99 protein-coding genes, 1 pseudogene and 3 riboswitches (1 of these 103 only partly in view) are annotated in these 115,343 nt (G+C 46.2%); of the genes and pseudogenes, 39 read left to right on the top strand and 61 right to left on the bottom strand.

Annotated features, from left to right (window positions below):
• Positions 1-220: 220 nt before the first annotated feature.
• From ACFQNF_RS08890 to ACFQNF_RS08880, 3 genes are all read right to left on the bottom strand, one after another.
• Entirely contained in the window at positions 221-1,396 is a 1,176-nt protein-coding gene (locus ACFQNF_RS08890; RefSeq protein WP_380187641.1) for an outer membrane protein assembly factor BamD, read from the bottom strand.
• A 141-nt stretch (positions 1,397-1,537) separates the two neighbouring features.
• Positions 1,538-3,316: a CHASE2 domain-containing protein gene (locus tag ACFQNF_RS08885; protein ID WP_380187640.1), complete on the bottom strand. Its 1,779-nt coding sequence runs from the start codon at positions 3,314-3,316 to the stop codon at positions 1,538-1,540.
• Between the two features lie 465 nt (positions 3,317-3,781).
• Positions 3,782-5,248, bottom strand: a complete 1,467-nt coding sequence (locus ACFQNF_RS08880) for a FecR family protein (RefSeq protein ID WP_380187639.1) — start codon at positions 5,246-5,248, stop codon at positions 3,782-3,784.
• 40 nt (positions 5,249-5,288) lie between these two features.
• On the opposite strand from ACFQNF_RS08880, the gene ACFQNF_RS08875 reads away from it, so the two are divergent.
• The 9 genes from ACFQNF_RS08875 to ACFQNF_RS08835 all read left to right on the top strand — a co-directional run bounded on the left by ACFQNF_RS08875 (position 5,289) and on the right by ACFQNF_RS08835 (position 16,155).
• A complete protein-coding gene (locus ACFQNF_RS08875; RefSeq protein WP_046350444.1) occupies positions 5,289-5,972 on the top strand; it encodes a Crp/Fnr family transcriptional regulator in 684 nt (227 codons plus the stop codon).
• Between the two features lie 357 nt (positions 5,973-6,329).
• Entirely contained in the window at positions 6,330-7,550 is a 1,221-nt protein-coding gene (locus ACFQNF_RS08870; protein ID WP_380187638.1) for a glycosyltransferase, read from the top strand.
• A 95-nt stretch (positions 7,551-7,645) separates the two neighbouring features.
• Positions 7,646-8,779 (top strand): glycosyltransferase family 4 protein, encoded by a 1,134-nt coding sequence (locus ACFQNF_RS08865; protein ID WP_380187637.1) that lies wholly within the window; start codon positions 7,646-7,648, stop codon positions 8,777-8,779.
• The gene (locus ACFQNF_RS08860; RefSeq protein ID WP_380187636.1) at positions 8,761-9,093 is read left to right on the top strand and encodes a hypothetical protein; all 333 of its coding nucleotides are present in this window, start codon (positions 8,761-8,763) and stop codon (positions 9,091-9,093) included. The genes ACFQNF_RS08865 and ACFQNF_RS08860 overlap by 19 nt, the downstream gene beginning before the upstream one ends.
• Positions 9,080-9,868 (top strand): ABC transporter permease, encoded by a 789-nt coding sequence (locus ACFQNF_RS08855; protein WP_380187635.1) that lies wholly within the window; start codon positions 9,080-9,082, stop codon positions 9,866-9,868. Before ACFQNF_RS08860 ends, ACFQNF_RS08855 begins: the two co-directional genes overlap by 14 nt.
• Before the next feature lie 2 nt (positions 9,869-9,870).
• Positions 9,871-11,064, top strand: a complete 1,194-nt coding sequence (locus ACFQNF_RS08850) for an ABC transporter ATP-binding protein (RefSeq protein ID WP_380187634.1) — start codon at positions 9,871-9,873, stop codon at positions 11,062-11,064.
• Positions 11,061-12,650, top strand: a complete 1,590-nt coding sequence (locus tag ACFQNF_RS08845) for a methyltransferase domain-containing protein (RefSeq protein ID WP_380187633.1) — start codon at positions 11,061-11,063, stop codon at positions 12,648-12,650. Before ACFQNF_RS08850 ends, ACFQNF_RS08845 begins: the two co-directional genes overlap by 4 nt.
• A 55-nt stretch (positions 12,651-12,705) precedes the next feature.
• On the top strand, positions 12,706-13,728 hold the full coding sequence (locus tag ACFQNF_RS08840; RefSeq protein ID WP_380187632.1) for a glycosyltransferase family 4 protein: 1,023 nt from the start codon (positions 12,706-12,708) through the stop codon (positions 13,726-13,728).
• The gene (locus ACFQNF_RS08835; RefSeq protein ID WP_380187631.1) at positions 13,729-16,155 is read left to right on the top strand and encodes a glycosyltransferase; all 2,427 of its coding nucleotides are present in this window, start codon (positions 13,729-13,731) and stop codon (positions 16,153-16,155) included.
• On the opposite strand, the gene ACFQNF_RS08830 is transcribed toward ACFQNF_RS08835, so the two are convergent.
• From ACFQNF_RS08830 to ACFQNF_RS08705, 26 genes are all read right to left on the bottom strand, one after another.
• Positions 16,152-17,249 carry an MraY family glycosyltransferase gene (locus tag ACFQNF_RS08830; RefSeq protein ID WP_380187630.1) on the bottom strand — a complete coding sequence of 366 codons (1,098 nt, stop codon included), beginning with the start codon at positions 17,247-17,249 and terminating at the stop codon, positions 16,152-16,154. The genes ACFQNF_RS08835 and ACFQNF_RS08830 overlap by 4 nt on opposite strands.
• A gap of 33 nt (positions 17,250-17,282) precedes the next feature.
• Complete coding sequence (locus ACFQNF_RS08825; protein ID WP_380187629.1) at positions 17,283-18,395, bottom strand: glycosyltransferase; 1,113 nt, start codon at positions 18,393-18,395, stop codon at positions 17,283-17,285.
• Entirely contained in the window at positions 18,392-19,477 is a 1,086-nt protein-coding gene (locus tag ACFQNF_RS08820) for a glycosyltransferase family 4 protein (protein WP_380187628.1), read from the bottom strand. The genes ACFQNF_RS08825 and ACFQNF_RS08820 overlap by 4 nt, the downstream gene beginning before the upstream one ends.
• A 14-nt stretch (positions 19,478-19,491) precedes the next feature.
• Positions 19,492-20,886 carry an O-antigen polymerase gene (locus ACFQNF_RS08815; RefSeq protein WP_380187627.1) on the bottom strand — a complete coding sequence of 465 codons (1,395 nt, stop codon included), beginning with the start codon at positions 20,884-20,886 and terminating at the stop codon, positions 19,492-19,494.
• Positions 20,886-21,809: a glycosyltransferase gene (locus ACFQNF_RS08810; protein WP_380187626.1), complete on the bottom strand. Its 924-nt coding sequence runs from the start codon at positions 21,807-21,809 to the stop codon at positions 20,886-20,888. Before ACFQNF_RS08810 ends, ACFQNF_RS08815 begins: the two co-directional genes overlap by 1 nt.
• 56 nt (positions 21,810-21,865) lie before the next feature.
• Positions 21,866-22,903: a glycosyltransferase family protein gene (locus tag ACFQNF_RS08805; RefSeq protein ID WP_380187625.1), complete on the bottom strand. Its 1,038-nt coding sequence runs from the start codon at positions 22,901-22,903 to the stop codon at positions 21,866-21,868.
• A gap of 2 nt (positions 22,904-22,905) precedes the next feature.
• Positions 22,906-24,036, bottom strand: a complete 1,131-nt coding sequence (gene wecB, locus ACFQNF_RS08800) for a non-hydrolyzing UDP-N-acetylglucosamine 2-epimerase (protein WP_380187624.1) — start codon at positions 24,034-24,036, stop codon at positions 22,906-22,908.
• Complete coding sequence (locus tag ACFQNF_RS08795; RefSeq protein WP_380187623.1) at positions 24,036-25,019, bottom strand: glycosyltransferase family 2 protein; 984 nt, start codon at positions 25,017-25,019, stop codon at positions 24,036-24,038. Before ACFQNF_RS08795 ends, wecB begins: the two co-directional genes overlap by 1 nt.
• A complete protein-coding gene (locus tag ACFQNF_RS08790; protein ID WP_380187622.1) occupies positions 25,016-26,380 on the bottom strand; it encodes a hypothetical protein in 1,365 nt (454 codons plus the stop codon). Before ACFQNF_RS08790 ends, ACFQNF_RS08795 begins: the two co-directional genes overlap by 4 nt.
• A 46-nt stretch (positions 26,381-26,426) precedes the next feature.
• Positions 26,427-27,473 (bottom strand): NAD-dependent epimerase/dehydratase family protein, encoded by a 1,047-nt coding sequence (locus tag ACFQNF_RS08785; RefSeq protein ID WP_380187838.1) that lies wholly within the window; start codon positions 27,471-27,473, stop codon positions 26,427-26,429.
• 37 nt (positions 27,474-27,510) lie between these two features.
• A complete protein-coding gene (locus ACFQNF_RS08780; protein ID WP_380187621.1) occupies positions 27,511-28,308 on the bottom strand; it encodes an HAD-IIA family hydrolase in 798 nt (265 codons plus the stop codon).
• A gap of 10 nt (positions 28,309-28,318) precedes the next feature.
• Positions 28,319-30,103 (bottom strand): thiamine pyrophosphate-binding protein, encoded by a 1,785-nt coding sequence (locus ACFQNF_RS08775; RefSeq protein WP_380187620.1) that lies wholly within the window; start codon positions 30,101-30,103, stop codon positions 28,319-28,321.
• Positions 30,104-30,190: 87 nt separating this feature from the next.
• Positions 30,191-31,507, bottom strand: a complete 1,317-nt coding sequence (gene rfbH / locus ACFQNF_RS08770; protein WP_380187619.1) for a lipopolysaccharide biosynthesis protein RfbH — start codon at positions 31,505-31,507, stop codon at positions 30,191-30,193.
• A gap of 35 nt (positions 31,508-31,542) precedes the next feature.
• The gene (gene rfbG, locus ACFQNF_RS08765) at positions 31,543-32,613 is read right to left on the bottom strand and encodes a CDP-glucose 4,6-dehydratase (RefSeq protein WP_380187618.1); all 1,071 of its coding nucleotides are present in this window, start codon (positions 32,611-32,613) and stop codon (positions 31,543-31,545) included.
• Positions 32,614-32,623: 10 nt separating this feature from the next.
• On the bottom strand, positions 32,624-33,394 hold the full coding sequence (gene rfbF, locus ACFQNF_RS08760; protein WP_380187617.1) for a glucose-1-phosphate cytidylyltransferase: 771 nt from the start codon (positions 33,392-33,394) through the stop codon (positions 32,624-32,626).
• Positions 33,391-33,960, bottom strand: a complete 570-nt coding sequence (gene rfbC / locus ACFQNF_RS08755; RefSeq protein WP_380187616.1) for a dTDP-4-dehydrorhamnose 3,5-epimerase — start codon at positions 33,958-33,960, stop codon at positions 33,391-33,393. Before rfbC ends, rfbF begins: the two co-directional genes overlap by 4 nt.
• A 128-nt stretch (positions 33,961-34,088) precedes the next feature.
• Positions 34,089-34,994 carry a glucose-1-phosphate thymidylyltransferase RfbA gene (rfbA, locus tag ACFQNF_RS08750; RefSeq protein ID WP_380187615.1) on the bottom strand — a complete coding sequence of 302 codons (906 nt, stop codon included), beginning with the start codon at positions 34,992-34,994 and terminating at the stop codon, positions 34,089-34,091.
• Between the two features lie 40 nt (positions 34,995-35,034).
• The gene (hepT, locus tag ACFQNF_RS08745; protein WP_380187614.1) at positions 35,035-35,454 is read right to left on the bottom strand and encodes a type VII toxin-antitoxin system HepT family RNase toxin; all 420 of its coding nucleotides are present in this window, start codon (positions 35,452-35,454) and stop codon (positions 35,035-35,037) included.
• An 85-nt stretch (positions 35,455-35,539) separates the two neighbouring features.
• A complete protein-coding gene (locus tag ACFQNF_RS08740; protein WP_380187613.1) occupies positions 35,540-35,824 on the bottom strand; it encodes a nucleotidyltransferase domain-containing protein in 285 nt (94 codons plus the stop codon).
• Positions 35,824-36,738 carry a dTDP-4-dehydrorhamnose reductase gene (gene rfbD / locus ACFQNF_RS08735; protein ID WP_380187612.1) on the bottom strand — a complete coding sequence of 305 codons (915 nt, stop codon included), beginning with the start codon at positions 36,736-36,738 and terminating at the stop codon, positions 35,824-35,826. Before rfbD ends, ACFQNF_RS08740 begins: the two co-directional genes overlap by 1 nt.
• Positions 36,739-36,761: 23 nt before the next feature.
• A complete protein-coding gene (locus ACFQNF_RS08730) occupies positions 36,762-37,487 on the bottom strand; it encodes an HI0074 family nucleotidyltransferase substrate-binding subunit (RefSeq protein ID WP_380187611.1) in 726 nt (241 codons plus the stop codon).
• A gap of 3 nt (positions 37,488-37,490) precedes the next feature.
• Positions 37,491-38,549, bottom strand: a complete 1,059-nt coding sequence (gene rfbB / locus ACFQNF_RS08725; protein WP_380187610.1) for a dTDP-glucose 4,6-dehydratase — start codon at positions 38,547-38,549, stop codon at positions 37,491-37,493.
• A complete protein-coding gene (locus ACFQNF_RS08720; RefSeq protein ID WP_380187609.1) occupies positions 38,546-39,745 on the bottom strand; it encodes a GumC family protein in 1,200 nt (399 codons plus the stop codon). Before ACFQNF_RS08720 ends, rfbB begins: the two co-directional genes overlap by 4 nt.
• A gap of 80 nt (positions 39,746-39,825) precedes the next feature.
• A complete protein-coding gene (locus ACFQNF_RS08715) occupies positions 39,826-42,255 on the bottom strand; it encodes a polysaccharide biosynthesis/export family protein (protein WP_380187608.1) in 2,430 nt (809 codons plus the stop codon).
• A gap of 168 nt (positions 42,256-42,423) precedes the next feature.
• The gene (locus ACFQNF_RS08710; RefSeq protein WP_380187607.1) at positions 42,424-42,747 is read right to left on the bottom strand and encodes a rhodanese-like domain-containing protein; all 324 of its coding nucleotides are present in this window, start codon (positions 42,745-42,747) and stop codon (positions 42,424-42,426) included.
• Between the two features lie 133 nt (positions 42,748-42,880).
• Positions 42,881-43,534, bottom strand: coding sequence for a protein-L-isoaspartate O-methyltransferase family protein (locus ACFQNF_RS08705; RefSeq protein WP_380187606.1), 654 nt, complete (start codon positions 43,532-43,534; stop codon positions 42,881-42,883).
• Positions 43,535-43,945: 411 nt separating this feature from the next.
• Positions 43,946-44,047, top strand: a riboswitch (TPP riboswitch).
• A 33-nt stretch (positions 44,048-44,080) separates the two neighbouring features.
• Between ACFQNF_RS08705 and thiC the strand changes: the two genes are divergently transcribed.
• The 3 genes from thiC to ACFQNF_RS08690 all read left to right on the top strand — a co-directional run bounded on the left by thiC (position 44,081) and on the right by ACFQNF_RS08690 (position 47,234).
• Positions 44,081-46,006 carry a phosphomethylpyrimidine synthase ThiC gene (gene thiC, locus ACFQNF_RS08700; protein WP_380187605.1) on the top strand — a complete coding sequence of 642 codons (1,926 nt, stop codon included), beginning with the start codon at positions 44,081-44,083 and terminating at the stop codon, positions 46,004-46,006.
• A gap of 294 nt (positions 46,007-46,300) precedes the next feature.
• Positions 46,301-46,765, top strand: a complete 465-nt coding sequence (locus ACFQNF_RS08695; RefSeq protein ID WP_380187604.1) for a DMT family transporter — start codon at positions 46,301-46,303, stop codon at positions 46,763-46,765.
• A 109-nt stretch (positions 46,766-46,874) separates the two neighbouring features.
• Positions 46,875-47,234, top strand: a complete 360-nt coding sequence (locus ACFQNF_RS08690) for a DUF4870 domain-containing protein (protein WP_380187603.1) — start codon at positions 46,875-46,877, stop codon at positions 47,232-47,234.
• 137 nt (positions 47,235-47,371) lie between these two features.
• Here the strand turns inward: ACFQNF_RS08690 and dnaJ are convergent, their stop codons facing one another.
• The gene (gene dnaJ / locus ACFQNF_RS08685; RefSeq protein ID WP_380187602.1) at positions 47,372-48,499 is read right to left on the bottom strand and encodes a molecular chaperone DnaJ; all 1,128 of its coding nucleotides are present in this window, start codon (positions 48,497-48,499) and stop codon (positions 47,372-47,374) included.
• 371 nt (positions 48,500-48,870) lie between these two features.
• Here dnaJ and ACFQNF_RS08680 point away from each other — a divergent pair, with 371 nt between their 5' ends.
• Positions 48,871-50,502, top strand: a complete 1,632-nt coding sequence (locus ACFQNF_RS08680) for a methyl-accepting chemotaxis protein (protein ID WP_380187601.1) — start codon at positions 48,871-48,873, stop codon at positions 50,500-50,502.
• A gap of 226 nt (positions 50,503-50,728) precedes the next feature.
• Here ACFQNF_RS08680 and dnaK read toward each other — a convergent pair whose 3' ends face one another.
• Together dnaK and grpE are read right to left on the bottom strand one after the other, a co-directional pair.
• On the bottom strand, positions 50,729-52,666 hold the full coding sequence (dnaK, locus tag ACFQNF_RS08675; RefSeq protein WP_380187600.1) for a molecular chaperone DnaK: 1,938 nt from the start codon (positions 52,664-52,666) through the stop codon (positions 50,729-50,731).
• Between the two features lie 131 nt (positions 52,667-52,797).
• A complete protein-coding gene (grpE, locus tag ACFQNF_RS08670) occupies positions 52,798-53,325 on the bottom strand; it encodes a nucleotide exchange factor GrpE (protein WP_380187599.1) in 528 nt (175 codons plus the stop codon).
• A gap of 553 nt (positions 53,326-53,878) precedes the next feature.
• On the opposite strand from grpE, the gene aceA reads away from it, so the two are divergent.
• The 3 genes from aceA to ACFQNF_RS08655 all read left to right on the top strand — a co-directional run bounded on the left by aceA (position 53,879) and on the right by ACFQNF_RS08655 (position 58,851).
• Positions 53,879-55,159 carry an isocitrate lyase gene (gene aceA, locus ACFQNF_RS08665; RefSeq protein ID WP_380187598.1) on the top strand — a complete coding sequence of 427 codons (1,281 nt, stop codon included), beginning with the start codon at positions 53,879-53,881 and terminating at the stop codon, positions 55,157-55,159.
• A 168-nt stretch (positions 55,160-55,327) separates the two neighbouring features.
• Positions 55,328-56,914 (top strand): malate synthase A, encoded by a 1,587-nt coding sequence (gene aceB / locus ACFQNF_RS08660; protein ID WP_380187597.1) that lies wholly within the window; start codon positions 55,328-55,330, stop codon positions 56,912-56,914.
• A gap of 476 nt (positions 56,915-57,390) precedes the next feature.
• A complete protein-coding gene (locus tag ACFQNF_RS08655; protein WP_380187596.1) occupies positions 57,391-58,851 on the top strand; it encodes a hypothetical protein in 1,461 nt (486 codons plus the stop codon).
• Between the two features lie 221 nt (positions 58,852-59,072).
• Here ACFQNF_RS08655 and ACFQNF_RS08650 read toward each other — a convergent pair whose 3' ends face one another.
• Together ACFQNF_RS08650 and ribB are read right to left on the bottom strand one after the other, a co-directional pair.
• Positions 59,073-60,419, bottom strand: a complete 1,347-nt coding sequence (locus ACFQNF_RS08650; protein WP_380187595.1) for a YdgA family protein — start codon at positions 60,417-60,419, stop codon at positions 59,073-59,075.
• A gap of 316 nt (positions 60,420-60,735) precedes the next feature.
• Positions 60,736-61,383: a 3,4-dihydroxy-2-butanone-4-phosphate synthase gene (gene ribB, locus ACFQNF_RS08645; RefSeq protein ID WP_380187594.1), complete on the bottom strand. Its 648-nt coding sequence runs from the start codon at positions 61,381-61,383 to the stop codon at positions 60,736-60,738.
• A gap of 99 nt (positions 61,384-61,482) precedes the next feature.
• Positions 61,483-61,652: riboswitch (FMN riboswitch) on the bottom strand.
• Between the two features lie 304 nt (positions 61,653-61,956).
• Between ribB and paeA the strand changes: the two genes are divergently transcribed.
• Positions 61,957-63,270 carry a polyamine export protein PaeA gene (gene paeA / locus ACFQNF_RS08640; protein ID WP_380187593.1) on the top strand — a complete coding sequence of 438 codons (1,314 nt, stop codon included), beginning with the start codon at positions 61,957-61,959 and terminating at the stop codon, positions 63,268-63,270.
• Between the two features lie 553 nt (positions 63,271-63,823).
• Here paeA and lpoB read toward each other — a convergent pair.
• From lpoB to ACFQNF_RS08625, 3 genes are read right to left on the bottom strand one after another with little or no spacing between them, the layout of a single operon-like run.
• A complete protein-coding gene (gene lpoB, locus ACFQNF_RS08635) occupies positions 63,824-64,420 on the bottom strand; it encodes a penicillin-binding protein activator LpoB (protein ID WP_380187592.1) in 597 nt (198 codons plus the stop codon).
• 19 nt (positions 64,421-64,439) lie between these two features.
• Positions 64,440-64,841: a YcfL family putative periplasmic lipoprotein gene (locus ACFQNF_RS08630; RefSeq protein ID WP_046350485.1), complete on the bottom strand. Its 402-nt coding sequence runs from the start codon at positions 64,839-64,841 to the stop codon at positions 64,440-64,442.
• 36 nt (positions 64,842-64,877) lie between these two features.
• The gene (locus ACFQNF_RS08625; RefSeq protein WP_380187591.1) at positions 64,878-66,293 is read right to left on the bottom strand and encodes a COG3014 family protein; all 1,416 of its coding nucleotides are present in this window, start codon (positions 66,291-66,293) and stop codon (positions 64,878-64,880) included.
• A 209-nt stretch (positions 66,294-66,502) separates the two neighbouring features.
• Positions 66,503-66,590, top strand: a riboswitch (S-adenosyl-L-homocysteine riboswitch).
• 65 nt (positions 66,591-66,655) lie between these two features.
• Here ACFQNF_RS08625 and ahcY point away from each other — a divergent pair.
• Positions 66,656-68,053, top strand: a complete 1,398-nt coding sequence (ahcY, locus tag ACFQNF_RS08620; protein WP_465262209.1) for an adenosylhomocysteinase — start codon at positions 66,656-66,658, stop codon at positions 68,051-68,053.
• Positions 68,054-68,474: 421 nt separating this feature from the next.
• On the opposite strand, the gene ACFQNF_RS08615 is transcribed toward ahcY, so the two are convergent.
• Together ACFQNF_RS08615 and ACFQNF_RS08610 are read right to left on the bottom strand one after the other, a co-directional pair.
• On the bottom strand, positions 68,475-69,023 hold the full coding sequence (locus ACFQNF_RS08615) for a substrate-binding periplasmic protein (RefSeq protein WP_380187590.1): 549 nt from the start codon (positions 69,021-69,023) through the stop codon (positions 68,475-68,477).
• A gap of 386 nt (positions 69,024-69,409) precedes the next feature.
• Complete coding sequence (locus tag ACFQNF_RS08610) at positions 69,410-70,306, bottom strand: HTH-type transcriptional regulator ArgP (protein ID WP_380187589.1); 897 nt, start codon at positions 70,304-70,306, stop codon at positions 69,410-69,412.
• A 161-nt stretch (positions 70,307-70,467) separates the two neighbouring features.
• On the opposite strand from ACFQNF_RS08610, the gene ACFQNF_RS08605 reads away from it, so the two are divergent.
• Positions 70,468-71,091 carry a trimeric intracellular cation channel family protein gene (locus ACFQNF_RS08605; RefSeq protein WP_380187588.1) on the top strand — a complete coding sequence of 208 codons (624 nt, stop codon included), beginning with the start codon at positions 70,468-70,470 and terminating at the stop codon, positions 71,089-71,091.
• Between the two features lie 82 nt (positions 71,092-71,173).
• Positions 71,174-71,872: a substrate-binding periplasmic protein gene (locus ACFQNF_RS08600; RefSeq protein WP_380187587.1), complete on the top strand. Its 699-nt coding sequence runs from the start codon at positions 71,174-71,176 to the stop codon at positions 71,870-71,872.
• A 92-nt stretch (positions 71,873-71,964) separates the two neighbouring features.
• Here ACFQNF_RS08600 and ACFQNF_RS08595 read toward each other — a convergent pair whose 3' ends face one another.
• Positions 71,965-72,192: an alpha/beta hydrolase family protein gene (locus tag ACFQNF_RS08595; RefSeq protein ID WP_465262208.1), complete on the bottom strand. Its 228-nt coding sequence runs from the start codon at positions 72,190-72,192 to the stop codon at positions 71,965-71,967.
• A 201-nt stretch (positions 72,193-72,393) separates the two neighbouring features.
• Between ACFQNF_RS08595 and ACFQNF_RS08590 the strand changes: the two genes are divergently transcribed.
• Both ACFQNF_RS08590 and ACFQNF_RS08585 read left to right on the top strand, forming a co-directional pair.
• Positions 72,394-73,785 (top strand): aminopeptidase P family protein, encoded by a 1,392-nt coding sequence (locus ACFQNF_RS08590; RefSeq protein ID WP_380187586.1) that lies wholly within the window; start codon positions 72,394-72,396, stop codon positions 73,783-73,785.
• 238 nt (positions 73,786-74,023) lie between these two features.
• Entirely contained in the window at positions 74,024-74,635 is a 612-nt protein-coding gene (locus ACFQNF_RS08585) for a glutathione S-transferase (RefSeq protein WP_380187585.1), read from the top strand.
• A gap of 187 nt (positions 74,636-74,822) precedes the next feature.
• Here ACFQNF_RS08585 and grxD read toward each other — a convergent pair whose 3' ends face one another.
• The 5 genes from grxD to mgtE form a co-directional block, all read right to left on the bottom strand.
• Positions 74,823-75,140: a Grx4 family monothiol glutaredoxin gene (gene grxD, locus ACFQNF_RS08580; RefSeq protein ID WP_046350492.1), complete on the bottom strand. Its 318-nt coding sequence runs from the start codon at positions 75,138-75,140 to the stop codon at positions 74,823-74,825.
• A 182-nt stretch (positions 75,141-75,322) separates the two neighbouring features.
• Positions 75,323-76,132, bottom strand: a complete 810-nt coding sequence (gene prmC / locus ACFQNF_RS08575) for a peptide chain release factor N(5)-glutamine methyltransferase (RefSeq protein WP_380187584.1) — start codon at positions 76,130-76,132, stop codon at positions 75,323-75,325.
• 65 nt (positions 76,133-76,197) lie between these two features.
• Entirely contained in the window at positions 76,198-76,260 is a 63-nt protein-coding gene (locus ACFQNF_RS08570; protein ID WP_380187835.1) for a hypothetical protein, read from the bottom strand.
• A 1-nt stretch (position 76,261) separates the two neighbouring features.
• Positions 76,262-77,545 carry a voltage-gated chloride channel family protein gene (locus tag ACFQNF_RS08565; RefSeq protein ID WP_380187583.1) on the bottom strand — a complete coding sequence of 428 codons (1,284 nt, stop codon included), beginning with the start codon at positions 77,543-77,545 and terminating at the stop codon, positions 76,262-76,264.
• A 239-nt stretch (positions 77,546-77,784) separates the two neighbouring features.
• Positions 77,785-79,221, bottom strand: coding sequence for a magnesium transporter (gene mgtE / locus ACFQNF_RS08560; protein WP_380187582.1), 1,437 nt, complete (start codon positions 79,219-79,221; stop codon positions 77,785-77,787).
• A 486-nt stretch (positions 79,222-79,707) separates the two neighbouring features.
• Here mgtE and ACFQNF_RS08555 point away from each other — a divergent pair, with 486 nt between their 5' ends.
• Positions 79,708-82,473, top strand: coding sequence for a bifunctional diguanylate cyclase/phosphodiesterase (locus ACFQNF_RS08555; RefSeq protein WP_380187581.1), 2,766 nt, complete (start codon positions 79,708-79,710; stop codon positions 82,471-82,473).
• 89 nt (positions 82,474-82,562) lie between these two features.
• On the opposite strand, the gene ACFQNF_RS08550 is transcribed toward ACFQNF_RS08555, so the two are convergent.
• The 11 genes from ACFQNF_RS08550 to ACFQNF_RS08500 form a co-directional block, all read right to left on the bottom strand.
• Positions 82,563-83,312 (bottom strand): hypothetical protein, encoded by a 750-nt coding sequence (locus tag ACFQNF_RS08550; protein ID WP_380187580.1) that lies wholly within the window; start codon positions 83,310-83,312, stop codon positions 82,563-82,565.
• Positions 83,313-83,447: 135 nt separating this feature from the next.
• Entirely contained in the window at positions 83,448-84,218 is a 771-nt protein-coding gene (locus ACFQNF_RS08545) for a DUF2491 family protein (protein WP_380187579.1), read from the bottom strand.
• A 1-nt stretch (position 84,219) separates the two neighbouring features.
• Positions 84,220-84,879: a hypothetical protein gene (locus ACFQNF_RS08540; RefSeq protein WP_380187578.1), complete on the bottom strand. Its 660-nt coding sequence runs from the start codon at positions 84,877-84,879 to the stop codon at positions 84,220-84,222.
• A 442-nt stretch (positions 84,880-85,321) separates the two neighbouring features.
• The gene (locus ACFQNF_RS08535) at positions 85,322-85,744 is read right to left on the bottom strand and encodes a nuclear transport factor 2 family protein (RefSeq protein WP_380187577.1); all 423 of its coding nucleotides are present in this window, start codon (positions 85,742-85,744) and stop codon (positions 85,322-85,324) included.
• A 37-nt stretch (positions 85,745-85,781) separates the two neighbouring features.
• Positions 85,782-86,555, bottom strand: coding sequence for an SDR family NAD(P)-dependent oxidoreductase (locus ACFQNF_RS08530; protein ID WP_380187576.1), 774 nt, complete (start codon positions 86,553-86,555; stop codon positions 85,782-85,784).
• Positions 86,556-86,557: 2 nt separating this feature from the next.
• A complete protein-coding gene (locus tag ACFQNF_RS08525; protein ID WP_380187575.1) occupies positions 86,558-87,079 on the bottom strand; it encodes a DUF3833 domain-containing protein in 522 nt (173 codons plus the stop codon).
• A 372-nt stretch (positions 87,080-87,451) separates the two neighbouring features.
• Positions 87,452-88,675, bottom strand: a complete 1,224-nt coding sequence (locus tag ACFQNF_RS08520) for an MFS transporter (RefSeq protein WP_380187574.1) — start codon at positions 88,673-88,675, stop codon at positions 87,452-87,454.
• Positions 88,672-89,205: a chalcone isomerase family protein gene (locus ACFQNF_RS08515; protein WP_380187573.1), complete on the bottom strand. Its 534-nt coding sequence runs from the start codon at positions 89,203-89,205 to the stop codon at positions 88,672-88,674. Before ACFQNF_RS08515 ends, ACFQNF_RS08520 begins: the two co-directional genes overlap by 4 nt.
• Positions 89,171-90,373, bottom strand: a complete 1,203-nt coding sequence (locus ACFQNF_RS08510; RefSeq protein ID WP_380187572.1) for a class I SAM-dependent methyltransferase — start codon at positions 90,371-90,373, stop codon at positions 89,171-89,173. The genes ACFQNF_RS08515 and ACFQNF_RS08510 overlap by 35 nt, the downstream gene beginning before the upstream one ends.
• Positions 90,370-91,164: a DUF1365 domain-containing protein gene (locus ACFQNF_RS08505; RefSeq protein WP_380187571.1), complete on the bottom strand. Its 795-nt coding sequence runs from the start codon at positions 91,162-91,164 to the stop codon at positions 90,370-90,372. The genes ACFQNF_RS08510 and ACFQNF_RS08505 overlap by 4 nt, the downstream gene beginning before the upstream one ends.
• A complete protein-coding gene (locus ACFQNF_RS08500; protein WP_380187570.1) occupies positions 91,164-92,450 on the bottom strand; it encodes an NAD(P)/FAD-dependent oxidoreductase in 1,287 nt (428 codons plus the stop codon). Before ACFQNF_RS08500 ends, ACFQNF_RS08505 begins: the two co-directional genes overlap by 1 nt.
• 123 nt (positions 92,451-92,573) lie before the next feature.
• On the opposite strand from ACFQNF_RS08500, the gene ACFQNF_RS08495 reads away from it, so the two are divergent.
• The 7 genes and pseudogenes from ACFQNF_RS08495 to ptsP all read left to right on the top strand — a co-directional run bounded on the left by ACFQNF_RS08495 (position 92,574) and on the right by ptsP (position 99,473).
• Positions 92,574-93,188: a TetR/AcrR family transcriptional regulator gene (locus tag ACFQNF_RS08495; RefSeq protein ID WP_380187569.1), complete on the top strand. Its 615-nt coding sequence runs from the start codon at positions 92,574-92,576 to the stop codon at positions 93,186-93,188.
• Positions 93,189-93,282: 94 nt separating this feature from the next.
• Entirely contained in the window at positions 93,283-94,545 is a 1,263-nt protein-coding gene (gshA, locus tag ACFQNF_RS08490; protein WP_380187568.1) for a glutamate--cysteine ligase, read from the top strand.
• A gap of 237 nt (positions 94,546-94,782) precedes the next feature.
• Complete coding sequence (gshB, locus tag ACFQNF_RS08485) at positions 94,783-95,733, top strand: glutathione synthase (RefSeq protein ID WP_380187567.1); 951 nt, start codon at positions 94,783-94,785, stop codon at positions 95,731-95,733.
• Entirely contained in the window at positions 95,730-96,758 is a 1,029-nt protein-coding gene (locus tag ACFQNF_RS08480; RefSeq protein ID WP_380187566.1) for an FAD:protein FMN transferase, read from the top strand. The genes gshB and ACFQNF_RS08480 overlap by 4 nt, the downstream gene beginning before the upstream one ends.
• 83 nt (positions 96,759-96,841) lie before the next feature.
• Positions 96,842-97,243, top strand: a complete 402-nt coding sequence (locus ACFQNF_RS08475; protein WP_380187565.1) for a PTS sugar transporter subunit IIA — start codon at positions 96,842-96,844, stop codon at positions 97,241-97,243.
• Between the two features lie 5 nt (positions 97,244-97,248).
• On the top strand, positions 97,249-97,521 hold the full coding sequence (locus tag ACFQNF_RS08470) for an HPr family phosphocarrier protein (protein ID WP_046350509.1): 273 nt from the start codon (positions 97,249-97,251) through the stop codon (positions 97,519-97,521).
• A gap of 221 nt (positions 97,522-97,742) precedes the next feature.
• Positions 97,743-99,473: pseudogene (gene ptsP, locus ACFQNF_RS08465) on the top strand (phosphoenolpyruvate--protein phosphotransferase).
• A 484-nt stretch (positions 99,474-99,957) separates the two neighbouring features.
• Here ptsP and ACFQNF_RS08460 read toward each other — a convergent pair.
• Complete coding sequence (locus ACFQNF_RS08460; protein ID WP_380187564.1) at positions 99,958-100,821, bottom strand: lysophospholipid acyltransferase family protein; 864 nt, start codon at positions 100,819-100,821, stop codon at positions 99,958-99,960.
• Positions 100,822-101,093: 272 nt separating this feature from the next.
• Complete coding sequence (locus tag ACFQNF_RS08455; RefSeq protein ID WP_380187563.1) at positions 101,094-101,981, bottom strand: lysophospholipid acyltransferase family protein; 888 nt, start codon at positions 101,979-101,981, stop codon at positions 101,094-101,096.
• 68 nt (positions 101,982-102,049) lie between these two features.
• Between ACFQNF_RS08455 and metK the strand changes: the two genes are divergently transcribed.
• The gene (gene metK, locus ACFQNF_RS08450; protein ID WP_380187562.1) at positions 102,050-103,216 is read left to right on the top strand and encodes a methionine adenosyltransferase; all 1,167 of its coding nucleotides are present in this window, start codon (positions 102,050-102,052) and stop codon (positions 103,214-103,216) included.
• A gap of 370 nt (positions 103,217-103,586) precedes the next feature.
• Here the strand turns inward: metK and ACFQNF_RS08445 are convergent, their stop codons facing one another.
• Both ACFQNF_RS08445 and ACFQNF_RS08440 read right to left on the bottom strand, forming a co-directional pair.
• On the bottom strand, positions 103,587-104,561 hold the full coding sequence (locus tag ACFQNF_RS08445) for a choice-of-anchor A family protein (RefSeq protein WP_380187561.1): 975 nt from the start codon (positions 104,559-104,561) through the stop codon (positions 103,587-103,589).
• A gap of 290 nt (positions 104,562-104,851) precedes the next feature.
• Complete coding sequence (locus ACFQNF_RS08440) at positions 104,852-105,727, bottom strand: DMT family transporter (protein WP_380187560.1); 876 nt, start codon at positions 105,725-105,727, stop codon at positions 104,852-104,854.
• A 117-nt stretch (positions 105,728-105,844) separates the two neighbouring features.
• On the opposite strand from ACFQNF_RS08440, the gene ACFQNF_RS08435 reads away from it, so the two are divergent.
• The 5 genes from ACFQNF_RS08435 to ACFQNF_RS08415 all read left to right on the top strand — a co-directional run bounded on the left by ACFQNF_RS08435 (position 105,845) and on the right by ACFQNF_RS08415 (position 112,331).
• The gene (locus ACFQNF_RS08435; RefSeq protein ID WP_380187559.1) at positions 105,845-106,642 is read left to right on the top strand and encodes an AraC family transcriptional regulator; all 798 of its coding nucleotides are present in this window, start codon (positions 105,845-105,847) and stop codon (positions 106,640-106,642) included.
• 210 nt (positions 106,643-106,852) lie between these two features.
• A complete protein-coding gene (locus ACFQNF_RS08430; protein WP_380187558.1) occupies positions 106,853-108,871 on the top strand; it encodes a DUF2298 domain-containing protein in 2,019 nt (672 codons plus the stop codon).
• A gap of 45 nt (positions 108,872-108,916) precedes the next feature.
• The gene (locus tag ACFQNF_RS08425) at positions 108,917-109,888 is read left to right on the top strand and encodes a glycosyltransferase family 2 protein (protein ID WP_380187557.1); all 972 of its coding nucleotides are present in this window, start codon (positions 108,917-108,919) and stop codon (positions 109,886-109,888) included.
• A gap of 60 nt (positions 109,889-109,948) precedes the next feature.
• Positions 109,949-110,908 (top strand): lysylphosphatidylglycerol synthase transmembrane domain-containing protein, encoded by a 960-nt coding sequence (locus tag ACFQNF_RS08420; RefSeq protein ID WP_380187556.1) that lies wholly within the window; start codon positions 109,949-109,951, stop codon positions 110,906-110,908.
• Between the two features lie 97 nt (positions 110,909-111,005).
• Positions 111,006-112,331: an NAD(P)/FAD-dependent oxidoreductase gene (locus ACFQNF_RS08415; RefSeq protein ID WP_380187555.1), complete on the top strand. Its 1,326-nt coding sequence runs from the start codon at positions 111,006-111,008 to the stop codon at positions 112,329-112,331.
• 176 nt (positions 112,332-112,507) lie between these two features.
• Here ACFQNF_RS08415 and ACFQNF_RS08410 read toward each other — a convergent pair whose 3' ends face one another.
• A complete protein-coding gene (locus tag ACFQNF_RS08410; RefSeq protein WP_380187554.1) occupies positions 112,508-112,906 on the bottom strand; it encodes a YidB family protein in 399 nt (132 codons plus the stop codon).
• A 289-nt stretch (positions 112,907-113,195) separates the two neighbouring features.
• Here ACFQNF_RS08410 and ACFQNF_RS08405 point away from each other — a divergent pair, with 289 nt between their 5' ends.
• From ACFQNF_RS08405 to ACFQNF_RS08395, 3 genes are all read left to right on the top strand, one after another.
• Complete coding sequence (locus ACFQNF_RS08405) at positions 113,196-113,441, top strand: YfhL family 4Fe-4S dicluster ferredoxin (protein WP_046350522.1); 246 nt, start codon at positions 113,196-113,198, stop codon at positions 113,439-113,441.
• A gap of 157 nt (positions 113,442-113,598) precedes the next feature.
• Positions 113,599-114,324: a two-component system response regulator RstA gene (gene rstA / locus ACFQNF_RS08400; protein ID WP_046350523.1), complete on the top strand. Its 726-nt coding sequence runs from the start codon at positions 113,599-113,601 to the stop codon at positions 114,322-114,324.
• Positions 114,325-114,389: 65 nt separating this feature from the next.
• Positions 114,390-115,343, top strand: the 5' portion of a protein-coding gene (locus ACFQNF_RS08395; protein ID WP_380187553.1) for an ATP-binding protein. Its footprint extends 357 nt past the window's final position; 954 of the gene's 1,311 nt are visible here — the first part of the coding sequence; it begins with the start codon at positions 114,390-114,392; its stop codon lies off the right edge, out of view.

Here is a 115,343-nt window from a genome sequence, read left to right as displayed (position 1 = left end):
CAAGAAAGGAAGGTCCCGCGGGACGCCCGCACCAAAATCGACGTGCCGAAGGCACTAAAAAGGTCTTTTTGACTTTGCTTAGCGCACATGGGTGCAACCCGCGTACTTTTTCAGTATAGCTCGCGGGTTTCACCCGCCCTACAAATGATGTGCTGCTTGCAAATAACACGGCAAATACCTGCTCGATGCGCAAAGGGATGAGGCGCAAGCTCCACATCCCTTAAAAATCTTGCTTATAAGACAAAGAAATCATTTTCTTTTGCCATGAAAACAACGGCAATCTGTCGTTTTGTTCCTGATATTGATATTCCAATCGCCATTTACCCAACCACAGGCTCTGCCACTGATAGGCAAAAGAAGCTTGGCTTTGCACGCTTTGCCGCGCTTGGTTGTACTCCAGCAGCGGGCTATAGCCCTCCTGATCTTGGGCTATTCTGGCGCGCAGCTGCAGCTCTAAACTATGCGGCCCTAAAGGATAAATCAGCCGGCTACTCAACTCGCCACTATATTGATTGCCACCGGGGCGCAGGGGAGAAAACTCAAAGCCGAGCAAGGCGCGATTATCCAGCCATAGCCCCTGCCACTGGCTAATGTACTGGCCCCGCCATTCGCTATGCAGGCTTTGATAGCGTGGGGCGATATCTACAAATTGCGCACGTAAACGCAGCAAAGACTCAAGCCGGCCCAGCGATGGCAGGCCACGGTATTCCAGCAAAATACTGCTCTGATAAGGCTCGCTCTGTAGCCAGAATTGCTGCACACCCACACCCCAGTCGCTGTGCACCCGTGGCTGCCAAAAACCTCCAAACCAACGCATGCTCTGGCTACTTTTCGGCCAGCTTTGCACCGCCCCCGCATGAATCGCCCATTGCTGCCCTCCGGGTGGGGTCGCCATGCCTTGTACTTCTAGCCCTGCCAGCCAACCAGATCGTGGCAAGCTGCTTTGATCGACTTCCAGATTAAAAAGCCCATCAGGCAACGTGACTTCTAGCCAGCGCTTGGAGCTGCCCTGATCCAGATTACTATCGCTCGCCACCCAACTTTGCAGTTGAGCCTGCCACTGCGTTTTTTCGCGACAGCCCTGATCGGTTTGTTGCCGAATCAGATCACTAATGGCTTGTGGCAAAACAGGCAAGGCGCGCAATTGCTGCTGCAAAATCGCTGCCCTTGTGAAGTCTTCTAACTGGCAATAGGCCAGCATTAAATCAACTTTAGCGCCCTGATGATTGGGGTTGAGCTGCAGCACTTCTTCTAATAGCCAACTGGCCTCTTGCCACTGCTGTTGCGCAATATCGTCGATAGCCTGCTGGTACAACTCATCCCCAATCTGGGCATAGGCCACAGGCTGGTTAGCCACTTGCAAAAGCACAATAAAAACGAAGGGGAAGAGTCGCATTTATTGATTGTATATGCTCAGGATCACAAATCTAGGAATTTACTTGCTTGATTTAACTTGTAACAACAGGGTTAATGTAAGAAATTAACAGAAATAACATTAAGTACATATAGCAAGCTGTATGCTGCTAAAAAGAAACAGCTAAGGTAAGCGATAAACTTGCTCAACCCCTCTGCGCCCTTTCAGTGATACCGTGCCATAGAGCTGTAGCGGCGAGTAGGCCAATTGGCGCTCTGTGCTTTCCCCCACCAGAATCTTTTCATTATGCAAACTGGCTAAGTTTTGCAAGCGGGCACTGACATTCACCGCATCACCAATGGCGGTATAAGTGCTGCGAAACGGCGTGCCCATATCACCGACCACCACCAAGCCCGTTTGAATGCCAATATGCACTTTAATCTGCTTATCTAAGGCGGCAACCTGATTATGCTTATCCACTGCCTGCTGCATGGCAATCGCCGCATTGAGTGCCCGATTGGCATGATCGCTTTGCGCAACAGGCGCACCCCAGAATGCAAATAAGGCATCCCCCATATATTTATCCAAAGTGCCTTGCTGATCTAATACCGCCTGAGTCAGTAGCATCAAAGCATGGCGGGTGTAATGCGCCAGCTCTTCAGGCGGTAGCCTTTCTGCAATACCGGTGTAGCCTTGTAAATCGGCAAACAGACAAGTGATTTCTGCACGGTGAGGCAACATAATGGCCTGGCTATTATTGCCGATCAGCTGATCAATAATCGCAGGGGGCACATAATGATGAAACGCCAGATAAAGCTGCCGCCGCCCCAGCTGGGCATACCACCACTCTAGGCCGCCTTCTAAAATTAATAACACCACTCCGCCCAGCAGAGGAGCCAGTGCATTAGCCCCCACCTCCTGAGGCGTATAGCTTAGCCATAGCAGCCAAGCCATCAGCAGCAAAAACCCCCAAGCCAGACGCAAAGTATTACTGCGCCTATGCAGTAAAAGCACCCCCAGCAATAAAGCCGCCCAAACAGCCATCATGCTGGAAAAACCAATCGCCACCACCGGCTTATTTTGCTCTAACTGATCCAGCGCTTGAGATAACCACTGTGCATGCAGCAACATGCCAGGCGTGCGTCCGCCCAAAATGGTAGCTACATAATCCCCCAACCCCAAGGCGCTCGAACCTACAATCACCAGCCGGTTATGCAGCAGCGAGAGCGGCGCTTTGCCAGATAAAATATCGCTGGCAGGTATCGCAATATAGGCTTCGGTTTTACGCAAAAAAGGAATCGCCGCCATCCCCTGCTGATCGACCATTTGCTGCCCTGATAAGCCTTGCAGCCATTCAACCTTGCCATTACTCGCTTGAAGCGGCAACTGCTGCCCCAGCCAGCAGCGCAATAAAACCGGGGCAAATGCCGGGTAAAGCTGGCCCTGATAGCGCACCAGCATGCTCTGATGCCGCACCACACCATCAGGATCAGCCGTGATCGCAATATGCCCAACACAAGGCGCTGCTGAGGCCAGCATCTTATGATTGGCCAAGAAACCATAAGCAGGTGTCGAAGGTGTAGCCACTAAAGGCATGGCTGCGCTGAGCTGACCAACACGCATACTTTGGCTGCGATCAAAGCCAAAGGTCTGGGCCAAAGTCAGCTGCTTTAATGCAGCCAATTGCGCAATCTGCTGATCACCTAATAAATCACCACTTTCAGGGAAAATGATATCCAGGCCAATATGCGCCACTTGGTAATGCTGATTTAATTGCTGGAGCAATTGGGCTATTTGCTGCCTGGACCAAGGCCAGCGCCCATATTGAGCGAGCGATACCTCATCAATATCTACCAGCACAATTCTCTGCTCTGGCTGGACCGTTAATCTTTGCTTCATTAATTGGTCGTGCAGGCGATCTAAAAGATCGAGGGGAAAGGGGTAGGCATGGCCACGTGGCATAGCGACCCAAATAACAAGCAAGGTACTGAGCAAAAAAAATAAAATTCGCCCTAACCAAATTAAATGAAGTTTTTGCCAAATCGATTTGAAATTTATCATGTCATTGGAAATGAAGCTTCATCAAGGAGAAAATTCTAAGGGGGAGGCAACAATCCTATCAACTTAAGCTCTTGTCTTAGGATAAATCTACATTTCGTAGGGTGTACAACGACGTAGTCGTTGCGCACCGCTCTCGGTGCGCAAGAAAAACGACTTGCACACCCTACATAAAACCAAGCATTGCCTTGTTTTTGACCTTAAGTTGATAGGATTGGGTTGCATCCACCCTAGGAAAAACATTTCGCTGAAATTGATAAGATGGGGAATTTAGGGTATTCAGTCTTATTACTTCAATCCAGCCGGAATACCGTATTTTCATTGAATTCCCAACAAAAATAGCCAGAGATAGCGGTTTAATCAAATATTTTAGCGTTGCCTCAGCCAATACGTGCCACCGCTCATGATTTCATTGCTAGCGGGTGATAAATAATAGGTATAGCCTGCTTCAGCAGCGTCTTTGCCAGAAACCACACCACGCAATTGGGTTTCGCTTACTGCTCCATTCATAAAAAAACCATTCGACTCGATAGTGCCTTTTACATTAATAGGAATATCCCTACCTGCGGCATTTAATAGTAGATGGGTATTAAAACTTTGCGCTGCAAAATTGATTTGTAAAGAGGATTCCTTAGCAATCGTTGCTGTTACCGCATTACTCAGCGTATTCACTAAAATGCCATCGTGTTTAACCATCTGAAAATTAACCGCGCCTAATTCCGGCCCATAGCGAGCATTACTATTATCCCGCGACATCACATAATAAATCCCCGCATTCACGGCTTCCTGCCCATCCTTATAGATATCAGTAAACTTTGCTGTTGCAGGTAAATTAGCCAGCTCCTGCCAGCGCCCCCAATGAATAGAAGGGGTAAGTACAACCACAGGCTTAGGCGGCTCAATCACAACAGGCGGTGGCGGTGGGCTAACAGGTGGCAAAAGCACCACAGGCACTGAAGGTGGCACAGGTACGGGTACAGGGCTGGTTTCCACCGGCTTGATCACCGGCTTAGCCGCCAAAGAGCCATCAATCACACTATTGCTATTAGCAACCACACGGGCATTGCTCAAATCACTGGTGTTAATCTGCGTTTGTTCTGATCCCAATGCGGCGGTCTTAGGCTCGTCTTTTAACGGCTCTTTGCTTTTATCTTTAGCAATATCTTTGGGCACTTCTTTTTGCAATTCTTTCTGCAAAACCGGCGACGATTCTTTTTTGACCGGCACCGCCTGCCCGCGGATCACCTCAAGCATATGCGCTGCAGAAGCAAATAACTCTCTGGAATTAATTCCCTGGCACGGCCCGCCCAGCTCCACACTGCACGCTTTAGAAAACGGCTCGATAACCACCCCGCCTTTTTGCACGGCGACTTGTGTTGCATGATCATCGGTAAACACTACAAAATCAGTGCCGCGTAAGCCAATGGCAGCCACGGGTGTATTCAAACGATATTTATCTTTTTCTTTTTGCACATCCTGCCCGGTTACAGAGCGCATCAACCCGGATTTAAGCTGCAATTTAAACTGGCTAGCCGAGCCCTGCTTGCCTACCCGATACCTTTCAATCAGCAAAACACTATTGGGGCGCACCGCAATAAAGCCCTGATCAAACGTGCGCAAATACACACTCGTTTGCCCTGACGTATGCAACTCATCCCCTTCGCGCAATACATCACCTTTGACTAATGGCTGCTGCCGGCCATCCCGTAAAAGAGTCGGCTGTCCGATTATTGCAATAACTGTCCCGATATTTGCGAAATCTTGTGCTAAAACACTAGACGATGCTGACAAAAGAACAGCAAACATAAAAAGATATTGATCGACTCGCTTCAGCATTTTCTTCCCTCCTTGGCCCAATTATGATCGGGAAATGCTTATGACACGCCACCCTATCTACTCTTTAGAATTTTTTTCTGGTATTCCAGAAACCATCCTCAAATCGATTGCGCGCGACTCTCACCTTAGGACAGCAGTGCGCAACCAGCAAGTGATTACCAAAGGCTCTTTAGGCGATGAGCTATTCTTCTTGATTAAAGGTCGTCTGCAAGTGATTGATGTGACAGAAGATGGCCGAGAGCTTTGCATTTATATTATTAATGAAGGGGAATACTTTGGTGAGCTGGCCGTGATTGACGGTGGCTCCCGCTCTACCAGCGTGGTTTCGATTGGCGATGCCGAGCTGATGGTCATGAGCCGCCACACCGCGCTACAGCTTATCTACTCTCATCCCGTACTGGCAGAGCGGGTCATGAAAAAACTCGCGTATTTAGTCCGCCTGTCTTCGCAAAACCGCGCCATGCTCAGCATTCAGAACCCTTACCAACGTATTTGCACCGTACTGACAACGCTGATACGTACCCTTCCCGGCAATTTAAAAATTATTGAGCTTCCCCCACAGCAATCGCTGGCAGGCATGACCAATTGCAGCCGCGAAACCGTCTCCAGAGCAATCGGCCAGCTACTCAATACAGGCATAGCAGAAAAAGACCGAAAAACGCTCATCGTGCGCGAGCCAGAGCGCCTGCAGCATATTGTGCAAGGCAAAATAACCATCGAATAATCCGGCAATGCCACCACTGCCAATACATAGCAAACAAGCAAATACCGCCATCACCCTGCTACAGAACCCTTGCAAAAAAGTAAAGAGTCAGAAAAGAAACTTCAAGCACAAATACACATACCTAGAAAATAAACAGCAAGCAAAAGCACGTATAAAGAAATTTTCTTGTAATTATTAAATTCAATTACTAGTATAGAAAACAGCCGAAGCATATCGGCCATCAAAAAAGCAAGGGGCAAGACCTTCAAACCATCGACTCAGCTTAGTTACAAAGCCCCCTCAATGCTTTTTGTTGCTGCACGATCGATCATTAAAAATAGCAAACTTAATAAAATATCACTCATAAGAGCTATATTTATGAAAATAATACATCTTGGAAAATTCTACCCACCTGAATATGGTGGAATAGAAACAGTCACTTTCGACTTGGTTGAAGGCCTGAATAATCAAGGTGTAAATGCAGATGTACTCTGTAGTAACAAGGGCAAAGAGACAAAAATTGATTTAGTCAACTCCAGCTACCAAGTAATCAGGGCGGGCACCTTAGCCGTTATCAACTCAACATCGATTTCACTTAAGCTCATCAAAGAGCTGAACAATTGCATCCATCAATACGATGCAATTCATATTCACCTACCCAATCCCATGGCTAATTTAGCAATTTGGCTGATTCAACCAAAATGTAAAGTTTACCTGCACTGGCATAGTGATATCGTAAAACAAAAACATATGCTCAAGTTCTATGCACCATGGTTAAAATGGCTGATCAACCGTGCAGATGGCATTATCGCCACATCGCAGCGCTATGCTGAATCATCCAAATGGCTAGCTCCCAATATGAATAAAGTATCCATTATCCCAATTGGGGTGGCAGACAAAAGCAAACAAGTTTCTGCGGAGCTGGTTAGCAAAATAAGATCAGAATACAAAGATAAAAAAATAGTTTTATCAATAGGCAGATCTGCAGCCTATAAAGGAGTTAGATATTTAATCGAAGCCTGCAAATATACAAACGATGATATTGTAATTTTTATTGGAGGGCCAGGGATAGAAAGCTTCCAGCCGCTGATTAAAAAGCTGGGCTTAGAATATAAAATAAAACTTATTGGAACCATTGCGGATCAACAATTAGCATCTTATTACGCCGCTTGCGATATATTTTGCCTGCCATCTATTTATCGATCAGAAGCATATGGCATTGTGCAAGTAGAAGCCATGAGCTTTTCTAAACCCATTATTTCTTGTGATATTGCTGGATCCGGCGTTTCCTGGGTTAATGAGCATAATAAATCCGGGCTGCTTGTTCCGCCGTCCAATCCTAATGCCTTAGCAGATGCTATCAATATACTGAGCCAGGATGATGCACTTAGAAACAAAATGGCGCTCTATGCCAGAGCCCGGTTTGAACAAGAGCTGACCGCAGATCAAATGGTCAACAAAACCATCCAGATGTATAAGGCAAGCATGCCAGCTATGTCAAAATTCAGTAAATTTGAGACGCATAAAATTAAAGTGGCACTCAATAACGAAGCAGTACTGATCAGTAAAAAGAGTAAGCAAACAAGTAAAGCCTCATAATAATAAAATCTGCCATCTATCATTTATTACTGCAATCTGATTAATCAATATTTTTAAACTTTAAAAACCACAGATTAATATAAATAAAGATAAAAATGGACAAGATGAATATCTTATTTTCTGCGCAAGGCATGATTCCCCCGCTCACTGGGATAGGGCGTTATGCCACTAGCTTATCCAGAGCCATGCAAGAGCGTGGCTCTGATCTTGATCTCGATTACTATCAATTTGGCCGCGTCAGCAAAAAAACAAATAATGAATTTTTACTTTCTAAAATAAGGAATATGGTTAACCGCTTTCCTGCGCTAAAATCTTATCTTAGAAAAAAATACCATACGAACCGTGGTGTACATACCATCAAAGAAAAAAAATATATTTACCACGAGCCAAACTACATTCCAACCGTATTGCAATATCCATATTTAGTAACAGTACATGATCTTTCACATATTATTAATCCGGAATGGCACCCTATTGAAAGAGTGCGTTTCTTAAATGAGCACTTGCCACTAACTTTAGAAAAAGCAGATGCTATTTTTGTGGTTTCTAAATCAGTAAAAAAAGAATTAATTAGCTGGATGCCAGAAGTAAGCAATAAACTACATATCACTTACAACGGAGTAGACCATACAAAATTTTCACCCGAATCATACAATAGCCGCATTTTAGAAAAATACAATTTGCCAAGTAAAGAATATTTTCTGTTCTTAGGCACTATTGAGCCAAGAAAAAAAATAGAAGATTTACTGACTGCCTATCAAATGCTGGTGCAAAATAAAAAAACCACTTTGCCACTCATTATCATTGGTGGCGTGGGTTGGAAATGCGAAGATATTTTAGAAAGAATCAAACACAGCAAAAATGTGCGCTGGCTGCAATACGTTACAGAAAAAGACTTACCTGCTCTATTAGCCGGTGCACGTTGCATGGTTTATCCCTCCGCTTATGAAGGATTCGGCTTACCCGTATTAGAAGCAATGACCGTCGGCACACCTGTCATTACCACCTCAGGAGGTGCAATTCAGGAAATAGGCGGCGCAGCACCTTTTTATTTTAATCGAGGTGATATCGAAGGCTTGGCAGAACATATGACCAATTTAGCCTTATCACCTGAATGTGCTTGTGATCATATTACGGAAGGATTAATTCGATCGCACTATTTCACATGGGATCGCTGCGCGTCTAAAACACTAGATACATATAGGGATGTATGGACGAATCACTATTAAATAGCACATTAATTATCATTACCATTCTGTTAATCATTGCAGGCTCATTTTTTAATTTACAGAAATACTCTCCAATTCAAAATGATAAAATTCTTCATTTTCTATCCTATTTTTTACTTAGCCTATTACTTGCTCCCTATCTTAGTTATTCAAAATTATTTCTTGTTCTTTTTTTAATGGGTGGCAGCATAGAAATGATTCAACCGTTAGCAGGCAGAAAATGCTGCATTTATGATCAGCTAGCTAATACCTCCGGAATTATCTCTTCGATTGTAGCCATTCATTTATGGGGAGTTTTTTTTGGAACTCATTAAAAGAATTTTTGCCGGACGCTGGTTGTTACATGCCATGGTTAGCAGAGAAATAAAATCCAGATATAGTGGCTCTATACTCGGTATATTCTGGCTGTTTTTTGCCCCAGTACTGATGATACTAACCTATAGCCTAGTATTTGCAGATTTAATGAAATCCCGTTTACCGGGGGTAAATAGCCACTATGCTTATACCATTTATCTAACCAGTGGCATGCTGGTATGGCAATATTTCTCTGAAGTCATTAGCAGGGGAAAGCTTTTTTTAGTAGAAAATGCAGGGCTGCTCAGAAAAAATAATATTTCAAAGATCATCCCCTTGTTATCAGTGGTTGTTATTGCCCTTGTAAACAGCCTTGTTTTAGCGGGGTTTTATTTTATATTTCTTATTATTTTAAATTTATTCACCATTGAAATACTTGCTATATACGTTTTACAAATTTTAGTAATCACTCTATTTTCATTCAGCATTGCCGGCTTACTCGCACTCGCCCACGCTTATGTAAGAGACGTGGGCCAGTTTGTAGATGCCTTTATGCAGCTTTTGTTCTGGGCAACCCCAATTGTTTATGCCCCGCAAATTCTACCTAAATGGGCGGCTGATTATATCTATTTAAACCCGGTGTACTGGGTATCGCAGCTAGGGCAGCAAGTTGTATTAGATTGGCCAATTGCCTGGAATTGGTTATTTAACTCCATACTACTTTCTATTATTTCTTTTTTTATATTCTATTTTTTTTACTCCAGAAATATTCAAAAAATTATGGACGATCTATAATCGTGGACCTGATCACCGTAGATAATCTATCAAAATGCTTTCGGATTTATCCATCACGCCGCCATAAGCTAGCATCACTATTTGGCATGGAAAGCAGCAAGCATTGCATTCATAAATGGGCGCTAAAGCAAATTAGTTTTTCCATAGCAGCTGGGGAATCAGTTGCAATTGTAGGCCGGAACGGATCAGGAAAAAGCACCTTGCTTAAGCTGATTTGCCAAACGCTGCGCCCCACAGAGGGCCAGATTACTGTTAATGGCAGAATTGGTGCGCTATTAGAGCTAGGAATTGGCTTTCATGAAGAATTAAGCGGCAGAGAAAATGTATATATTTCTGGCCAGCTATTGGGCATGTCCAAACAAGAAATTGATCAGCATATTGAAAACATTATTAATTTTTCTGAGTTAAGAGAATACATCGATGTACAGTTAAAAAAATACTCTAGCGGCATGCAAATGCGTTTAGCTTTTAGTGTGGCAACCGCATTAAGGCCAGAAATTTTAATCGTGGATGAAGCACTTTCAGTAGGTGATGCCTATTTTCAGCATAAATGCTTTGACCGGATTAAAGAATTTCAAGCATTAGGTACATCATTATTATTTGTTTCGCATGATCCACTGGCAGTCAAAACCCTATGCGATCGAGCCATCCTCATCGATAAAGGAATAATGCTGGCAGATGATAACCCTGCTGCCGTTCTTGATTACTATAATGCGCTGATTGCCAATGCAGAGAATAATAAAATAAGCATTGATGAAGGCGTGCGATCCGGCAGCGGAGAAGCCAAATTAACTGCTGTAGATATTTTTAATGAAAATGAACCGGCCCAGGTGGTTCTCTCAGGCAGTAAAATTAAATTACGTGTTAGTTATCAGATTATGGAAAAAATTCCGGATCTAACCATAGGCTTTTTAATTAAAGACCGTGTAGGTAATGAAGTGTTTGGATCCAACACTTATTTATTACAAAAAACACCCCCATTTGTACAAGGTGGGCAATATCAGGTAGTCTTTGAATTACCCGATTTCAGGCTTGCTGCGGGCAGCTACAATATTAGTGTTGCACTGCACTCATCCTACCACCATCTATCAAACAACTATGATTGGTGGGATCATGCCGCCACAATTACTGTTATTTCTGAACAGGTATTTGCTGGTGTTGTTCGACTTGATACTCAATATTGCGAGTTAATATGAAAACATTAGATGAAATTATTCATTGTGTTCAAGCTTATGCGCTTACCCAAGATGCCCCTTCTGCCGTATATAAAATAGAAGCTGAAATTGCAGAATACAATTTGCTATGGCTGCCGCATTCATTCAGAGAACTCGTTTCTATCCATAATCCCTATTTATTTATATTTTTTTCATACCAAGCTATTTTAGGCCGAGCCCCGGATCATGAAGGTGCTCGCCACTACCATGATTTACTGGCATCAGGCAAAATCAGTCTGCGTAAATTTGCTTTACAAATGCTATCAAGCACAGAATCGGCACATGCCAGCCACCATATAAAAATAAATAAAATAGACAGATATCTAATTGCACTAGAAAACAAAATACTTTCGGTATGGAGTGGCAGGCGTGGGGCTGGGCTGATTGGCCGCATGCATGATGGGCTGATTAAATTAAGTACACTTAATTCAAGACACACCCAGTATAATGCAATTCTTTCTAAACAAAGCTACGATTTAGAGTTTAAGCAAGAAAAAATATTATTTTCAATTAATGCACAACAAAACAAGCTTAGCGAACAAATCGCCATCACAAGTAATGATATAAGATCTCATATCACACAAGAAATCGGCCAACAAAACAATAAATTAAACATACAACAAGCCACATTAAATGATGCAATCGCCAGCAATGCAGAATCAGTGCATGATCAGCTAGAAAAAAACACTGAGTTACTCAATACAACATTGGATAAAAATAGCAGCTTGATTCAAAGCCTGCTGTGTAAAAATGAAGAAAAAATAGCCTTTATGGCCAATACTAATAGCCTAAATGGCCAAGCCACACTTTACCTCAACGAACGTGTCCTTAAACATCTAGAGCAATCCAGCAATACTAATCACCCAGCCGTACAAGCAAATCACGCTAATCCTCCATTACAAATAAATTCTGCAGTTGATGCTTATTATTTGGCTTTTGAAGAAAAGTTTCGCGGGCCAGAGCATGAAATCAAAGCCAAGCTAGAAAAATATACACCCTATGTAGAATCATTTTTAAAATCTAGCCAAGCTCCTTTACTTGATATTGGCATGGGCAGAGGTGAATGGTTAAAACTTATCGCCGAAAAAGGTTTAAAAGCTCTGGGTGTAGATCAAAGCGAAGAAATGATACGCCATTGCCGAGCAATGGGCCTCAGTGTTATACATGCTGATGCTTTAGATTATTTAAACGAATTACCCGATCAATCATTAGCTGCAATCAGCTCATTTCACGTAGTTGAGCATCTTCCATTTAATATTTTATATAATTTACTAAAACAAGCGCATAGAGCCTTATTACCAGGAGGCGTCTTAATACTAGAAACACCTAATCCTGAAAATATACTCGTTGGCAGCCATACTTTTTATCATGATTTCAGCCATAAAAACCCTGTTACCCCTACTAGCCTGCAGTTCTTAGCTGAATATCATGGCTTTAAAGATTGCGAAATACTCAGATTGAATCCTTATCCCGAATCTGCAAAAGTTCCGGGTAATGATTTATTAACCGAACGCGTCAATGGCCACCTTTGCGGGCCACAAGATTATGCGCTGATCGCAAAGCGATAAACTATTTTTTAGCGCCGATACACCTCGCCAAATTGGCATACTTTCGGAGCATTGAATGCGCATTATGCTAGCTGCCAATATCACCCCATTTCTGCACGGAGGGGCTGATTACCATATACAGGGCACAGCCGATGCATTAACCGCTGCAGGCTGCCAGGTAGAAATCCTGCGCCTGCCCTTTACATTTTCACCAGAACAATCCATTTTAGATTTAATGCAATGGTGCAAAACGCTGGATTTAAATCAGCCTAATGGCTATCGAATAGACCGGCTAATCAGCCTGCAATTTCCCTGCTATGGTATCAATCACAATAAGCACACCGCATGGATTATGCACCAGCATAGAGCCGTCTATGAGCTATATGATCAAAACCAGCCCGCAATGCCAGAACTAAAAAATGCAATTGAGCAATTTGATCAACAATCATTAAACCAATGCCATCAACGCTTTGCAAATTCGAAACGCGTGGCAGAGCGCCTTTATCAATTTAATAATTTAAAAGCCACTGCCCTATATCACCCGCCACCGGCTTATCAGGCATTTCATGCGGCAGAAAACTTAGGCTATATTTTTTGCCCCAGCCGGATTGAAACACTAAAAAGACAAGATTTATTAATTAAAGCACTTGCATTAGCCCCCAATGCCTTGCCTATTGTTATCGCTGGCACAGGAGGGCAATCTGAGCAGCTTATGCAATTAATTAATCAGCTAGGCTTAAATAGCAGAGTAAGAATGCTAGGTGCAATTAACGAAGCACAAAAAATCGCTTATTATGCCCATGCCAGCGCTGTTTTCTTTGCCCCATATGATGAAGACTATGGCTATATCACCCATGAAGCCATGCTTTCCGGCAAAGCAGTGATTAGCTGCACTGATTCTGGTGGCCCTCTGGAGTTTATTGAGCACGGCAATACCGGCTGGATTATCCCGCCAAACCCTCAGGCCATAGCAGAAGTATTAAATTGGATTGCCCAACACCCAAATCAGACCGCAGAAATGGGAAAAGCGGCAAAAGCAGCATGGCCTGAATTTGGCATTAGCTGGAATAAGGTCGTTAGCCAATTATTGGAGACTTAATTGAAAGTTGCTATTGTCGCGCCAAGTGGGGTGCCCTTTGTATGGGGCGGAGCCGAAAATATCTGGAAAGGTCTATGGCTCGCTTTAAATCAGCAAAATGAAGTGACTGCAGAGCTCATTAAACTGCCTAGCCCGGAGCATGATTTCTGGGGCATTATTCAAAGCTATCAGAGATTTGCTGAGCTTGATTTAAATCATTTTGATTTGATTATCAGCACAAAATATCCAGCGTGGATGATATCCCATCCACGGCATATTCTATTTATGCAGCATACCCTGCGTGGCTTGTATGATACTTATCCAAGCCATTTATCCAAAAGCATAGCCCATTTAGCGCAAAAAACGCCTGAGCTATATCGTCTATTAAACATTAAAAACCCCAATAGAATCCAGCTTGCTGAATGCTTTGGTGAATTAAATAAAATTAAAGCCGCACAAGGCCTTAGCCCCCAAGATACCGCTCTACCTGGCCCATTATTACGCGCCATTATTCATTTCTTTGACTCTATCGCCTTAGCTCCCGGGCAAATCATGCGCTATACCGCGATTGCCCATGAAGTAGCAAACCGCCAGGAATATTTCCCTGAAAATATTAAGCCCGAAGTGCTTTACCACCCTAGCTCGCTGCCTCAGGCAGGCGTTATTGCAGGCACACAGATAAACCCTGCGATCTTTACCGCCAGCAGGCTTGATGCACCAAAACGAATTGATTTGCTTATCAAAGCCTATTGCAAATCAGGCGTAAAAACGCCTTTAAGGATTGCAGGCACTGGCCCACAAAGCACTAAGTTACAAGAGCTGATTAGCAATCATCCAACCATTAGCCTACTTGGGCATATATCCGAACAGCAATTAGCCCATGAATACGCCAATGCCCTATTTGTGCCCTTTATCCCCGAACATGAAGACTTTGGCCTGATCACTTATGAAGCAATGATCGCAGGCAAAGCCGTATTAAGCTGCTCCGATAGTGGCGGCGTAACTGAATTAGTGAAAGATATGGAAAATGGTCTATTAGTAAAACCAGAATGCGATGATATTGCCAAAGCCATTAAAAAACTCTGCTCAGACCCAACGCTTTGCTATCAACTTGGGCAACAAGCCTATAACAGCGTTAAAGAAATCACTTGGCCCGCATTAGCTAAAGAATTATTAAATATGCACAAGCAATACCAGCCAAAAATAATAGTGCTCAATACCTTCCCCATCTACCCCGTCGTGAGTGGAGGGCAAGCACGGCTTTATCATCTCTATTCCGAACTATCCATGCTGGGTTATTCAATAGAGATCCTAAATTTGGACTTTAATACCCGCACTGTACAAAGCAGGCACTTAAATGAAAACTTTATTGAAGTACTCATTCCTATTGGGGAAGAATTTAGAAAAAAACTAAATACTGAAGAAAAACGATTAAATATATCCTGTGTAGATTGGCTAGCCGCCCAGCATCCAGAACTATTACCTGAATGGCAAACAGAGATTAAACGCCGCGCCCCATGGGCCAGCTTAATCATTTGCAGCCACCCCTATGCTTATCCAGCAATGATGCAAGCTGGCGTCAAAGAATGGCTATATGAAGCACACAATGTAGAGGCAGACCTTAAAGCACAAATTTATCAACAACACCCAATAGAAGCACTGCAAATTAAAGAATTAGAACTTCAATGCGCCCAAGGTGCCCAGCATATTATTTGCTGCAGCTTTGAAGACAGCCAACGCATGCAAAACCTCTATAAACTTCCCAATCATAAATTCAGCATCATTGCCAATGGTGCAGATACCCAGAATATTAAATACCTAGACCAAGCAGGCCGCAAAGCGATACGTGTGCAAATGGGATTAGAGCCAACAAATAAAATATCGCTCTTTATGGGCAGCAATCACGGCCCCAATATAGAGGCTACAGAGCAAATCCTAATCACTGCAGAACATGATGAATCATTGCAGTATATTATTTTAGGCAGCGTTGCCGATGCGTTTAAGCAAAAAAACATTCCAAACAACGTGCGATTTTTAGGTGTAGTTAGCCTACAGGAAAAACAACTCTGGCTACAAATTGCATCTATTGCACTCAACCCTATGCTTAGCGGATCAGGGTCTAATTTAAAGCTAATCGAATATGCAGCAGCAGGATTGCCGATTATTAGCACTGAGTTTGGAGTGAGGGGGACGAGATTTGAGGCGGGGGTGCATTATATAAATACAAAAGCACTCCTTCCTACAATAAAAAATGCGCTAAAAAAACCAGACGACCAATTAGACAAAATGATTCATAAAACAATGGAATATATAAATAATGAGCTTTCTTGGAAAGGCCTAGCAGAGAAATACAAGCAAGAAATTAAAGGCGCTTTATTTATAGAAAAAAGCAAAGGGGAAAGCATCTCGCCTCCCCCGTTTTTACAAACTTCAAATATACTCAGCTAGCTATCTTTATTAATCACCATCCACTGAGGGATTTTAAAATTTACAATCATTTTGTAAAGCAAAATATAGCTCGCAATAAATAAAAATACAAAACCCAATAGGATATATGGCTTATCCCAAAAGATAACCGCCGGAATCGCAGCAAAAGAAGATAGAGCCCACAAATAAGGTGCAGTAAGCGCATTACGCTGCACTTTATAACGCGCAACGTCTTCGCCTAATTGCAAACGCACCACCCGTTTATAGATAAGCGTATGCAAATGAATACCATCAGGCAAACCTGGAGAAACACCTTTCACAAATTTACGGCGATAGATTGTGAATAGGGTTTCAAATACGGGATAAATACAGAGTAAAAATGGAAACCAAATAGAAACGCTAGGATGTCTTGCCATCAATAATACAGATAACTCCGCCACCATAAAGCCAACAAAATACGCCCCACCATCACCTAAGAATATTAAACCTCGAGGGTAATTCCAAAGCAAAAACCCCATACAGGCGCCAATCATGCCCATATTAGCAATAACCAAAAACCAATCACCTAAAGCAAAAGAAACATAAGCCAAACCAGCAAAAATCATCATTGCCACAACAGCAGATAAACCATTAAAACCATCAATAATATTAAATGCGTTAGCCACACCCGCCACTGCAAACATAGTAAAAAACAATGAAACAACCGTAAATTGCATTAACAAATCAATATATGGTACATCTAAACGAACAATCCCTGCACCTAATAAAAAGTATCCTAATAAAGCCGCCAGCATGGTTAAACCGAGGCGCATTAACACCCCTACTTTTTTAGTTAAATCCTCAATCAATCCCCCTAAAAAAGCAGGCAAACTAGCCACAATCAGCAAGGCAAACTGTATAAACCAATGCGTCTCTTTAACCGCCCCTGCCAATAAAACCGCAAGCATCCCCATCATGATAGAAAGCCCACCAATCCGCGGCACAGAATGCGCATGAAACTTCTGCACCCCACCCAAATCGTGGTCACCAGAGATGTGGCTGTGCAAGTGATCAAAACGAATCACAAGCATGGTGACTATGACGGAGGTAAGAAATGCGAGTACGAGATAAAGCATGGATGTGCCTATAAATTAGCTTCGATAAATAAATTAAACAATTTTATTGTAAAGTTCTATTGTTAAATCAACCATTTTTCCAGATGTAAAATTATCTAAATAGCGGTTTCGAGCATTAAGTGATAAATCCTTTATCAATAACTTATCACTTACTATTTTAATAATAGCATCAGCTAATGCTTCAGGATTCATAATGGCTACATTAAACCCAGTCTCACCATCAACATTCACCCATGGAGCACCGGAACCTTCGATATTTGTGGCAATACAAGGAAGTGAAAATGCCATAGCTTCAAGTAATACAACACCAAAAGATTCTGCCTTAGTTATCGAGCTTAAACAAAAAACATCTGCTATTTGAAAAAAGAAACTTAAATCAGGGCTAAAATGAGGGATTTCACCCAGCAATATAACTTTTTCAGTCAATTTATTATCAAGAATGATCTTGCTTAACTCAGCATACATTGGCCCTGTTCCACCAATTAAAATAACATAATCATCCGGCAGAAATTTAGCTGATTCAACAAGATATTTAAATCCCTTCTGAAATGTTAATCGCCCTAATCCAAAAACTATTTTTTTCCCTTCGTATGGGTTCAATTTAACAATAGGATTACCAGGTAAAGGATCGGCTATGCCAATAGGAATAACATGAGTTTTAACTTTATATGGAGCAAGCCACACTGATGAATTCATATACACTGGTGACGTTGCAATAATCGCATCAGCTCGGCTCAATAGCCAATTTTGTAATGGGGAATACAATTTCAGCAGGTGCTTTTGTTTAACAATATCATTGTGCCAGTGAATAACAATTTTGCACTTTGGGCGAACTAACCAAATTGCTAAACTAGCCATAGGATCAGGCAAGTGGACGTGTAATATGTCATACTGAGAAATAGACTTTGCCAACATTGAAATCATAGAAGGTGATATGGATGTTGAAAATAACTTTCCCCAAGAGCTAGATCTCGACACCTGATAACCAAGAGCTGCAGTAAGAGAGGTTGACTCTCTGATGGTATTAGAGCATAAGACATCTGTTTTAATACCGTTAATATTCAAACCTTCAGTAACATTAAACATAACTGATTCGATACCTCCAACAACTGGAGGGTAAAATTTTCCGAATTGTAAAACTTTCACCTTATGCTTTCCTTAAATAAATCACATTGTCGTAGCTGGGAAAATAATGAAATAGCTGTATTTTCCCATTGAAACATATTAATACGTGCACTGCCATTGGCTACAAGTCTATCTCTTAATTCAGCATTTTTCATTACCTTGTGAATAGCAGCTTCCATATCACCAACATCTAATGGATTAAAATAATATGCGGCATCACCACAAACCTCAGGAATCGAAGCCGCATTCGATGCAACAACTGGACAGCCACAAGTCATTGCCTCCAATGGTGGAATACCAAACCCCTCATATATAGATGGAAATATAAAAATTATTGCATTTTCATATAATGATTTTAATTTCTCATCCGTAATATATCCAGCATATTTAACATTGGTTTTACATCTTTCTTCGTTATCGATAGAAAAAACACCTGCATTGCTACCACCAACAATGACTAAATCCACTTCGATTTTTTCAATTGCATTCAATAATCTAGAAATATTTTTAGTCGGATTTAAGCTTCCTACAGCCAACACAAACGTGTTTTTTTCAATATTTAATTCACTTAAAATACTATTATCTGCAATTAAACTATCCATATGACCACAAGCATTATATAAAACACCAACTCTTTCTTTACATATATTAAAAATACGAAGAAGTCTTTCTTTAGAAAATTGTGAGACAGTAAAAATTTTTCTTGAAGTTTTACTCAACACACCAAATAAAAATTTATACCAATTCCTGAATACAAATGTGTAGGCAGAAGGATAATCATATAAGACGGTATCATGAATAGTGACGAACTGTTTAACCTTCAGTAGCGGCGCTCCACCCGAAAAATTTAGTAAATAACTAAAACGAGAAGCAAAAGGTAATACCAACTGTTCCCACAAATGACCTTTAATACCAAAACCAACAAATCTAATAGTAATATTGAGTAATAAAGGAGGACTCACTCCCAGAGGGCATAGTAAAATAAATTTTTCACTGATATTTTTTCTTGTCAATAGCAAGTCGAGAGCCATTAATAGCTGTAAAGAAAAGCGCTGAACCCCTGTTGATCTCTGGGAAAGAAAACGTCCATTAATGTAAATCACAAAATATCCTTAAATTATACTTTTATTATTTTAATGGCATTAACCTTTTTAGCACCAATAAAAAACAAGTACATAATAAATGAAAGGTAGATCATATTAGCAAAATAATTACTATGTAATCCTTCATTAACAAGTCCCATTGGAAATGTAAAAAAGAACATACACCACACAACATAGAGAACATTACCAGAGTTAAAAAAATCATCAAACTTCTTACAAAAGAAACCAACAATCAAGCCAACAATTCCAACACCTATCCAAATAAAATTTATGAATGCCTCTAGAATTATTGATGGGTAAATATTAACTCCATCTGCAAAAAGTTCGGGTCTAACAATCGATGTTACATATGCTGCAGTCAGGGGTGGTTTATCTAACCACAAACCTCTTGGGATAAAATGCATAAATGAGTATATATATGACCCCCCCCATAAAGTATGAATATCTCCTTTCGCATACAATTTCATAGCATCCGCTACTAAAGGTAATACATCCATTCGAGCCATGAATAAAACAAAAACAATATCAATATCATCGCTCATCATTTTGAATGCATCCCAATATACACTCAAATTACCAATTCCAATATCTCGGACATATCCAAAAAAAGAAACTACAAATACTAAAATAGGGAATAAACAAAATAAAAGTCCTATCGGGACGGGTTTGATATATTTATGTCTAAAGTACAAATGAACGAAAAACAAAAGAATAATACCTGATCGACTTGCATTTAATACAAGATCAACAAACATACACAGTGTAAGAATTAAGACTGTGCGCTTAAATTCTCCACTAGAATAATAACGAAATAATAAAATATAAAATGCAACATTACTAACCATGAAAATTCTAAACAAGTAAGCCATTCCCATATTCTGGGTCTCGGCAATAACTTCAAGCGCTGTCTCTGCCCCTGAAGACAGTAGTGCAAAAGCTAAGAACGATGCACCTTTTAACACAAAAAATGAAATCAAACAGTACAAATACATTTTACTCCAGTTTATTTTCACATTTATATTTTTATTTAACCTCATCCCTGGGGTAATAAAATATCCTATCGTATAGAAAAAAACAAAAACTATCACCGCGAATAGAGGCATCAATAGATCATCACGGCCTTGAAAATTAACTTGCTCTATAGATTTTAAAACAAAATAAAATAAAATTGTTACTGCCATCCAAAAAGAGGATGACATAAAAAACATTGAAAATGAACTATAAAGCATAGTCCAAACCACAAAAATCAATAGTATAAATAAATTAAGTGAATATACTTGCCAAGTTTTATCCTCATTAGCAAACCCAATAAATAAGGAGTACGTCATAAGAATGCACAATAAAAACATGCCAATCAATGGGATTATTTTATAATTATTTTTAGCATGAGCATTTTTACTCAATCGCATTAGAGACGTCCCATTACTACTTTAAATGCACGTAATGCAGCATCGAAATCGCACTTTATCATTCGAGACATTGAAGACAGTAGAATAAAAAATTTTACAAAAAAAACTCTATTTTTGTAAAATTTATTCGAAAAAGCGATTCTATTTCTTAATGCATATGTATCAGAAAACGATTGGCGCTTACCATTTCTTTTGGAACCAGAGCCAATACTTGCACCTTCTTTATGAAGTACAATACTTTTTGCGGCATAACCAAGTTTAAAAACTGGATCAAAACGTTTTGCCCTTGTTGCCCAATCAAGCTCTTCAAAGTAAATAAAATAACTTTCATCCATCAATCCAATTTTCTCAATAAACTCTTTAGAAACAAGCATTGCTGCACCTACAATATAATCCATATCATTAACATCAATAGACAGACATAATTTTTCAGAATATTGTCTATGACCAAGGATGTGCTTTATTGTCCCTAAATACGAATTATATTTACCACCAACAGCCTGAATTACATTTGGTTGATCATGATATAAAAGTGTAGATCCACAAATACCGATACGGCAATCACTCTTAGCATGCTTAATTAAAGCTGAAAGTGCATTCTTATCAACTTCCGTATCATTATTTAATATCCAAACGTATTCCATGCGTGGATCTTCGAGCGCCACACGAATCCCCACATTCATCCCACCTGCAAACCCAAGGTTTTTACCGGTCTGCAATAAAAACAAGTCATTAGATTCAATACAATAGCTTTCATTATTCAATACATTGATACACTTTAAATCCATTGCGTTCAAATATGAATTTTTTTCCTTTTCGCTTAAAATCCAATTTTTTATTTCATAATAAGAATTATTATCTGAGTTATTATCGCATATAACAATCCTATATTCACAATCAACTAATTTAAATAGACTACTCAAGCAAGAGATTGTGTCCTCCCACCCATTCCAATTTAAAATAACAATATAAACCATAGTTAAGCTATCGACCTTAAAGAGGTTAAACCGGCTTCCATTTCCTTTTTCATCGAACTAATTACATCATAATTTTTCTTTTTCATTTTATCCAATTCTAATAAAGAAGGAAGCTCGTCCAATATAAAATCCTCATATGTAACAAACTGATACCCATGCCTAAAAAAATCACCAACATCCTTACTTAGCACTATTGGCACCACTCCATTTGCTAAATATTCAATTCCTTTAGTAGGGCATGCTACCTTATTAAGTAATATATCATCCCTTAATAAAAAACCATAATCAGATTCTAAATAATGCTCTTCAACTAATGATGGGACAACACTTTTAACCTCTAAATTCAAAATGCCATAGTTATGTGCTAATTCCAGCATTTCAGCAGGTTTCCCAGTTAGAAATCTATACCTAACACTAGAATTACGCTTTACTGCTTCAAGCATTTTTGGAACATTTTGCCATTTCTGCAATCCACCAGCATAAATAACCAGAGGTGCCATGAACATTCTTGTTTTACTTAATCTCAGGGAACTCACTTTATGTGTAATTATTGGGATAATAAGATCAAAGGAACAATCTCTATCGTACTTATTCTTAAAATGCTCCGCCATCATCTTAGTGACAGAAATAATACTATAGCTTTTTTTAACCGTTATTTTCTCAGTCCAATTATAAATAAATGCAGACATTTTATTTCCCTCAAATAGCATTTCCTCAGGTACAACACCATGCATATCCGTAATTATCTTTTTAAAATAAAAAAAAGGTAATATTTTTAACGCGTTGTACACCGAATGTACATATAGTGTTTTTGCTCTTGCAATAACACATAAAATAGTAATAAATGAAAAGAATAAATTCAACTTATATATTGTTAAATTGTTTTTTATAATTATATTTTTTTTAAAGAAACGCCTAAATGATATATCAAGATACACTCTCGCTCTTGATTCAAAATTACTATCAATAGATGCAATACGTTGAATCATCCCATCTTGCTCATTATTACAATCTGGATATGGCGCAATAAAAACAAGCATAGTTATTTCTCAGTGAATATCTTGCTTAATGAATCTACAATAGTAGAGCATGCATTTCCAGTACCGTATGGATTATGCGCACCAGTCATCCGCTGATACTCTACTTCATCGTTTAATAAAATCTCTACAGCCTCAACAATACGCTGAGTATTTGTTCCAGTTAGCATAACCGTGCCAGCCAATACTGCCTCAGGACGTTCTGTTGTATCTCGCATCACCAATACAGGCTTACCCAATGATGGTGCTTCTTCTTGAATGCCACCACTATCAGTTAGTATTAGATAACTTTTTTTCATTAAATATACAAATGGCAAATAATCTTGTGGGTCAATTAAATAAATATTTTTATTATTGCTTAAATATCTATTTACTGGCTCCTGAACATTGGGGTTTAAATGCACTGGATAAATAACTTGGACATCTTCTCTACTTGCCAAAACATTCAAACCTGCACAAATATTTTCAAAACCTTGCCCAAAGTTTTCTCTGCGATGCCCAGTTACCAAAATTAGCTTTTTGCTTTTATCAATAAAAGAAAACTTCTCAGATAATTCTGCAGATAATATTGAATCTAAATCGATTTGTTTACTTGTCGCCAACAAGGCATCAATCACCGTATTGCCCGTAACACAAATGCTAGTCTCAGCAATGCCTTCTTTTAATAGATTATTTTTTGCCATTTCAGTAGGAGCAAAATGCATCCAAGCCATTAAGCTAGTGATCTTACGATTTAACTCTTCTGGCCAAGGTGAATATATATCACCGGTGCGTAATCCAGCTTCAATATGGCCGACAGGAATACGATGATAGAACGCGGACAAGCTGCATGCCATTGAAGTAGTTGTATCACCGTGTACTAGTACTAAGTCCGGTTTGAAATCTTCAAAGACAGGTTTTAATGCCAATAATATTCTTGAAGTAATATCAGATAAATCTTGCCCCGGCTGCATCAAATTCAAATCATACTCAGGAACTATATTAAATAGCTCAAGCACCTGATCCAACATTTGACGATGCTGTGCAGTTACACATACACGCGTTTCAAACTCACTATGTTGACTAAGTCCTTTAACCAATGGAGCCATTTTAATAGCTTCTGGTCTTGTGCCAAATACGACAAGAATTTTTTTCATTATTCTTTCACTCTTAATTTTGCTCTACATTCAATCATTTTTCTTAACACCATTTTAATTTTCAGTAACTTCAAAAGTTTGAATAAAAATATATAATTACCATATCCAAAATAACTAAGTTCTTTTTGCCTACTAATTATTCTTTCATCACCACCATAACAAAACGTATGTAGCAATACTTTTCCAGTATAAGACTTTTTAAAAACAAAAGAAAAAGACTTATGCACCTTTATATTGCTATTATATACATCCATCACTATATTTTTAAATGTAATCAAATCAAGACTTAGAATTTTTCCAGGCTGATCTGTCGCATCATTAATATTCCCCCCCCTAGCAGCAACAAAAGCTTGATCACTCGTTTTTATTATGCATCCTTGATTTATTATTGAATGCATACAAAACAAATGAACATATTGAGAACCAAGCCATTTTTGATACTGATTAGCGCTCGGCCAATGCGATCGTAAAAAAATAAAACTAGAAATAAATGCAAAAGCTAAGCTTAAATTTGGAACTGTTTTAATATAATCAGCAACATCGTCTAAATTTTCGATTTTAGCAATGCGATCAGATAAAGCCACATTCGAACTTAATATTTTCATGCTTAAATCATATTGATGATAACCAAAATGAAGAACATCTGGCTTACAGCTAGCTAGGATACTTTTTATATTAACAATTGAGTTCTGTAATAAACAATCATCACTGCCCAGTATCATACAATATTGCCCAGTGGCCATGCTAACCACTTTAGTGCAGTTAATATCAAACCCTTGATTAGACTCAAAACGCTGATATTTAATACTTAACTCTTTTGAATACTCTAAAACCAACTCCTCAGTATTATCAGTTGAGGCATTATCACTGATGACAATCTCTACGTCCTTATTATCCTGAATAATAATACTATCCAAACACTCTTTTAAATATTTATATCGATTATATGTGGGTATACATATGGATAACAATGGGCCACTCATGTAGTCATATCCTTTAAAGCTTTTAAACTACGTTTCGATTTAAAATTTAAGTATATATAATTAGAATACCCTACGCCAACAAAAATACAAACACATGAATAAGCCAGCAACAAATTATAGACACTAGAATATCGGCCAGATAAATAGCATGAAACACCAATAAAAATAGCCAGCACAATTGCATGCTGCAAATATGGTTCGCACTTATGAGCTCTAACATACGTTGCTTGCGCAAAAACAATGTGATTAGCTAATATGGCAAATAAAATCAGAGAAAATTCCTGAGGTTTTAATAATCGACCTGCAAAAGGGATGTTTAAATAATTAATAAGTAACAATACAGAAATAAATGTAACAATCAATATAAACAAAACTCCCCATGATTGCCAAAATATTTTTTTAAATAATAGATCCAGCTGATCAAATTTTCCGCTAGCAATTAGTTGACCAAACAATGGTGTTTTGGTGGTAATCCATGCCATAGCCAATGAACTAAGCACATTAGCAATTGTAAAGCTCATACCAACCTGCCCTGCCGCTTCTGGACTATGGTATTTAAATACTAAAGGTGTAAAAAGTTGAAATATAAAAAAACCACTTAACCAGCTGATAGCAATGCGCCATTGCATAGGAAGAATTTCTTCCCTCCAATTAATAGCTACTTCACTTTTCTTTCCAGTAAAAATACTATATAAAAATTTTCTTTTATTTAAAATAAGCCAAGCAGAGTTACTACTTAAAGTAGCCAGAGCAATAATAGCGGCTGCAAATAATCCCCATCCCATATAGAGGGCTAACCATGCGGCAAGGCTGGAAATTACTGACTGATAAAGCCGCATTTTCGCAATTTCAGCAACTAAGCCAGTCCCTTCAAGTAGAGCAATAATAGGACTAATAAATAAATTACCGCTCGTACAAAGTACTAAAATGATCCATGGCGAAGACCAGCTTACTGTTGAATCTGGGTAAGAAGAATTAAAAAACCAATAGCCAGCAGGGGCAATGATAGCTATCATTAAAATAGCAATTACGCCGTACCACTTTACCGCTAAAGTAAAGAGCGAAAACAAACGAGATTTAGCCTGTTCATCACCACTAATTAAACCTTCTTTCCAAACTAGCTTTGACATTTCATGGCTTGCAAATTGGGAAATTACACTACAAAAGCCTAACTCAAAGAATACTTGCATGGCTAAAACACTTGCAAATGTATAATAAAAACCTTGTTCTACCTGACTCAAATGATGAGATATAAAATACAGAGTAATTAAGCCTGCAAAAACCCCCCATCCACGAGTCAAAATCACATAAGCGATAGCTTGATCAATACCGATAGATTTTAATATCTTTTTTACTACCATTATTTTTTGCCTGACTAAATTTAATTACACTTAAAAAATGTACTATTTATTTACTACGTTGTAGGAAATAACTTTTATTCCAATCGGCCGTTCGTTGAATACTTTCATCCAAATTAGTCCAAACGTCTAAATTATGTGACCTAGCTTTATTTATAGAAGGAATATATCTTGACCTACTCCCCCCCCCTTCATTAGAAAGGAAAATAACTTCTTTCTCTGGAGCTAATATATTTTTAACGCACTCAGCTAAATCGGATATGAGAATAGCTTGATCTGATCCTACATTATACGCCTCCTGATTTTTCCCCTTGAGCAAAAGAGTTAACAACCAAATAGCTAAATCAGCGCCGTACAAATAGCTTCGATAAATTTCACCTTTCGATTTCACAACAATATTTTGTGAAAATAAAGCATCTCTAACAAAGTTACCTATTGCAAAATGAGTATCAATAGCTAACCCTGGGCCAGAAAAAGCAAAACAACGCGCAAAAATAACATCAAATGAATGCTTGGATGCATATAATGCAGCCATTGTTTCTATTGAACGCTTTGCCTCTCCATATGCACTGAGTGGGCTGTTTGACAAGCATGCCGATGTACTATCCTCCAAGAAAAGTGGCTGCTCTTCTGGTTGAGCCCCATACTGAGCACCAGATCCAATCATTAGCACTTTTTTTGCACCAGACTTAACTGCAATATCTAGGATATTCCGGCCACCATTAATCATACTATTAAATAACGATAAACCATCGGCTTGTACAGCTAATGACGTATCTGTAGCAGCATGAATAATACAATCATATTTGCGACTTACCTCAAAACACTGAGCATCAGATTCAATAAAATCAAGCCAGCGAACATCACGGTAACTTGGCTCGCTAATTAAAAATTTCTCAGGAGACCTAGAAACAACAGTGACTGAAATATTAAAACCATTAAGATTTAAATAATGAAGCAGGGCCAATAACCATCGCCCAAAAAAACCAGTTCCCCCTGTCAGTAATATTTTTTTATTTTTTATTTCATCTAAGGATAAAAAAAATGGTGATAACCGTTCAAAATCTTCTTTAATTAATGGTGAATTAAGCGACACAGTCAATTTTAATTATCCTAGAATCATTTTGTTAAATTTAAATACCCATGCTATTTACAGCAGCGATCAAGCTTTTTGATGAAAAAGACCTCACAATATCTGAATCATGATGCCATTGATCATTGTCGATATAGATACTTTCTGCATTGGCATTATTTGCCATTAGAATGTCAGACTCTAAAGTATCACCAATCACAACGCACTCATTTAACACCCCACCAATCCTCTCTAATGCAACTTGAAGCATCAATTTATTTGGCTTACCAAATAAATAATTACAACGGATCCCAGCGGCCCCCTCAATTGCCCCAAGCATTGCACCACATCCAGGTAATAATGCCCCTTTATCACTAGGATAATTTGCATCACTATTGCAAGCTATTAACAATGCACCATTAGTAATAGCTTGCAATGCATTACTAATGGTCTCATAACTTAATTCTAAATCTAAGCCAACTAAAACGGCTCCGCACTGATCATGCGTCGCCAGTTTAAGCCCATGATTTACGACTAAATCTCTTAAACCGCTGCTCCCAACTACATAGACGCCTTTTTGACCATCTAAAGAATCTTTTTTAACCGCTTGGCACGCAACTTCGGCGGAGGTTAATAGCTCATTTTCAGCACATGCAATTCCCATTCCCTCTAGCTTATTTCTAATGCTTAAAGGAGATCTTGCGGAGTTATTTGTTAGGTAAATTATTTTTTTACCTGCCTCTCGCAACCTTTGTATAGCTTCAATAGCTCCATCAACTGGCTTGCTACCCTTATACACAACACCATCAAGGTCAATTAGAAAAACGTTCTTCTTTGCTAGCGCGATCCAATTACTCATAGAGTAGATCCTAATTTTTTGTTAAGTATTGAGTAACCTTTTGATATATCGTATCAGGTAACTCTGGGGTCATTTTATGGAGAGGGTTTGACGCCATACTTCCATTTTCTAATACACGACTTGTAATTTTTGGAAAATATGTTTGTTCAGGATTGATGGTTACAAGAAACGCGTATAAATCCGAACCATTAAATGCAGCTAAAAATTCTGGGTCATTTTCAAACCCCGGATAAATACGCAAGACGGGGATATCGTAGACACTGAACAATTTATCAAAATTAGGTAGGCCAACTCCAGTTTTAATATCGCATCCAACATATCGGCCAGCAAAATAGCTACGCTGAGTCATACGAATAGAGGCATACCCTTGATCATCAAATATAAATATTTTCAGATTTAACTGATTAATTTTTGCAGTACCTAACTCTTGTAGATTTTGTGAAAAGCCACCATCCCCCTCAAACAACACAGTTCTTTTCTGCGGATTCGCCAATGCAGCACCAATTGCTCCGCCTAGGCCATACCCCATGGAAGCTAATGACTTATTTGTAACTAAGTACTGACCGAATTTTTGCTGAAATATTTGTAATGATGCCGTGAATGCACTGCCACTACTACACGGAATAACAACGTCATTATTAGTGCAAAGCCGGGACATCTGATCTAAAAAGGTATATGGCGACAGATAACCATCAAAAACTTCATTACAGTTTTCAACAATTGGTAATTCTCTTTTCACCATATTGCAGTATGTTAGCCACTCAGGAATATCCGCTTTAAACTGCTTAGATAAATTCAGTAAAATTTGATTTGCATCATCACAGATACCTAGATAAATATTAGGGTGCCCTTTATCCAACTCTGCTTGATCACAATCGACCTGAATAACTTTCCCATTTACAGCAAACTCTTGCCAATTAAACCCTGTCTGCTGCAAACCAAGACGAGTTCCTAATGCAATAATCAAATCTGCTTGCTGTATCAAAATATTACTATACCTTTGTCCCCAAGTATTTGGGCGGCCAAAGTAGTATGGATGCTCAGAGCCAATACGATCAGCACCATTCCAAGTTGTCATCACAGGAAGTGCTAGACCTACAAACCCAGCATGCCCAATCTGTTGAGATATTGCCCTATCAACTCCACCACCAAGCAAAACAATTGGGCGTTTAGCATCTTTAAGCAGTGAAATAATTTTTCCACATGCAGTATCTATGTTATTTTTTGTTTCACTTATGTTTTCGTTGTCATCTAAAACATTTAGCTCATCCGCATTTACAATTGCACCCTGAACATCAAGTGGAATTTCAATAAAAACAGGGCCCTTTCTTGGTGTCCAACCTGTTTTTACAATATTAAAAAATTCATTTTTAGTAACTGGTTTAAGTAAGCGGATGCTTTTTTTAGTTATTGATTCAACTAAACGTACACCGTCAATTTCTTGAATCCCACGCTGACGTAATAAACCATTACTCAAATCAGCAGTTTTAACTTGCCCACCAATTACAAGCAGCTCTCTGCTCTCCTGATATGCCCCAGCAATTGCAGTAATGATATTAGTCAGCCCAGGCCCCGCAGTCACTAATGCAAAAGCTTTTTTACCTGCTCCAGTTTCCGTGTAATACTCTGTCGCAATACCTGCAGCAACCTCATTAACAACAGGAATTAATTTTATCTTTTGGCTTACACTTTCAGCCAAATGCATAATATTTCCACCACCAAGAGAAAAGCAACTTTCATAACCTAATTCAACTAACCACTGTGAAATTAGATCACTATATTTTATAGCAGCCATTTACAATTCTACCTACGAATTAAACAAGAAATGAATTGCCCTAATAAAATATACTAAGGCAATATTTTCACAGTGATCGAATGAATATTAGAAATTCACACCTACAAATGTCTCGATCTTTTCAATTACAAAATCAAGCATTTCTGTCGTTAGTCCTGGGTAAACGCCAATCCAGAAAGTATTGTGCATGACACGATCAGTATTGGTTAATTCACCGCTAATGCGGAAATTACGCCCGATCATGTATGGCTGGCGGGTTAAGTTACCGGCAAATAATAGACGTGTGCCAATTTTGTTTTGGTCTAAATAATTCAACAGATCCACACGACTAATACCGGCATCTTCGCGAATAGTAATCGGGAAACCAAACCATGATGGCGAGCTATTTTCTGTGGCTTCTGGCAAGATAAGAAATTCTGAGCAAGACTCTAGCTTCTCTTTCAGGTATTCAAAATTAGCTTGGCGTGCAGCAATAAAGCCTTCTAATTTATCCATTTGTGCTAGTGCACAAGCAGCCTGCATATCGCTGATTTTTAGGTTGTAACCAAGGTGGGAATAGGTGTATTTATGGTCGTAACCTTCTGGTAAATTACCCAATTTCCAGCAAAAGCGTTTATTACAGGTATTGTCTTGGCCTGGCCCGCAATAGCAATCACGGCCCCAATCGCGGAATGATTCAATAATTTGTTTTAATTCATAATTATTGGTAAACACCGCGCCGCCTTCACCCATGGTGATATGGTGTGCAGGGTAAAAACTTAATGTGCTGATATCACCAAAAGTACCTACCAATTGACCATTGTAGGTAGAGCCGAGTGCATCACAACAATCTTCAATTAACCACAATTTATGGCGGGTACAAATCTCACGAATCACTTCAAGATTATATGGATTACCCAAGGTATGGGCCAACATGATGGCTTTTGTTTTTGGGCTAATTGCGGCTTCAATTTTAGCGGGGTCGATATTGTAAGTTGGGATATCCACATCTACAAACACGGGTACAGCGCCAAATTGCAAGATTGGGTTCACTGTTGTTGGGAAACCCGCGGCGACGCCAATAACTTCATCACCTGGCTGAATAGCACGCGCGCCTAATTTATGCGAAGTCAGTGCAGAAAATGCCAGTAAATTTGCAGAGGAACCAGAGTTGGTAGTTAATACATATTTAACGCCCAGATATTCGCTGAGGCGCTTTTCAAAAGCATCATTAAAACGGCCGGTAGTAAGCCAACCATCTAAGGACGCTTCAACCATATTTTTAAGCTCAGCCGCATCCAATACTTTGCCCGATGGTGGAACAACCGAAGTACCTGCGGTAAATTCACGCGGGGCTAATGTAATAGCAGCAAATTCTTCAACTAGCTTAGAAATTTGCAAACGAATTTCTTGAGATTTTTCCACGATTTATTCCTAATACTTAATTGTGTTAGTTTTTATTAAATAGAAAATGAGCTATTTTCATATTCTTTAATTTGTTGCAAGGTCATCTGATGCATATCGCCCCCTTGCAATTGCGCCTTGTGCCATTCACATATTTTTAGCAATGCGTGGCTTAAAGACCATCTAGGCTGCCAATTTAACTGCATATGCGCCTTGGAGCAATCCAGTTTTAAATAATGTGCTTCGTGCAAGGTTGCTGCAGAGGTATCAATACGATAAGCCGCACCGTCGCCCCAGATGCCAGTTAGCTGCTCGATAATCCAGCCCACTGGCTTGGCATCATGATCATACGGGCCAAAATTCCAGCCGCCTACAACCGCTTGGCCTTGGGTATATAGCTGCTCGGCCAACGTTAAATAACCACTAAGTGGCTCTAATACATGCTGCCAAGGGCGAATTGAATTCGGACTGCGAATCACAACTTCAGTGTTATTTTCAATAGCACGAATCATATCAGGAATTAAACGATCTCCTGCCCAATCGCCACCGCCAATCACATTGCCAGCTCGGCCGGATGCCAATGCCACCTGTTGATGACTACCGAAATAGGAATCACGATAGGCACGTGTTACTAATTCAGAGCAACCTTTGCTATTACTATAAGGATCATGTCCGCCCATAGGTTCGTTTTCACGATACCCCCAAGGCCACTCTTGATTTTCATAGCATTTATCGCTGGTTACATTCACCACCGCTTTAACACCCTCAGCCTGACGAATCGCTTCCAGCAAATGTACCGTCCCCATCACATTGGTGGCGTAGGTTTCAATTGGATTAGCGTAGGAATATCTCACCAAGGGCTGGGCTGCCATATGAATCACAATCTCAGCGCCTGATTCATTCAGTGCCGCTTGCACGGCAGAGAAATCTCGAATATCACCGATAATTGATTTCATTCCTGCGGCAACATTAGCCTCTTCAAATAGGCTAGGCGAGGTTGCAGGGGCCAGGGCAAAGCCAGTCACAATCGCCCCCATTTGCTGCAGCCATAAAGAAAGCCAGCTCCCTTTAAAACCAGTATGCCCAGTTAAAAAGACCTTTTTTCCCTGCCAAAATGCTTTATTCATCATATGGTCTTTACCAAACCTTCCAAGGTGCTTTACCGGATTCCCATAATTCTTCTAAGTAAACCTTATCTCTTAAGGTATCCATAGGTTGCCAGAAGCCATCATGAGGGAATGCTGCCAATTGGCCTTGCTCAGCCAGTATTTCTAATGGCTCACGCTCCCAAGTACATTGATCTCCACTAATTAAATCAATCACTTTAGGAGACAGTACAAAAAAGCCACCATTAATCATGCCGCCATCGCCTTTCGGCTTTTCTTTAAAATTTAATACCTTGTTGGATTTAATATCCAAAGCACCAAATCGGCCAGGCGGGTAAGTTGCGGTTAAGGTTGCATCAACGCCTTGCTCTTTATGAAATGCAATCAGTTGAGCAATATCTACATTGCTCACACCATCGCCATAGGTAAAGCAAAATGCTTCTTCATCTTTTACATATTCTTTTACTCGTGCTAAGCGACCGCCCGTTAAGGTACTTTCACCGGTATCTACTAAAGTCACTTTCCATGGCTCGGCATAGCGATGATGCACTTCCATCGTATTGTTACTCATATCAAACGTAACATCTGATGTATGTAAAAAGTAATTAGCAAAATACTCTTTAATCACATAGCCTTTGTAACCACAGCAAATCACAAAATCATTAATCCCATAGTGCGAATACATTTTCATGATATGCCACAGAATGGGCTTACCACCAATTTCAACCATTGGCTTTGGGCGTGTTGATGTTTCTTCGCTAATTCGAGTCCCCAAACCACCCGCTAAAATAACTGCTTTCATTCCATCACCACACTATGATTATTAAAATATTCTGCTTCAGCTAAAACCTTGCCTAATTTATCTTTGGCAGATAATTGGACATTATCTGTACAGGGCCAATCAATATTTAGCTCTGGATCATTCCAGAGAATTGAGCGCTCAAATTCCGGAAACCAATAATCGGTCGTTTTATATAAAAACTCTGCCACATCCGACACCACTACAAAGCCATGCGCAAAGCCTTCGGGTATCCATAGCTGGCGTTTGTTTTCTGCGCTTAGCGTTACGCCCACCCATTTGCCAAAAGTCGGGGAAGATTTGCGGATATCTACGGCCACATCAAAAACTTCGCCCAAGGTGCAGCGCACTAATTTACCCTGGGGGTATGGAGATAATTGATAGTGCAAACCACGCAATACGCCTTTTACTGAGCGAGAGTGGTTGTCTTGTACAAACTCGACTTTACGGCCAATAGCGGCTTCAAATTTGGCGTGGTTAAAGCTCTCATAAAAAAAACCGCGCTCGTCTCCAAAGACTTGTGGCTCGATAATTTTTACATCGCTAATTGCAGTATCAATGATTTTCATATTGCATTTTTTAAGCAAGGTGGATTTAAATCCACCTTGCTATTCCCCTAATCAAGAATAATTTTCTATATCAATGTGGTACTACGTAATCGCGGCCGCTAGTAAACCACGCTCACCGCAAAAAATCATCAGAATGTTTTGTCTTTTAGCATGTTCAATAAGTACTGGCCGTAGGCATTTTTCTTTAAGGGCTGAGCCAGTTTTTCTATTTGTGCTGCATCTATCCAGCCAGCGCGGTAGGCTATTTCTTCAGGGCAGCATACTTTTAAGCCTTGGCGCGATTCGATGGTTTGGATGAACTGGCTGGCTTCTAGCAAGGATTCGTGAGTGCCGGTATCTAACCAAGCGTAGCCTCTACCCATGGTTTGTACGTCTAGCTCGCCCATGGCTAAGTAGGCAGCGTTCACGTCGGTAATTTCTAGCTCACCACGAGGTGATGGCTTAATGGCCTTGGCAATTTCTATTACGCGGTTGTCGTAGAAATAAAGACCCGTTACGGCGTAGTTTGATTTGGGCTGTACTGGTTTTTCTTCTAGGCTAACGGCTTTGCCTTGCTCATCAAACTCCACCACACCATAGCGCTCTGGGTCGGTAACGCGGTAGGCAAATACGCTGGCACCGCTGGTTTTGGCCGATGCGTCTTGTAATAATCCAGCAAAATCGTGGCCGTAGTAGATGTTGTCACCCAACACCAAAGCGCAATTGTCCTTGCCAATAAATTCTTCGCCAATAATAAAGGCTTGGGCAAGGCCGTCTGGGCTGGCTTGCACGGCGTATTGCAGCTGAATACCCCACTGGCTACCATCGCCGAGTAATTGCTCAAAGCGCGGGGTGTCTTGCGGGGTAGAGATAATCAATATCTCTTTGATGCCCGCCAGCAACAAGGTGCAGAGCGGGTAGTAAATCATCGGCTTATCGTAAATAGGCAACAGCTGCTTGCTAACAGCCAGCGTAGCTGGGTAGAGGCGTGTGCCGCTACCACCGGCAAGGATAATGCCTTTGCGAGTTGATGTGCTTGTATTAGAAGTTGTCATGTTTTTCTCGTTTACGGTTATCTGGCGGGTTTCACCCGCCCTACGGTTTATTCTTGAAAGGTGCATTTAAGAAATCCAGCATAAATTGATAAGCACTACTATCAATCAAGCGATAAATCACTCGCGCATCCAAATTCAAATAGTCATGCACAATTCTATTTCGCAGGCCGATGGCTCGCTGCCATGCTTGCAATTCCGAACTTGTAACCTGCTCTAGTTGGCATAGCATAGCGAATGCATCGTAGGCGCTGACTGGCACCGCCATATTGCAGGCTTTTAGCCAATGTTTTGCCTTGCCAATTGCGTTTTCTGTGAGCACCTGCAGTGCATGAGCTGTACCTGAGAACTCTAAAGGACTTAGCTCACCACGCTCTTTTAACTTCGCTTTAGCCTCTAACAAAATCAGCCCTTGCCTTGCTGCATGGGCCGCTGTTTCTGCTTGGTAAGTCTCAAGCTTCATGCGCCTGCTCCCAGCTAAACATTTCTAACTCTCGCCATGTTCGCACTAAAAACTGACTCCATAACAAGGTATTGTCACCTTTTAATTACACTCCCTCATTAGCAATTTGCTCTCGCATCGCAAGGCCAGCCTGAGCAATATCGATCAAATCAAGCTCATCAAGGTGGATCTGCATTTGCTTTGAAATCTCTAACTGCAAATCACTGAGTAGCTCATAGCGCTCAAGCGGATCAATCCCCGGTAGCAACGCAATAGCCACATCCCAATCACTTTGTGCATGCTCTAGCCCTTTAGCACGGCTACCTACCAATACAGCAAAAGCAATCTTCGGGCTAAGCGCGAGGCAATCACGCAAGCGCTGCAGTGGCATTATTTTTTGCTCAGCAAGGTCATCACTTGCGTCACGCCGTCTTGCCAATCTGGCAGGCAAAGGCCGAATGTGGCTTGTAGCTTTTCTGTGCTTAGCTGTGAATTAGCAGGCCTTGGCGCGGGCAAGGGGTAAGCGCTGGTTGGAATAGGTAGAATTTGTGCTGCTTTAATCGAAACGCCAGCCGCTTTTGCTCGCTCAACCACGCTCTCTGCATAGCCATGCCATGTTGTACTGCCAGCGGCTACCAAGTGATATGTGCCGTATAAATCTGGGAGCTGGCAATTAGTCGCTGATTCAATCTGCAAAACTTGGCGAATTGCATGGGCGGTCACATCTGCTAATAAGCTAGCCGCAGTCGGCGCGCCGTGTTGGTCGGCGATGATTTTTAGCTCCTCCCGCTCACCCGCCAAGCGCAAGATGGTTTTCAGAAAGTTGCCGCCGTGCGCGCCGAATACCCAGCTGGTTCTAAATATCAGATGCCGTGGATGGGCGGCGGCAATCGCCAACTCACCGGCTAGCTTGGTCTTGCCATATACGGACTGCGGGTTCGGCGTGTCGGTCTCGCTATACCAGCCGTCTTTTGTGCCATCAAACACATAATCGGTGGAGTAATGCACCAGCAAAGCGCCAATCTTAGCGGCTTCCTCTGCAAATACTTGCGGGGCGATGGCATTAATGGCGCGAGCAAGCTCTGGCTCGCTTTCCGCCTTATCCACCGCAGTATGCGCAGCAGGGTTAACAATCACATGCGGCTGTATTCTGGCGACCAGTGCTCGTATCGCTTCTGGATCACTTAAATCACAGTCTTCTCGATCAACCGCAATCACAGTGCCCAGCACGGCAAGGCTGCGCTGCAACTCAAAGCCTAGCTGGCCGTTTTTGCCGGTCAATAGAATACGAATAGCTTGCTTCATTTTGATCTACTCTTCACTGGGATCTACTTTTCACGGGCTAAAGCAGCTTGCAAGCTAGCTTCTAATTGATTAAATGCACCGATATAAGCCTCTACTTTGCCTAATAAAGCAGATACCTCTCGCTCATCATAAACATGGCTGGATAAATTGCGCATTTCTATCATGTCGAGCCAAAGAGCTTCATCCTGAAGTAAGCCTTGAGCAAAAGCATCTTTAAAAATAGCGCGGGGATTTTTGCTATCAATTCCCACAAAATCTAAATAGCGCTTTAATGCTTTCCAAGACATTTCAAAAGTAAACTCGAAACGCTGCACATTAATATCCAATACCACGTCGCCAAAACCTTCTTGACGTAAGGCAATCGCTTCTTCTTGCACCAAGCGTAAACGTCGCAATGCTCTGGAGAAATACAATAAGCCGTCTTCTGCACGCAATTGCTTGCTCGCACTGAATAAAACGCGACCAGTCTCTTTCACTCTTTGAGAAAAACGCGGCTCAGCAAAGGCAATATTAGCGACGTCAATTTTGATTAAGGTCGGCAACAAATCCACTTCTGCACGGATGAAGGCCATACTCTCAGAGCTGGCATTCACATCATCAAAAGCAAAATCATAATCACTGGCCACTTTTGCTTCACCATCCACACGCGAGCCAAACAGCCAGACTCTACTTGGGTTCAAATGGCGCAAAATAATGCCAACCACGGCATCAATCAGTTTCTTATCTAAAATCGGCGTCACCTCAGCCATTTTTTAAGCCCCGTATTGCTGATCAATCCAGTCTTGATAATTGCCACTACTTACATTCTGCACCCAGTCCTGATGCGTCAAATACCAATCTACCGTTTTAGCAATACCTGTTTCAAAGGTTTCCGCAGGTTTCCAGCCCAGCTCTCGCTCTAGCTTACTTGCATCAATGGCATAGCGCTTATCGTGGCCAGGGCGATCGGCTACATAAGTGATTTGTTCAGCGTAAGCCTTGCCATCGCCACGTGGCTGACGCTCGTCAAGGATCTGGCAGATAGTGTGGACTACATCTAAATTCGGCTTTTCATTCCAACCACCTACATTGTAAGTTTCACCCACCACACCCGCTTCCAACACGCGGCGAATGGCGCTGCAATGGTCTTTTACATACAGCCAGTCGCGAATCTGCTGTCCATCGCCATAAATAGGCAAGGCTTTACCAGCGAGGGCATTCAAAATCACCAGCGGGATCAGTTTTTCTGGGAAATGATAGGGGCCGTAATTATTTGAGCAATTAGTGGTCAATACCGGCAAGCCATAGGTATGGTGCCAAGCGCGAACCAAATGATCTGATGCGGCTTTAGATGCGGAATATGGGCTATTTGGCTCATAAGTTTTGGTTTCAGTAAAAGCAGGATCATCCGCGGCTAAAGAGCCATAGACTTCATCGGTGGACACATGCAAAAAGCGAAATGCCGCTTTATTCTCCGCAGCTAAATCAGTCCAATAGCCACGCACGGCTTCTAGCAAATTAAATGTGCCCACTACATTGGTCTGAATAAACTCACCAGGCCCGCTAATTGATCGATCCACATGCGATTCGGCGGCAAAGTTAAGCACGGCACGGGGCTGATATTTGGCCAGCAGCTCAGCAATCACTGCTTTATCGCCAATATCTGCACGCACAAAAATATGCCGCACATCGTCGTTTAAGGAGGCCAGCGTATCCAGATTACCGGCGTAAGTTAGCTTATCTACATTGATGACAGGCTCGTCTGATTGCGCCAGCCAATCCAATACAAAATTACCGCCAATAAAACCTGCACCACCCGTGACTAAAATCATGCTACGCCCTTCCATGTGTTCTTTAATAAATCCAAACGCTGCTTTTGCTCTGGATTTGTACCCATTTTATTCACTGCTTCTAAGATAAAGCTCGCCAAGATGGCTAGGAAGAAACCAGCAAAGAGCGCCAATAAAATCAAAATGGCGCGCTTAGGCTTGGCTTTTCTTTCCGGGGCAATAGCGCTATCCAATACTTGAATATTTGCACCATCTTTAGCTTCATCTAATTTAGCGATTTCATACTGTTTAGACATCAGTTCAAACAAGGTTTCTTGGTATTTCACATCACGCATTTTGCGAATGTAATCCAAGCCAATTCCTGGCGCTTTGCTCTTGGCGACTAGTGCATCTCCATTTTCTTCGCCACCCTTGCTCATATCTGCCAGCTGGGTTTGCAGGCTATCCAGCTCTGCCTTTGCTCTTTGTAATTCTGGGTTGTTTTCAGTGGCAAAGTTACGCATGGCATTCAATTGCACCTGCTTGGCTGAGACTTTGGCACGTAAAGTCGCTAATGCTTCAATCGCCACCTTACCTTGCTCATTCAGCTGCATCACGCCGGTTTTTTCCTGCAACTGCCTTAAGGCAACCTCCGCGTCGGCTAGCTCTTTTTTAGCCGTTACAATCTGCCCTTCAAAAAACTGACGGCGCTGTGCTGCTTCAGTCACAGCCAATACTTTACTTAAATTACGCAGTTCTTCTACATAAGCGTTGGCAATTGCGGCCGCCAGCTTAGGGTCTTTATCGGCAACTTCAATCGAAATCAAGCCATCTTTACCGGTAGCAATCTTGCTGCTGCCCTCAAGGGCAAACAAAGTCTCACCCGCCGTTTTAGTCCCATATACCGTTTGCAGTTTAAAGCGCTCGACCAGTTTTTCTTCTAAACGGCGGCTTTGCATCATGGCGATATAAATATCGTTCGGGCTTTTCACGCCCAGAGCGGCCCCTGCACCACCCGCCAGCCCCCCCAATTGAGCCAACATTGCCGATGCAGAAGATTGCTGTTGCTGCGGTGGCAAGATCGTTGTTTTAGCTTCAAAAATGGGCGTTGCAACTAAGCCATACACTAAAGCCAAAATACCAAACACAATAGGCAAACCAAAAATCAATTTTTTATGCTTTGCCAATACAATTAATAAATCAATCAGGCTGATTTCATCATCCTGATCATTTTCCTGGGTAATTGCTTTGTTTTCCATGGGCTTCTAATTGTTAAGGTCGTGTTTATTTAATCAAAGTTAAAAGCCCATAAAGCAATCTGCCTTATGAGCTTTTTTAATTAATTACCCAATACTTTAATACCCGCCAAGCCAGTACCAAAGTTAGCCAGAATTTGCGTCCAATCCAGCGCGTTTTTCACAAAACCAGTACGATCAAACTTCTCTGGCACCACAATCACATCACCCGGTAGGGAAGGTGTACCTTTAAATGAGCGAGTCAACAATCCAAATTGCTGGGCGCTGACTACCGAACCATCGGCACGCACCACAAATACACTATCTGCATCAGCACTTTCGGTCGGGCCACCTGCTAGCGCCAGATAATCGCCAACGCTACGATTCTTACTATAAATAAACGCGTTATTACGGCTAAATACCGAGCCCATCACCGCCACAGTTGCAGAGCGCGAAGGGATAAAGACCCGATCGCCGTCTTCTAGGGCTACTTCAGGAATATCTGCCAGCTTGCTGCTTTCCGGGCTTAAACCCAGCACCACGCGGCCATCCGCTTTAGTGGTACGAATTTTCTGGGCAAGCAGTTTTTGTTGATCAGCCTGAATCGTTGCAGCCTTTACGCCGCCTTCATTTAAAGAGTTTTGCGCCAACTGCCCTGCCGATGTTTGCGCATTGCGCTCCACATAATCGGCCAAACGCTCCAGCTCGTCCTGTTGCTTCTTACGCACTTCATCACGCGAGAACTCTGCGCCGTAAAGATAAGCACTAGAAGTTAAGCCGCCGATACGATCAATCAAGGTCGCCAGCGTTTCGCCTTCACTCACCTGATAAATACCCGGCGTGCCCACCTCACCTTCGATATGAACAAAGCGAGTTTTTTGCTGGGTAGAAACACGGATATCCGTCTTAGAGAAAACATGAATCACATCGCCCTTAGCCAAAATCTTATCTTGCGATGCATCGCGCTTTAAGATCACCGCGCCTAAATTAAATGGCACGAGGGTTGTTGTGCTATCTAGCTCATTGGTGCGCTCAATCGCAGCGTAATTCCAATTGATTTCTTGCTGATTACCGCGCAAAGCACCTAAGAGCGTGCGATCGACTTTGCGCTGTAGCTTTGGAGCAGGGGGATTCAACGAGCCCTGCTGCTGTTTAAGCAGCTCTTGCTGATCTTCTTCTTCCTGAATATCTTTGCTGCTGGCTGTTTTGTCTTGGTATTTATTTTCCCAAAAACGCGGCGCGATCAGCATATCTTTACTGCTAATTAAATCGCTCACCTTCATGCCCTCAAACCAAGGCATACGCACCGACTGCGCCACATTGCCGCGCAAAGACACCATATCGTCAATTTTCTGGCTTAGGCCATAAAGCTGCACCACATCGCCACCACGCACAACAAAACCAGCGGCCTTGGCTAGCTCTACCGATTCTACTTTTCGCGACTTTTGCGCGACTACCCGCTCAATCGATACCTTACCATCTTGCGCAAAATTACCTGTGCCGCCCGCCCAAGTAATCAGATCTTGCAAATTCTCGCCCGGCTTCACTTCATAAATAGCGGGAACTTTTACACTCCCTGAAATCGCCGCTTGCCCGCCCACTGGCGGCACATACACCACATCACCGCCTTGCAACATCAGATCATGGCTCTTATCACCTTTAAGCAGCAAATCGTATAAGTCGAATTCATTAACTACTTTGCCAGCGCGCTTCACCTGAATTTTACGCAAAGAGCCATTGGCCGATGGGCCGCCCGCAGCAAACAAGGCATTCACCACGGTAGAAAGCGATCCAAGACTATAACTGCCCGGATTTTGTGCAAAACCCACCACAAAAACTTGTACGCTTTTAAGCTGGCCCATGGTGACTGCCAGATCAAAGTTGCGGTACACCTTGCCTACTTCACGGCTTAAATGCTGCTTGAGCGCGCCAAAAGGAATACCCACTACGCTGACATTCCCCACGCGAGGAATAAATACCGCACCAGAGCGATCTACTTTGAGCTGTAAATCGGCATCCAGCTGGCCCCAAAGGCGAACCGAGAAATTATCCCCCACACCAATCAAGTAATCAGCAGAAACCGGCGCAGCTTCAAAAGGTGAATAAGCTGCTTGCTGCATCTGAAATATTTGCTGACCAAACACGGGCAATGGCAGATTTGCACTACTGCAGAGATATTTCTGAAAATCATTCAGCGGCGCAGCAGGCGTTTTATATCGGTTATTGCGATCCAGAACAGACTTGCCGCTTACTTCATCACAAGAAATGGGTGCCATTGGCGTTTGCAGCTGCTGGCTAAGGCTCTTCTGTTGCTGATTAGACTGGCTCTGCTGCCCCTGATTTTGCATACCCTGCTGGGGATAGCCCAGCGTATTATTCTGCAGCGGCAAAGGCCCTTGGTTCATCATCAATGCCGATGGATCATCCGGCATCGTTTGGCAATCACCGGCACCAGATAAACATGTAGCAGACCATGCAGGGCCAGCTAAAAGCAGCGAAAGTGAAATAACAGCGGAGCTTCTGGATAATTTCATAGGTTAGTCATATCTTATGAATGGCAAGGGGCGCGGACAAACAAGCGGGGAGACTATAACAACTCAGACTGTCATATGGAAGTGATGGCGAATTAAAACCATGCCACTTCAAGCAGCCACATTACAGTTACAATTTAATGAAGCCACACGCAATAACAAGTAATTACATCAATACTTGGCCATCGCCAAATCCACTTCCTCGGCCCAGCGCGCAATCCCGCCATTTAAATTAATGACATTGGCAAAGCCCTGGCGCTCTAAAAATGAAGCCACTTGATAGCTACGCATGCCATGGTGACAAATCACCACAATCGTTGCATCTTCATCCAATTCAGCAAAGCAGCTCGCAATGGTATTCATAGGAATAAGCTGGCTATTTGCAATATGGCAAATCTCATACTCGCCCACTTCACGCACATCTAATAACAAAGGGTTGGCACGCTCTGCATCACTAAGCCATTGGGATAATTCGAGAGGATTAATTTGTTGCATTCAAAAGCCCTGATAGCTGCATCACAAAACGATAAAAGCTGTAAACACATCGACTCACAAATCAAAAAGCACCATCAATCCTGTATCACAAAAGAATGATGGGCTATGTGTTTACAGCGTTTTTGGCATTTCTTTAAAAGGCAAAAGCCGTTTTTTCTTTTGCGTTTTTCAAGCGTGGCAAATTGTATTCAAACAACTTAGTGATCCTAAAGCTGCCCTTGGCCACACAGGTGAATAGCGTTGCAGACATAATCGGCAACTCGCCCACTACGGCAATTAAACGCCCGCCTACAGCCAGTTGATCTTTCAGGCTGGCTGGAACCTCGGCTAAAGAACCGGTCACGATAATGGCATTAAACGGGCCTTGCTCCTGAGCCGCAGCAAGCGCGTCACCTTGCGATACTGTAGCGTTTTTAATCCCTGCAGCTGCCAAATTGGCGCGTGCGGTATCAACCAAAGCCGCATCAATTTCCACGCCATAAACATGCTCCACCAAGCCTGCTGTCAGCGCCATCAAATAACCAGTCCCCGCGCCCACCACCAAGACTTTATCGCTGACTTGCGGATCGATATCCTGCAGCAGCTTGGCTTCCATCTTGGGGGCCAGCATTTGTGCGCCATTTGCCAGCGGCAACTCGATATCCACAAAAGCCAGCTCTTTTTTATCTGCGGGTACAAATTCTTCGCGCTTTACCGCCAATACACGGTTGAGCACCTTTTGATCCAGCACATCCCAAGGGCGGATTTGTTGCTCAACCAATAAGTAACGTGCGTTTTCCCAATCCATTTATATCACCTCAAAGCGAGCTGGGATCAAACCCAGCGTTTGAAAATTTTCGCAATTATCCCACAGACCAAGCCCGGTGTGGCTATAGAGCCTGAGATCGCGAGCGATAAGGCCAAAGACTGATAAATAAAACGGCGGGTTTCACCCAAATCCTGTCAACTTAAATAAGCCATGGCTACCACGTAATGACAAGCATTGAATCATCGTAGGGCGGGTGCAACCCGCGTACTTTTCAGCATTGCTCGCGGGTTGCACCCGCCCTACGAAAAACATTTCGCTTATGTTGATAGGATTGGCTTTCACCCCCCTTCCCCTAACTCTCCACTCCCCGTAACCATAATTAAGCTTGATGCAAATCAGCCCCTTCCATCTTAAATTTGCTGTTTACTGATTTTTTATATACCTTCTCTGCTTTATCGCTAGGGGTTCTGCGCCAAATTTGGGTGCGGATGAGATATACCCTCTGAACCTGATTCGGTTAATACCGGCGTAGGGAAGCGAGCTAGATATTTCGTTTAGCTCACCCGCGCCTTTGTGGAGTAGAGCATGAACGCAAAAGCCCAATTTTTAGCATCCACCGCCGTCGTCGACGACGCAGCCATCCAGCCTCTCCCTAATTCACGCAAAATTTATGTACAAGGCTCTCGGGCTGATATCCAAGTGCCGATGCGTGAAATCAGCCAAGCCGATACTCCGCTACAAATGAGTATCAGCGGCGCGACCGAAAAAAACCCGCCTATCTTTGTTTATGACTGCTCCGGCCCTTACTCCGATCCCGATGCAAAAATTGATGTGCGTAAAGGCTTAGAAGCAGTTCGCGCGCCTTGGATTCTCGATCGAGGCGATACCGAATTACTGAGCCAGCTCAGCAGCGAATATGGCCGCATGCGTGAAAGCGATCCCAAGCTCGATGAATTACGCTTCGAGTTAAAACGCCAGCCCCGCATTGCCAAAGATGGCGTAAACGTCAGCCAAATGCATTACGCCCGTAAAGGCATCATCACGCCAGAAATGGAATACGTGGCGATTCGTGAAAACATGAATCGTGCGGCTTATTTGCAAAGCCTACGAGACAGCAGCCCAACCGGCGAAAAAATGCTGGCGATGATGAATCGTCAGCATAAGGGGCAAAATTACGGCGCGGTGATGCCGGATGAAATCACCCCAGAATTTGTCCGCAGCGAAATCGCCTGTGGCCGTGCCATTATCCCCAACAATATTAACCACCCAGAATCCGAGCCGATGATTATTGGCCGTAATTTCTTGGTCAAGATTAACGGCAATATTGGTAACTCTGCCGTCAGCTCCAGTATTAGTGAAGAAGTAGAAAAAATGACTTGGGGTATTCGCTGGGGTGCGGACACCATCATGGATCTGTCTACCGGCAAGAATATCCATGAAACCCGCGAGTGGATTTTACGCAACAGCCCCGTGCCAATCGGCACCGTCCCTATCTATCAGGCGCTCGAAAAAGTAAATGGCAAAGCCGAAGATTTAACGTGGGAAATATTCAAAGACACGCTGATTGAGCAAGCCGAGCAAGGCGTGGATTACTTCACCATCCATGCAGGCGTATTGCTGCGCTACGTGCCGATGACCGCTGGCCGCATGACCGGCATTGTCAGCCGTGGTGGCTCGATTATGGCGAAATGGTGTTTGGCCCATCATCAAGAAAGCTTCCTTTACACCCATTTTGCAGACATCTGCGAAATCATGAAAAAGTATGACGTAGCTTTTAGCTTAGGTGATGGCCTGCGTCCTGGCTCGATTTGGGATGCCAACGATGAAGCGCAGCTAGGCGAGCTAAAAACACTCGGCGAACTCACGCAAATTGCTTGGCAGCACGATGTGCAAGTCATGATCGAAGGCCCTGGCCATGTGCCTATGCAACTGATCAAAGAAAATATGGATCTGGAACTAGATTGGTGCCATGAAGCGCCGTTCTACACCCTTGGGCCGCTGACCACCGATATCGCCCCCGGCTACGATCACATCACCTCCGCCATTGGTGCGGCGCAAATTGGCTGGTACGGCTGCGCCATGCTTTGCTATGTCACGCCGAAAGAGCATTTGGGCCTGCCGAATAAAGACGATGTGAAAGAAGGCATCATCACTTACAAGCTGGCGGCACATGCTGCGGATCTTGCCAAAGGCCACCCCGGCGCACAGATTCGCGACAACGCGCTGTCTAAAGCCCGCTTTGAATTCCGCTGGGAAGACCAGTTTAATCTGGGCCTCGATCCAGACCGCGCCCGCTCTTATCACGACGAAACCATGCCTAAAGACAGCGGCAAAGTGGCGCATTTTTGCTCGATGTGCGGCCCGCATTTCTGCTCGATGAAAATCACCCAAGATGTGCGTGAGTTTGCGGCCAAACAAGGGATTGCAGAAGCAGACGCCAATCAGATCGGCATGCAAACCAAATCGATCGAGTTTATTAAGAAGGGTGCTGAGGTTTATCACAAGGCTTAAAGCATCGCGTACTTGAAGCGTAGGGCGTACTCGAAGCTGCATTGTAGGGCGTACTCGAAGCTTTTCAGGGAGAGTGTTTATTCGCCCTGAAAAGCGCAGTACGCCGAGATTGTTGGTGAGGGGAATAGTTGGAGCATGGGACGGCGGGTGGCGCACTGCGCTTCGCTTCGAGTGCGCCCTACTGTTCTCTTCAAGTGCGCCCCTCATGTTCGCTTCGAGTGCGCCCTACTCTCCACGCCCTCGCCCAAAAAAACATGCTAGTCTCGCCTGCCTTATTCATCCCACACAAACCCCATGCAACTCCCTTACTTTTTACTCGCCCTCATCATTGGCCTGATCGTGCCACTGCAAGCTGCCGTTAATAACCAGCTCAAAGCGGTTATTGGCGGTAGCACGCTGCTGGCGGCTTTATTGTCTTTTTCTATTGGCACACTGACCTTAGCTTTGATTGCCTTACTGAGCGGGCAGAAATGGGCGGGGCTAGCTAATCTGGGAAATGCATCTTGGTGGATGCTGACCGGTGGCTTAATGGGTGCGCTGTTTGTATTTGGCACCACCTTGCTAGCCCCTAAAATCGGCGTGGCGGCGATGGTGTCCTTAATTATCAGCGGCCAAATTATTGCCTCACTCTTGTTCGATCGCTTTGGTATTTTGGGCTTGCCGGTGCGTGAGATTGGCGGCTTGCGGATTTTGGGCGCGCTGCTGATTGCCGCAGGGGTATTATTGGTCAATTTTGGGCCATTATTAGCTAAGCGCTAAAAGACTTAATCATAACGATGGTTAATTAGTCTCTTTGCCATCAAGCAGAAGCCCAATTTGCTATTTGCACAGGCATAATCGAGATTCGACCTTCCTGCCGAGAACCAAGATGGATGAAAGCCAGTTTCCTGCAAAAACCAGCAATAACACCAATAATTCAGATTCCAATACCATCGCTATTCTGATGTGGATTGGCAGTATTTTCTTTAGCTTTGTCCCCGCACTGGTCGTTTATCTCATCAAAAAAGAAGACCCCTTTGTGCAAGATCACGCTAAAGAAGCACTCAACTGGGCCATCACCCTGATGGTGGGCTATGCAATAGCAGGCATTCTTATGTTGATTCTGATTGGCTTTGTCGCCGCTTTTGCCCTAGCTGTTACTAATCTGGTGTTTTGTCTTCTTGGGGCCGTCAGCGCCAGCAAGGGTGAAACTTACCGACTGCCATTTGCGATTCGTTTGATTAAATAACGCCTCATATAAAAAAAGCGCAGACATTGTCTGCGCTTTTTTTGAAAAATCGTAGGGCAGGTGAAACCCGCCGCTTCCTTAGCATTTCATGCCAAAGTCTGGCGGGTTTCACTCGCCCTACACAACCTTACAACATTTTAAGAAGCAAAGAAGTCTTTTACTTTATCCATAAACGATTTAGCACGTGGATTGTGCTTGTCTGAATCGCCCTGGCTGATTTCTTCAAACTCTTTCAGCAGCTCTTTCTGACGCGCAGTCAGTTTCACTGGCGTTTCCAAAATCACATGGCACATCAAATCACCGGTGATCGCACTACGAACGCCTTTAATCCCTTTGCTACGCAAGCGAAATTGCTGGCCGCTTTGCGTTTCTGCCGGAATAGTAATCCGAGCTTTGCCATCCAGTGTCGGAATTTCAATCTCGCCGCCCAAGGCCGCAATGGTAAAGCTGATCGGCATTTCGCAATGCAGATCATTGCCATCACGCTGAAATACCGAATGCGCTTTCACATGGATCACAACATACAGATCACCCGATGGGCCGCCATTAACCCCGGCTTCACCTTCGCCGCTTAAACGGATACGATCGCCTTCATCCACACCTGAAGGAATCTTCACCGCTAGCGTTTTATGTGTATTTACGCGGCCAGTGCCGTTACAAGGGCGACATGGATCAGGAATATATTTGCCGCTACCGTGGCAAGTTGGGCAAGTTTGTTGCAGGCTAAAGAAGCCTTGCGAAACGCGGACCTGACCATGGCCGCCGCAGGTATGACAAGTTTTAGCTTGCGTACCCGCCTTAGCCCCGCTGCCGTGGCAGCTGCCGCATTCTTCATGCGATGGAATCTTGATCTGGCGCTCTACACCGCGTGCCGCTTCTTCTAGGCTAATCTCTAAGTTGTAACGCAGATCAGCACCACGGTAGACGTTAGAACGCCCACCACGACCACCGCCACCTGCCGCGCCAAAGATATCGCCAAAAATATCAGAAAAGGCGTCACCAAAGCCTGCGCCACCACCACCGCCCATCCCTGATTGCTGATCAAGGCCGGCATGGCCGTACTGATCATAAGCAGCACGTTTTTGTGCGTCGGATAAGACCTCGTAAGCTTCTTTGCCTTCCTTAAACTTTTCTTCCGCGTCTTTACTATCCGGATTACGGTCCGGATGATATTTCATCGCCAGTTTGCGATACGCTTTTTTAATTTCGTCATCACCCGCATCGCGGTTCACGCCCAGCGTGTCGTATAAATCTTTTTTAGCCATCTTTTTAATCCTGCACAGGAGGCCGCGCCCCACGAATTCATCAACGGATTGCACATTGGGGCGAAGTCTTCAATCTACAAGCCCCCAAAGCAATCATGAGCCTTGCTTTTTGAATCGTACCCAACGCATTTTACGCATCAACAGGGTAAAGCCTCCTTGGCTCAGCACATTATTTACTAGGTAATACGCTCTCATATTGCCAATGGTCTACCGCCGATAAGCCACAAAAAACAAAGCGCAAAAATCATACGCAATTGCAATCGTCAAAACGATGTAAACAAAGCCAAAACTTTATGACATTGCGCTTGAATGAAAGCACTAATGTAGCTATGAATAGGTATGTTTTCACTTACAGATAAAGAGGTCTGGTCATGAGTTTTTTAAGTAATGTTGCGATTTCCACAAGACTCATCGTCGGATTTTTACTTTGCGCACTTTTAACACTGACTCTGGGGATTTTAGGCTATCAGGGCGCGGCCTCCATGCAACAGCTGACACAGGAGATGCACGACAACCAGCTCATCCCGGTCATTGATGTGGCCCATGCCAATATGGCGGCCATTTATCATCACCGAGCGCTCTATGCCTATGGGCTAGAGCCTGATGATGCCAAAATGGCCAAAATTAAAGAAAGCATGACTAGCCATGAAGCCAAAATGAAGAGCTCGCTGGATAAATACCGCGCCTCCCATTTAGGCCCCCCTGAGCAAGATCTGCTCAAAAAAATCGATGAACTTTGGCCCAAATATCTTGAAGCGGCCAAACCCGCCATGGCAGCAGGCACAGCCAACGACTCCAAACTAGCTTCAGAACTCATGTCGACTAGCGTAGCTGCGATATTTCAAGAGCTAGACGATGATTTAAGTGCTCTGGTTGATTTAAACAAGAAACTGGCAGATGAGGCACTTGCAGAAAGTAGCAAAGAGCTGGCGCTGGTTAAAACTGAATCAATCGTGATTACACTCATTGCCGTTGTGCTGGGCACGGCACTGGGGCTGATCTTAACCAAGAGCATTACCACGCCGGTTTCCCATGTACGTCGCTCATTAGAGCGGATTAGCCTTGGAGATTTAAGCAGCCATATTGAAGTAGAAGGCTCGGACGAGCTGGCTAATATGCAAAAAGATTTATTCAAAATGCAGGCCGATTTAAAAGCCACTATCCAAGGCATTATCAGTAATAGTGATGAGCTTGTCAGTATGTCTGATTTACTAGCCAGTGCCTCGCAGCAAGTAGCGGTCAGCTCGCAGACCCAATCTGAATCAGCCGCATCATCTGCCGCAGGAGTAGAAGAGCTCACCGTCAGCATTGACAGTGTTTCTTCCAGCGCCAGCGAAGCTAATCAGCAGGCCAATGATGCCGGTAATTTGGCGAATTCTGGCAGCGAAGAAGTCAGAAGATCAAATAAGCTAATCGATAATGTCTTAGAAAATGTGAACAGCACAGGCGCACATATTGCAGATCTGGAGCAAAGCTCCACCCATATCGGCAATATCGCCACCGTGATTAAAGATGTGGCCGATCAAACAAATTTACTCGCCTTAAACGCCGCCATCGAAGCGGCCCGCGCAGGGGAGCAAGGCCGTGGCTTTGCCGTGGTCGCCGATGAGGTACGCAAGCTCGCAGAGCGCACAACAAGCTCGGCACAAGAAATCACCGGCATGATCCAGACCATCCAGCAAGGCACTCGTGCCGCAGTGAGCGGCATGCAATCCAGCCAGGAAAGCGTGAGCCAGGTTTCTACCGCATCCGAGCGCACCAATCAGGTGATGGAGCAAATCAAAGCGGGCTCGTTCAAAGTGCAAACCTCGATTAACGACATTGCCTCCGCCTTGGCACAGCAGCGTTCGGTAAGCACCGATCTGGCACAGAATGTAGAGCGCATCGCACAAATGGCCGAGGAAAACCGTGCCGCAGTAGAAGAAGTCGCCAACTCATCAGGCAAACTAGTGCAATTAGCCACGGACCTGAAGCAATCGATTAGCCGGTTTAAGCTGGCTTGAATCTTGGTTACAAGGGGCGTACTCGAAGCTTCTGATGGCGATGATTTTGTCGCCCTCCGTTTTATAGGGTGCAAAACGCCGGAGGCGTTACGCACCGCGGCAATACCACGGCATAACGGTGCGCAAGAAAAGCGACTTGCACACCCTATAAAAGCCTAAATTTATTCCCCCTTTGAAACAAAACAGGCCCGCATCAGCGGGCCTGTTTCATTTAAATAAGCGCTGCTTATTTATCTTTTACTTCGGTGAATTCAGCATCAACCACATTGCCATCATCTTTCTTAGCATCGGCGTCACTTGCAGCACCTGCGGCCGCGCCTGCTGCAGCACCTTCCGGTTGTTGAGCGTACATTTGCTCAGCTAACTTGTGTGATGCTTCGGTCAGGGTTGCGGTTGCCGCTTCGATTTTTTCTTTATCGTCGCTGTGGTCTTTCAGTACCAGCTCAACTTCGGCCATAGCGGCTTCGATCTTGGCTTTTTCGTCTGCGCCAATTTTTTCGCCGAATTCAGCCAGTGATTTTTTCACCGAGTGAACCATACCGTCAGCTTGGTTGCGAGCCGCTACTAATTCGGACAATTTCTTGTCTTCTTCAGCATTCATTTCTGCATCGCGAACCATCGCTTCGATTTCAGCCTCGGACAAACCGCTAGAAGCTTGAATCGTGATACGTGCTTCTTTACCGCTGGCCTTGTCTTTAGCGCCAACGTGCAAGATACCGTTTGCATCGATATCAAAGGTCACTTCAACTTGTGGCACACCGCGTGGAGCAGCTGGAATATCGCCTAGGTTAAACTGGCCAAGGCTCTTATTCGCTGACGCTTTTTCGCGCTCACCTTGCAATACATGGATGGTTACTGCTGTTTGGTTGTCTTCTGCTGTCGAGAATACTTGCGATGCCTTTGTTGGAATCGTCGTGTTTTTCTTGATCAGCTTAGTCAAGATGCCGCCCATGGTTTCAATACCTAGGGACAACGGAGTTACATCCAGCAGCAATACGTCAGTACGGTCCCCGGACAATACCGAGCCTTGCAAGGCCGCGCCAACAGCAACTGCTTCGTCTGGATTCACATCGCGGCGTGCTTCTTTGCCGAAGAATTCTTTAACTTTATCTTGCACCATTGGCATACGCGTCTGACCGCCAACCAAGATGATGTCATCGATATCAGTAATTTTCAGGCCAGCGTCTTGCAGAGCAATACGGCAAGGCTCAATCGTGCGAGCCACTAAATCTTCAACCAAGCTTTCGTACTTAGCACGGGTAATTTTCAGTGTTAAGTGCTTAGGACCAGTCGCATCCATCGTCACGTAAGGCAGATTGATTTCTGTTGTGGTGGTAGAAGACAACTCAATCTTGGCTTTTTCTGCCGCTTCTTTCAGGCGTTGCAGCGCCATCACATCTTGCTTCAGGTTGATACCCGTGTCTTTCTTGAATTCTTCAATGATGAAATCGATGATGCGTTGGTCGAAGTCTTCACCGCCCAAGAATGTATCGCCATTAGTAGCCAACACTTCAAACTGCTTGTCGCCATCCACATCAGCAATTTCAATAATCGAAACGTCGAATGTACCGCCACCCAAGTCATACACGGCAATCTTGCTATCGCCTTTTTCTTTCTTATCCATACCAAAGGCCAGCGCAGCAGCGGTTGGCTCATTGATAATGCGCTTTACATCGAGGCCAGCAATACGGCCAGCATCTTTAGTGGCTTGGCGCTGTGCATCGTTAAAGTAAGCAGGAACAGTCACAACCGCTTCTGTTACTTCTTCGCCGAGGTAGTCTTCAGCGGTTTTTTTCATTTTGCGCAGTACTTCTGCGGAGATTTGCGGTGGCGCCATTTTTTTGTCGCGAACCGAGATCCATGCGTCGCCGTTGTCGGCTTTAACGATGGAGAAAGGCATCAGGTCGATGTCTTTTTGTACTTCTTTATCTTCAAACTTGCGGCCAATCAGGCGCTTTACCGCGTACAAAGTGTTTTTTGGGTTTGTTACCGCTTGGCGCTTAGCCGGCGCACCCACCAGAATCTCACCGTCTTCCTGATAAGCAATAATAGAAGGTGTAGTACGTGTGCCTTCAGCGTTTTCGATTACTTTAGGCTGGCCATTTTCAAATACAGCCACGCAAGAATTTGTTGTACCTAAGTCAATACCAATCATCTTTGCCATTTTTAATTTTTCCTTGTCTTCGCTAGCCTCAGGGCAGCGGTAAATTAACAACCATGTTCACAAAGTGGGGATGCGCTGGGCATTTTCAAGAGGACTTCTTTTAAAACCTCCCCCCACTACAAAACGTATTTTTACTTCGCAGCGGCAACCATCACCATCGCAGGGCGAATCACGCGGCCGGCCAGCTCGTAGCCTTTTTGCATGACTTGCACGACGGTGTTGGCGTCGCATTCACTTGGCACCATTGCAATCGCTTGATGCTTGTGCGGATCTAATTTGTCACCCATCGGGTTGATTTCAAGCAAATGGGATTTTTCAAATGCCGCCACCAGCTGTTTTAGAGTAAGTTCAACGCCGTTTTTCAACGCGTCTACTTCCCCCGTCTGATCAGCCAGCGCCATTTCAAGCGAATCTTTTACGGCCAACAGCTCAATCGCAAACTTCTCAACCGCAAATTTGCGGGCTTTGTCGACTTCTTCAAGAGAGCGGCGGCGATTATTTTCGGCCTCGGCCTTGGCATAGAGCACGTCTTGACGGGCTTTTTCAATATCTGCAGTAGCAGCGGCCAATTGCGCTTCCAGCGTATTTTCTGTGCCTTCGGCGATCGCCTCGACGCCAGCATCTAAATTGGTCTGCTCTTGTACGTTTTCATTACTCATCAGGAACTCCAGTCAAAACTTATTTCAAACATGCAAGGGCAGATGGGGTTGTCGCCGAGCATTTCAAGTGCATTGCTTTAAGAAGGCGATACCAAACATTGCCTATCCCACGTAAATAAAAGCCTGCATTTACCGTTTTTAAGGCAAAGCCAAGCAACTTAATACGCATTGATGGGGCTAGCCCATAGCAGATGTATCAATAAATACACTATTTTTTTATCGTTTTTTTCCTGAGTAAACAGCCTTTCCCGCTCATGTAACTGACAAACATAAATTTATAAAAAACTACATTTCCCGATCAAATCGATACTTTATGCCATTAAAACAGTCGTTTGAAGCAATAAAAATGCAGTCGTCATTTGTCTTGATTTTCAAAGACTTAATTACCATTCATTGACTAAATACTTACGGGTCAAAAAGTACATGAAAGCCCCAATATGTAGTGAATTATTACTAACTACAATTCAATGGTGCACTGCAAAATAATTCTGCAACACGACTACCACATGCTTTACTTAGACATGCAGCCCATCACCCTTCAGGGAGTATTGCTATGAGTACAAAGGATCTAAAAATCGCCGCTATCCAGCAAGACTGGGACACTAATCCACGCTGGAAAGGCATTACCCGCCCTTATACCGCTGCAGACGTTGAACGCCTGCGTGGCAATGTGCAAGTCGAGCACACACTAGCCCGCCGTGGCGCAGAAAAGCTGTGGTCCTTAGTCAACGAAACACCTTATGTACACGCACTTGGCGCCTTAACCGGTAACCAAGCGATGCAACAAATTAAAGCAGGTCTGAAAGCCATCTACCTTTCGGGCTGGCAAGTCGCCGCGGATGCAAACATCGCTGGCGAAATGTACCCGGACCAATCGCTTTACCCAGCGAACTCGGTTCCACTCGTAGTGCGCCGCATTAATAATGCGCTGACTCGTGCCGACCAGATCAATCACGCCGAAGGCGACGACAGCATTGATTTCTTTGCACCGATCGTAGCCGATGCAGAAGCGGGCTTTGGTGGCGTACTAAATGCACATGAGCTGATGAAATCCATGATTGAAGCAGGCGCTGCCGGTGTTCACTTTGAAGACCAGCTCGCTTCAGTTAAAAAATGCGGCCATATGGGCGGCAAAGTATTAGTGCCAACGCGTGAAGCAGTAGAAAAACTAGTTGCAGCGCGTTTTGCTGCCGACATCATGGGTGTGCCAACGCTAGTCGTGGCACGCACCGATGCCGAAGCAGCAGATTTGCTGACCTCCGATGTAGACGCTAACGACAAGCCATTTTGTACCGGCGAGCGCACACCAGAAGGCTTCTACAAGACGACCCCAGGCCTAGAACAAGCCATCAGCCGCGGTCTTGCCTATGCGCCTTACGCTGATTTGATATGGTGCGAAACCGGCAAGCCGGATCTGGAATACGCACGTAAATTTGCGACCGCAATTCACGCTCAGTTCCCAGGCAAATTGCTAGCTTATAACTGCTCGCCATCGTTTAACTGGAAGAAAAACCTGGACGACGCCACCATTGCGACGTTCCAAGCCGAGCTTGGCAAGATGGGCTACAAATTCCAGTTCATCACCTTGGCAGGTTTCCATGCGCTGAACTACGGCATGTTTAATCTTGCCCACGGCTACGCCCGCCGCGGCATGAGTGCCTTTGTTGAGCTACAAGAAGCCGAATTCGCCGCCGCCGACCGTGGCTTTACCGCGGTGAAACATCAACGTGAAGTGGGTACAGGCTACTTTGATGCGGTCACGCAAGTGATCCAACAAGGCCAGTCTTCGACCACCGCGCTGAAAGGCTCGACCGAAGAAGAACAGTTCCACTAAGCCTTACAAAACGACTTCAAAAAAATCTGTAGACACAGAGGGCACAGAGACCACGGAGCACACAGAGAAAAGCAAAAAATTGCTTAACTTTTAACTCGGTTTTCTCTGTGCTCTCTGTGTACTTACTGTTCTCTGTGTCTACAGAATTTTTTTACATGAGGGAACAATATGACAACCACGCTTGCAGGTATTCGAGTTCTCGGCCATATCAGCCCTGCCTTTGCCCCTATTCTTACCCCCGATGCACTGGCTTTTTTGGCCGAGCTGCATCGCAGCTTTGAGCCGCGCCGCCGTGAGCTGATGGCCGCCCGTACTGAGCGCCAAGCACGGCTAGACGCGGGTGAAGTGCCCGATTTCCTACCCGACACCCAGCATATAAGGGATGGCAACTGGAGCATCTCTGCCCTGCCCGCCGATTTGCTCGATCGTCGCACCGAAATCACTGGCCCCGTTGAACGCAAGATGATGATTAATGCGCTTAATTCCGGCGCTAAATCGTTTATGGCCGATTTTGAAGATTCCAATACGCCCACTTGGGAAAACCAAGTTGAAGGCCAGATCAATGTAAAAGACGCCTATCGTAAAGAGCTGTCTTTTAGCTCCCCAGAAGGCAAGCAATACACATTAAATAATGAAATTTCCACGCTAATTTTGCGCCCGCGTGGCTGGCATTTGATGGAAAAACACGTTGAAGTCGATGGCGAAATCATCTCCGGCTCGCTATTTGATTTTGGCTTGGCCGTATTTCACAATCTGAAATACCGCCTTAGCCAAGGCACATCGTGTTATTTCTATCTGCCGAAAATAGAATCCCATTTAGAAGCCCGCCTCTGGAACGATGTATTTACATGGGCCGAAGCAGAGTTGGCCGCACCGCACGGCTGCATCAAGGGCACGGTACTGATCGAAACCATTTTGGCTGCTTTTGAAATGGACGAAATCCTCTACGAGCTGCGCGAGCACTCCGCAGGCCTGAATGCCGGTCGCTGGGATTACATCTTTAGCTGCATCAAGAAATTTCGCACCAATACCGACTTCTGCTTGGCCAATCGCAGCTTAATTACCATGACCGTGCCGTTTATGCGCGCTTATTCCCTGCTGCTGATTAAAACCTGCCACCACCGCAATGCACCTGCGATGGGCGGCATGAGCGCCGTGATTCCCATCAAGAATGACGAAGCGGCTAATGAAAAAGCCATGCAGCAAGTCCGCGCAGATAAAGAGCGTGATGCCGCAGATGGCTACGATGGCGGTTGGGTGGCTCACCCCGGCTTAGTAGCGATTGCGCAAGCCGCTTGGGACCCGATTCTTGGCGACAAGCCTAATCAAATCAGCAAGCAACGCCCGGATGTCAGCGTGGCAGGCAGTGACTTACTGAATTTCCAACCTGAAACGCCGATTACCGAGGCCGGTTTACGCGGCAATATCAGCGTGGGCGTGCAATATTTGGCCGCATGGATTTCTGGCCTTGGCTGCGTACCGATTCATAATTTGATGGAAGACGCCGCCACCGCCGAAATCAGCCGCTCGCAAATCTGGCAATGGATCAGGTCTCCAAAAGGCGTGCTGGACGATGGCCGCAAAGTTAGCAAGGAGCTGTTCCGCCAGTGGCTGCCTGAAGAAGTTGCCAAGATCCACACCACCGGCCGCTTTAGCAGCACGCTGGATGAAGCCGCAATCATGTTTGACGAGCTCACCACCAGTGAAGAATTTGTCGAATTTCTGACTTTGCCGGGCTACGATAGGTTGAAATAAGGGGTATAGGGTGTGCAAGTCGTTTTTCTTGCGCACCGCTCTTGGTGCGCAACGACTGCGTCGTTGTACACCCTATAAATACCGATTCACCCAATGCAATAAGCTTAAGTTGATAGGATTGGGTATAGGGTGGGCATGTTCTTGTGTCCACCTTATAAGTGGCTTGTCTCTTATTGGGGAACGCAGTTTCATAGGGCGTGCATGTCGCGTCTCTTACGCAGCACTGCTCAAATATTCTGTTTCCAAATTTAATCAAAAACATTCCGTATTTATTGCTTATTCGCAAAGATCAAAAAACAATTTTGGCATTAAATATATAATTGCCTTTTTTTCTAACCTGACTTTACCCACATCAATCTATCCCTATTAATAAACAACTCCCCAATCTAAAAAATTGCAAGCGTTCTAACACCTTATTCATCTCTTCTTTTATTGCAGCCTATAATCTGCCATTCCACCTATAAAAGATGATCTAGATGAAAACCAAACTACTCGCCCTTTGCCTGCTTGCCATCGGGACTAGCCACGCAAAAGATATTAATAATAATTACACACAAACCAAACAATATTATTCGCAATTAATCAGCGCTCCCACACCTAATACGGCAGAGCTGGGGCTATTGATGAATATGCTGCCTAAAGGCGCTGATTTACATCACCATTATTCCGGCGCTATTTATGCTGAAACGTATCTGGAGTGGGTAGGCCGGCAAAAATTTTGTATTTATAGTGAAGACAATGCAGCACTTAATGCTCAAAAATTTCATATCAATACTGCCCCTAACGATGCAAGCAGCAAGATTTGTTTAAGCGCAGATGCAACGCGGCAAAACAATGCTTTCTATCGTGAATTACTGCAAAAATGGTCTGATAAAGATTTCAGCAATCATAGCCACCAGCAGCTCGCGCCCGATCAAAATTTCTTTAATACCTTTTTCTATTTTATGCCGGTTGCCAGCTATGCCATGCATGAAGGCTTTCAATCTTTAAAAGAGCGGGCACAAGCAGAAAATGTGCAATATCTGGAAACCATGGTCGATTTGGCTCCCAGCATCAGCAATAAAGAATTAGATGAAAAGATGAATCAGCTGGTGCAAAACCCCAAAGACGCAGAAGCCATTTTTACCCGCTATGCCGATTTTATGACGCAAGACGCCGCCAGTCAGCAGCAAATTAACGCCTATATCAAAACGATGGAAGACGCAGCTAAAGGCATTGACAGCAACGATTTTAAATTACGCGTGCAGGCCTATGTATTGCGTAATTTATCGCCATCGCTGGTCTTTAGCCAAATGTATTCCGCCTTTGCTGCAGATAAAGCCAGCGATCTAATTGTGGCAGTGAATATTGTAGGGCCAGAAAATGAACACGTTGCAATGCGTGATTATGATTTGCATATGCAGATGTTTAAATTCTTTAAAAAACGCTATCCAGATAGCAAGCTTGCACTACACGCTGGTGAATTAGCACTTGGCATGGTGCCGCCAGAAGGATTAAAAAATCATATTAATGATGCAGTACAAATTGCAGGGGCAGATCGCATTGGCCACGGCATTGATATTACCCACGAAAAAAATGCCGATCTGCTATTGAAAAAGCTAAAAGAAAAAGACATTGCTGTAGAAGTTAACCTCACCAGTAATGAATTTATTCTTGGAGTAAAAAACGAAGCACACCCTATTCAGGTTTACCGCCGTCATGGCGTGCCCTTTGTCATCTCTAGCGATGATCCGGGCGTATCGCGTAATAATCTTAGCGGCGAATACCTACTTTACGCTAGCCGCTACAAGCCATCGTATGACGAGCTAAAAAACACCGCAATGAATAGCATTCGTTATTCATTTTTAGGTAAAGCAGAAAAAACCACCGAAATGCAAGCGCTCAAACAACGCTTTGATGAATTTGAAGCTAAAGTTGCAAAAATGATTAAGCACTAAAGCTTGCTACCACCTGATTATGCCTCTTGCTCAATCGGTTCTGAATAGATGGGTTTCTGAGTGCTTCTTGGTTTTTTAATTTGTAGGGCGGGTGAAACCCGCTAGTGATGCTGGATAAATACGCGGGTTTCACCCGCCCTACAATATTTATAATGAGATTGAACAAGAGAGTATTGCCAAATGCGGATGAGCCATCAGGCTCATCCGCAAATTACGGTAGATTACTGAATACCAAGTAACTCAGACAATTCAACCGTTTTTCCATTCAAAACGATTTTACCGTCTTTTAATTGAATTTTAGTTTTAAGTAGTTTGCCATCACTTTCAATCTTTCCTTCTTCTACACCAAGCTGTACCGATGATTGAAACATAGCCAGAGTCGGCTCAATCGCTTCTTCTTCGGCAGATTCACGGATCATTCTTTCGGCAAAGGCATTAGGCAATTGCAAGGCCAGCATGGCATTGATCTTATTAATCAGCAGGCCGGGGTTGGCTAAATCTTCCGGCTTTAAGTCTTTGCTGGCTAAATCAATGGCAACAACACTTTCGCCTTCTGGCGTATGCAATTTAATATTCTGCTTTAGTGAAGGATTCTTTTTCAAAATATCCATCAGTAAGGCTTGTATTGCCTTTTCCTGGCCTTTATTATCAAAATTACACTGCAAAATACCTTTTTTCCATGTTAGATCATTAAGCCCTTTAAGCGCTTTAGGATCAAGCTGATTCACATCCAGGTTCATTTCAAATTTGCCAATTTCTTTTGAATTGAATGTGATTTTATCTGCCGTGCCTTTACCAGAAAAATTAAGCAGGCCGTTGCTAAATTTAGATTCGCTATTCAGCAGCAACTGGCCCATCGACACTTGCATCTCTTTTTCTTCTTTCTTGCCTGTCATACCAAAACCATCAATTTTTAATGATTCAGCACCTGCATAAATGCCCTCAACCGCATTTTTATAACTTCCCTTATAAGACACCAAGCCAATATTAAACTGTGTGGCACTGGCATTTTCCTTTGCAATCACACCGGGTAAAGATACATCAAAATCAATATAGCTAGCCGTTTTATCGTATTTAATCAGAGAATTAAACCCTTTCCAGTTTACATTTCCCTTTTCATCATCAATGGTAAATTCGGGGCTGGAAATACGGGTTTGCAAATCACCGGATAAACTGACCTTGGTATTAATTTCCAAAGGCTCTTTGCCTTTAAATACTTTGGCAAGCTCTGCTTTTGTTTTATCGCTATAAACTAGCTTGGTATTGATTTCCAGGCCAAACGGGTTGTGCTGAATGGTATTAATTAAAGTGATTTGCCCTGTTGCGCCGCGCAAAGGCGATGCTTCTCCCCCATCCTCGCAGCCCAATTGGTAAGTGACTTCTTCTGTTGAAGTCCAAAACCCCTTTTTAAAATCACGCTTCACTACCTTGATCATTTTGTAGTCTTTTAACGCATCACCTGCCTGCACCACTTTATTATCTAAAGTTGTGCCTGTGTACCACGTTGCACCTGCAAAACCAGCTCCTGCCAAAGCAGCAATCGCCAGCACTAATTTAGTTTTATTCATCAAAATCCCCAATCGTTTCATAAAAAAACATTCAAACTATTTTCTTCTTACTTTTTACAGCGTAATTTTGTCAGGTAAAAGAAATTAAAGATAGGGCATCAGCATATAGCTTATGAAACATACTTGGCTGGCTTTGCTGGCGTCTTTTGCTTTGTGCTGATGCATCTGCTGAACGTGCCTCGCGAAAAAGCCATGATTGAGACGATTGGGCGATGAGTACCGCCGCTATATAGATACCACGCCAAGCGTATTTTTTAAGCGATAAGCAAGGCCGGCACCTAGCAGTCTTTGCATCAGCTACGGGTGCCCGCCATTTTTAGCCTGCTTGCTGCAATCTGTATTCCACCAGTTCGGCAATACTGAGCACTTGCAAGCCATGCTCGGTGGCGTATGCAGTAATCTCATCACCACGCGCCATCGTGCCATCAGGATTCATAAGCTCGCACAGCACTGCAGCGGGCTGCAATCCTGCCAACACAGCCAGATCAACCGACCCTTCCGTGTGCCCTCGGCGCGCTAGCACCCCGCCAGCCGTAGCCCGCAGCGGAAATACATGGCCGGGGCTGGCTAAATCGCTAGGCTGAGCACCGCTGGCAATAGCGGCCTTAATCGTCGTTACCCGATCGGCGGCGGATACGCCAGTAGTCACACCATGCCGTGCTTCAATCGACACGGTAAAGGCGGTGCTAAAACGGCTTTGATTGTCTATCACCATTGGTGGCAGCTGCAGGTGCTGCAGGGCTTCGTCGGTCAGGCAGAGGCAAACAATGCCGCTGCCATCGCGAATCATTTGTGCCATGCTTCGGTCGGTGATTTTTTCTGCTGCCACGATTAAATCGGCTTCGTTTTCGCGATCGAAATCATCCATCAATAAAACAGGACGACCCTGGCGCATATCGGCCAGTGCCTGCTTAAAGCGGGTAGCAAAAGGGGCAAGGGTAGGATTTAAAACTTCAGCAAACATAGAGAAACGCTCTCGCAAGATAGGTAGGCGAAAAACGGTTCAGGGGGTGGGACAGCCGCAGTGACGCCGCCGATGGCAAGCCATGGCGAGTTTATTGCGACGCATCTTCTTTCATCCGGACTATCACCGTCGGCTCTGGAGTTAAACCAGATCTGCTGACCCTGACGCTTATAAATACAGCACAGGCGCTCGCGGGCTTGTTTGTTGCTCTTTTAAAAAGCCACAAACTTACCGCCGGTGGGGAGTTTCACCCCGCCCTGAAGACGTACGACACTGGATCATTTATCCAAGCCGCATTGTCAGCCTTTAAACATCTATTTGTCTACGATTGGCGGGAAAACACTTACACTATTTCTTAATAAAATATACATATCATGCAAGCAGAAGTGGGCCGTAGCTCCCTTAGCAGAAACCATTTTCTTAAAACACATCGCTTGATTGATGAAACCGATAGCGCTTACATCGCTCGGGCAATATGATTGTTTTATACAGATCTTTCTACCCCCTTTGTCTTCAAAGAAGCTTCATAGCAGGCTGACGAGCTGCTAAGCTAGCGGCAGGAGATTTAATATTATGATGAATGGCTTACTTATTATTTTTATTCTTATTTTAATCAGTGCATTTTTCTCAGTATCAGAAATTGCGCTTGCCGCAGCGCGTAAACACAAACTGCAGCAAATGAGCGAAGACGGCGATAAGCGTGCCGATCTGGTACTCGCTTTGCAAGAGAGGCCGGGAGATTTCTTTACCGTAGTGCAGGTTGGTGTGAATGCCGTAGCAATTTTGGGTGGTATTTTAGGTGAGCCCACTTTCTCACCCGTTTTTAAAGCATTATTTATCCAGCTTGATGTGCACGTAGAAACAGCAGAAACGCTGGGTTTTCTGATGTCGTTCACCGTGGTCACAGGCTTATTTATTCAGTTTGCCGATTTAATCCCTAAAAGAATTGGTATGGCCGTACCCGAAACAACCGCCGTTAAGGTCGTTGCCCCCATTCTGTTTTGTATCTTTTTAATGCGCCCCTTGGTATTTATTTTCGATGGCATTGCCAATATGCTTTTTAATGCCTTTAATCTACCTGCAGTGCGCCGCGATGAAATTACCACTGATGATATTGTAGCAATGGCCGACGCAGGCGCAATGGCAGGCACGGTGCGCCGTAAAGAGCACAATCTAATTGAAAACGTCTTTGAATTAGAAACGCGCACTGTCACATCCGTCATGACTGCGCGTGAAAGCGTGATTTTCTTTTCGCTCAATGAAGCCGAAGAAACCATACGCGCCAGAATGCTGGCCGACCCGCATTCTAAATTTTTATTATGCGAAAATAGTATCGACAGTGTATTTGCCTATATCGACGCTAAAGATATTTTGCAATTAGTACTTAAAGGCGGCGAAATTAATTTGCTGGAAGGCTTAAAGCAATACGGCAATCGCAAATTACTTACTATTCCAGATACGCTTTCTTTATCTGAAGTATTAGAGCAATTTAAAGAAGCGCGCGAAGACTTTGCCGTTATTCTGAATGAATACGCCTTAGTGGTTGGAATTATTACGCTGAATGATGTCACCATTCAGCTCATGGGCAGTATGGTTGATCCCGGTGCCGATCAGATTGTCCAGCGTGATGAAAGCTCATGGCTGGTCGATGGCGTAACGCCGATTGAAGACGTAAAAAAAGCACTCAATATCGATGAATTAAAAGACGAAGAGAATTACGAAACCATTGCTGGCTTTATGATGTATATGCTCAAACGTATTCCAAAAAAAGCCGAGCTATTGATTTTTGGTGATTATAAATTTGAAGTGGTCGATATTGATAATTACCGGATTGACCAACTGCTGGTAACCAGAATTACGCCTCATAAAAAAGCAGATAGTGAGTAATTATAAAGTGGGCAAGCCATTACCTTGCCCTATGCGCATCAACTTGAGCCAATAATATACATGGCTTTTTTGTAAGGTGGCAGAAACTCAATTTAAGCTAAGCAATTTTCTTGTGACTTTAGTAAACAGCGAAAAAACATAATGACTAGGCGTTCTGCATGGGGCTTAAAAATCCCCTTGAAGCACGCCGAAGCGAGGAACAAGCGGGCGGGGTTTCGGCGAGGACTGTTTGAGTGAGCTTGCGAGCGAGTTCCGCAGCCGCCGCTCGATTGTCCGCAGATGAGGGGCTTTCGTGCTGGTCGGGGCGGCCTTCTTTGGCTTCGTTTCTTGGCCGCGCAAGAAAGGAAGGTCCAGCGGGACGCCCGCATCTAAATCAATGTGCCGCAGGCACTAAAAAAGGTCTTTTTGGCTTTGGCTAGCGCCTATAGGGTGAAAGCCGCCGTTTTTGTGGCATTTCATGCCAAAATATGGCGGGTTTCACCCGTCCTACGAATACAACAATGTATTTATTTCAACGCACTGCGTGGGCATAAAAACATGCCCACCCTACAACTTAACGCTTAGATGTTTTGCGAATCTCTTTTTCATCCTGCCACTCATCTACACCTTCTTCGATATTCTTCAAGATCAGCGTGAATTTATAAAATACATCTTTGGTACTGTCGTTCTTTTTAACAATGGAGGTAATTTCGCCGGTCAGCAGGTATTTAGCGCCCTTCATTTGCCCGACTTTTACTTTGTTTTTATATAAGCCACTTTCGGTTTGACGGCGGATTTCTTCAACCTGAGCGTCTAATGTGCTGCTATCGGTTACAAATTTAGCACCGCTTTTCATTAGCTGCGTTTTCATGCTGTTGGTGATATTACGGGTATCAATATATTCAGCCGTTTTATTTTTAACTTCGGCCACCACAATCAAAGGACGGCCAGCCATTGACGGATGCTGCATTAAAGAGCGCGCCATTGATTCTGAAATCATTTGCAAATCGGTAGAGCCAAATTCATTGGTCACTGTTTCAACCGCTTTGCTATCGCCATAAACCACATCACCACCACCGACCGTAGGCGATGAGCTGGAAGCGCAGCCTGTGGCCAGTAATACCGCTGCTAATACCACGCTCAGCTTTAATGCTTGTTTCGTCGTTTTCATTGATCTATTCCTTTAATAATTACTTGGCAGCAGGTAGTGCACCTGTGTTTTCCGGGCTATTAACTTCCATTTTGAAATCCACGGCATTAGGTACGGGTGCGATGGTGTCAATAATTTGCTTTTGCAGACCAATAAATTTAAGGGGTTTCCAGACTTCTTCGCCCCCCACCACAAAGCCTGCATCATCAAACCAGCGGAAACGATAATAAAGCTGCTGATCGCCCTTATCCTGGTTTTGCATTTCAAGCTGCACCGCCAATAGGCCATTGCGTTGCGCAGTGCGCCCGCCAGTCAGCTTGATATATTTCATTTCACCCAGCTGCTCGATTCGATCAGACAGAGAAATAGGGGCGGCTTGGGCTATGGCTGAAAAACCTAACACGGCCGCCAGTAAAACGCTACGGGCAAGATACTTTTTCATGGTTATTCCTTGATTCAAAATAGAAAACACGATGATTTATTTCTTCGCCTTTTTAGGCTTAATTGGCGGAACAATAACGTCTGCACTCTCTATGGCCACTGTGTCTAATACTACAGGCGCTAAATCTGTCTGGCCAAAATACACCTGATTGCCCATCACCCGAATCGGCACAATCTGGTAAGGGCTGCTTGCTTTAAAATCAAAGGCCTCCTGCCCCTGTAAAGTTGGCACCAGTATTTTATGCATCCCCTGCGGCAAGGTCACCCGCACAATGGCGATCTGCGCGGGTAAGGTGCTCCAAGTGCGCTCATCCGCCTGCTCGGTAATCACACTCACTAAGCCCAGCACCAAGCTGGCGATTGCGCTGGCGTTATTATCCCTATCGTTTAGCTGCTTTTGCGCAACGCCTTTGCTCACCGCGCGAATCGTTGAGCGCAAAATAATGCCCGGCATATCGTCCCGCAGCGCACGGCGGCTCATGGCGTCCACGCTAGCAATGGTGCTTACGGGTAAAAAACGCCCGTCCAGTTTAAGCTGCGATGGTGCAAAATCATTGCCAGAGCGAATCACAGGAAAAGACATCGCCGTTAAGCCCACCCGGTAAATAGGCAAGGGCACGCTGACAGATTTACGCACCGGCGCAAAACCTGAGCTCACCACAAACAGGACCTCGCTCATACCGCGCTTGCTGGCTTTGCTATCGAGCTGCGATAAGCCGTCTTCTAAAACTCTGGTATTAGGCTGCAGCTCAATCGCTTTGCGATAACCCGGCGCAGCCAAGCTTTTTTCACCCAGCGCCTCGTAAACAAAGGCGGCTAAATAATGACTAAACGCATTTTGGTAGCTGTTTTTTAAAGCTAAAACTTCAGGATCATCCAGCGTTTCGGTTGGATAACCTTTCAAGTCTTTAAACGTGGTTTTTACGCCCCGGTTTTTTGCTTCTGCTTCGTCTTTTTCATAAGCACGCGAGCGAAATTCCGCAATAATCGCCTCACGTTCATGCGTTTTTTTAACCTCAACCCGCGCATTGCCCCAATCGCCTGAGGCGGCATGATTCATCGCCAGTAGGGTGGATAGCAATACTTTTTCGTAATCGTAACCATCGTAGCGGCGGGTTTTATCGTTAATTAAAAAGCTGCCCATTTCGCCAAATAATTTATCCGGCGTGTTTTTAGCGGTTTCTTCCCAATCATGAATTTTAGCATCGGCTTTAAGCCAGGCGCTGCTGCTGCCAGACCAATCATTTTTTAACTGTAATAACTGACCTTTTTCTAAAAAATACAGCAGGTCTTTATCACTATTATTCGATTCCAACACCGCCAAAGCGCTATCTGGCTTACCTGCGCGGGCAAAATCAATCGCTCCCTGCGATTCGGTCTGATACTGGCGCATCGACCCGCAAGCACTCAAAGCAAGGACTAAGATCAAGCTGGCGCTTATTTTTAATTTCATTCCACAACCTTGGTGAATAAGCCTGAACCACAAATCAAACTTAAAACATGCCTACAGACAACTTTAAATATTGCATAAGAAATGCAACGCATTGTTTCTAATTTGCTACCGGCAGGCAATAGCTGGCTTGTTTGAATCCTACGCAATGTAAGCAAATACTGCATTGTAAACAAGACAATCATCAGATTCTTAGCGCTATAATGAAAGCACATTCGAGGGGCGCTGCAACCCTTAGCAGTCTAAGTCCGACAGACTGCTAGGGGCTAGGCTCGAATTTCTTAACTGCGCTCTCCTGTAAACCCGCGCCGGGTACGGCATGCGTGTTGGAGATGCCGGCTCGGCCACAGATAGGAATCACCACTGTGGCAAATCTTGATTTTAAAGTCGCTGATCTATCTTTGGCAGATTGGGGCCGTAAAGAAATTCGCATTGCAGAAACAGAAATGCCCGGCCTGATGTCAGTGCGAACCGAATACGCCAAAGCACAGCCACTTAAAGGCGCTCGTATCGCGGGCTCCATCCATATGACTATCCAGACTGCCGTGCTGATTGAAGCACTACAAGCCTTAGGTGCCGAAGTTCGCTGGGTATCGTGCAATATTTTCTCCACCCAAGACCACGCCGCAGCGGCCATTGCCGCAGCAGGCACATCTGTATTTGCCCACAAAGGCGAAACACTCGAAGAATACTGGGATTTCACCCACCGCATTTTTGATTTCCCCAATAACCAATACGCCAATATGATTTTGGATGATGGCGGCGATGCCACCATCTTGCTACACCTTGGCGCACGCGCAGAAACTGATCTTTCGGTAATTTCAGCTCCCGGCAACGAAGAAGAAGTCGTGCTATTTGCCTCAATCAAAGCCACGCTGGCAAAAGATGCTAAGTGGTACTCCACCCGCCTTTCCTACATCAAGGGCGTAACCGAAGAAACCACTACCGGTGTACACCGCCTCTACAAAATGCACAGTGAAGGCCGTCTCTCTTTCCCGGCCATTAATGTCAATGACGCCGTTACCAAATCTAAATTCGACAACCTCTACGGCTGCCGTGAATCACTGGTTGATGGGATTAAACGCGCCACCGATGTGATGATTGCCGGTAAGGCCGCCGTAGTACTCGGCTATGGCGATGTGGGCAAAGGCTGCGCCCAAAGCCTGCGTGGCTTGGGTGCTACTGTTTACGTCACCGAAATCGATCCGATTTGCGCGCTACAAGCCGCCATGGAAGGCTACCGCGTGATCACGATGGATAGCATTTGTGATCAGGCCGATATCTTTGTCACCACCACCGGCAATGTGGGCGTAATTACTCACGATCATATGATCAAAATGCGCAATAACGCCATCGTCTGCAATATCGGCCACTTCGATAGCGAAATTCAAGTAGCGTCCTTACGCCAGTACGAATGGGAAAACGTGAAGCCGCAAGTCGATCATATTATTTTCCCAGATGGCAAACGCATCATCCTGCTGGCCGAAGGCCGCTTGGTGAATCTGGGCTGCGCGACGGGCCACCCCAGTTTTGTGATGTCCAACTCCTTCACCAACCAGGTGCTGGCGCAAATCGAGCTATTTACCAAAACCGAGCAATACCCCGTTGGCGTCTACGTGCTGCCTAAACACCTCGATGAAATGGTCGCCCGTTTGCACCTAAAAAAAATCGGCGCAACACTCACCGAGCTAACAGACGAGCAATCAGCCTATATCGACGTGCCAAAACAAGGGCCTTATAAACCGGCACATTATCGGTATTGATGGTTTGAAATGAAGTGGAAACGGGAGGCTTGGGCCTCCTGTTTTTTTACCTATCTTAAGACGGATTCAAGCTAACGCTTGATTTTACTCAACATGCATCAAACCGATCCCGCAGCTGGCTTAGATTTCTTTTTTTAGAAAAAGCCATAAAACTAGGAATAGCTTGTACTCCTGGAGCAAGTTCTCTGACTTTATCTATTCCGCCTTTGCGTTTTAAAATATCCAATGCACCGTATTTATTGCTTACCAAAGATATCAAAATATCCTACCACCTGATTATGCCTCTTGTTCAAACTCATTATAAATATCGTAGGGCGGGTGAAACCCGCCGAGCTTTGCAATTAAATATGAAATATGAAAAACGGCGGGTTTCACCCGCCCTACAAATTCAAAAATTGAGCACCACTCTCAAGAAATTGATTTACACAGAGATGATTGAGCAAGAGGCATAGTCAGGCCCTGCCAATAGTTTTTCTATATTTTTCTCACCAGTGTGGGTGGTGTCTGGTGTTTTAATGATTTTGCTTTTAACAGCATTATCAAAAACATCACCATAACTTACTTTACTTACCACGCCAAAATTATAATTAGCCAGCTTATATAAATCTCCATCAAATTTAATCGTTGAATCTTTTAAAACAAATAATGAAACAGCCTGCGGCATCAGTACTTCTTTTGAATAATCTGCAAATAGCTCTCTTTCCGACGTTTTATATGCCGTAAAAATCGCATCGGCCGCACCGTCTTCAATCATTTTTATTGAGCGAGTCCAAGGCATTAGGGTGATTTTTATGGGCTGTTGTAAACGACGAAACGCTTCTTTCACTATATCAACCACAAATCCTTTAATCTCGCCATTTTCTTCATATTGATAAGGGGGATATTGCAAAGTAACCAGCTCAAGCGTTGCAGCCATAGTGGGCATAGCGCACAAGCCGATGCAGAAGAATCTGACGATGTTTTTTTTCATAGACCCTCCTTCATCGCTGGCCATATATTTCCAAGCAGAGTTTGCAATATAGTGCGCTTGAATTTATATAACAAACCTAAGCAGGCTGCTAGGGTCTGTTGACGTTTCATTCACGGCTGCGTTGGCTGCAGTTTTGGGGCTGAACAAGGCAAAAATTGCGACATGGCACGAGTACCATTAGCGATTTTTAACGCAGTGCAGCCCCAAAAATGCAGCCAACCCTCCGCGTGCGAGGGGTTTTCCTCGCCCAGCGATGGGACTGAGGCGGAAAACGGCCATCCACTGCGTTATGCTCCTCGGAAATAACTCGTTATTGCCTTCGTCGCATGCCTTGTGCCTAGCCATTTTCCGCCTCAGCGCAATTGTGAATGAAACGTCAACAGACCCTAGCCACGCTCCCCTCCGACCAGTACCGCCCTTGCCGCATCTACAATCTGCTTTGATAACGCTTCCATACGGGGCGATTGCACTTTCCATGAGTGCCAGAAGAGCTTTACATCGCAAGGGTATTCGGGGGCAAGATCAATTAAATCAACGATGGACTCGCCCAGCAGCAGCTCAGGCACCATGCCATAGCCCAGCCCGTGGCGAATCGCAGCAAGGTGTGGCTCGGTGCCGGGCACATAGTGGCAAGGGTAAGCATCGGCCAGCAAGCCAAAATGGTTTTCCAGAAAGCCCGCTTGCAGTGTGTCTTTGTGAGAATAAGCCACCACCGGAGCACGGCGGGCATCGTTGCGATTCATACCCTGAGGAAACCAGCGCTGGCAAAAACTTTTGCTCGCCACCAAACGATAACGCATCACGCCTAAGGCATCGGCAAAACAGCCTTTCATGGGTTTTTCCTCGCTACCAATACAGCCTATCGCCATGCCGGATTCAAGCAGGGTATAAGTGTGATCCTGATCCTCCACAATTAAATCAATCAGCACTTCTTCCCTTACCAAAGCCCGAGCCAGCGCTGGAAAAAACCATGTCCCCAAGGTATCGGCATTCAGCGCAATGGTGAGTAAAAGCGGCGAATAACGCTCTACTGCTAAATCAGAAGCCAGATCGGCCTCTAGCTGCATCACGCGGTGCAAATATTGCAAAAGCCGCTGGCCAACTAGCGTGGCACGGGCCGGACGGCTGCGCACTACCAAGGGATTGCCCAAATTACTTTCCAACGCACGCACCCGCTGTGACACTGCCGATGCGGTGAGATGCAGGCGCACTGCGGCCTGCTCAAAGCTACCGGTTTCAATCACTGCTCGCAGCGCCTCTGTTTGCTTGGGGTCTAAATTCACCAGCGTATCTTTCACATATTAAGAATTTTTAAGCATACCTTATTAATATTAAATTAAATTCAATATACCTAAACATCTGTAGATAATGTCACTCACTCATCATTTGCATATAAGCCCAAGCTCGCCTATCCCTGCTCCACCTCTCTTAAAAAGAACTTGAAATGCTGCTTTACACTATTTATTTAATCGCCATCACCGCAGAAGCTATGTCGGGAGCGCTAATGGGTATGCGCCGCAATATGGATTTATTCGGCATTTGTTTTATTGGCACGGTTACCGCGCTCGGTGGCGGCACAGCACGCGATGTGATGCTGGGCCACTACCCACTGGGCTGGGTGGCACATCCGCAATATCTGCTATTTACCATTGGTGCCGCCGTTTTAACGGCTTTGATCGCCAGCCATTTGCATCATCTGCGCCGTTTATTCTTGATTGTTGATGCGCTAGGCTTGGTGGCATTCACCATTATTGGCTGCAATATCGGCATGGAGGCAGGTGTTCACCCCGGCATTGCCATCATGGCAGGCGTTGTAACTGGCGTATTTGGCGGGCTATTGCGCGATGTGCTGTGCAATCAAGTGCCCATGGTGCTAAGCCGCGAGATTTACGCCAGCGTGTCACTCGCTACCGGCGCTTTATATCTTTGGCTGCATTACTTAAAAGTAGAAACCGGCCTAGCCTCAATGATTGCTTTGCTGGCAGGCTTTAGCTTCAGGCTATTAGCAATGCGTTTGCGCTGGCAACTACCCGTATTGCGTGGCGAGCATATTAAAGGCTTTGACTAATATCGCTTTAAAGCAAAATCAGCACGGCGTACAGGCCATCTCTGTGCCTAAAATACCGGCATAAACCGATGGATATTCATCAATGCCCAAGCTGCTGATTCTGCTTTGCTTTTACAGCGCGCTAGCGCTGGCCGAGCCACTGAAATTAGTGACTGGTTCAGATTATGCCCCGTTTACCGATCCCTCTTTGCCAGATGGCGGGCTTGCAACCGCCTTGGTCAAAAAAGTGATGGCAGAAGCCAGCCAACCCTACCATTTAGAATGGCGGCCTTGGGCCAATGGCTATAGTGCCACGCAAAAAGGCTTTTATATCGCAACCTTTCCTTATATCAGCACGCCAGAGCGTCGCAAATTCTTTGATTATTCCGACCCGCTCTTTGTGCTGGAAATGCGCGTCTTTGCCATGCCCGGCAGCACTCTGGACGGCGCGCAACCCGAAACCTTAGTAGGAAAACGCTACTGTCACCCGGTAGGCTGGGGCTTTATTCGCCCAATAGAAGCCATGATTAATAAAGGCCAGCTCCGCCCCATCCGCCCCTATGATATGAGCACCTGCATACGCTTACTTGCTCAAGGCAAAGCTGATTTTATTATTACTGATCAAATTCAGGGCCAAGAAACCATTGCACATCTCAATAATTTGCCATCCATTCCTGTTCCTAGCGGCGGGGTTATAGAAAAAAGCACTCTGCACCTGATTACTCCTAAAAATAATCCCCAAGCCAAGCAGTTTCTAATCCGCTTTAATAAAGCACTACAAACACTGCGCGATCAGCAGTAATAGGCCAAGCTTCAGCCGCTTGGCTCAATCGCGCTTTACACCATCAGTGCTTTAAGTTTTTATCCAGGAATATCTCTACCCTCTTCCAGAAATCAAGCTGATTTGATCGCAATCCAGCCATGCCCTTCATCACCGTAAAGAATCCACTCTACATCCGGATTATGTTGCTCTACCGCTTTGCGCAATAAAGTGCCATGCTCATAAGGCACTCGCCGATCTTCTCCGCCATAGGCTAGCAGCAGGGGTTGCGTCAGTTTTTTAGCTTGTTTGAGCAATGAAGTTTGTTCCAGCTGCACCGCATCTTTAATGGGATCGCCCACTAGCTTGACCCTTATCGGGCCTGTCGGGAGCTCTTGCCATCATTTCAGCTTGTAAACAAAGCCTTAAACGCAAACAATTTACCCTCTAAGCCCATTTACAGGCTTACTGGCTCATTAGCCATGCTTTAATGCCACTTCCACCCATTTACAAACGGCGCTCTTTCAACAAAGATAGGCCTACACATTCAATGGAAAAACGCCATGTTTCAGCCCGAAATCTATCGTCAACGCCGTGCCACACTCTTTGCCAGCTTGCCGGATAGCCTGATTTTGCTGCTAGGCAACGTCGATTCGCCCATGAATTACTCGGATAATATTTTCCCGTTTATTCAAGACAGCAGCTTTCGCTACTACTTTGGCCTAAACGAGCCCGGCCTTGCCGGCCTGATTGATACCGCCAATGATGTGATCACGCTATTTGGTAATGAGCCAGAAGTGGCCGACATTGTTTGGACCGGCCCACAGCCCAGCTTAAGCGAGCGTGCAACTACCGCAGGCATCACACAAAGCCAGCCTTATGCAAAACTAGGCGAAGCACTGGCAGCTGCCCAAGCCGCAGGCATTCGCGTGCAATATTTAGCGCCTTATCGTGGCGAAACGATTCTGGAGCTCGCCAAGCTATTAGGCTGTGATAGCTCAAAAGTAAAAGCCGGTTTTTCTACCGCTTTAACGCATGCCGTGGTCGCCCAGCGTGAAATCAAGGACCAGGACGAAATCGCCGAAATGGAAAAAGTGCTGGCGATCACCCGCGATGTGCATCACGCCGCAATGCGCGCTTCGCACCCTAGTGTAATCGAGCATCAAGTAGTAGGCCTGATGGAAGGCATTGTTCGCAGCTATGATTTACAGCTGGCTTACCCAAGTATTTTCTCCAGAAACGGAGAAGTGCTGCACAACCATCACCATCATCAAGTACTGCAAAAAGGTGATTTGGTACTCAACGATACCGGAGCCACCTCATCCGGCGGCTACGCCAGCGACATCACCCGCACTATTCCGGTAGGGGGCAAATTCAGCCCGCGCCAGCGCGAGTTGTATGATGCCGTGCTGGCCATGCAAACCGAAGCGATTGCCGCACTAAAACCCGGCCTGCCTTATCTGACCGCTCACAAGCTGGCTGCCAAAGTCATGGTTACAGCGATGTCCAAATTGGGCTTCTTTAAAGGCGACGCTGACGCAATTGTAGAATCCGGCGCTTACGCCATCGCCTTCCCACATGGCCTTGGCCACCAAATTGGTCTCGATGTACATGATATGGAAAGCCTAGGTGAAAACCTGGTCGGCTACGGTGAGGGGGTTGAGCGCAGCAGCTTGTTTGGCATGGGCTACTTACGCCTAGGCAAGCCATTGAAAGCAGGCATGGTGATTACCGTAGAGCCAGGCATCTACTTTATCCCCGCCCTGATCGACGCTTGGCAGGCGGAAGGCCGCCATAGCGATATGATTAATTACGCCAAATTTAACGAGTACAAAGACTTTGGCGGCATCCGTATCGAAGACAATGTACTGATCACAACCACCGGCAGCCGCATCCTAGGGCCGCATATTGCTCGCACGGCAGAGGAAGTTGAGGCGGTGATGGCGGCAGTTTAAGTAGGTGGAACACAACATCACGTAGGGCGGGTGCAACCCGCGTATTTGTGTTTTTCACCTTTGTTGAACGCAAAACCCGCGGGTTGCACCCGCCCTACAAGATAAGCCAGTAGGGTTGGAGTGCCAGTCGCCTCCATCCCCAACACTCCTACAATCTTCGTTGTATTCAAACCAAAAATCTAGTTTCATCACCGACAAACGGCTAAGATGGAATCCCTTATCTAAAAATGCAGACGGCATGAAGCTGATCACCTCATATACCAGCCCTTTCGGCCGTAAAGTACGTATTGTTCTTGCCGAGAAGCGCATTGAATATCAGCTGATTGAAGATAATCCCTGGTCCGCCGAAAGTAGCATTAGCACGCTCAACCCACTTGGCAAAGTGCCGGTTCTCTTACTCGACGATGGCAGAACACTCTATGACTCGAGAGTCATTGTGGATTTTCTGGATCACAGCTCGCCCGTTGGCAAACTAATTCCTCATGACCATCGGCAAGCCATCAACACCAAGCGCCGTGAAGTGCTGGCAGATGGGATTAGCGATGCGGCGGTGCTAATCAGGCTAGAGCAAATTCGCCCGCCTCATTTGCAATCCACTGAATGGATAGCACTTCAGCAAAACAAAATAGAGCACGGCCTTGAGCATATCGCCAGTGAATTAGATGAGAAGAAATGGTGGGGAGGTGATTTATTTTCTCTGGCCGACGTGGCGCTGGGCTGCACACTGGCCTATCTTGATTTTCGCTTGCCAGAATTGGATTGGCAGAGCCGCCACCCAAGCCTCGCTAAGTTTTACAGCAAGCTGGAAGAGCGCCCCTCTTTTACCGAGACTGCGCCACCGATAATTTGAGGTGCATATGAAACGATTTTGTAGGGTGTGCAAGTGGTTTTTCTTGCGCACCGTTTTTTGGGGTGCCTCGGTGCGTAACGCCTCCGGCGTTTTGCACCCTACGTAAGGCTTTTGATTTTCGTAGGGTGTTCAAACGCTTTTCTTGCGCACCGCTCTGTAAATCGGCGGCTTACACCCGCCATATGTCTTACTCTTCAGCAATCCCTTCCAGCATTTTTTGCAGCTCACCCGTGGCAAACAGCTCTTTCATAATATCGGAGCCACCTACAAACTCGCCCTTGATATAGAGCTGAGGAATAGTGGGCCAGTTGGCGTATTCTTTAATGCCTTGGCGAATGTCAGCATCGGCCAGTACATTAACAGCAGCAAAAGACACGCCACAGTTTTTGAGCATCTGTACAGCACCAGCAGAAAAGCCGCACTGTGGGAAGGTTGGAGTGCCTTTCATATACAGCACCACTGCGTTTTCTGTCACTTGTTGGCGAATTAGGTCTTGAGTGCTCATATTGAATATCCTTTGTGATACCTGATGTATTTACTCGGGTATTGTACTTTTATGAAAAAATCGCGGCAAGTAAATCGAGCACGGCGGGTTTCACCCCAATCCTATCAACTTAAGCGAAATATTTTTCGTAGGGCGGATGAAACCCGCGAGCCATGTTGAAAAATACGCGGGTGGCACCCGCCCTACGATGCTTTCCAGCGCCCGCCCGTAACTCGCTCTATACCTGATAAATCTCGCCAGCTTTGTACTTCATCAAAGCCAGCCGCATCGAGCAAGGCCCGGCAAGCTGCCGACTGATCCCAGCCATGCTCAAATAAGAGCCAGCCGTTTTCGCTTAGGCGGCTGCTTGCACCGCTAATAATGCTGCGAATATGCACCAAGCCATCCCCTTCGTCACTTAAGGCGCTGCGCGGCTCAAAGCGTAAATCACCTTCGCTTAAATGATGATCGTTTTGCTCGATATAAGGCGGATTAGACACGATCACATCAAAGCAGGCATCGCCCAAAGCCTGATACCAATCGGATTGAAAAAAGCGAATCGCTGCATCCAACTGGCTGGCATTAGTCTGGGCAACAATTAGAGCGGCAGGGGATAAATCCACCGCGCTCACATCTAAATCCAGCCGCTCCAATTTCAAAGTAATCGGAATACAGCCAGAGCCGGTTCCCAGATCAAGTACCCGCGCACCCTCACCTGCTCGCTCTAAAGCCAGCTCGACTAATAGCTCGGTATCTGGCCTGGGAATCAGTACGCTTGAGTTAACTACAAAATCACGACCAAAAAATTCTCGCGTGCCCACGATATACGCCACCGGCTCGCCAGCTAGTCTGCGGGCCGCCAAAGGATTAAAAGCCTTGGCATGGGCCGGATCGACTTCATCCTGACCGTGGCCGATTAACCATGCGCGGTTTTTACCGGCGCAATGGCTAAATAACACTTGTGCATCAATTTTATCCAAACCACTTTGCAGCAATAATGCTGAATAATCCATAAAGGCTTCCGTAAAGCAAAGGGCTAAATTATGTAACGCCGTAGGGCGGGTGCAACCCGCCGATATTAAATATACAACACGATAAAAACGGCAGGTTGCACCCACCCTACGAGAGGCCATTTAATCATTTTATTTTTTTAAAGCACGATAAGCCGCTATTTCACTGAGTTTAATGCCTTCAGGAGCAGCCCGGTATTTGCCGTGCACGATACATTGCGAGCGATAAATTCCTGTGTGCCCAGAAAATAAATAGCTCACTACGCAAGCTAATGCCGCATAGATGCCGATTTCTGCGCCAAACATTTCCATCGCCATCAGGGTAGAAGCAATCGGCGTATTAGCGGCACCCGCAAAGACGGCCACAAAACCTAAGCCAGCTAAAAAAGCAAAATTCAGATTCAAAACGGGGGCTAATACATTGCCTAAAGTTGCACCAATATAAAATAAGGGGGTGACTTCACCGCCCTTAAAACCGCTACCCAAGGAGGCCACGGTAAAAGCAAACTTCGCGGCAAAATCGTACTGAGCCATAGGGTGTTGAAAGGATTCCACAATCATGGGGATGCCCAAGCCCAGATAACGCTCTGCGCCTAAAAACCAGGCCGCCAAAGCGATCACGAGGCCCCCAACGAAGGGCCGTAGTGGCGGGTAATGAATCAGCTTTTTCATCCCGCCAGCAAGCAGATGGGTGGCATTGGCAAAACAGCGCGCCACCACGCCAAAAATAGCGCCTGCCAGCAAGACTGCTGCCAATACCCAGAGGCTGATGGCGGGAATGCCCCCAATTAAATAATGCGTATGCTGCACGCCCCACAAGAGGCCAACCTGATCAGCCACCACCGCGGCAACAAGGCAGGGCCAGATGGCATCGACCCGCATACGGCCAATCACCAATACTTCAAAGCCAAAGATGGCCCCCGCCAAGGGCGTACCAAATACGGATGCAAAACCTGCGCTCATCCCTGCCATTAGCAACACGCGCCGATCACCATTTTTTAATCGAAAAAGCCGGGTCAGCTGATCTGCCAGCGCTGCGCCCATTTGCACCGCCGTGCCTTCCCGGCCTACCGATGCGCCAAATAAATGCGAAACCACCGTACCGCCTAACACCAAAGGCGCCATTCTGAGCGGAATGATTTTTTGCGGCTCATTAATCTCTTCAATCAATAGATTATTGCCCGCCTCGACCTGCTTACCAAAGCGCCAATAAACCCAACCAACCATCGCCCCTGCCAAGGGCAAACCCGCCAGCAGCCAAGGATTAGCGAGCCGCTGCGCCGTGGCCCATTCTAAAGAGAACAGAAAAAATGCCGACGCCGTGCCAGCAAGAATACCAACCAAGATGGCCAGCAAGAGCCATTTGAGCAAAGCCCGTAGTACGGTCAGTTTTTCCTCTATTTTAGAAAGACTCATTTAATTCCTGATATAAACGCCGTGGCGCGGCCAATCGTAGGACGGGTGCAACCCGCCGTTTTCGCATTTCATTTCATTGCAAAGCTCGGCGGGTTGCACCCGCCCTACAAAAAACATTTCGCTTACGTTAAGAGGATTAGGGTGCAAGCCGCGTATTTTTCAACATGGCTCGCGGGTTTCACCCGCCCTACGAAAGGCATTTCGTTTAAGTTGAGAGGATTGGATCTGCCCGTCCTACATCACATCAAAAATATCGAAGCCAGCCCAAGGAAAATAAAGAATCCCATTGAATCTGTCGTGGCGGTCAGCAATACCGATGAGCCATAAGCCGGGTCTCTTCCCAGCTTTTGCATGGTGAGTGGCACTAAAATCCCAACCAAGGCCGCCACGAGTAAATTCAGCATCATCGCCGCCATCATCACCACGCCCAGCGAAACTTGGCGATACAACAGCCATGCAATAAAGCCCAGCACCGTGCCCCATACCAAGCCATTCAGCAGCGCAATCACCAGCTCTTTACCAATTAAACGTCCTGAATTACTTGGATTAATTTGGCCCAAGGCCAGACCGCGAATAATCAGGGTAATGGTTTGCGTACCGGTATTACCACCAATGCCCGATACAATCGGCATCAATGCAGCCAACGCCACTAGATGGGTAATCGTTTCTTCAAAAGCACCAATCACGCGGCTGGCGATAAAAGCAGTACAGATATTTACCGCCAGCCAAGGCCAGCGGTTTTTAGCGGATTTCCACACACTAGAAAACAGATCTTCTTCTTTCAAACCCGCTAGTGACAAAACTTCGGCATCGGATTCTTCACGAATCACGTCCACCATCATATCCACCGTCAGGCGGCCGATCACTTTGTGATTGGAATCAACCACAGGAGCCGAGACTAAGTCATAACGCTCAAACGCCTGTGCCGCAACCCCTGCATCATCATGACCGCGAAACGTCACCACATCGGTGGCCATCGCGTCGTGCACCGTTAAATCAGGATCGGAAACCAGCAGATGATTGATCGCCAGCACGCCTTTAAGCATTTGCTCGTGATCAACCACAAAGAGTTTATCTGTGTGATTAGGCAGCTCGTCAAAGCGGCGTAAATAGCGCAGCACCACTTCTAAGGTGACATCATCTCTGATGGTCACCATTTCAAAATCCATTAAGGAGCCAACTTCATCATCGGTATAAGAGAGCGCCGATTGCAGCTGTGCCCGCTCTTCATCATCCAAGCCGCCCAATAATTCAGAACGCACTTCATTGGATAAATCCGGCACCAAATCAGCCAGCTCATCGGCGTCTAAATGCTCGGCAGCGGCGATAATTTCATAGTTTTCCATATCGGCCAACAGCGATTCACGCACTGCATCGGATACTTCCAACAAGATCTCACCGTCATGCTCAGACTTCACCAACTCCCAGACCGTTAGTCGATCAAATAGGGGCAGCGCTTCTAAGATATACGCCACGTCGGCGGGGTGCAGGCTAGCTAGCTTCTTTTGTAGCTCGACCAAATTTTGCTTATGCACCAGCTGCTCAACCAGCTCATGCTTGGGCATATCCTGCCGATGCACCATATCTTCGACCAGCCTATGCCTATCTAACAGGCGCACAACCTGTTGCAAGCTTTCTTGCAGGCTTTCTTGCTGTTTGCGGGTGACTATCGTCATGCCGAATTCCAAAGAGAAGGGTGTAAAAAGACGTACGCGAGTTTATCACGTCAGGGCTCCCGGACGTTTGGGCAAAGAGTGTATTTACACGGCCGCTTTGCATGAAATAAAACCATTGAAGCAGGCAGATACCCCCAAATCACGCTTGCCCACCAGCACTTGCTCTAAAGTGGCTTCGCCTTGCTAAGCAAGAAACAAAAACGCCCTAAGTAATGGCAAGATTGGTCTATTCAAAACAGAGCAAGAGCAGCGCGTCAGAAATCAAGGTATTTAATGGAATATTGATTTATATTGGAATAGCCAATAGGTATTTTTAAATGCAATCCCCTTAATGAACAACGTTTTATCTAAGAAACACCCCACTTTGCGGCTTGATATAAAAGGCCTTTTTTTCAAACCTTGAGCATTCTTCTCCGGATAAAAACCGCCGTTCAATGATCACTATTATCAGCCCACAGGCTTTATCCAGACGATCAAGAACACGCTATGATGCCGTTCTCTTTTCAACGCCTTTCTATTCGTACACAGCTATTTTTGCTGACGCTGGCCATTGCCTTGCCCTTTGTTGGAATACTGACGTGGTTTTTAATTCATGATTTACAGCATGTAGAAAAAGAAGCCTACGAGAAAGTCAGAATCGTGGCGAATAACGCCGCAGCAGATATTGCGAAGCGCTTACAAAAATCGAATAAAACGCTGGCTAATATCGCGAGCAGGCCACAGATCAAAGCGCTAGACCCCCAACATTGCGATCCTATCCTTACAGAATTTACCCAGCTTTATCCTGAGTACACCACGCTTGCTGTGCGCGATCGCAAGGCTAAAGCCATTTGCTCTTTTCTGGCTCACCCGCCGTCCCCTAGTAAAATAGGCCAATTCGCTTGGTTTATCGAAACGGTAAAACACCAGCGTTTTACCGTTAGTGACGCCAATATGGGTAGCTCTTCAGGCCGCTGGATATCGGTATTAGCGCAGCCGATCTTCAGCGATCAGGGAGTGCTCATTGGTCTGCTGGCCCTGCCCGTGGATCTGCTTAAACTAAGCGATGATTTATTTAGCTCTATGCCGAAAAATGCCATTGTGACTGTTATCGGCAAAAATAAAGCCGTGGTACTGCGCTCCCATCAAGCCGCCGCTTTTATTGGTAAAGCGGCCCCTGCTGCGGCCACTTCGATCGCCAAACCAGAAGGCTTTGTTGTGTTAAGCGACTTAGACGGCGTCTCCCGTCTTAATGCTTTTATGGCGATTCCCCATACCCAATGGCGAGTATTTGCAGGCATTCCACAGGACATTGTTTTTGCCGAATACAAGCAAACACTCTGGCGCAGCCTTAGCATTGGCTTTAGCTCTCTGATCTTTGCACTGCTGCTTGCCTGGCGTATCAGCAGTGCGATCATCAGGCCAATTAGCGCACTCTCAGAAACAGCCGCCAAAATCGAAAAAGGCGATACCCTCGCCAGAGCGGACATCTATGGCCCTGTTGAAATCGAAGCGGTTGCCAGGCAATTTAATCAAATGCTCGATGCTTGGCAGTACAGCGAAGCCATCCGCAATGAAGCCGCACTGCATACGCAGACCATCTTGGACAATATGGTGGATGCCGTTATCACCATTAATTTATTCGGAAAAATCGAATCATTTAGTAAAACAGCCAGCGCCATCTTTGGCTACAGCAGCGCAGAGGTGATCGGGCACAATATTTCTATACTGATGCCAGAGCCACACCGCAGCCATCATGATGCCTATTTGCAGCACTATCATCACACCGGAGAGGCCCGCATTATCGGCCTGCTGCGAGAGGTGGAGGGACAGCGCAAAGACGGCTCGCATTTCCCGATGAGCCTGTCGGTTTCTAAAATTACCCATGCCGATAAAACCACGTTTATCGGGCTAGTGCGTGATATCACCCAACACCGCAAAGACGAGCAAGAAATCCGCCGACTCGCTTTTTATGATCCGCTCACTGGCTTAGCCAATCGCCGCCTACTGGCTGATCGCCTCAAGCAAGCCAGAATCAACGCAGCCCGTAGTAATCAGCACGGTGCACTGATGTTTTTAGATTTAGATCACTTTAAGCAGCTCAATGACAATCTGGGCCACGATCTTGGCGATCTGTTGCTCCAGCAAGTAGCAACCAGGCTGCTTGAATGCGTGCGGGAAGGGGATAGCGTTGCAAGGCTGGGCGGTGATGAATTTGTGGTCCTGCTTGAAGCCTTAAGCAGCCACGCGCATGAAGCCGTGACCCAAACCGAATTGGTCGCCAACAAGATTCTGGAAACACTGGCACTTCCCTATTCCCTTAACGAGCACGTCTACTCCAGCACGCCCAGTATTGGCATTGTTTTATTTATGGAAGAACACGAAAGCATGGAAGAGCTACTCAAAAAAGCAGACGTTGCCATGTATCAGGCCAAAAGCGCTGGCCGCAATACCGCTCGCTTTTTTGACCCCGTCATGCAAGCCGCCGCCGTAGCTCATGATGAACTAGTTAAAGATCTGAGCCGGGGCTTTGCTGCGCAAGAATTCGTTTTGCAATACCAGATTCAAGTTGATGAAAATGGCGAAACCACAGGGGCAGAAGCCTTGGTGCGCTGGAAGCACCCGCAAAGAGGCTTAGTACCTCCTATAGAATTTATCCCGCTGGCCGAAGAAACCGGGCTGATTTTACCGCTAGGGCAATGGGTGCTAGAAACCGCCTGCGCTCAGCTACGAGAATGGGCCAAAGACCCTGATACCCATGGATGGAGCATGGCGGTGAACGTAAGCGCCTTGCAATTTGCCCAAGCCAGCTTTGTTGAGCAGATCAGCAGCGCCATACAAAAAACGGGCATAAACCCACGACGGCTTAAGCTTGAGCTAACAGAAAGCATGCTGGTCAGCGATATAGCAGACATCATTACAAAAATGAATTTATTAAAAAAACAAGGCGTGCGCTTCTCTCTCGACGATTTTGGCACCGGCTACTCATCCCTATCTAATCTAAAACAGCTGCCGCTAGACCAGCTCAAAATCGATCAATCCTTTGTACGGGATATTTTGTCCGATCCAAGCGACGCCATTATTGCCCGTACGATTATTGTGCTAGGCCATAGCCTGGGGCTAAAAGTGATTGCTGAAGGCGTAGAAACAGCGGGCCAGCGGGATTTTCTATCCGTTATCGGCTGTGTGGCTTTTCAAGGAAACTACTTTGGCTTGCCTGTATTTGCACATGAATTAAACACCAAGCCTAGCGAGCCCCAAGATGCTGTTTAAACCTGTTAGCTTCCGTTTTAAAAAACAGAAACGGCAGCAAAAAGTGAACGTTGCCGTTCACTTTTTTTTACCCTTATCGCCCCTAGCGCTTAAGCTTTACCCGACAAACGCTGCAAGCGTTGCAAAGCCGTTTCGCCACTGCCCGCCTCAGTCACCGACCTTCTGATCGCTGCAATTTCAGCCGCCTGATCCAAAGGCTTTTGGCCGATATCGGTCACAATCTTCATCCCTGCCGCTTCGTTCGTCATCTGCTCAGCACGACGAGTTAAAGCGCTCAGTGCGCTAGATTGATTTGCAACGCCTTTAAAACCAGCCAACTGCTCTTGCCGCGCCTGACGCGCCGCCTGCAAATCTTTCTGCGCTTCGGCAGCAGCCAAAGCTTGCAGCGCTTTTTTAGCTGCGGCATCAAAATCAGCCAATTGTTGCGAGAGCTGCTTCACGATCTCTTCAAACTCGCCCATAAATTCGCGGGCATCCGCTGCCTCTTGCTCTTCTTGTGCCACGCGGCCTTTATTGGCTTCTAGCTCATCGCAAAAAATAGTAACGGTAGTTTCGGAAATCGTACCTGCTGCCAACCGCGCGCCCAGCGTTTCTAAAGCTCGTTCATCGGTGGCAATCAGTGCTTTTAAATCCACCACATCTTTTTGCTCTTTAGCAAAATCGGCTCTGGCCTTAGCCAGCTTTTGGGCCGAATCTTGCAAAATACTGCGCAGCTGATCGCGATCTGCTTCGGTGGCCGTTTCAGGATCAAAATTAGCAATCACGCCAGAGATTTTGTCCCCGAGCGCACTAAAATGTTTTGCCACCAAACGAGCCGTAAGATTCCAACCTGAAGACATATTATTTCCTTTATTTAAAGAAAGTGATTTTCGCGTAAATGTTAGGCTTCGCTCATGTAGGGCGGGTGCTTACCCGCGTATTTTTCAGCATTGCTCGCGGGTTTCACCCGCCCTACGAATGATGCACAGCACTTTTTACTGCACCGTAATACGTTCCAGCTCTAAAGGTAAACCAATCATAAAATCAACGTGAATGGCGCGTTTTGAATAATCGCCATCTTCGCTTGTCACTACTTCTGTACTAATTAATAAGTATTCTGAGCCACTGGCTAATTGGCGCACATAGGGCATAAAGTAGATTTTTTGGCTTAACCCCTTCACCCCCATCGCATCATCAATCCGCACTTCCGAGCCAGTAAAAGGGGAAATAAACTCAGCCTCGGCGCTGCCTGCATCGCGCTGATATTCCAGCTGCTCTTGCTCGCCAAAGATCTCCGCAATTCTGCTATCGCCGTAGCCCAATTCCACAAACTGCTCGCGCGCTAAAGCATAGCTCTGGCAACCTAAGCCATAGCCCGCTTCGCCAGTAAAAGCTTCTTGATCCTCAGCGCTAGCCGGGAAAATACGCGTTAAGCGCGTGCAATACATGATTTCTTCAACTACACCGGCTTGGTTTTGAAAGACCTGTATAAATTTCTCAGGCGTTTCATCATTGCCGGTTTCAATATAGAGGCGATATAAATGGCCAGATAAATTGATTTTTACCCGGCTTACCGCTTGAATCAGCATACTTAAATTTGCAGGTGCCTCAATCACTGAGCCATTGGCATTGGCGCGAATAAAAGGCGACATTTGCAAAGTAATCAGGCTGCCAATTCTAGCTCCCAGCGGCAAGCCCGCATCTTGACGCTCTTCTTCTTTACCTAATAATTTAGAGCCATATGTAAAAACATCTTTCCAGCCCATATTAACGATCCCCTAAGGAGTAATTTTGAGGCTTCGATTTTTTTCTTAAGAAAAAAGCCAAGATCAAAAAAGCAATCACAAACACAATCACGCTAAAGAAAAAAACACCCAGCCAGCCCGAAGACGATTCCGGATGTTCAGCCGTAGATTGATTCTGTACCTGCCCCTGCGGGCGATTAGAATTGCTGATCGAATTGCCCAACATGCTACCCAGCACTGATCCAGCCATAGATTCGCCTAAAGAGCGATCACGATTTGGATAGCTCACAGGAGGCTGGCTGTAAGGGTCGTTGCCACGCTGAACTTGCTGCGTTGGCTTAGGCAGGTAAATACTTGAGGCCGATTGCCGCGCCCTTGCCTCTCGCTCATTCATGGTATTTAAAGCTTTATTTTTTTCAGCCGCACGGCTCATGCTTTTATTCGATGCAGACTGGCTAGGCGCTGTTTGAGTATCGGTTTTTTTAGAGCTACCGAAAGTACCGAAAGAAGTATTTTTAGATTCACTACGGCCGGTATTTTGCGGCGCAGCGGGCTTGCTCGGCGCGGGTTTACTACTACGAGAAGAAGAAAAACCACCGCTGTAGCTCTTGGACGGCGACTCAGCCAGCGTGTTTCCCACCAGCAGCGTACAAAACGCAATCACGATCCACTTTATGGTCATTTCAAGTTCACTCACGGGCGGCAATGAACATGAATATAACCGTTTTTAACAGCAGCATAAAAAATTAAGCAAGCCTGTCCTGTATTCTTTCTACTTTGAATCTACTGATTATGCTTCTTACTCAATGGACTCTGTGTAGATGGATTTCTTGAGTGCTGGGCTTGGTTTTTGAACTTGTACGGCGGGTGAAGCCCAATCCTATCAACTTAAGGTCAAAAACAGGATAAAGCTTGATTTTTCGTAGGGTGTGCAAGTCGTTTTTCTTGCGCACCGCCCTTGGTGCGCAACGACTACGTCGTTGTACACCCTACGAAATGCCGATTCATCTTAATACAAAAGCTTAAATTGATAGGATTGGGGTGAAACCCGCGAGCGATGCTGAAAAGTACGCGGGTTGCGCCCGCCCTACGATATTTATAATGAGATTAAGCAAGAGGCATAATCAGCTTGAATCTTTCAAAGCAAACTGCCGCCGCAGCCAGCGTATAGGCATACCAATCACCGGCAGCTTCTGAAATAACTCTTCGGCCGCATCCCAATAATCGCGGTGATAACAAACCTGGCCCTGTGCGTTTAATTTAAGGTGCGATGCGCCGTGCACGCTATACGCTTTGCCTTGCAGCTCAAAAACGAAATCCCAGGTAATAAACGCGCTTTCACCCTGCAATACGCGATCTTTCATCACAAAGCGCGGCTTTTGCGTGGTTTCAAACATATGGGCAAAAATACGACGGATATCCACCACGCCATTCACTTCATTAAACGGATCTTTAAACCACGCGTCTGCACTATAAAAGCGCTCGATCTCATGCAGATTTTGCGGGCTGATTGCCTCGTACCACTGCAACATTTCATCAAGTAGCATGGTTTACCTTCAAATAAAACGAGCTGATATTGTGCAATCACGCCAATCGTTGCAACAAAGAAAAACGCCAGCGGTAGGGCAATCTTTGCAGGCATTTCATCGCCAGCGTAAAGCGACGTGGAAAATGAATTTCAAAGCGGCCTTGCTCCATGCCTTGCAAAATAGCGCTGGCGGCCTGCTCTGGCGTTTGCAGGGCGGGCATGCTGAAGTTATTTTTTGCTGTTAGCTCAGTTTTTACAAAGCCCGGATTAATCAAATATACGCCAAGGCCACGCGGGTGCAGATCGGCATAGAGCAGCTCGGCCAGATTAATGAGCGCAGCTTTGCTCGGACCGTAAACCGAAGCATTGGGCAAGCCCATATAGCCTGCCACACTGGCAATCACCGCCACGCTGCCTGCTTGCTTGGCGAGCAAATCGGGCAGGATGGTTTCCAGACCAAAGTAAACGCTGGCTAAATTTACCGCCAGCGTGCGCTCTACCTGTGCGGCTTTAACTTCCCAACTGCGCTCGGGCCGGTAATCTGCGGCGCAAAACACCACCAGATCGACGCCTCCCCAAGCACTTTGTATCTGCTGAAACGCGCTGGGCCAAGCGGCTGCATCGGCCACATCAAAAGGGATAATCTGCACCTGCCCGCTGGGCACGGCCACTTGCAGCAGCCGGCTTTCGCTGCGCGAGCTTAAGGCCACGCGTGCGCCTTTGCCAATTAAATCACGGGCCAGCGCCGCACCAATGCCGCTGGAAGCGCCAATCAGCCATACACGCTGCGCGCGCCATTGCCGGATGGGTGGATTAAGACTGGCAAACATGGCTAATCCTTTTTGCGGAAAAACAGCGTGACTTCGCCCAACTGCCAGCCAAATTTGCTCATGCTGGCGCGATTAATCATGGTTTTTTGATCAATTAAAAACATCCAGTCATCAAATTGCACTTCATAAACCGAGCCATCTACCGGCAGCAGCATGGTGTATTTCCAGTTGAGCGCATTGCCAGCAATCAGCCCTTCTGCCTCGCCTTTAATATCGTCCGCTGTGCCCGTCCACCGGCCTCCCGCTTGCTGGCGTAAGGTCCAAACGCGTTTTTGCTTACTGCCATCGCTATATTCAAAGTCTTCATCCAATACAAAACGATCCCCTTGCTTGGTGCCGGTCAGCAGCACATGAAAACGCTTTACTACTTCGCCATCGCGCTTTTGAAACGTGCCCCATGCTTCTGTCTTGCCGCTAAAAAACTGCACTAAATCTAAGGCAGGCTGTTGCTGCTGGTAATGGCTCACATCCGGCCCGGCGCAAGCACCGAGCAGCATGCAAAACATGATTAATAGGGCTTTCATGATGTGGATCCTTTTAAAGTGGCTTGCTGCCGGATGGCCTGCTGACTTTACTTAGCGAAAGTCCCGTACTGGGGGTAATGCTGTTCACTTAAGGGGTTTTGCTTGTGTACCCCCTTTTGTAAAAGGGGGGCTAGGGGGGATTTGCCATTGATGTTGGGCTTCAATAAGCAAAAAACCAAAGGCAAATCCCCCTCAATCCCCCTTTTATAAAGGGGGAGGCTAAATCAAACTCCTTAAGTAAACGGCATTACCGTGCTGGGGGCGTGTTATCAATCCCTATGCGGAGGTTGATGCCACTCAAACACCAATAAACGACCCAATTAAAAATAGGTTTTCTCTGTGAAACTCCGTGTCCTCTGGGACCTCCGTAGTTCAAGATTTGGGTTTCCGTTGTGTAGCACCAATCACTAAATTTAAACGCCACATTGCCAGTAATTTAATCGCGCAAGGTAAAGCGGCGTAGGTCAGCGCAAGGCTTAATCCGCCCTGACCGGCTATTCCCGGCTGATAGCCGCCCAAAGCCAGGAGCGGCAAAGCGAGGCCAGATAAGGCGAGGGCCAGTTTGCCCAGTAGAGTCCAGATTCCGTAATAGCTGGCGGGTGAATGCTGGGGTGAAATCAGCCCAGCCAATAACACCGGCGGCAGGGCTAAATCGGCCCCTAGCGCCAGCCCTGCCAGAATGCACACCACGGCATAAGCTGCCACATCACCGGCACTGAGCAAAGCTGCGCCTGCAAAAGCCAGCACGGCTAAAACCATGCCTAAGCGCCACGCCTTTGCCGTGCCGATTTTTGTGGCTAGCCTTACCCACAATGGCAGGCCTAGAGCCGCCGCCACAAAATATGCGGCCAAAAACGCCCCCGATAATTGCGGTGCCTCAATACGATCGCGGATATAAAACAGCGCCAGCGTGGCTGGAATCGCCACCGAAACCGCGTTTAAAAAATAGGGCAGCAATAAGCGTTTAAATGCCGGATTAGCCAGCGGCTCGCGCCAGGATTGCTTTTCACCCCCGCCCAGCCAAGGCAAGGCCCGATAAAGCAGCGCCACAATGCCCAAAGCTAATAGCAGAGCAAAGGCTAAGGCATACCAAGCCATGCCTTGCTCTACCTGCTGCCCCGCCATTAAATAGCCCGGCACAATACTCGCCAGCACCACACCGACCAGCCCCGCACCTTCGCGCCAAGCTGCGGCATTGAGCAGAACAGCCTCATTCCCCAGCCTTGCCCCCCACGCCAGATAGGCGATATTCAGCATGCTATGCGCGGTGTAAATAACAATCAGCATCACCGCTAGCCATGCAATCAGTGCAGCGCCTTGCACGGGTGGCAACCACAAACCGGCAAAAGAAATCGCCAGTAGCAGGCCAGCAGCGAGCATCCAGCCGTGCAAGCGCCCTGCCTTTAAATCAATGAGATGCCCTAGCCACGGGTCTTGGACGGTGTCCACCAATCGAGCCAGAAACAACACCAGACCCGTGGTGGATAAGGCCATTCCCAGTTGTCCGGCGTAATAGGCTGGGGCGTGTACATAAACCGGCAAGGCCGCCATCGCCAACGGTAAACCCAGCAGGCCATAAGCCAGTGCGGGCTTCACTTTTGCCCCAATAATTGCGAGCGCAGATTGCTATCTTTGCTGCGCTCATCCAGCCAGATAGCAAAAAAAGCTTTGGCGAATTCGGGATCGGCCACTTCGGCATTCAGGCCCTTTTTGCCATAAAAGCGGCAACCCACACCCGGCAGATACACGCCAATCAGCTGATCGCCACTTTCTACATCACTAAACGCGCGCTCCATCTCTGCCTGCCAGCGAGCCAGCTGCGCCTTGCTGTATTCTTTGCCGGATAAACGCTTGATTTCATCGAGGCTGCTGCTCACAAAACGCTCGCGGCTGATGCTGCGGTGATAAGTGAGCTCCAGCGCAAAGGGTGCACTGGCAACAAAGGGGCGCTGCTCGCTCCATAAGCGGGCGGTATAAATTCTGAAACCCAACCAGCGAAACTCTCCCGAGCCAAGCGGCGTAGCTGCAGGCAGCTCTTCCCGCCAGCTGGCGGCAAATGCGCCACTAGCCAGCGTCATCAGTAGCAGTGCACTAGCGAGTTTTTTGTAATAAGAACTGCACCACATCGGTCCGCCCCTCATCAAAGCCTGCTTCGCAATAGGCGTAATAAAGCTGCCAAATACGCCGGAATGAATCATCAAAGCCTTGCGCCGCAATGGCGTCTTCACACGCGCTAAAAGCATGGCTCCAGCGGCGCAGTGTTTCGGCATAATCCGCACCAAAATGATATTGATCGAGCGCCTTAAGGCCGACCTCTGCCGCTTTGGCCACAAAGCGCTCTGGGCTGGGTAACATGCCGCCAGGAAAAATATACTGCTGGATAAAATCCGTATTGGCTCGGTAGTGCTCAAACAGCGCATCATCAATGGTGATGCTTTGCACCAGCGCTTTTGCCCCCGGCTTTAAGCATTGCTGCAGCTGATTAAAATAGCTGGGCCAGAAGCGCTCGCCCACGGCTTCAAACATTTCGATCGACACAATCGCATCGTATTGCTCGTTTAAATCGCGATAATCACAGAGCCAAAGCTTGGCGCTATTGCCTTGATTACGCACTTGAGCCACCGCCAGCTGTGCTTCAGAAATGGTAATACCGTGCACTTCAATACCGCAGCGGGCGGCATGCTCGGCAAAGCCTCCCCAGCCGCAGCCAATTTCCAAGACTTTATCGCCCACCTTTAAAGCCAGCGTGTCGATAATTCTCTGGTATTTAGCGGCTTGGGCACTTTCTAAGCTCTGGCTAAAATCACCGGCAAAAATAGCGCTGGAGTACGTCCAGCTTTTATCCAGCCACAACTGGTAAAAATCGTTACCGATATCGTAATGCGCGTGGATATTGCGTTTGCTGCCCTCGCGGGTATTAGGGCGCAGCCAGTGTTTTAGCCGATACCACAAGGTGGCCAGCTTGCCGCCAAAGACAAAACGCTCCAGCGCCGCTTCGTTTTTTAAAGCCAGCCGCAATAGGGCCGTTAAATCAGGCGTATCCAGCCAACCTGCTGCATAGCTTTCTGCAAAACCGATATCACCCGCCTTGATAATCCGGCCACAAGCCCGCCAATCATGAATATGCAGCACGGCACTGGGCGGCGTGTGTAAATCCCCAAAAGTAAGGCGGCTACCATCGGGCGTAATCAGCTGCAAATGCCCATATTGCAAACGCTGCAATACTTGAATAAATAATCGCGCCGCAGCAGGCGTGGCAGAGGGTAAATCAGACAAGGTACGCGCTTGGCTCATGATTGGCTTTCCTTTGAACGTCGCAAATGAAGTGGATGGCTAACAGGGTGCAAGGGGGGCTGAGGCTTACGATAAAACGGCACACGCTTTAGCCAAAGACGCAGTGCCTGCCAATGGATTTTGGCGACCACGCCCAGCGTTAAAAAGGGCTGAGCCAGCAAAGCACGGCGCAAATGCGCGGGGGTAAACGAGAGGCGTCGGCCTGCAACCGCCGTTTTAATCAGCAGGCCTTCCTGATCAAAATAATCAATCGCCACAAAAGCGCTGTCTGGCGAATCCTTAAAGCAAAACTGGTAATGGCCCGCCACAGGACAAAAAGGCGAAACATGCAGTGCTTTAATGCTGTGTAAATCGCTATCGGCCAAAATCAGCCCGCCGCCTGCAGCTTGTAATAAATAGCGATGATGCTCGCCAAAGGTATTGTTCACTTCGGCTAGCACGGCTCTTAAGCCGCCATTTTTATCGTGGCAAAACCAAAAATTAACCGGGTTAAAGGCATAGCCAAAGATTCTGGGAAAGGTTTGCAACCATATTTCGCCATCGGCCTCGATGGTGGCTTCTTTTAATAGGCCACGCATCCAGCTTTGCAAATCAGAGCCATCTCTAGCGCCATAATCACGCGTAGCAATCGATAAAGGCCGCCAGCAGTTGACGCCAAACCAGCGATTATTCAGCTCGCCTAATCGGGCCAGATTTAGCCGCAGGCAAAACACTGGATACACAAAGCGGTTTTGCACCGGCCTTAAGCGCTCGTGCATCACCTGCCCGATTAATAAATAGGCGGCACGCATCAGAGCTGCGCCCATGCAGGCAACACATCAAAATCAGCAGCCACGCGTAGGGCAGATTTCAAGCCGTCTTCATGAAAGCCATATCCCGTCCACGCTCCGGCAAACCATGTTCGGTTGCGCCCTTGCAGCTGCGGTAAACGCAGCTGAGCATCAATCGCCGCCTGATCTAAAATCGGGTGCTCGTACTCAAACTGTGCAATCACTAAATCCGGTTTTTTAAAAGGATTCAGCGTCACCACCACCGGATGCTCAAATGGCAGATTTTGTAATTGATTCAGCAAATAGCTCACGCATACAGGCCGTTGCCCATCAACTGCCGCACCACCAAGGTAGTTCCAGGCCGACCATACTTTTTTGTTATGGGGTAATTGCCGCTCATCAAGGTGTAAATACGCGGTATTCGGCTGATAGCGCACCGCGGCTAGGAGCTTTTGCTCAGCTGGGCTAGCGTCTTCCAAAATACTTAAGATGTCGGGGGCATGACCAGCGAACACCACGGCATTAAAACGCGATTCGCCGCTGGCGCTTAAAACCCGCACACCGCTCACATCCCGCCGCACGCCCAACACGGGCGTATTAAGGCGAATATCGGGCAGAGTAGCCGCAATGCGCTGCACATAGCTGCGCGAGCCGCCTTGCACCGTTTGCCATTTAGGCCGGTCATTCACTTGCAATAGCGCGTGGTTAATGCAAAAGCGCAGAAAGGTCAGTGCAGGGAAACGTAAAATATCACTCGGCGAGCTAGACCAAATAGCTGCAGCCATCGGCAACAAATAGCCTTCTCTAAATAGCTGGCCGTAGCCACCCGCATCCAGCAACTGGCCGAGGGTTTCGCCGCTATTGCCCACCCGCACCAAATTAGCGTGAGCAGCTTTATTAAAACGCAAAATATCTTTCAGCATGCCCCAAAAACGTGGCGACCATAGATTGCGCTGCTGAGCAAAAACACTGGCTAGATCGGTGCCCGCCCATTCTAGCCGCCCATCATCCATCGACACACCAAACGACATATCGGTGCTATAGGTCGCCACATTTAGCTCGGCCAGTAGCGCAATTAAATTAGGGTAGGTTTTATCGTTCAGCACCAAAAAGCCGGTATCAACCGGATGGCTCAGGCCGTTGATAGATACATCGACCGTATTACTGTGGCCCCCCAGATAATCCCCCGCCTCATACAGGCAAACATCGTGCTTGCGATTAAGCAGATACGCACTGGCAAGGCCAGAGATGCCTGCACCAATCACGGCGATTTTTTGTCTGGAAGAAGAAGATGCTTGCTGAGCCACGTTTTATTCCTTATCTAAGTGAGGATCACAAAAGTTGAGGCTATCCATTGCTGCCATCAGCGGCTAATATGGCAACTAAACCACCATGCAATTAAATCTACCACAGAGTAACTTTAATTACCAATGAGTATTTTAAGCAAATTAAGCTTCAAAGATCAGGCCTTTAAGCTACGCGAAACGGCGATCCTCGATGCAACCACCGCCATACTGGCCAGCAAGGGCTTTGACTTGATGACCATGGACGACGTTGCCCAGGAAGTAGGTATTTCTAAACCCAGCCTTTATAAGCATTTTAAATCTAAGGAAGATTTGGTCGGTGCAGCGATGATTCGCCTGATTGATGGCGCGCTCGATTATCTGGAAGCCATGCCCGCAGGGCTAAGCCCAATCCAGCAGCTAAAAGACTTGCTTGCTTGGGCGTTAAGAATCAGGCTGGATGGCGGCATGCCTTTTCTGCCTTCAACCAGCACGCATGTTCGCGAGATGCTGACGCGCAACCTAAAATACGTTATGAGAGTATTGAAATTAAATAGCAAGATGGAGGCCATCGTTCAGCAAGCTCAAAAACAAGGCCAGCTCAACGCTGCCCTGCCTGTTGATGTGATTTTATTTGCCTATTACGCCAGAACCTGCGATCCGGCCGTAGAATACTTACAGCTTTACAGCAAGCTGGATCACGAAACCATCGTCAAATCAATGTTAGAAGTTTGTTTTTCCGGCCTGAAAAACCAAGCATAAACAGCAGGCAAACAAATTAGCGCCCCCCCGGAGTTGAATCCACCGCCCAGCGCCCACATATGCCATGGATGAAACCACTAAGGAATACCCCAAAATGAGCGTCCCACATCTGACCACTGCACTCACAGGCCCGCTATTAGATTTGGAACGTAAAATTTTGGCAGCCCAGCCTGAAATCGAGCATTGGTTCCGCAACAAGTGGCAGGAGCACACGCCGCCGTTTTATGGCTCAGTCGATTTACGCAATGCGGGCTACAAGCTAGCACCAGTCGATATGAATTTATTTCCTGGCGGCTTTAATAATCTGAATCCGGAGTTTCACCCGCTGGCCGTGCACGCCACCATGATTGCGCTGGAAGGCTATTGCCCGGATGCGCGCCGCGTATTACTGATTCCAGAAAACCACACCCGTAATACTTTCTATCTGCAAAACGTCGCCGCGCTGGCCAAAATCTTGCGCCAAGCTGGCTTAGTAGTGCGTTTAGGCAGCATGAATCCAGAAATCACCGAAAGCACTACACTTGATTTGCCGGATGGCAGCAAGCTGACACTAGAGCCGATAGTACGCAACGGCAAACGCGTCAGCATTGCTGGATTCGATCCTTGTGTGGTCTTACTCAATAATGACTTATCGGCAGGTATTCCGGCCATCTTGCAAGATATCGAGCAAACGCTGCTGCCGCCGCTCAATGCAGGCTGGGCCGTGCGCCGCAAAACCCAGCATTTCACCGCCTACGATAAAGTCGTTGCCGAGTTTGCTGCACTGATCGATATCGATCCTTGGGTGATTAACCCTTACTTTGAGCATGTAGACGGGCTGGATTTCCACTCCCGCGCGGGTGAAGACGAGCTGGCTGCCACCGTGGATGCCATGATTGAAAAAATCCGTATCAAATACGAGCAGCACGGCATTGATCAAGTACCTTTTGTGATCGTAAAAGCCAATGCCGGTACTTACGGCATGGGTATTATGAGCGTGAAATCGGGCGAGGAATTACTCGGCTTGAACCGCAAGCAGCGCAATAAAATGAGCGTGATTAAAGAAGGCGTAGAAGTACGCGATGTGATCGTGCAAGAAGGCGTGCCGACGTTCGAGCAAATCAACGCCGCGGTGGCCGAGCCGGTAGTTTATATGCTGGATCGCTTTGTCATTGGCGGCTTTTACCGTGTGCATACAGGGCGCGGCATTGATGAAAACCTAAACTCACCGGGCGCATACTTTGTACCACTGGCCTTTGCATCATCGCTCTCCACCCCCGATTGCGACGGCTCGCCAGGTTGCGAAGCCAACCGCTTCTACTCCTACGGCGTAGTCGCAAGACTGGCCTTATTGGCTGGGTCTTTAGAGCTGGAATAATCGAACCCACATCCTGAACCACGGAGAACACAGAGTTACACGGAGAAAGGATCTTTTCCCTTTAATAAGGATGGGTCTAGGAAAATCAAACCCCATTATTGTTGAAGTTTCGCAATTTCAAATTGGCTTTTCTCCGTGACCCTCCGTGTTCTCTGTGTCCTCCGTGGTTCAAGATTTAGGTTTTCATCACACCTCCGTCATTACGTTTTAAAATTTTTACCCGTCACAAAGGCCGCTATGAAAATCCTTGTCGTGCTTGATCCGCTTGCCAGCTTAAAAATTTACAAAGACACCAGCTACGCCATGATGCGTGAAGCGGATTTGCGGGGGCATTTGTTGTTTACTTGTGGTGCTGAACATCTGCGAATTAAAGATGGCGTGGTTGAAGCACAGGCCGCCCAATTGCACTTTACCGACACCCAAAGCGGCCACGATTGGTATGCCCAGGGCGATTCAGCCATCACAGCACTGAAAGACTTCGATGCAGTGATCATGCGTAAAGATCCACCGTTTGATCAGCAGTATTTCTACGCCACCCAATTGTTTACGCTGGCCGAAGCGCAGGGTGCAAAAATATTTAACCGTGGCCAAGCGCTGCGCGACTTTAATGAAAAGCTGGCGATTTTAAAGTTTCCCCAGTTCACCGCGCCTACCTTGGTCAGCCAGCAAGAATCCGATATCCGCGAATTTTTAGCCGAGCATGGCGATATTATTTTGAAGCCACTGGATGGCATGGGTGGCACAGGGATTTTCCGCCTTACAACAACCGATCCGAATGTAGGCTCGATTATCGAAACGCTAACCGCCAATGGCACAGTTTCCATCATGGCGCAGCGCTATATTGCGGCGATTAAAGAAGGCGATAAGCGCATTCTGCTGATCGATGGCAAACCAGTGGACTGGTGCCTAGCGCGCATTCCCAAGGCCGGTGAAACACGCGGTAATTTGGCGGCAGGTGGCAGCGGTGTAGCAAGGCCATTAACGGCAAGAGACCGAGAAATTGCCGAAGCACTAGGGCCGCAGCTCGCCGCTCAAGGCTTGCTGCTGGTGGGGCTGGATGTAATTGGTGAGAACCTCACTGAGGTGAATGTCACGAGCCCGACCTGCTTTGCCGAAATCACCGCGCAATCTGGGATTAATGTAGCAGCCCTCTTTATTGATGCTTTAGAAAAGCACGCCAAGCAATGAAACGCTTCTGCTTGCTGATGGCCGCGCTGCTATTAAGCGCTTGCAGCAAGGCCCCACTTTATCAGCAAGAAAGCTATGTATTTGGTACGCGAGTACAGATCTCCATCTGGGGCTTGCCTGAAGATGTGGCACAAAAGCATGCAGCAGCCGTATTCGCCGATTTAGATCGCATCCATACCCGTCTGCATCCTTGGCTACCCTCCGAGATCACCCGGATTAACGCCAGCTTTGCCAAGGGTGAAGCCGCTCTGATCGACACTGAAACCACGGCACTGCTTAAGCAAGCCAGCCAGTATGCAGATCGATCTGAGCAGCTCTTTAATCCAGCGATGGGCAGCTTGGTCGAGGCTTGGGGCTTTCATAAAGACACTTATGCTGCTGTTTTACCCAAGAGCGAGACCATTGCCGATTTGCTCGCCAGCCAACCAAGGATGAGCGATCTCACTTTTGACGCCGCCACGGTTAGCAGCAGTAATCCGGCAGTGCAAATCGATACCGGCGGCTTTGCCAAAGGTTGGGCACTAGATAGAGCAGCAACGTATTTACGCAAATACCGGGTAAATAATGCGCTGATTAATATCGGCGGCAATGTATTGGCGCTAGGCAAAAAAGATCAAACGCCGTGGATTGTGGGCATACAACACCCCAGAGAGCCGCAGGCAATGGCAACGATTGCTTTAAGGGATGGTGAAGCCATTGGCACATCGGGCGATTACCAACGTTTTTTTGAAGTCGCAGGCAAACGCTACTCGCATTTAATCGACCCGCGCACCGGCCAGCCCGCCACAAGCATGGAAGCGGCAACCGTGATTGCACCGGCAAGCCTGGAAGCAGGCGCAATCTCTGATGCGGCTACCAAGCCTATTTTTATTGATGGCATAGGAAATACACTACGTCATGCCAAGCGTTTTGGATTGCAAGATGTACTCATCGTAGGTAATGATGGCAGTGTCTATGTCACCGCAGATTTACAACGCCGTCTGACTTGGCTAAAACCGCCAGTGCATATTTACCGCTTACGTTAGCTAGCAAAAGCGGTATATTTATAGAACGATGCTTTCTTGTTAATTAATAACATCAAACTTACACCCGCTAAGGTAAATAAGGTATGGTTGGTATTATCATCGTGACACACGTGTCTTTAGGCGAAGCCTTAGTCTCGTGTGCTCAACATATTATGGCGCGGGAGCTGCCCAATTTGCTGCAACTATCAGTCAGCAAAGCGGATGAGCCCGACGAAGTGGTTCGGCGCGCCAGCGAAATGATTAGTAAGCTGGACGATGGCTCCGGTGTGTTATTGCTCACAGATATTTACGGCGGTACGCCTTCTAATGTAGCCCAGCGTTTAGTTGTTGCTGGCAAGGTAGAAGCCATTGCAGGTGTTAACTTACCGATGCTAGTCAGAACGCTGAGCTATAGCCACCAAGCACTTGAAGTCGTCGTCAGCAAAGCAATTACAGGCGGTTTAGAGGGTGTTCTCTACATGCTGCCCAGCAGCGCTCAGGAATAAGTAATATGCCAATAAGTGAAGTAGAAATTGTTAACAAACTGGGCTTACATGCCCGTGCATCCAGCAAGCTCACCCAACTTGCTAGCCAGTTTCAATGCGAAGTCTGGCTAAGCCGCAATCAAAAGCGGGTTAATGCCAAATCGATCATGGGTGTGATGATGCTGGCAGCAGGCAAAGGCAGCAAAATTCTGCTAGAAACTGACAACGGCCCCGATGCGGATACCGCAATGGGCGCGATTTCAGCCCTGATTGCCGATAAATTTGGTGAAGGTGAATAAGCAGCCACTATTGTCAAAATGCTTTAACTTTTAGCCACTTATAAATATATAAATAGTCGGTACTTTTATATATTTTAGCCGCCGGGGCTTAGCCCCGGCATCAAATGGCAAATACCGCGCAGCACCATAAGGCGCTACGCAATATCACGAATAGGTCAGATCAGTTTTGTACTTAAAATAACGACCGCGATCACCGGCACGGTGGCATAAAAGGAAGGTTTATGAGCATTACGCTACAAGGGATTGGCATTGGGGGTGGGATTGCAATCGGGCAAGCTCACCTTATATCGCATGCCGATATCGAAATTGCTCACTATCAACTATCCGCCGCTGATATCCCTGCCGAACTGGCCCGCTTTGATGACGCCATCCGCGTTACCCGCAAATCCTTAGAAATGCTTTGGGGCAGTATCCCCGAAAATGCCCCTGCCGAGCTGGGCGCCTTTTTATCCCTACATATCATGCTGCTTAACGATCATATGCTCTCCAAAGAGCCGCGCAATTTGATCGAGCAGCAGCATTGCAATGCCGAATGAGCGCTTAAGCTACAGCTTGAAGTGCTGCTGGCGCAATTTGATGAGATCGAAGATGAATACCTGCGTGAGCGCCGCACCGATGTGATCCAGGTGGTGGAGCGGGTATTTAAAACACTGGCAGGGCACGAAAACCACTCGCACCCGCTGGCCGAAATTGCCCCCAACTGTATTTTGGTGGCGCACGATCTTAGCCCTGCCGATATGGTGTTATTTAAAGACACCGAATACCTCGCATTTATTACCGATGTGGGCGGCCCCACCTCGCACACGGCGATTTTAGCCCGCAGCTTAGATCTGCCATCGGTACTTGCCCTGCGCCACGCCCGCGAACTGATTCGTGAAGACGAGCTGATTATTGTGGATGGGATTAACGGCGTAGTCATCGTTGATCCTGATGAAATCATCCTTAAAGAATACCGCCACCGTCAACGCGATTGGCTCAAAAAACAAAAAGCGCTGCAAGATATCCGCACCAAACAGCCGATCACCAAAGACGGTGAAGTGATCGAACTGTTTGCCAATATTGAAGTCCCTGACGACTGTAAATTGTCGATCGAAAACGGCGCAACAGGCGTCGGCTTATTTCGCTCTGAATTCTTATTTTTATCCGAATCTGATTTACCTACCGAAGAAGAACAATTTCTCGCCTACAAGCAAGTTGCTGAAGCCATGAAAGGCCAGCCGGTGATTATCCGCACTGTCGATTTAGGCAAAGATAAAATCCCCAGGTGGCAGCAGGATCGCGAAACACCCAATCCAGCGCTAGGTCTCACCGGTATTCGTCTCTGTATGGCCGAGCCGCAAATGTTCCGCACCCAGCTGCGCGCCCTATTGCGCGCCTCAGCCTATGGCAAGATCAAGCTGCTGCTGCCCATGCTCTCTTATGTGGGTGAAGTACGACAAACACGTAAGCATCTGGAAGAAGCCAAGGCACAACTCGCGGATGCTGGTGTGGCCTTTGATGAAAATATCGAGTTAGGCGGCATGATTGAAGTGCCTGCAGCAGCGGTGCAGGTCGCCCAGTTTTTAGCACATCTCGATTTTATCTCGATCGGCACCAACGATTTAATCCAGTACACGCTGGCCGTAGATCGCAACGACGATGCGGTTTCACACCTTTATGACCCGTTGCATCCCGCTGTGATTCAGCTGCTGCATCATGTGATCAGCACTGCAAATCGCATGGGCAAGCCGGTATCGATGTGCGGAGAAATGGCAGGTGACCCAGCCCTTACCCGGCTGCTGCTTGGCCTTGGGCTAAGGCGCTTCTCTATGCTGCCGATTCAACTGCTTAAAGTAAAACAAGAAATCCTAACCGGCGAAATGCACAGAATTACGCCACTGGTAGAGCAAATGCTAATTGCAGAAGACAGCCAGTGCCTGCGTGAGCTATTGCAGCAGTTGCATCAGAGCTAGGGCTTATTTTGTAGGGCGAGTGAAACCCGCGTACTTTTCAGCCTAGCTCGTGGACTAGCTCGTGGACTTCACCCCATACGCGCTAACCACAGTCAAAAAGATCTTTTTAGTGCCTTCGGCAAGTTGATTTAGGTGCGGGCGTCCCGCTGGACCTTCCTTTCTTGCGCGGCCAAGAAACGAAGCCAAAGAAGGCCGCCCCAGCCAGCACGAAAGCCCCTCACTGCGGATAATCGGCTCAGCGAAAAAGGCTGCTCGAGAGCAAGCCGCTACCCCTTTTCCGAAACCCCGAGCCGCTTATTCCCCGCTTCGGCGTGCTTCAAGGGGATTTTTAAGCCCTATGCAGAGAGCGTGATTGTTACGTTTTTTCGCTGTTTGCTGATACAAAAGCATATTGCTTAGCCCACATGGAGCTTCACCCGCCCTATAAAAAATGCAATGCATATCATTGACTTTAGTAATGCGCATAGGTGTTAGCGTTTAACACCTAATATAAATTCGCTTCACCCTCAGGGCGGGTTTTAAAGCGGCGGTGCAGCCAGTAGTATTGCGATGGATGCTCTCTTACCCGCTCTTCAATAAATGCATTCATCCTTGCCGTATCGGCCAGCACATCTTCACTTGGGAAGTTTTCCCATGCTGGGTAGTAGCGGCAAACGAAACCACTTTTTGTCAGCGTCGTTACCACAGGCACCACGCGCGCCTTGCCCATCAAGGCCAAGCGAGACAAACCCGGCACGGTTGCCGTTTGAACCCCAAAAAATGGCACAAACACCGATTCCCGCGGGCCAAGATCCTGATCGGGCAAATAGTAAAAACACACGCCCTGCTTAATCGCCCTCAAAATACCGCGTATGCCTTCGCTACGCTTAACTAATAGCGGCTCATTAAAGCGACGACGCCCCCGCAAAAGCAGCAAATCAAAGGCATTATCATGTGCAGAGGAATACATCGTTGCACCGCGATGATCCACCATATGCCGCGTGCCACCGAAATCCAGCCCTAAAAAATGCGGTGCCAACAAAATGAGATTCTGGTCTTCTACCGCAGAAAAATGCTCCAGCCCTTCACGGCGAACCAATTTTTCAATCTGCGCCTGAGTGCCAAACCATAATTTGCTATAGAGAAAAATACAGGTGCAAAACTCACGATAATGCTGCCTGAGTATCGCCTCATGCTGGCCAGCGGGCCACTCAGGAAAACACAACTTTAAATTAACCAGCCCGATTTTGCGGCGGCTTTTTACTGCGATATACAGCAAGGACCCCAATACCGCCCCAAAACCTCGCAGTACAGACTGTGGTAAACAACTTAAACACCAAAATATAAACAGTAAAAAACGATAAATCATAGTGGCCTGAAAGATAAAAACAACACATCTATAAGTAAGCTAAACGAAAACTTTGCGGGATAAAAACTGTATATTTTGTAAGGAAAATGGCTCCTAAAATAGCACTAGTGGAAACTTCCCCTCAGCAAAATCTTAAACCACAGAGAACACAGAGTTTCACAGAGAAAAACAAAAAGAGGACTTAGGTTTTCTCTGTGGGACTCTGTGTCCTCCTTTTACTCTGTGGTTTAAGATTTAGCATTAGCTACAACTTCCACGCACCTGTACCAGAACTACTCCACTTCCCCATCGGGTAATGGCGCACCAGCGGGGCGCTTATAACGGTTATAGCTCCATAAATACTGGCTAGGTGCACGGCGGATCATGGCTTCTACATTGCGGTTCAAAATAGTCGCATCGGCTTGTGCATCCCCTCCAAACGCCTCATCAAGCGGGGCGAAATGCATTTTAAAACCACGCCCCCAAGACAAACGCTCGGCAAAACACATCAAGATCACCGGTTGAGTAGATTTACTTAAGCGCGGCAACAGAGTCATGGTGTAAGCAAGCTTACCAAAGAACGGGGCCCAAGCTCCCTCACCCGCCCCAGGAGCCTGATCGGGAAGTATATAAATGGCTTGCTTCTCTTTTAAGGTACGCAGTAAGATCTTTACGCCACTGGCATTCGCTGGTGCGGCACGGCCATTGGCACGGTTGCGGCCCGTCACCATCAGCGGCTCTAGCCATTTAAGTTTGGGTGGGCGATATAAAGCGGCCAGCACGCAAGGGATCTGTGTGCTTATATACACTCCACAGACTTCGATTCCACCAAGATGCGGAGAAACAAACATCATAGGCCGACCACTTTGCAAAGCCGCTTCAACATGCTCCCAACCATCGCGCTCCTTCACCCAGCGACCAACCTGCTCAGGCGTTCTAAGCCACGCTGGTAAAAGTTCTAAGGCCCCCATGCCATGGGCGCTCACACTTAGGCGGTGCAATCGCTTATAATCTCCGCCATTTTGCGCAATACCCGACTGCTGCAAGTTGGCAGCCAAACGCTGTCTGTAGCGTGGCGATAACAGCCAAGCCAGCCAGCCAAGCAAGGCCCCAAGGCCATGAAATAGCCATAGGGGCAAGTAAGCAAAAGGTTTTAGCAGCAGCATCAGGTTTTTACGCATCCAAGGGCAGGCTTCGGATTCTACCGGCAAAATAGGCTGTTAAGCCCCTCTTTGACAGGGAAACAATTATGAAAGAATTCCTCTTTACCTCCGAATCAGTTTCTGAAGGGCATCCGGATAAGGTCGCTGACCAAATTTCCGATTCCATCCTTGACGCAATTCTGACGCAAGACAAGCATGCGCGTGTTGCGGCAGAAACACTGGTTAATACTGGCCTTGTGGTGCTGGCCGGTGAAATTACCACCCACGCCAATGTGGATTACATTCAAATCGCTCGCGATACCATCAAGCGTATCGGCTACGACCATAGCGATATCGGCTTTGATTACAAAACCTGCGCCGTGCTGGTGGCTTATGACAAGCAAAGCCCGGATATCGCTCAGGGCGTTAACGAAGGCCAGGGATTAGATTTAGACCAAGGCGCTGGCGATCAAGGCCTGATGTTTGGCTATGCTTGCGATGAAACACCGCAGCTGATGCCGATGCCGATTTACTACTCGCACCGCCTGATGCAGCGCCAGTCAGAAGTTCGCAAAGACGGCCGCCTGCCTTGGCTACGCCCGGATGCCAAATCGCAAGTAACGGTTCGCTACGATAAAGATACTGGCATGGCGACAGGCATTGATACGATTGTGCTGTCTACCCAGCACCACCCGGATGTTAGCCACGCTCAGCTTTCTGAAGCCGTGATTGAAGAAATCATCAAGCCAGTAATTCCGCCAGAGTTATTAGTCGGCACTAAATACCTGATCAACCCGACCGGTCGTTTTGTGATCGGCGGCCCGATGGGCGATTGCGGTTTAACCGGCCGCAAAATCATTGTTGATACCTACGGTGGTGCGGCCCCTCACGGCGGCGGTGCATTTTCGGGCAAAGACCCATCCAAGGTAGACCGCTCAGCCGCTTACGCTGGCCGTTATGTGGCAAAGAACATCGTTGCAGCAGGGATTGCCAAGCAATGCTTGGTGCAAGTGTCCTACGCAATTGGCGTGGCACAACCGGTATCGATCATGGTGGATACATGGGGCACAGGTAAATTGCCTGAACACGAAATTGTTGAGCTGATTAAACAGCACTTCGATTTACGCCCGAAAGGCATTATCCAGATGCTGGATCTGCTGCGCCCGATATACACACGTACTGCGGCTTATGGTCATTTCGGCCGTGAAGAGCCAGACTTCTCGTGGGAGCGTACAGATAAAGTTGAAGCTCTGCGCGCAGCAGCCGGGCTGTAACTTCAGAAAATGCTGCTGTTAACGCACAAGAATCACGCTTCTCATGGGAGAAGCATTGATAAAGTTGAAGCTCTGCGCGCGGCAGCTGGGCTGTAACTTCAGAAAATGGTGCGGTTAACGCGCAAGAGTCAGGCTTCTCATGAGAGAAGCATTGATAAAGTTGAAGCTCTGTGCGCGGCGGCTGGGCTGTAACTTCAGAAAATGGTGCGGTTAACGCGCAAGAGTCAGGCTTCTCATGAGAGAAGCATTGATAAAGTTGAAGCTCTGCGCGCGGCAGCTGGGCTGTAAGTACTGCATCAATGCTGGATCATTCCAGCCTGATAAAAAACGGGGAAGCCAAAGCTTCCCCGTTTTTTTATGCCTGCTGCAATTATTTTTTATTGCGGCGGCGCATCATCAAACCCACTAATCCCAAGCCCATCAAGGCATAGGTTTCCGGCTCTGGCACTGGGGTAGTTAAATTGCCCTTAAATGGCTCATAACCTAATTCCAAATTACTTTCTAAGGAATTAGCAACCAAAGTGCCTTCAACGTGTGCTTGGCCGTAAATCGCTGCCTGTGGCGCTAAAATGCTACCCCAGACAAAGGTATTAACCGACAGTTTTGTTGCCGTTGGCAAATTAAACAGGATATTACTGCGCATCGCTTCCATCTGGCCTAACTGGCCGCCCGCTAAAACAATATCGCTAAAACTGCCTGTGTAATTAATAATAACCGTTGCATCTTTTTTAATGTCGGTTAATTTTAGATTTAAAAATTCACTGGCTTTTAAATTAAATACCTGACGATCAGACTTATTATCGCCCTTTAAAGTAAACCCGCCATTTTCATTAATGACCTGACCGTTAGTTTTATCAGCGGCAAGGCTTTTAGATAGGGCCGTTAAATCTTTTTTGGCTTTATCAAAATCCACTACAGAGCTGATCTTAAAACCTGTACGTAAATCAGCCCAACCACTTTTATTAACGATTTTGCCACCCACAACGCCGTAGCCGTCTTTAAAAGCACCCAGCTCTTGCTTTACATCCGGGCCGTAGCTTGTATTGTTATCTACTTTTGTTTTCGAGCCATTGTAGATATCCAGCCGCTTATCGACCATATTTCCTCTGACCACCAAGGAAGGTCCTTTTGTGCCATAAGCATTACGATAGCCAATCGTATTTAAAGTCGCTGCCGTTAGATTACCGCCAACAGCCAACTTACCTTCTACGTCATTACCGCCATTTACATTAGAAAAGAAAAAACCACTGTATTCATTAGCAATTCCTAAATTAGAAATTGCTGCTGATGCGGGTTGAGCAAATGCTAATATGGCAGCAGAAATCAAAGTAAAACGAGCAATCATCGCATACCCCTCTTTTGTGATTAATGCAAAAGAGGGGATTATGACGAGTTCATTCAAGCCTAGGGTTTTAATTTAGTAATCTGCCAGCAATAATGGATAAACATTTCAGCGCTCAACAACCTATTTGCTACTAAATTGTTTTCTGGCTAGCCTTCCTGACACAAGCAAACACAAGGTCTTAGCTAATTAAAAGCACCTACGTAAAACACACTACACACAATTTTACGGGCTACTTGTTTATGAAAAAAAACAGGTATTTTGTTAAAAAAACCCAACAAATAATATTTTGCTTATTTATTCAAAAATGACCAAGACCTGAGTTGCGCCAAAATAACGCCAAAGAGCACCAGCCCCCCGCCCAGCAAATGAAAGCCCTGAATCTTCTCGCCTAAGCTCACCATCGCAATCACAGCCGTAAAGAGCGGTAATAGATTCATAAATACCGCGGTACGATCTGCGCCAAGGCGGTGCACACCTTGCATCCAGCAATAGGCTGCAATCAAGGATGAGGCAATCCCGGCAAACAACACCAAACCAACACCTTGTGCAGGAATCGCCATCGTTTGTGCGCTAAACGCCACCGGAATCAAAATCACCACCGCCAGCAAGATCTGAATATACAAATTATGCCAATGGCTAAATGGCAAAGCCCAGCGGCGCAATAAAATACCGTAAAGCGCGTAAGCCACAGTGCCAATCAGCATCAAGGCATCGCCATGGTTAATCCCGCTCAATAACAAACTAGCCGGATGCCCCTGCCCCAGTAGATACAGGACACCACAAAGCGAACAGAAAACCCCTAAGGCTGCTGCGGCACTTGGCTTGGTTTTCGTCATCAAAGCATTCAGCAGCAAAGATGAGAGCGGAACCAAAGAAGTAATCACGCCCATATTGGTGGCCGTAGTGCTATGCGCTGCGTAATAGGCGATGCATTGAAACAACACCATGCCTAGCAGTGCCAGCACTAGAAATTTACCTAAATAGGGGCGAATAGCGAGCCGTTGTTGCCAGACTGCTTTCAGGCAAAAAGGCGTGAGCACTAAGGCGGCTAAAAACCAGCGATAAAAAGAAATGGCGGCAGGATCCAGCACGCCCGCTGCGGCTTTGGAAACCACGGTATTGGTGGCCCAGATCATGACCGCCAGCAGAGGAAAAAGGATGGGCATAAAGCGTGTCTTTCTAAAATGATGAATTGCCACTAGTATAAGCTTGTCTTTTTTAATGCAAGTACGCCAAAACAGACATTCCATATTTAGAAACAGACAAGTTTAAGTAAATATAAAATGCCCAACACCTACTTTGCCGCCGATTTAGCCCTGCCAGCGCCAAATCCACTGTATTTACGCTATCAACAGATGCAAGCTGACACTCAATACAGTAGCCACAAGCATCCTTGGGGGCAGTTGAGCTGGATTAGCCTAGGCGTTATGGACCTCGAGTTAGAGCAGCAGCACCTGATTGCACCCGCCAATTACTTAACCTGGGTGCCGGCAGGTATCCCGCATTCTGCCTATGTGCGCCAAGCGCTCAATTACACATCCATCTATGTTTCAGCCCACTTAGCCCAGCTACTCCCAAAGAAAGCTTGCCTGCTCACCAGTACCCCGCTAATCAGCGCTTTAATTTGCGACTTTAGCCAGCGGCAGCTTAGCCATATGCAGGATAAAAGTGATCAAAATCAGGCAGAGCTGCTCATTACCCGATTAAGCCAATGCAAATGTGCACCAAACTTCTTACCCACTAGTAGCGATACGCTGATCGCGCCCATTTTAAAAGCGCTGCAAGCCGAGCCAGATAACGCCCGAAGCTTAAGCAGCTGGGCCAGCGAAGTGCATAGCACTGAGCGCACACTGGCTAGACGTTTTCAAAGCGAGCTAGGAATGAGCTTTGGCCAGTGCCGCAATCGCATTCGTGTTTTACAAGCGCTGGCGTGGTTAAAAGAAGACAAAACCATTCAAGATATTGCTTGGCGGCTTGGCTATAGCACGCCATCGGCTTTTATTGCCATGTTTAAACAATTAATCGGCCTTTCGCCGGAGCGCTACCGGCAGCAAATGCAAGAGGGCCGCTCTTATTTTTAATGCATGAAAATAGCTTCAATCCGTAATCAAAAACGCTCACCTTTCTAATCCTCCCATTACATTTATTACAAGCATGCGAAAGGTCGATGAATCTATGCAATCAACATTAATAAAAAGCACATTGCCATTTGTAATTAATGCAGAAATAGGATAAAAACGAGGCTCAAGCGCTCATCGCCTGAATATATAAAAATAAAGGGATGCTCACAGATGACGATGATTCACCTCGCCGCAAGCCTAGCCTTGCTGTGGCTGCATTTGGCTGGCCTCACCTTAGTGCTGGGCCAGTACTTACCCTATGCCATCGCCAGAGCATCGGGCGTGCTATTGATTACGCTGCTGATGTTTTTTATTGAGCATTTTATTGGCTTAGGTAATCTCAATGGTCTTTGGCCAATCACGGTAATTCTTGCCGCAGCCTCTCTTTATTTATTTAAACAAGAAGCCGCTAGTCGCCGCTTTAAAGCGGCCGAAATCGCTTTCCTATTAGCGCTGGCCTATGGGCTGATTTGGAAATTTATATTCCCAGCGATTTACCCAACATCAGAGCGAGTCACCGATCTTTACTTTATGGCCAATTATTATTCGGGCAGCGTGTTACCGCCGCCCGATCATTGGTTTGCTGGCCATCGCTTTGATTTCTATTACGCCTTTCAGCACTACGCCGCTGCGCTGATGGGCAGGCTGTTTGGCTGGGATATTGGTTTTACCTATAACATCGCCTTTGCACTTTTAATGGCATTGGGGCTCAGCCTTGCATGGGAATTTGCCACACGTTTTGTCGCCAGCCGCTTGCATCGCCTAGTGCTGATTGTTGCCCTGGCCCTTGGTGGCACGGGTGTTTCACCGCTGTTAAATTTATTTGTCACCCCCGTCAGCGATAGCCCAATCAGTTGGCAGGCTAATGATGAAATGTGGGCCAGTGCGCGTTTTATTGGCAGCTACGATGCGCGAGTTAATACGGATTTAGGCCAGCGGCTTTTCCCCCTACTCACCGTGGAAACCAAGCCAACGCCTGATTTTGAAGCGCGAGATTTACCGCTAGAAAACTTTGGCTATCAGTTTTTCCTCGGCGATTACCATCCGCCGCTCGGTGGCTTCTTTCTGCTTTTTTTAGCACTGGCACTGATCGCATGGCTAGAGCAAAAACGGAGCGATCAGCCTGATGAAATCCTCCACGCCCGCTTTGCCCAAGGCCTGCTCGCCCTCACGCTACCGGTAATGCTCATCACCAATACATGGATCACCCCCATGCTGGCCGTGCTGCTGTTTACCTGGGCAGGCTGGCGGCATTACTGCAAAAATTCACCTGCCTGGGGCGCTATTTTTGCTGGTGGCACACTCGGATTTTTGCTGATTTATCCATTTTTAGCCGGTTTTGCCAGCCAAGCAATCGGCACGCCGATCCGGCTAGTGCACAGCATTGATCGCACACCGATTGCCCAATTTATCCTGCTGCTCTGGCCGCTATTAGCGCTGTTTGCACTGGCCCTCACCGAAAAACGCCAACGCCCGCTGGCCATTGCCCTCGTCATCGCCTTTGCCATCATGCTGCTCTTGGGCGAATTTATCTTTGTTGATGATCCTAGCGTGGGCAAATTCGAGCGCACTAATACCACGATGAAATGGTGGGGCTGGATGTGGAGCGGTGGTCTCTTGGCGGCAGGTGCAATGGCATTAGGATCAGGCCGCCGCTGGGTGCGCAACGCTGCCGCCGCCGTTTTGCTGCTTACTTGCAGCTACGCCATCAATACCGCGCAATATATCTGGCATACCCCAAAAGGCGATCTAGGCAAGCTGGCTGGCACACATTGGTTTAGCAATGATGCGCCGGTGAAAGACACCATTCAGTATCTGAGCCAAGCGCCAAAGGGCATCGTGCTAGAAAACTGGCTGGGTGATGCTTACACCAATCAAACGTTATTCTCGCTCTATGCCCAACAGCCTTCTTTACTCGGCTGGCCTAATCATGTCAGCTTGTGGCATGGTGCACCTCAGGAAATCTGGCTGCTTAATCAGCAAATTAAAGACTTCTATTTAGGAACACAAAGCAATCCATTGGCTTGGCTGAAGCAAAACAAAGTTCAGTATGTAGTATGGGGCAGACCAGAGAGTACATCGCCAGCTTGGCAAACGATTAATTCAGCCATTGCCGCAGAGTATGACTGGCGACCTTTCCTGGAAACACCCGATACCCGCATGGGGCTTTGGATCAAAAGACAAAAATAATAATGAGCCGGCATAAGCACGGCCCATATCACCGAGGATGACGAGATGCTACTGTCGATTGTCGTGCCCTGTTACAACGAAGAAGCCGTCATTGCAGAAACGCTGAAGCGCCTGTCTACCTTTAGCCGTGAGGTAAAGGGCTTAGATATTGAGTTTATTTTTGTCGACGATGGCAGTAAAGACGCTACGCGCAGCATCTTAAAACAGCACGCTGCGCACGATCATCGTATTCGTTTGATTGGTTTTTCACGCAATTTTGGCCATCAAATTGCAGTGACCGCAGGTGTTGATGCCGCTCGTGGCGATGCAGTGGTGCTCATCGACGCCGATTTGCAAGACCCGCCCGAAGCCATCCACGGCATGATAGAAAAATGGCAGGCAGGTTTTGACGTGGTTTACGGCACCCGCACCGATAGGCCCGGCGAATCGGCGTTTAAACGCGCCACCGCCAAAGGCTTTTACCGCCTGCTCAATCGCCTATCTGATGTGCCAATCCCTCTGGATACCGGCGACTTTCGCCTGATGAGCCGCCCCGTGATCGACACGCTGCGCGCCATGCCCGAGCGCGATCGCTTTGTGCGCGGCATGGTCAGCTGGGCTGGCTTTAAACAGATTGCATTGCCTTATCAACGCGCCAAACGCTTTGCCGGGGAAAGCAAATATCCACTATCTAAAATGATCCGTTTTGCCAGCGATGGCATTATGTCTTTCTCTGCCAAGCCTTTGCAGCTGGCCATGGCGATGGGGATGGGCACGTCTTTGCTGGCGCTCATCGGAATCTTTTATGCACTGTTTTTACGCATCTTTACCAATATCTGGGTAGAAGGCTGGACGGCCTTAATGATTGCAGTGCTGTTCTTAGGCGGGGTTCAACTGATTTGCGTCGGTATTTTAGGCGAGTACATTGGCCGTATTTACAAAGAATCCAAACAAAGGCCCTTATATGTCGTGCAAGAATATTGTGGCTTTAACGATGAAATCGCTTTCTCACGCAGCCCCGTAGTCGATAGAAAATAATCGATTGATCGCCATAAGCAGCAAATGGCGGGTTTTAGCCGCTCCTTTTAAAGAATTTTTATGAAACGTCATATCCGCAGCATTATTGGTCTTATCGTTGCCATTTTTTTAATTGGGCTGATTTTTCAGCAAACCGATGGTATTCAGCTAATCGCGGCGATGAAGGGCAGCAATCCGCTTTGGCTGCTTGCAGGATTAATCATTTTTTCACTGGGACTTGTTGGCCGTGCAGCTCGCTGGAGCAGCATGCTGCGCACCCACAGCCCAAACGCCACACCACGCGCCTGCCTGCAGCCTTTTTTAAGCAGCCTAGCGCTCAATAATATTTTGCCTTTTCGTGCAGGCGATCTGGCCCGCACTTTTGCATTTAATAAGGAGCTTGGCACAGGCCCAGGCCAGGTGCTTGCCTCTTTATTAGTAGAAAGACTGCTCGATTTAGCCAGCTTGCTCTTGTTTCTGGCGCTTGGCTTATGGGCTTTTGACATACACAGCCTGCCCACCTTTGGCAAAGTAGGGGCAAGTGGTGCCGCGCTCATCGCCCTGATTATTTTTGTATTATTGGCTTTCCCCCGTTGCTTACAAATTTTTATTAATGCCTGCCTGAGCATCATTCACAAACTAGCGCCCAATAGTGGCAATCATTTGGCCGATGAAGTGGCAGACGCCATCAAGCTACTGGCAACTCTTGGCGGGCGACGCATTCTGCCGCTGATCGCCATAAGCCTGATCGTTTGGGGATTAGAAGGGCTTACTTTCTGGTGCGTAGCGCAAAGTGTGCCGGGGCTGATCAATAGTGCAGGCGCATGGTTTGCCCTGCCGCTCGCCACACTGGCAACGCTTATCCCAAGCACTCCCGGTTATGTGGGCACCTTTGATTACTTTGCCATCCTTGCCATGAAACTAACAAATAATGACAGCGTGCCCGCTGCCGCCTTTGCCTTGATTGCCCACTTACTGATCTGGCTTCCTCCCACCTTAGTCGGCGGAATATGGCTATTAATTTCCCGGAAGAAATCATGAAGGAATACACCATCGCTGATGAGTTTACTCAATCAGAAATGATCACCGCCGCTTGCCTTTCAGTCATTCATCGCTGTTTGCTTTCCCGGAGAAATAAATGACGACCCAGCACACTCAAGTCGCCATCATTGGTGCAGGTTTTACCGGGCTGGCTGCCGCTTATGAATTAGTTAAAGCGGGAGTTAGTGTCACCATTATCGAAGCCGAGGCCAATATCGGCGGCCTTGCTGCGGCCTTTGATATTGGAGATAAAGCAGAAAAACTAGATCGCTTTTATCACCACTGGTTTACCAATGATTTAGAAGTGATGCAGCTGATTACTGAGCTGAACCTTTGCGATAAAGTAAAAGTAAATCCCAGCAACACCGGCATGTATTACGCCAACCAGTTTTTTAAGCTCTCCACCCCTTGGGATTTGCTTAAATTTAAACCGCTCGCTTTTCCTGATCGAATCCGCCTTGGGCTACTGGCATTAAAAGCACGCAAAGTAGAAAACTGGCAGGAGCTGGAAAACAAAACCGCCGCAGAATGGCTCACCGAGCTGGGTGGTGCAAATGTGTATCGTATCGTTTGGGAGCCGCTATTACGCGGTAAATTTGGCGCGGTAGCCGAGCAAATTTCTGCCGTTTGGTTCTGGAATAAACTCAAACTACGCGGCGGCAGCCGAGGTAAAAGCGGAGAAGAGCGGCTGGCCTATTTTAAAGGTGGCTTTGTTGCCTTAGTCGACGCGCTGGCCGCCAAAGTTAAACGCTTGGGTGGTGAAATTCAAACCAGCAACCCCGTATTATCCATCCAGCCCGAAGGCAATAGCTGGCGGATTAAAACCGCAGGGGGCGATATTCTGGCAGACCGGGTGATCTCTACCCCTGCCCTGCCCTTGCTGGCACAAATGATTGAAGACTGGGCCAGCCCGGAATACTTAGCCAAACTCAACCGGATTAACTATCTGGCCAATGTCTGCCTTGTGCTGGAGCTGGATCACTCGCTGTCTGACACCTATTGGCTCAATGTAAACGATCCTAGCTTTCCCTTTGTGGGCGTGATTGAGCACACTAACTTTCAGAGCATTAAAAATTACGACGGCAAGCACATCGTTTACTTATCCAAATATCTGCCGCATACCGATGCACTGTATTTAATGAGCGACGACGAGCTGCTCGCCTTTGCCCTGCCCCACTTAAAACGCATGTTCCCCAAATTTGAAGATGCATGGATCAAAAAACACCATGTTTGGCATGCTCGCTGGGCGCAACCTGTAGTTGAAAAGCATTACAGCCAGCTGATTCCTGCCTGCGAAAGCCCTAAGCGCGGCCTCTTTTTAGCCTCGATGGCACAGATCTACCCAGAAGACCGAGGCACCAATTACGCCATCCGCGAGGGACGAAGAATGGGCAGGCACTTGAGTGATTTGATTCAGCCTTGATTAACTGGCTGGTGTCATACACAAGCCATACCATGCAGCATGGCTTTTATAGGGTGTACAACGACGAAGTCGTTGCGCACCGAGAGCCTAGGTGAGGCATGAACTTGGGAAATTATTTGAAGCCACCACGTAAAAAAAGCCCCAGACGGGGCTTTTTTCAATCGGGCATCCAATCATTAACCAAATAACTTACCCTTCAACATATCTAAACCTGCGGCCAAAACATTATTGCCTTCTGGCACTTCGCCATTAGGGGTGAGCTTATCCACCAGTTGCGGCAAATATTCTGAAATTTTTCCGGCAGCTTCAGTTGGATCAATCCCCAGCTTCTCTGCCACCGAAGCCACTGCATCGCTACCCAGCACAGCTTGAATTTGCTCGCCGCTCACTGGCAAATTATCCCCGCTACCCACCCAAGATTGAACTAGCTCGGATAAACCACCATTTTGAAACTTCTCTACCAAACCAGAAATGCCGCCTTGCTGCTCCAACACGCCAGACAAAGATTGCACCAAGCCTTCTGGCAATTCTTTCCCCCCCAAAAGCTGCCCAGCTAATTGATCTAAAAGTCCCATACGGTTTGCTCCTAGCAAGATGTGTGAATAGCTATTCTGCCCTAAAAATACATCATTTGTTCAAACGGCAAAGGCGATAATAAAGACATGGGCATACTGAATCAGGATTAAGCTTCATACATTGTATTAATCCCACACATTAAGCCTCAATCATCAAAAAAATGCCCCAAAACTAAACACTCGCTCCATCTGTCGGCTCAGCTTTTTTACAGCACCGTTGTCGCGGCATGGCAGAACATGGGACAATTTGCTTATCTATTTTTTATTGCATTGCCAAGGATTTAGCATCATGGCCCTAATCATTACCGATGAATGTATCAATTGCGACGTCTGCGAGCCAGAATGCCCAAACAGCGCAATCAGCCAAGGCGATGAAATCTATGTCATCGATCCTAATCTCTGTACCGAATGTGTTGGCCATTATGATGAGCCACAATGCCAGCAAGTGTGCCCGGTTGACTGTATCCCGCTAGACCCTGAGCACAAGGAAACCAAAGAAGAACTGCATCAAAAATACCTGATCATCAGCGCCTAAAGCCTTTAAGCAGCGAAGTGTATTGCGCCATTTAGAAATAAAAAACAAAGCAATATGCTTCGCCCACTGTTGTTAGAAGTACCTTTTTTATCTCCACCCAAGCCGTCATAAGGCTCTGGGCCTCTTTGCCCGCTATCCCATTCCAGAGAATATTCTAATGAATCACCGCATTCTTTTTGTTGAAGATGATGCTGAACTGGCGGAACTGGTTGGTAGTTATTTACGCTCGTTTGAATTTAATATTGAAGTCTTGCCTGATGGCAGTGGCTTAGTTGAGGCGGTACGCAATAATCCGCCCTCGCTGGTGCTGCTCGATATTATGCTGCCCGGCAAAGATGGCCTGACCTTGTGTCGGGAATTACGCGAGTTCTGGACTGGGCCTGTGATCTTGCTCACTTCGCTCAATAGCGATATGAACCAGATTTTAGGTTTTGAAATTGGCGCCACCGATTATGTGGTGAAAACCACTCCCCCTTCAGTGCTGCTCGCCCGGATTCGTGCTCATCTGCGCAAAACAGCAGGCGGCACCCCCATCGTATCCTGTGCCGCCCCCGCGCCCGATCGCTCCACGCTTAATTTTGGCCAGCTTTTAGTAGATTTACGTAATCGCACCGCCAGCTATCGCGGCGAAGCATTGGGCTTATCAACAGGGGATTTTGATTTGCTCTGGGCTTTAGCCAGCCAGGCCGGGGATATTTTATCGCGCGATCACTTATTAAAAGTATTACGCGGAATTGAATACGATGGCATGGACAGGAGCATCGACGTGGCGATTTCCCGTTTACGTAAAAAGCTGGACGACGATCCTAACGAACCGCGCAAAATTAAAACCATACGCCACAAAGGCTATTTATTTGCCACCGATATTTGGTGGCAGGAATAAGCCTTTCAGCCATCAGGGATCAAGCTCGCCTTGATCCCTGCACCCTCACGATCTGACAGCTAAATATGCGCCAACTCTTTTTACGTTTTTATCTCACCGTAGTGGTTTGCTTTTTAGCCTCGTCCCTCGTTATTGGTGCGCTGTATAAAAACCTGCTCGAACGCAGCAATGAGCATTACCTCTCTGATATTTTCAAAACCACGATCAGTGTGATTGAATCCGCACTTGGCGATTTACCTTCATCTATTTGGCACGATGAGGTAAAGCGCCTTAAAAATAAACTCCCCCTACCGGTAGAAATTGAAACGCTGAGCACTTACACACTCAGCCCGGCAAATCAGCAGGCGCTGGTTAATGGCGATATTATTTTTTTGCAGAATCAAGACGTTTACCTGCACCGCATTCCCGATACAGGCCTGATGGTTGTTCTTGGTCCTGTGCCTTATTTACAAAGATTAGATAATTTCGCCTGGGCCGATTTAGTGGCCCTGCTACTGATGTGTGCAGCATTAGGCCTGCCTACTTGGCTATGGCTGCGCCCGCTATGGCGTGATCTGCAACATATGGCAAGGCAAAGCCGCCAATTGGGGGAAGGAGACTTCAGCACTCGCGTGATCTTGCATGAAGGCTCTACGCTTAATTCGCTCGGCGTAACCTTTAATCGAATGGCGCACGATGTAGAAGAACTCACCGCTAGCCGCAAGGCCCTGATTGATGCGGTATCTCATGATTTGCGTACACCACTGGCACGGCTGCGTTATCGGCTGGAAGCGATTAAAAACGGGGCAGAAAGCGGCCAGCAAATTATTGCCATTGAACGAGATCTAGGCCAGATCGATGAGCTGATCGAAGAATGGCTCACTATGTCTACCCTGGATAAACCACACCTCAATTTAGAAACACAGCCCATCGAAATATTGCCTTGGCTCAAACGCCAAATCAGTGAATTTAGTAGCCAGGGCAATATCACGCCCGACTTAATTAATCTTTTACCAGGAAAAACGCCTTTTCTTGAGGCC

The organism is Iodobacter arcticus, assembly GCF_042664895.1.
GTDB lineage: Bacteria > Pseudomonadota > Gammaproteobacteria > Burkholderiales > Chitinibacteraceae > Iodobacter > Iodobacter arcticus.
Note: the sequence above shows the minus strand (reverse complement) of the source record. Positions and strands in the feature narration are given on the sequence as shown.

What these genes read in the sequence shown, in the direction of transcription:
- ACFQNF_RS08890 (WP_380187641.1), bottom strand. Translation starts at nt 1,396, where the DNA reads ATGCGACTCTTCCCCTTCGTTTTTATTGTGCTTTTGCAAGTGGCTAAC.
- ACFQNF_RS08885 (WP_380187640.1), bottom strand. Translation starts at nt 3,316, where the DNA reads ATGCCACGTGGCCATGCCTACCCCTTTCCCCTCGATCTTTTAGATCGC.
- ACFQNF_RS08880 (WP_380187639.1), bottom strand. Translation starts at nt 5,248, where the DNA reads ATGCTGAAGCGAGTCGATCAATATCTTTTTATGTTTGCTGTTCTTTTG.
- ACFQNF_RS08875 (WP_046350444.1), top strand. Translation starts at nt 5,289, where the DNA reads ATGACACGCCACCCTATCTACTCTTTAGAATTTTTTTCTGGTATTCCA.
- ACFQNF_RS08870 (WP_380187638.1), top strand. Translation starts at nt 6,330, where the DNA reads ATGAAAATAATACATCTTGGAAAATTCTACCCACCTGAATATGGTGGA.
- ACFQNF_RS08865 (WP_380187637.1), top strand. Translation starts at nt 7,646, where the DNA reads ATGGACAAGATGAATATCTTATTTTCTGCGCAAGGCATGATTCCCCCG.
- ACFQNF_RS08860 (WP_380187636.1), top strand. Translation starts at nt 8,761, where the DNA reads ATGGACGAATCACTATTAAATAGCACATTAATTATCATTACCATTCTG.
- ACFQNF_RS08845 (WP_380187633.1), top strand. Translation starts at nt 11,061, where the DNA reads ATGAAAACATTAGATGAAATTATTCATTGTGTTCAAGCTTATGCGCTT.
- ACFQNF_RS08840 (WP_380187632.1), top strand. Translation starts at nt 12,706, where the DNA reads ATGCGCATTATGCTAGCTGCCAATATCACCCCATTTCTGCACGGAGGG.
- ACFQNF_RS08830 (WP_380187630.1), bottom strand. Translation starts at nt 17,249, where the DNA reads ATGCTTTATCTCGTACTCGCATTTCTTACCTCCGTCATAGTCACCATG.
- ACFQNF_RS08815 (WP_380187627.1), bottom strand. Translation starts at nt 20,886, where the DNA reads ATGCGATTGAGTAAAAATGCTCATGCTAAAAATAATTATAAAATAATC.
- ACFQNF_RS08805 (WP_380187625.1), bottom strand. Translation starts at nt 22,903, where the DNA reads ATGCTTGTTTTTATTGCGCCATATCCAGATTGTAATAATGAGCAAGAT.
- wecB (WP_380187624.1), bottom strand. Translation starts at nt 24,036, where the DNA reads ATGAAAAAAATTCTTGTCGTATTTGGCACAAGACCAGAAGCTATTAAA.
- ACFQNF_RS08795 (WP_380187623.1), bottom strand. Translation starts at nt 25,019, where the DNA reads ATGAGTGGCCCATTGTTATCCATATGTATACCCACATATAATCGATAT.
- ACFQNF_RS08790 (WP_380187622.1), bottom strand. Translation starts at nt 26,380, where the DNA reads ATGGTAGTAAAAAAGATATTAAAATCTATCGGTATTGATCAAGCTATC.
- ACFQNF_RS08780 (WP_380187621.1), bottom strand. Translation starts at nt 28,308, where the DNA reads ATGAGTAATTGGATCGCGCTAGCAAAGAAGAACGTTTTTCTAATTGAC.
- ACFQNF_RS08775 (WP_380187620.1), bottom strand. Translation starts at nt 30,103, where the DNA reads ATGGCTGCTATAAAATATAGTGATCTAATTTCACAGTGGTTAGTTGAA.
- rfbG (WP_380187618.1), bottom strand. Translation starts at nt 32,613, where the DNA reads ATGAATAAAGCATTTTGGCAGGGAAAAAAGGTCTTTTTAACTGGGCAT.
- rfbF (WP_380187617.1), bottom strand. Translation starts at nt 33,394, where the DNA reads ATGAAAGCAGTTATTTTAGCGGGTGGTTTGGGGACTCGAATTAGCGAA.
- rfbC (WP_380187616.1), bottom strand. Translation starts at nt 33,960, where the DNA reads ATGAAAATCATTGATACTGCAATTAGCGATGTAAAAATTATCGAGCCA.
- rfbA (WP_380187615.1), bottom strand. Translation starts at nt 34,994, where the DNA reads ATGACAACTTCTAATACAAGCACATCAACTCGCAAAGGCATTATCCTT.
- hepT (WP_380187614.1), bottom strand. Translation starts at nt 35,454, where the DNA reads ATGAAGCTTGAGACTTACCAAGCAGAAACAGCGGCCCATGCAGCAAGG.
- ACFQNF_RS08740 (WP_380187613.1), bottom strand. Translation starts at nt 35,824, where the DNA reads ATGCCACTGCAGCGCTTGCGTGATTGCCTCGCGCTTAGCCCGAAGATT.
- rfbD (WP_380187612.1), bottom strand. Translation starts at nt 36,738, where the DNA reads ATGAAGCAAGCTATTCGTATTCTATTGACCGGCAAAAACGGCCAGCTA.
- ACFQNF_RS08730 (WP_380187611.1), bottom strand. Translation starts at nt 37,487, where the DNA reads ATGGCTGAGGTGACGCCGATTTTAGATAAGAAACTGATTGATGCCGTG.
- rfbB (WP_380187610.1), bottom strand. Translation starts at nt 38,549, where the DNA reads ATGATTTTAGTCACGGGTGGTGCAGGTTTTATTGGCGGTAATTTTGTA.
- ACFQNF_RS08720 (WP_380187609.1), bottom strand. Translation starts at nt 39,745, where the DNA reads ATGGAAAACAAAGCAATTACCCAGGAAAATGATCAGGATGATGAAATC.
- ACFQNF_RS08715 (WP_380187608.1), bottom strand. Translation starts at nt 42,255, where the DNA reads ATGAAATTATCCAGAAGCTCCGCTGTTATTTCACTTTCGCTGCTTTTA.
- ACFQNF_RS08710 (WP_380187607.1), bottom strand. Translation starts at nt 42,747, where the DNA reads ATGCAACAAATTAATCCTCTCGAATTATCCCAATGGCTTAGTGATGCA.
- ACFQNF_RS08705 (WP_380187606.1), bottom strand. Translation starts at nt 43,534, where the DNA reads ATGGATTGGGAAAACGCACGTTACTTATTGGTTGAGCAACAAATCCGC.
- thiC (WP_380187605.1), top strand. Translation starts at nt 44,081, where the DNA reads ATGAACGCAAAAGCCCAATTTTTAGCATCCACCGCCGTCGTCGACGAC.
- ACFQNF_RS08695 (WP_380187604.1), top strand. Translation starts at nt 46,301, where the DNA reads ATGCAACTCCCTTACTTTTTACTCGCCCTCATCATTGGCCTGATCGTG.
- ACFQNF_RS08690 (WP_380187603.1), top strand. Translation starts at nt 46,875, where the DNA reads ATGGATGAAAGCCAGTTTCCTGCAAAAACCAGCAATAACACCAATAAT.
- dnaJ (WP_380187602.1), bottom strand. Translation starts at nt 48,499, where the DNA reads ATGGCTAAAAAAGATTTATACGACACGCTGGGCGTGAACCGCGATGCG.
- ACFQNF_RS08680 (WP_380187601.1), top strand. Translation starts at nt 48,871, where the DNA reads ATGAGTTTTTTAAGTAATGTTGCGATTTCCACAAGACTCATCGTCGGA.
- dnaK (WP_380187600.1), bottom strand. Translation starts at nt 52,666, where the DNA reads ATGGCAAAGATGATTGGTATTGACTTAGGTACAACAAATTCTTGCGTG.
- grpE (WP_380187599.1), bottom strand. Translation starts at nt 53,325, where the DNA reads ATGAGTAATGAAAACGTACAAGAGCAGACCAATTTAGATGCTGGCGTC.
- aceA (WP_380187598.1), top strand. Translation starts at nt 53,879, where the DNA reads ATGAGTACAAAGGATCTAAAAATCGCCGCTATCCAGCAAGACTGGGAC.
- aceB (WP_380187597.1), top strand. Translation starts at nt 55,328, where the DNA reads ATGACAACCACGCTTGCAGGTATTCGAGTTCTCGGCCATATCAGCCCT.
- ACFQNF_RS08655 (WP_380187596.1), top strand. Translation starts at nt 57,391, where the DNA reads ATGAAAACCAAACTACTCGCCCTTTGCCTGCTTGCCATCGGGACTAGC.
- ACFQNF_RS08650 (WP_380187595.1), bottom strand. Translation starts at nt 60,419, where the DNA reads ATGAATAAAACTAAATTAGTGCTGGCGATTGCTGCTTTGGCAGGAGCT.
- ribB (WP_380187594.1), bottom strand. Translation starts at nt 61,383, where the DNA reads ATGTTTGCTGAAGTTTTAAATCCTACCCTTGCCCCTTTTGCTACCCGC.
- paeA (WP_380187593.1), top strand. Translation starts at nt 61,957, where the DNA reads ATGATGAATGGCTTACTTATTATTTTTATTCTTATTTTAATCAGTGCA.
- lpoB (WP_380187592.1), bottom strand. Translation starts at nt 64,420, where the DNA reads ATGAAAACGACGAAACAAGCATTAAAGCTGAGCGTGGTATTAGCAGCG.
- ACFQNF_RS08630 (WP_046350485.1), bottom strand. Translation starts at nt 64,841, where the DNA reads ATGAAAAAGTATCTTGCCCGTAGCGTTTTACTGGCGGCCGTGTTAGGT.
- ACFQNF_RS08625 (WP_380187591.1), bottom strand. Translation starts at nt 66,293, where the DNA reads ATGAAATTAAAAATAAGCGCCAGCTTGATCTTAGTCCTTGCTTTGAGT.
- ACFQNF_RS08615 (WP_380187590.1), bottom strand. Translation starts at nt 69,023, where the DNA reads ATGAAAAAAAACATCGTCAGATTCTTCTGCATCGGCTTGTGCGCTATG.
- ACFQNF_RS08605 (WP_380187588.1), top strand. Translation starts at nt 70,468, where the DNA reads ATGCTGCTTTACACTATTTATTTAATCGCCATCACCGCAGAAGCTATG.
- ACFQNF_RS08600 (WP_380187587.1), top strand. Translation starts at nt 71,174, where the DNA reads ATGCCCAAGCTGCTGATTCTGCTTTGCTTTTACAGCGCGCTAGCGCTG.
- ACFQNF_RS08590 (WP_380187586.1), top strand. Translation starts at nt 72,394, where the DNA reads ATGTTTCAGCCCGAAATCTATCGTCAACGCCGTGCCACACTCTTTGCC.
- ACFQNF_RS08585 (WP_380187585.1), top strand. Translation starts at nt 74,024, where the DNA reads ATGAAGCTGATCACCTCATATACCAGCCCTTTCGGCCGTAAAGTACGT.
- grxD (WP_046350492.1), bottom strand. Translation starts at nt 75,140, where the DNA reads ATGAGCACTCAAGACCTAATTCGCCAACAAGTGACAGAAAACGCAGTG.
- prmC (WP_380187584.1), bottom strand. Translation starts at nt 76,132, where the DNA reads ATGGATTATTCAGCATTATTGCTGCAAAGTGGTTTGGATAAAATTGAT.
- ACFQNF_RS08565 (WP_380187583.1), bottom strand. Translation starts at nt 77,545, where the DNA reads ATGAGTCTTTCTAAAATAGAGGAAAAACTGACCGTACTACGGGCTTTG.
- mgtE (WP_380187582.1), bottom strand. Translation starts at nt 79,221, where the DNA reads ATGACGATAGTCACCCGCAAACAGCAAGAAAGCCTGCAAGAAAGCTTG.
- ACFQNF_RS08555 (WP_380187581.1), top strand. Translation starts at nt 79,708, where the DNA reads ATGATGCCGTTCTCTTTTCAACGCCTTTCTATTCGTACACAGCTATTT.
- ACFQNF_RS08550 (WP_380187580.1), bottom strand. Translation starts at nt 83,312, where the DNA reads ATGTCTTCAGGTTGGAATCTTACGGCTCGTTTGGTGGCAAAACATTTT.
- ACFQNF_RS08545 (WP_380187579.1), bottom strand. Translation starts at nt 84,218, where the DNA reads ATGGGCTGGAAAGATGTTTTTACATATGGCTCTAAATTATTAGGTAAA.
- ACFQNF_RS08540 (WP_380187578.1), bottom strand. Translation starts at nt 84,879, where the DNA reads ATGACCATAAAGTGGATCGTGATTGCGTTTTGTACGCTGCTGGTGGGA.
- ACFQNF_RS08535 (WP_380187577.1), bottom strand. Translation starts at nt 85,744, where the DNA reads ATGCTACTTGATGAAATGTTGCAGTGGTACGAGGCAATCAGCCCGCAA.
- ACFQNF_RS08530 (WP_380187576.1), bottom strand. Translation starts at nt 86,555, where the DNA reads ATGTTTGCCAGTCTTAATCCACCCATCCGGCAATGGCGCGCGCAGCGT.
- ACFQNF_RS08525 (WP_380187575.1), bottom strand. Translation starts at nt 87,079, where the DNA reads ATGAAAGCCCTATTAATCATGTTTTGCATGCTGCTCGGTGCTTGCGCC.
- ACFQNF_RS08515 (WP_380187573.1), bottom strand. Translation starts at nt 89,205, where the DNA reads ATGTGGTGCAGTTCTTATTACAAAAAACTCGCTAGTGCACTGCTACTG.
- ACFQNF_RS08510 (WP_380187572.1), bottom strand. Translation starts at nt 90,373, where the DNA reads ATGAGCCAAGCGCGTACCTTGTCTGATTTACCCTCTGCCACGCCTGCT.
- ACFQNF_RS08505 (WP_380187571.1), bottom strand. Translation starts at nt 91,164, where the DNA reads ATGCGTGCCGCCTATTTATTAATCGGGCAGGTGATGCACGAGCGCTTA.
- ACFQNF_RS08495 (WP_380187569.1), top strand. Translation starts at nt 92,574, where the DNA reads ATGAGTATTTTAAGCAAATTAAGCTTCAAAGATCAGGCCTTTAAGCTA.
- gshA (WP_380187568.1), top strand. Translation starts at nt 93,283, where the DNA reads ATGAGCGTCCCACATCTGACCACTGCACTCACAGGCCCGCTATTAGAT.
- gshB (WP_380187567.1), top strand. Translation starts at nt 94,783, where the DNA reads ATGAAAATCCTTGTCGTGCTTGATCCGCTTGCCAGCTTAAAAATTTAC.
- ACFQNF_RS08480 (WP_380187566.1), top strand. Translation starts at nt 95,730, where the DNA reads ATGAAACGCTTCTGCTTGCTGATGGCCGCGCTGCTATTAAGCGCTTGC.
- ACFQNF_RS08475 (WP_380187565.1), top strand. Translation starts at nt 96,842, where the DNA reads ATGGTTGGTATTATCATCGTGACACACGTGTCTTTAGGCGAAGCCTTA.
- ACFQNF_RS08470 (WP_046350509.1), top strand. Translation starts at nt 97,249, where the DNA reads ATGCCAATAAGTGAAGTAGAAATTGTTAACAAACTGGGCTTACATGCC.
- ACFQNF_RS08460 (WP_380187564.1), bottom strand. Translation starts at nt 100,821, where the DNA reads ATGATTTATCGTTTTTTACTGTTTATATTTTGGTGTTTAAGTTGTTTA.
- ACFQNF_RS08455 (WP_380187563.1), bottom strand. Translation starts at nt 101,981, where the DNA reads ATGCGTAAAAACCTGATGCTGCTGCTAAAACCTTTTGCTTACTTGCCC.
- metK (WP_380187562.1), top strand. Translation starts at nt 102,050, where the DNA reads ATGAAAGAATTCCTCTTTACCTCCGAATCAGTTTCTGAAGGGCATCCG.
- ACFQNF_RS08445 (WP_380187561.1), bottom strand. Translation starts at nt 104,561, where the DNA reads ATGATTGCTCGTTTTACTTTGATTTCTGCTGCCATATTAGCATTTGCT.
- ACFQNF_RS08440 (WP_380187560.1), bottom strand. Translation starts at nt 105,727, where the DNA reads ATGCCCATCCTTTTTCCTCTGCTGGCGGTCATGATCTGGGCCACCAAT.
- ACFQNF_RS08435 (WP_380187559.1), top strand. Translation starts at nt 105,845, where the DNA reads ATGCCCAACACCTACTTTGCCGCCGATTTAGCCCTGCCAGCGCCAAAT.
- ACFQNF_RS08430 (WP_380187558.1), top strand. Translation starts at nt 106,853, where the DNA reads ATGACGATGATTCACCTCGCCGCAAGCCTAGCCTTGCTGTGGCTGCAT.
- ACFQNF_RS08425 (WP_380187557.1), top strand. Translation starts at nt 108,917, where the DNA reads ATGCTACTGTCGATTGTCGTGCCCTGTTACAACGAAGAAGCCGTCATT.
- ACFQNF_RS08420 (WP_380187556.1), top strand. Translation starts at nt 109,949, where the DNA reads ATGAAACGTCATATCCGCAGCATTATTGGTCTTATCGTTGCCATTTTT.
- ACFQNF_RS08415 (WP_380187555.1), top strand. Translation starts at nt 111,006, where the DNA reads ATGACGACCCAGCACACTCAAGTCGCCATCATTGGTGCAGGTTTTACC.
- ACFQNF_RS08410 (WP_380187554.1), bottom strand. Translation starts at nt 112,906, where the DNA reads ATGGGACTTTTAGATCAATTAGCTGGGCAGCTTTTGGGGGGGAAAGAA.
- ACFQNF_RS08405 (WP_046350522.1), top strand. Translation starts at nt 113,196, where the DNA reads ATGGCCCTAATCATTACCGATGAATGTATCAATTGCGACGTCTGCGAG.
- rstA (WP_046350523.1), top strand. Translation starts at nt 113,599, where the DNA reads ATGAATCACCGCATTCTTTTTGTTGAAGATGATGCTGAACTGGCGGAA.